This window comes from Streptomyces sp. CB01373 (assembly GCF_002803075.1).
GTDB lineage: Bacteria > Actinomycetota > Actinomycetes > Streptomycetales > Streptomycetaceae > Streptomyces.
On sequence record NZ_NNBK01000012.1, the window covers coordinates 1 to 115,343 of the forward strand.

Annotated in this window: 76 protein-coding genes, 1 tRNA gene and 1 pseudogene (1 of these 78 running past the window's edge); 36 read left to right on the top strand and 42 right to left on the bottom strand. The window is 72.6% G+C overall.

The window, feature by feature from the left end:
- From CG719_RS19750 to CG719_RS19770, 5 genes are all read left to right on the top strand, one after another.
- Nucleotides 1-494 (top strand): flavodoxin-dependent (E)-4-hydroxy-3-methylbut-2-enyl-diphosphate synthase (locus tag CG719_RS19750; protein ID WP_159024901.1); only part of this gene is annotated, 494 nt, incomplete at its 5' end.
- Nucleotides 495-521: 27 nt separating this feature from the next.
- Complete coding sequence (dxs, locus tag CG719_RS19755; protein WP_100570009.1) at nt 522-2,459, top strand: 1-deoxy-D-xylulose-5-phosphate synthase; 1,938 nt, start codon at nt 522-524, stop codon at nt 2,457-2,459.
- The gene (locus CG719_RS19760; RefSeq protein ID WP_100570010.1) at nt 2,456-3,838 is read left to right on the top strand and encodes an aspartate aminotransferase family protein; all 1,383 of its coding nucleotides are present in this window, start codon (nt 2,456-2,458) and stop codon (nt 3,836-3,838) included. Before dxs ends, CG719_RS19760 begins: the two co-directional genes overlap by 4 nt.
- Nucleotides 3,839-3,923: 85 nt before the next feature.
- Nucleotides 3,924-4,547, top strand: a complete 624-nt coding sequence (locus tag CG719_RS19765; RefSeq protein ID WP_100570011.1) for a helix-turn-helix domain-containing protein — start codon at nt 3,924-3,926, stop codon at nt 4,545-4,547.
- The gene (locus tag CG719_RS19770; protein WP_100570012.1) at nt 4,544-4,666 is read left to right on the top strand and encodes a DUF6126 family protein; all 123 of its coding nucleotides are present in this window, start codon (nt 4,544-4,546) and stop codon (nt 4,664-4,666) included. The genes CG719_RS19765 and CG719_RS19770 overlap by 4 nt, the downstream gene beginning before the upstream one ends.
- 19 nt (nt 4,667-4,685) lie before the next feature.
- Here the strand turns inward: CG719_RS19770 and CG719_RS19775 are convergent, their stop codons facing one another.
- The gene (locus CG719_RS19775; protein WP_100570013.1) at nt 4,686-5,483 is read right to left on the bottom strand and encodes a tyrosine-protein phosphatase; all 798 of its coding nucleotides are present in this window, start codon (nt 5,481-5,483) and stop codon (nt 4,686-4,688) included.
- 172 nt (nt 5,484-5,655) lie between these two features.
- On the opposite strand from CG719_RS19775, the gene CG719_RS19780 reads away from it, so the two are divergent.
- Nucleotides 5,656-7,728, top strand: a complete 2,073-nt coding sequence (locus CG719_RS19780; protein WP_100570014.1) for an alpha-galactosidase — start codon at nt 5,656-5,658, stop codon at nt 7,726-7,728.
- Between the two features lie 145 nt (nt 7,729-7,873).
- The gene (locus CG719_RS19785) at nt 7,874-8,659 is read left to right on the top strand and encodes an SGNH/GDSL hydrolase family protein (RefSeq protein ID WP_100570015.1); all 786 of its coding nucleotides are present in this window, start codon (nt 7,874-7,876) and stop codon (nt 8,657-8,659) included.
- A gap of 33 nt (nt 8,660-8,692) precedes the next feature.
- Here the strand turns inward: CG719_RS19785 and CG719_RS19790 are convergent, their stop codons facing one another.
- Nucleotides 8,693-9,298 (bottom strand): carboxymuconolactone decarboxylase family protein, encoded by a 606-nt coding sequence (locus CG719_RS19790; protein ID WP_324838212.1) that lies wholly within the window; start codon nt 9,296-9,298, stop codon nt 8,693-8,695.
- Nucleotides 9,299-9,423: 125 nt separating this feature from the next.
- Between CG719_RS19790 and CG719_RS19795 the strand changes: the two genes are divergently transcribed.
- The 4 genes from CG719_RS19795 (at nt 9,424) to CG719_RS19810 (ending at nt 13,109) form a co-directional block, all read left to right on the top strand.
- Nucleotides 9,424-10,644: an MBL fold metallo-hydrolase gene (locus tag CG719_RS19795; RefSeq protein ID WP_100570016.1), complete on the top strand. Its 1,221-nt coding sequence runs from the start codon at nt 9,424-9,426 to the stop codon at nt 10,642-10,644.
- Nucleotides 10,645-10,882: 238 nt separating this feature from the next.
- Nucleotides 10,883-11,236, top strand: a complete 354-nt coding sequence (locus CG719_RS19800) for a LysR family transcriptional regulator (RefSeq protein WP_234375657.1) — start codon at nt 10,883-10,885, stop codon at nt 11,234-11,236.
- 86 nt (nt 11,237-11,322) lie between these two features.
- Nucleotides 11,323-11,793 carry a cobalamin B12-binding domain-containing protein gene (locus tag CG719_RS36495; RefSeq protein ID WP_159024902.1) on the top strand — a complete coding sequence of 157 codons (471 nt, stop codon included), beginning with the start codon at nt 11,323-11,325 and terminating at the stop codon, nt 11,791-11,793.
- Nucleotides 11,790-13,109, top strand: a complete 1,320-nt coding sequence (locus CG719_RS19810) for a methylaspartate mutase (RefSeq protein ID WP_234375658.1) — start codon at nt 11,790-11,792, stop codon at nt 13,107-13,109. Before CG719_RS36495 ends, CG719_RS19810 begins: the two co-directional genes overlap by 4 nt.
- Before the next feature lie 138 nt (nt 13,110-13,247).
- Here the strand turns inward: CG719_RS19810 and CG719_RS19815 are convergent, their stop codons facing one another.
- From CG719_RS19815 to CG719_RS19840, 6 genes are all read right to left on the bottom strand, one after another.
- On the bottom strand, nt 13,248-13,715 hold the full coding sequence (locus CG719_RS19815; protein WP_100570321.1) for a flavin reductase family protein: 468 nt from the start codon (nt 13,713-13,715) through the stop codon (nt 13,248-13,250).
- Nucleotides 13,716-13,801: 86 nt separating this feature from the next.
- Complete coding sequence (locus tag CG719_RS19820; protein ID WP_100570020.1) at nt 13,802-14,872, bottom strand: MupA/Atu3671 family FMN-dependent luciferase-like monooxygenase; 1,071 nt, start codon at nt 14,870-14,872, stop codon at nt 13,802-13,804.
- Between the two features lie 171 nt (nt 14,873-15,043).
- The gene (locus CG719_RS19825) at nt 15,044-15,838 is read right to left on the bottom strand and encodes an ABC transporter permease (RefSeq protein WP_100570021.1); all 795 of its coding nucleotides are present in this window, start codon (nt 15,836-15,838) and stop codon (nt 15,044-15,046) included.
- A gap of 15 nt (nt 15,839-15,853) precedes the next feature.
- Nucleotides 15,854-17,005 carry a class I SAM-dependent methyltransferase gene (locus tag CG719_RS19830; RefSeq protein WP_100570022.1) on the bottom strand — a complete coding sequence of 384 codons (1,152 nt, stop codon included), beginning with the start codon at nt 17,003-17,005 and terminating at the stop codon, nt 15,854-15,856.
- A gap of 46 nt (nt 17,006-17,051) precedes the next feature.
- Nucleotides 17,052-17,840, bottom strand: a complete 789-nt coding sequence (locus CG719_RS19835) for an ABC transporter permease (RefSeq protein ID WP_100570023.1) — start codon at nt 17,838-17,840, stop codon at nt 17,052-17,054.
- Nucleotides 17,837-18,811: an ATP-binding cassette domain-containing protein gene (locus CG719_RS19840; RefSeq protein ID WP_100570024.1), complete on the bottom strand. Its 975-nt coding sequence runs from the start codon at nt 18,809-18,811 to the stop codon at nt 17,837-17,839. The genes CG719_RS19835 and CG719_RS19840 overlap by 4 nt, the downstream gene beginning before the upstream one ends.
- A gap of 309 nt (nt 18,812-19,120) precedes the next feature.
- Between CG719_RS19840 and CG719_RS19845 the strand changes: the two genes are divergently transcribed.
- Nucleotides 19,121-19,654 (top strand): DUF3995 domain-containing protein, encoded by a 534-nt coding sequence (locus CG719_RS19845; protein ID WP_159024903.1) that lies wholly within the window; start codon nt 19,121-19,123, stop codon nt 19,652-19,654.
- 18 nt (nt 19,655-19,672) lie between these two features.
- On the opposite strand, the gene CG719_RS19850 is transcribed toward CG719_RS19845, so the two are convergent.
- The 18 genes from CG719_RS19850 to CG719_RS19935 form a co-directional block, all read right to left on the bottom strand.
- Complete coding sequence (locus CG719_RS19850) at nt 19,673-20,461, bottom strand: thioesterase II family protein (protein ID WP_234375659.1); 789 nt, start codon at nt 20,459-20,461, stop codon at nt 19,673-19,675.
- Nucleotides 20,458-21,729 carry a cytochrome P450 gene (locus tag CG719_RS19855; protein ID WP_100570027.1) on the bottom strand — a complete coding sequence of 424 codons (1,272 nt, stop codon included), beginning with the start codon at nt 21,727-21,729 and terminating at the stop codon, nt 20,458-20,460. Before CG719_RS19855 ends, CG719_RS19850 begins: the two co-directional genes overlap by 4 nt.
- Before the next feature lie 151 nt (nt 21,730-21,880).
- Entirely contained in the window at nt 21,881-33,577 is an 11,697-nt protein-coding gene (locus tag CG719_RS19860; RefSeq protein ID WP_100570028.1) for a non-ribosomal peptide synthetase, read from the bottom strand.
- Complete coding sequence (locus tag CG719_RS19865; protein WP_100570029.1) at nt 33,571-47,742, bottom strand: non-ribosomal peptide synthetase; 14,172 nt, start codon at nt 47,740-47,742, stop codon at nt 33,571-33,573. The genes CG719_RS19860 and CG719_RS19865 overlap by 7 nt, the downstream gene beginning before the upstream one ends.
- Nucleotides 47,739-61,991 (bottom strand): non-ribosomal peptide synthetase, encoded by a 14,253-nt coding sequence (locus CG719_RS19870; protein WP_100570030.1) that lies wholly within the window; start codon nt 61,989-61,991, stop codon nt 47,739-47,741. Before CG719_RS19870 ends, CG719_RS19865 begins: the two co-directional genes overlap by 4 nt.
- A gap of 225 nt (nt 61,992-62,216) precedes the next feature.
- A complete protein-coding gene (locus CG719_RS19875) occupies nt 62,217-63,893 on the bottom strand; it encodes a phytoene desaturase family protein (protein ID WP_100570031.1) in 1,677 nt (558 codons plus the stop codon).
- Nucleotides 63,894-63,928: 35 nt separating this feature from the next.
- Nucleotides 63,929-64,639, bottom strand: a complete 711-nt coding sequence (locus CG719_RS19880; RefSeq protein WP_100570032.1) for a 2-hydroxychromene-2-carboxylate isomerase — start codon at nt 64,637-64,639, stop codon at nt 63,929-63,931.
- A 35-nt stretch (nt 64,640-64,674) separates the two neighbouring features.
- Entirely contained in the window at nt 64,675-65,421 is a 747-nt protein-coding gene (gene fabG / locus CG719_RS19885; RefSeq protein WP_100570033.1) for a 3-oxoacyl-[acyl-carrier-protein] reductase, read from the bottom strand.
- A gap of 87 nt (nt 65,422-65,508) precedes the next feature.
- Nucleotides 65,509-65,994: a 3-hydroxyacyl-ACP dehydratase FabZ family protein gene (locus CG719_RS19890; protein WP_100570034.1), complete on the bottom strand. Its 486-nt coding sequence runs from the start codon at nt 65,992-65,994 to the stop codon at nt 65,509-65,511.
- The gene (locus CG719_RS19895; RefSeq protein ID WP_234375660.1) at nt 65,991-66,485 is read right to left on the bottom strand and encodes a 3-hydroxyacyl-ACP dehydratase FabZ family protein; all 495 of its coding nucleotides are present in this window, start codon (nt 66,483-66,485) and stop codon (nt 65,991-65,993) included. Before CG719_RS19895 ends, CG719_RS19890 begins: the two co-directional genes overlap by 4 nt.
- Nucleotides 66,482-66,745 (bottom strand): acyl carrier protein, encoded by a 264-nt coding sequence (locus CG719_RS19900; RefSeq protein ID WP_100570035.1) that lies wholly within the window; start codon nt 66,743-66,745, stop codon nt 66,482-66,484. The genes CG719_RS19895 and CG719_RS19900 overlap by 4 nt, the downstream gene beginning before the upstream one ends.
- Before the next feature lie 68 nt (nt 66,746-66,813).
- Complete coding sequence (locus tag CG719_RS19905) at nt 66,814-67,908, bottom strand: beta-ketoacyl synthase N-terminal-like domain-containing protein (protein ID WP_100570036.1); 1,095 nt, start codon at nt 67,906-67,908, stop codon at nt 66,814-66,816.
- A 27-nt stretch (nt 67,909-67,935) separates the two neighbouring features.
- Nucleotides 67,936-68,976 (bottom strand): thioesterase family protein, encoded by a 1,041-nt coding sequence (locus tag CG719_RS19910; RefSeq protein ID WP_100570037.1) that lies wholly within the window; start codon nt 68,974-68,976, stop codon nt 67,936-67,938.
- A 21-nt stretch (nt 68,977-68,997) separates the two neighbouring features.
- The gene (locus tag CG719_RS19915; protein WP_100570038.1) at nt 68,998-69,846 is read right to left on the bottom strand and encodes an alpha/beta fold hydrolase; all 849 of its coding nucleotides are present in this window, start codon (nt 69,844-69,846) and stop codon (nt 68,998-69,000) included.
- The gene (locus tag CG719_RS19920; RefSeq protein WP_234375661.1) at nt 69,843-70,805 is read right to left on the bottom strand and encodes a beta-ketoacyl synthase N-terminal-like domain-containing protein; all 963 of its coding nucleotides are present in this window, start codon (nt 70,803-70,805) and stop codon (nt 69,843-69,845) included. Before CG719_RS19920 ends, CG719_RS19915 begins: the two co-directional genes overlap by 4 nt.
- Nucleotides 70,802-71,977: a beta-ketoacyl synthase N-terminal-like domain-containing protein gene (locus CG719_RS19925; protein ID WP_100570039.1), complete on the bottom strand. Its 1,176-nt coding sequence runs from the start codon at nt 71,975-71,977 to the stop codon at nt 70,802-70,804. The genes CG719_RS19920 and CG719_RS19925 overlap by 4 nt, the downstream gene beginning before the upstream one ends.
- Nucleotides 71,974-73,230 carry a beta-ketoacyl-[acyl-carrier-protein] synthase family protein gene (locus CG719_RS19930; protein WP_100570040.1) on the bottom strand — a complete coding sequence of 419 codons (1,257 nt, stop codon included), beginning with the start codon at nt 73,228-73,230 and terminating at the stop codon, nt 71,974-71,976. Before CG719_RS19930 ends, CG719_RS19925 begins: the two co-directional genes overlap by 4 nt.
- A gap of 55 nt (nt 73,231-73,285) precedes the next feature.
- Nucleotides 73,286-73,537 (bottom strand): acyl carrier protein, encoded by a 252-nt coding sequence (locus tag CG719_RS19935; protein WP_100570041.1) that lies wholly within the window; start codon nt 73,535-73,537, stop codon nt 73,286-73,288.
- Nucleotides 73,538-73,916: 379 nt separating this feature from the next.
- Between CG719_RS19935 and CG719_RS19940 the strand changes: the two genes are divergently transcribed.
- The 14 genes and pseudogenes from CG719_RS19940 to CG719_RS20010 all read left to right on the top strand — a co-directional run bounded on the left by CG719_RS19940 (nt 73,917) and on the right by CG719_RS20010 (nt 88,185).
- Nucleotides 73,917-75,101 (top strand): cytochrome P450 family protein, encoded by a 1,185-nt coding sequence (locus CG719_RS19940; RefSeq protein WP_234375662.1) that lies wholly within the window; start codon nt 73,917-73,919, stop codon nt 75,099-75,101.
- Between the two features lie 135 nt (nt 75,102-75,236).
- Nucleotides 75,237-75,461 (top strand): MbtH family protein, encoded by a 225-nt coding sequence (locus CG719_RS19945; protein WP_100570043.1) that lies wholly within the window; start codon nt 75,237-75,239, stop codon nt 75,459-75,461.
- A 113-nt stretch (nt 75,462-75,574) separates the two neighbouring features.
- The gene (locus tag CG719_RS19950; protein ID WP_100570044.1) at nt 75,575-75,769 is read left to right on the top strand and encodes a ferredoxin; all 195 of its coding nucleotides are present in this window, start codon (nt 75,575-75,577) and stop codon (nt 75,767-75,769) included.
- A 411-nt stretch (nt 75,770-76,180) separates the two neighbouring features.
- Nucleotides 76,181-77,095, top strand: a complete 915-nt coding sequence (locus CG719_RS19955; RefSeq protein WP_100570045.1) for a helix-turn-helix transcriptional regulator — start codon at nt 76,181-76,183, stop codon at nt 77,093-77,095.
- Nucleotides 77,096-77,578: 483 nt separating this feature from the next.
- Nucleotides 77,579-79,222: pseudogene (locus tag CG719_RS37545) on the top strand (ATP-binding protein); the annotation flags it as partial.
- A gap of 1,511 nt (nt 79,223-80,733) precedes the next feature.
- Nucleotides 80,734-81,168 (top strand): roadblock/LC7 domain-containing protein, encoded by a 435-nt coding sequence (locus CG719_RS19970; RefSeq protein ID WP_100570046.1) that lies wholly within the window; start codon nt 80,734-80,736, stop codon nt 81,166-81,168.
- Nucleotides 81,165-81,539 carry a DUF742 domain-containing protein gene (locus CG719_RS19975; protein ID WP_100570047.1) on the top strand — a complete coding sequence of 125 codons (375 nt, stop codon included), beginning with the start codon at nt 81,165-81,167 and terminating at the stop codon, nt 81,537-81,539. Before CG719_RS19970 ends, CG719_RS19975 begins: the two co-directional genes overlap by 4 nt.
- Nucleotides 81,517-82,137, top strand: a complete 621-nt coding sequence (locus tag CG719_RS19980; protein ID WP_100570048.1) for a GTP-binding protein — start codon at nt 81,517-81,519, stop codon at nt 82,135-82,137. The genes CG719_RS19975 and CG719_RS19980 overlap by 23 nt, the downstream gene beginning before the upstream one ends.
- Nucleotides 82,138-82,211: 74 nt before the next feature.
- Nucleotides 82,212-82,820 (top strand): GAF domain-containing protein, encoded by a 609-nt coding sequence (locus CG719_RS19985; protein ID WP_100570049.1) that lies wholly within the window; start codon nt 82,212-82,214, stop codon nt 82,818-82,820.
- Nucleotides 82,821-82,994: 174 nt separating this feature from the next.
- Complete coding sequence (tdh, locus tag CG719_RS19990) at nt 82,995-84,023, top strand: L-threonine 3-dehydrogenase (RefSeq protein ID WP_100570050.1); 1,029 nt, start codon at nt 82,995-82,997, stop codon at nt 84,021-84,023.
- Between the two features lie 52 nt (nt 84,024-84,075).
- A complete protein-coding gene (locus tag CG719_RS19995) occupies nt 84,076-85,275 on the top strand; it encodes a glycine C-acetyltransferase (RefSeq protein ID WP_100570051.1) in 1,200 nt (399 codons plus the stop codon).
- Nucleotides 85,276-85,317: 42 nt separating this feature from the next.
- Entirely contained in the window at nt 85,318-86,220 is a 903-nt protein-coding gene (locus tag CG719_RS20000; protein ID WP_100570052.1) for a LysR family transcriptional regulator, read from the top strand.
- A gap of 58 nt (nt 86,221-86,278) precedes the next feature.
- The gene (locus CG719_RS20005; RefSeq protein WP_100570053.1) at nt 86,279-86,638 is read left to right on the top strand and encodes an MmcQ/YjbR family DNA-binding protein; all 360 of its coding nucleotides are present in this window, start codon (nt 86,279-86,281) and stop codon (nt 86,636-86,638) included.
- 122 nt (nt 86,639-86,760) lie between these two features.
- On the top strand, nt 86,761-88,185 hold the full coding sequence (locus CG719_RS20010) for an MFS transporter (protein ID WP_442802736.1): 1,425 nt from the start codon (nt 86,761-86,763) through the stop codon (nt 88,183-88,185).
- A 143-nt stretch (nt 88,186-88,328) separates the two neighbouring features.
- Here CG719_RS20010 and CG719_RS20015 read toward each other — a convergent pair whose 3' ends face one another.
- Both CG719_RS20015 and CG719_RS20020 read right to left on the bottom strand, forming a co-directional pair.
- Nucleotides 88,329-89,264, bottom strand: coding sequence for a transketolase family protein (locus CG719_RS20015; protein ID WP_100570054.1), 936 nt, complete (start codon nt 89,262-89,264; stop codon nt 88,329-88,331).
- Nucleotides 89,265-89,330: 66 nt separating this feature from the next.
- Nucleotides 89,331-90,038 carry a transketolase gene (locus CG719_RS20020; protein ID WP_100570055.1) on the bottom strand — a complete coding sequence of 236 codons (708 nt, stop codon included), beginning with the start codon at nt 90,036-90,038 and terminating at the stop codon, nt 89,331-89,333.
- Nucleotides 90,039-90,185: 147 nt separating this feature from the next.
- On the opposite strand from CG719_RS20020, the gene CG719_RS20025 reads away from it, so the two are divergent.
- A tRNA-Pro gene (locus CG719_RS20025) sits at nt 90,186-90,259 on the top strand.
- 456 nt (nt 90,260-90,715) lie between these two features.
- Here CG719_RS20025 and CG719_RS20030 read toward each other — a convergent pair.
- Nucleotides 90,716-91,597 (bottom strand): helix-turn-helix transcriptional regulator, encoded by an 882-nt coding sequence (locus CG719_RS20030; protein ID WP_100570324.1) that lies wholly within the window; start codon nt 91,595-91,597, stop codon nt 90,716-90,718.
- Nucleotides 91,598-91,795: 198 nt separating this feature from the next.
- On the opposite strand from CG719_RS20030, the gene CG719_RS20035 reads away from it, so the two are divergent.
- Together CG719_RS20035 and CG719_RS20040 are read left to right on the top strand one after the other, a co-directional pair.
- Nucleotides 91,796-92,194: a (R)-mandelonitrile lyase gene (locus CG719_RS20035; protein WP_234375665.1), complete on the top strand. Its 399-nt coding sequence runs from the start codon at nt 91,796-91,798 to the stop codon at nt 92,192-92,194.
- 657 nt (nt 92,195-92,851) lie between these two features.
- Nucleotides 92,852-94,984: a cellulose binding domain-containing protein gene (locus tag CG719_RS20040; RefSeq protein ID WP_100570056.1), complete on the top strand. Its 2,133-nt coding sequence runs from the start codon at nt 92,852-92,854 to the stop codon at nt 94,982-94,984.
- Between the two features lie 140 nt (nt 94,985-95,124).
- Here the strand turns inward: CG719_RS20040 and CG719_RS20045 are convergent, their stop codons facing one another.
- The 5 genes from CG719_RS20045 to CG719_RS20065 form a co-directional block, all read right to left on the bottom strand.
- Nucleotides 95,125-95,757 (bottom strand): hypothetical protein, encoded by a 633-nt coding sequence (locus tag CG719_RS20045; RefSeq protein ID WP_100570057.1) that lies wholly within the window; start codon nt 95,755-95,757, stop codon nt 95,125-95,127.
- Between the two features lie 165 nt (nt 95,758-95,922).
- A complete protein-coding gene (locus CG719_RS20050) occupies nt 95,923-96,894 on the bottom strand; it encodes an oligopeptide/dipeptide ABC transporter ATP-binding protein (RefSeq protein WP_100570058.1) in 972 nt (323 codons plus the stop codon).
- Nucleotides 96,891-98,945, bottom strand: a complete 2,055-nt coding sequence (locus CG719_RS20055; RefSeq protein WP_100570059.1) for a dipeptide/oligopeptide/nickel ABC transporter permease/ATP-binding protein — start codon at nt 98,943-98,945, stop codon at nt 96,891-96,893. The genes CG719_RS20050 and CG719_RS20055 overlap by 4 nt, the downstream gene beginning before the upstream one ends.
- A 1-nt stretch (nt 98,946) precedes the next feature.
- On the bottom strand, nt 98,947-99,897 hold the full coding sequence (locus CG719_RS20060) for an ABC transporter permease (protein WP_100570060.1): 951 nt from the start codon (nt 99,895-99,897) through the stop codon (nt 98,947-98,949).
- Between the two features lie 591 nt (nt 99,898-100,488).
- Nucleotides 100,489-102,063 (bottom strand): ABC transporter substrate-binding protein, encoded by a 1,575-nt coding sequence (locus CG719_RS20065; RefSeq protein ID WP_234375690.1) that lies wholly within the window; start codon nt 102,061-102,063, stop codon nt 100,489-100,491.
- 153 nt (nt 102,064-102,216) lie between these two features.
- Here CG719_RS20065 and CG719_RS20070 point away from each other — a divergent pair, with 153 nt between their 5' ends.
- The 5 genes from CG719_RS20070 (at nt 102,217) to CG719_RS20090 (ending at nt 107,462) form a co-directional block, all read left to right on the top strand.
- On the top strand, nt 102,217-102,990 hold the full coding sequence (locus tag CG719_RS20070; protein ID WP_100570062.1) for a FadR/GntR family transcriptional regulator: 774 nt from the start codon (nt 102,217-102,219) through the stop codon (nt 102,988-102,990).
- Nucleotides 102,991-103,354: 364 nt separating this feature from the next.
- Nucleotides 103,355-104,314 carry a dihydrodipicolinate synthase family protein gene (locus tag CG719_RS20075; protein ID WP_100570063.1) on the top strand — a complete coding sequence of 320 codons (960 nt, stop codon included), beginning with the start codon at nt 103,355-103,357 and terminating at the stop codon, nt 104,312-104,314.
- Entirely contained in the window at nt 104,311-105,255 is a 945-nt protein-coding gene (locus CG719_RS20080) for an ROK family protein (RefSeq protein ID WP_100570064.1), read from the top strand. Before CG719_RS20075 ends, CG719_RS20080 begins: the two co-directional genes overlap by 4 nt.
- Nucleotides 105,252-105,935, top strand: coding sequence for an N-acetylmannosamine-6-phosphate 2-epimerase (locus CG719_RS20085; RefSeq protein ID WP_100570065.1), 684 nt, complete (start codon nt 105,252-105,254; stop codon nt 105,933-105,935). The genes CG719_RS20080 and CG719_RS20085 overlap by 4 nt, the downstream gene beginning before the upstream one ends.
- A gap of 60 nt (nt 105,936-105,995) precedes the next feature.
- Nucleotides 105,996-107,462, top strand: a complete 1,467-nt coding sequence (locus CG719_RS20090; protein WP_100570066.1) for a sialate:H+ symport family MFS transporter — start codon at nt 105,996-105,998, stop codon at nt 107,460-107,462.
- A gap of 58 nt (nt 107,463-107,520) precedes the next feature.
- Here CG719_RS20090 and CG719_RS20095 read toward each other — a convergent pair whose 3' ends face one another.
- The 4 genes from CG719_RS20095 to CG719_RS35425 form a co-directional block, all read right to left on the bottom strand.
- Nucleotides 107,521-108,048 (bottom strand): NUDIX hydrolase family protein, encoded by a 528-nt coding sequence (locus tag CG719_RS20095; protein ID WP_199836716.1) that lies wholly within the window; start codon nt 108,046-108,048, stop codon nt 107,521-107,523.
- 70 nt (nt 108,049-108,118) lie between these two features.
- Nucleotides 108,119-109,297 carry an amidohydrolase family protein gene (locus tag CG719_RS20100; protein WP_100570068.1) on the bottom strand — a complete coding sequence of 393 codons (1,179 nt, stop codon included), beginning with the start codon at nt 109,295-109,297 and terminating at the stop codon, nt 108,119-108,121.
- The gene (locus CG719_RS20105) at nt 109,297-110,700 is read right to left on the bottom strand and encodes a glutamine synthetase family protein (RefSeq protein WP_100570069.1); all 1,404 of its coding nucleotides are present in this window, start codon (nt 110,698-110,700) and stop codon (nt 109,297-109,299) included. Before CG719_RS20105 ends, CG719_RS20100 begins: the two co-directional genes overlap by 1 nt.
- Nucleotides 110,701-110,748: 48 nt before the next feature.
- Entirely contained in the window at nt 110,749-110,913 is a 165-nt protein-coding gene (locus tag CG719_RS35425) for a hypothetical protein (protein WP_159024904.1), read from the bottom strand.
- 287 nt (nt 110,914-111,200) lie between these two features.
- On the opposite strand from CG719_RS35425, the gene CG719_RS20110 reads away from it, so the two are divergent.
- A complete protein-coding gene (locus CG719_RS20110; RefSeq protein ID WP_100570070.1) occupies nt 111,201-112,085 on the top strand; it encodes a Cof-type HAD-IIB family hydrolase in 885 nt (294 codons plus the stop codon).
- A 45-nt stretch (nt 112,086-112,130) separates the two neighbouring features.
- Here the strand turns inward: CG719_RS20110 and CG719_RS20115 are convergent, their stop codons facing one another.
- The 4 genes from CG719_RS20115 to CG719_RS20130 all read right to left on the bottom strand — a co-directional run bounded on the left by CG719_RS20115 (nt 112,131) and on the right by CG719_RS20130 (nt 115,092).
- Nucleotides 112,131-112,784, bottom strand: a complete 654-nt coding sequence (locus tag CG719_RS20115) for a DUF3566 domain-containing protein (RefSeq protein WP_100570071.1) — start codon at nt 112,782-112,784, stop codon at nt 112,131-112,133.
- Nucleotides 112,785-112,880: 96 nt separating this feature from the next.
- A complete protein-coding gene (locus CG719_RS20120; RefSeq protein WP_100570072.1) occupies nt 112,881-113,432 on the bottom strand; it encodes a hypothetical protein in 552 nt (183 codons plus the stop codon).
- A 193-nt stretch (nt 113,433-113,625) separates the two neighbouring features.
- Nucleotides 113,626-114,108, bottom strand: coding sequence for a Dps family protein (locus tag CG719_RS20125; protein ID WP_100570073.1), 483 nt, complete (start codon nt 114,106-114,108; stop codon nt 113,626-113,628).
- Between the two features lie 177 nt (nt 114,109-114,285).
- Entirely contained in the window at nt 114,286-115,092 is an 807-nt protein-coding gene (locus tag CG719_RS20130) for an alpha/beta fold hydrolase (protein ID WP_100570074.1), read from the bottom strand.
- Between the two features lie 62 nt (nt 115,093-115,154).
- Here CG719_RS20130 and CG719_RS20135 point away from each other — a divergent pair, with 62 nt between their 5' ends.
- Nucleotides 115,155-115,343, top strand: partial view of a sulfite exporter TauE/SafE family protein gene (locus CG719_RS20135; RefSeq protein ID WP_100570075.1) — the 5' end (the start) only. 585 nt of this gene lie beyond the right edge of the window; only the first 189 of its 774 coding nucleotides appear in the window; its start codon is at nt 115,155-115,157; its stop codon lies beyond the right edge, outside the window.

Genomic DNA, 115,343 nt, shown 5'->3' on the forward strand with positions numbered 1-115,343 from the left:
CGATCAAGTCGGCGGTGGCCTTCGGCGCGCTGCTGTCCCAGGGGATCGGTGACACCATCCGCGTGTCGCTGTCCGCGCCGCCGGTCGAGGAGATCAAGGTCGGTATCCAGATCCTGGAGTCGCTGAACCTGCGCCAGCGCGGTCTGGAGATCGTGTCGTGTCCGTCCTGCGGCCGTGCGCAGGTGGACGTGTACAAGCTGGCCGAGGAGGTCACCGCCGGTCTGACCGGGATGGAGGTGCCGCTGCGCGTCGCGGTGATGGGCTGCGTCGTCAACGGTCCCGGTGAGGCCCGCGAGGCCGACCTCGGTGTCGCCTCCGGCAACGGCAAGGGGCAGATCTTCGTCAAGGGCGAGGTCATCAAGACCGTGCCGGAGTCGAAGATCGTGGAGACCCTGATCGAGGAGGCCATCAAGATCGCGGAGGGGATGGGGCAGGACGACGCCGCGTCCGGCGGCGGCACCGTCACGGGGACACCGACAGTGACAGTGAGTTAAACGGCACGGACCGAGAGGGGGCCCAGCGTGACCATTCTGGAGAGCATCCGGGGACCACGCGACCTGAAGGCGCTGTCCGAGGCGGAACTGGGTGAACTGTCCGACGAGATACGTGAGTTCCTGGTGCATGCGGTCGCCAGGACCGGCGGTCACCTCGGGCCCAACCTGGGGGTGGTGGAACTCACCGTCGCCCTCCACCGGGTCTTCGAGTCGCCGGTCGACCGGATCCTGTGGGACACCGGTCACCAGAGTTATGTGCACAAGCTTCTGACAGGGCGTCAGGACTTCTCCAAGCTGCGCGGCAAGGGAGGCCTGTCCGGCTACCCCGCGCGCGAGGAGTCCGAGCACGACGTCATCGAGAACAGCCACGCCTCCACGGCGCTCGGCTGGGCCGACGGACTCGCCAAGGCCCGCGAGGTGCAGGGGGAGAAGGGACACGTCGTCGCCGTCATCGGCGACGGCGCGCTGACCGGCGGCATGGCCTGGGAGGCGCTGAACAACATCGCGGCCGCCCGGGACCGGCCGCTGATCATCGTCGTCAACGACAACGAGCGGTCCTACGCGCCGACCATCGGCGGCCTCGCCAACCACCTTGCCACCCTGCGCACCACGGACGGCTACGAGAAGGTCCTGGCCTGGGGCAAGGAGGTGCTCCAGCGCACCCCGGTCGTCGGCAACACCCTCTACGAGTCGCTGCACGGCGCGAAGAAGGGGTTCAAGGACGCGTTCGCGCCGCAGGGCATGTTCGAGGACCTCGGGCTGAAGTACCTCGGCCCGATCGACGGACACGACATCAAGGCCGTCGAGTCGGCGCTGCGCCGCGCCAAACGCTTCCACGGCCCCGTCCTCGTCCACTGCCTCACCGAGAAGGGCCGCGGCTACGAACCCGCGCTGGCCCACGAGGAGGACCACTTCCACACCGTGGGCGTGATGGACCCGCTGACCTGCGAGCCGCTCGCCCCGGCCGGCGGGCCGTCCTGGACCTCCGTGTTCGGCGACGAGATCGTGCGGATCGGCGAGGAGCGGGACGACGTCGTGGCGATCACCGCCGCCATGCTGCACCCGGTGGGCCTCGGCAGGTTCGCCGAGCGGTTCCCGGACCGGGTGTGGGACGTGGGCATCGCCGAGCAGCACGCGGTCGTCTCGGCCGCGGGGCTCGCCACCGGCGGTCTGCACCCGGTCGTCGCCGTCTACGCCACCTTCCTCAACCGCGCCTTCGACCAGCTCCTGATGGACGTCGCCCTGCACCGCTGCGGGGTCACCTTCGTCCTGGACCGGGCCGGAGTGACCGGCGTCGACGGGCCCTCCCACAACGGCATGTGGGACATGTCCGTCCTCCAGGTCGTGCCCGGTCTCAGGATCGCCGCGCCGCGCGACGCCGACCAGTTGCGCGCCCAGCTGCGCGAGGCCGTCGCCGTCGACGACGCGCCGACCCTGATCCGGTTCCCCAAGGAGTCGGCCGGCCCGCGGATCGAGGCCGTCGGCCACGCCGGCGGCATGGACGTACTGCACCGGGCGGAGAGCCCCGACGTGCTGCTGGTCGCCGTGGGCGTGATGGCACCGGTGTGCCTCCAGGCCGCCGAACTGCTCCAGGCGCGGGGCATCGGCTGCACCGTCGTCGACCCGCGCTGGGTCAAGCCCGTCGATCCGGCGCTGCCGGACCTGGCCGCCGGGCACCGGCTGGTGGCTGTGGTCGAGGACAACAGCCGCGCGTCCGGCGTGGGCGCGGCGGTCGCCCTGGCGCTCGGCGACGCCGAGGTCGACGTACCGGTACGCAGGTTCGGCATCCCCGAGCAGTTCCTCGCGCACGCCAAACGCGGAGAGGTGCTGGCCGACATCGGGCTCACCCCGGTCGAGGTCGCCGGACGGATCGGCGCGAGCCTGACCGTGCGGGAGCAGGCCGGGACGATCCCGGCGCAGAACGGTGCCGGGGCCGTCATGGCAGTCAAGGAGACAACCGAATGACCACGGAGTTCGACCTCGGCGCCCTGCTCGCCGAGCGCGGCACCGAGCGCTACGAGCTGCACACCAGGCACCTCAACCACCAACTGCCGCGGATGCTGCACACCATCGGCTTCGACAAGGTCTACGAGCGGGCCGAGGGCGCGTACTTCTGGGACGCGGAGGGCAACGACTACCTGGACATGCTCTCCGGGTTCGGGGTGATGGGCCTGGGCCGCCACCACCCTGTCGTCCGCAAGGCGCTGCACGACGTGCTGGACGCCCAGCTCGCCGACCTCACCCGCTTCGACTGCCAGCCGCTGCCCGGGCTGCTGGCCGAGCGGCTGCTCGCGCACACCCCCCACCTGGACCGGGTGTTCTTCGGCAACAGCGGCACGGAGGCGGTGGAGACCGCGCTGAAGTTCGCCCGCCGCGCCACCGGCCGGCCACGGATCCTGTATTGCGAGCACTCCTTCCACGGACTGACCGCAGGCTCGCTGTCCGTCAACGGCGAGGACGGCTTCCGGGACGGCTTCGCCCCGCTGCTGCCCGACACCGCCGTCCCGCTCGGCGACCTCGACGCGCTCGCACGGGAGCTGAGGAAGGGCGACGTGGCCGCCCTGATCGTCGAGCCGATCCAGGGCAAGGGCGTGCACGAGGCCCCGCCCGGCTGGCTGCGCGCCGCGCAGGAGCTGCTGCACCGGCACAAGGCACTGCTCATCGCCGACGAGGTGCAGACGGGCCTGGGCCGCACCGGGGACTTCTGGGCCTACCAGCACGAGGACGGGGTCGAGCCGGACCTGGTCTGCGTGGCCAAGGCCCTGTCCGGCGGCTATGTGCCGGTGAGTGCCACCCTCGGCAGGGACTGGATCTTCAAGAAGGTCTACTCCTCGATCGACCGGGTGCTCGTCCACTCGGCGAGCTTCGGGTCCAACGCCCAGGCCATGGCGGCGGGCCTGGCCGTGCTGTCCGTGATGGAGAACGAGCAGATCGTGGCCAACGCCAGGGCCACGGGCGAGCTGCTGAAGTCCCGGCTGGCCGCGCTCACCGACCGGTACGAGCTGCTCGCCGACGTGCGCGGCCGGGGCCTGATGATCGGCATCGAGTTCGGGCGGCCGAGGTCGCTGAAGCTGCGCGGGCGCTGGACCATGCTCCAGGCGGCCCGCAAGGGACTGTTCGCGCAGATGGTGGTCGTCCCGCTGCTGCAGCGGCACCGTATCCTGACCCAGGTCTCCGGCGACCACCTGGAGGTGATCAAGCTGATCCCGCCGCTGGTCGTCGGGGAGGGCGAGGTCGACCGGTTCGTGGACGCCTTCACCGCCGTGATGGACGACGCGCACGACGGCGGGCTGATGTGGGATTTCGGAAAGACGCTGGTCAAGCAGGCCGTCGCCAACCGGTGAGCCGACCGGGCACGGACCCCGTCGCTGACTTTGCCTCTGAGGCAAGAAATTTGCCTTAGGGGCAAAGCGGCGGTGGAATGGAGGTATGAGCTCTCCAGAGTCCCAGCCCCCGGCGGGGCCGGTCGAGGACCTGCCCGCCGTCGCGCCGCAACTGCGTGCGCTGCGCCGCCGTGCCGCACTGACCCTGGAGGCCGCGGCCCGGGCCGCCGGGCTGTCGCCCGCCCATCTCTCCCGACTGGAGACCGGGCAGCGCCAGCCCTCGCTGCCGATGCTGCTCTCGCTCGCCCGTGTCTACGGTACGACAGTCTCCGAACTGCTCGGCGAGAACGTCGCCGAGCGGGACGCGGTGGTGCACGCCGGGGACATGGAGCCGACGCGGGCCGGCGGCTGGACGTACTGGCAGGCCGGCGCGTCCGGCCGCGGGATGCAGGCCCTGCGGGTCCGCGTCCCGCACGGCTCCCAGGGCGACATCGTGCGCGTGCACCCCGGCGAGGAGTGGCTGTACGTCCTCAGCGGACGCCTCAGGCTACGCCTCGGCGACGCCACGCACCTGCTCGTGCCGGGCAGCAGCGCGCACTTCGACTCGCTGACCCCGCACCGCATCGCGGCCGAGAACCCGGACGGGGTCGAGCTCCTCTTCGTCCACACCCTGTTGCAGAGTCCCACGGCCGCGCTGTGCCTGGGCCCCCACATCGGAGACATGCCATGACCAACATGGAAGAGAAGTTCCCGCGCGCCCTGTGGGTCCGGCTCGTCATCTACACCGTCGTCGGTCACTTCTTCGCCGGGTTCGTCTGGTTCCTGTTCTCGGTCGGCGGCTCCAAGTGAGGGCCCGGGTGCCGGCCCGTCAGTCCAGCAGCCGCTCGCGCAGCCGCTCCCGGGTGGCCGGAGCCAGCCGCAGCCCCCGCTCCAGGTAGGCGTCGACGCCGCCCCAGGTCTCCTCGATGGTGTCCAGGGCCGCCGCCAGATACTCGGCGCGCGCCTCGAACAGGGGGCTGAGCAGCTCCATGACCTCGGGGGAGTAGGCCGCGGCCGACGTGCCGCTGCGGTGCACCTTGTAGCGGCGGTGCTTGGCGTTCGACTCCAGGTAGTCGGCGACGATCGCGTCCCGCTCCACGCCGAGGGCGAGGAGGGTCACGGCGATCGACAGGCCCGCGCGGTCCTTGCCCGCCGCGCAGTGCATCAGGACCGGGACGCAGTCCTCGGCGAGCGCGTGCAGTACCTGCGAGTGCTCGCCGGTGCGCTCCTTGATGAGCACGCGGTAGGACGAGATCATCCGGTCCGCGCCCTTGCCGTCGTCCAGGACGGAGCGCAACTCGTCGAGGTCGCCGTCACGGACCATCTTCCAGAACTCGGCGCCGTCCGCCGGGTCGCTCAGCGGCAGGTTCACATGGCGCACGCCCGGCAGTTCGACGTCCGGGCCCTCCAGCCCGACGTCGGCCGTGTTGCGGAAGTCGAAGATCGTGTGCAGGCCCAGGGAGCCGAGGTAGGACGCGTCCTCGTCGGTCGCGTGCGCGAGGTGGCCGCTGCGGAACAGCATCCCGTGCCGCACCCGCCGGCCGTCGACGGTCGGCAGCCCGCCCACGTCACGGAAGTTGCGCACTGCGGCCAGCTCCGGCTCGGTCGAGGGGACCTGCTGCGTCACGGGGACTCCTCCCTTTCGGCCCCGCCGTCACGGTGCGTCGGCGGGTGCGGCTTCGACCATACGACATGGCTGCCCGGGGCAACGGGCTGTCCACAGGCGTTGCACCGGCGCCCGCGCCCCCTGATGATGGCGGTGCGTGCGCGGACCGGTTCGGACCTGTGGGGGACGGAACATGCTGGAGACCGCCGACGACGGACGTACATGGCTGCTGACCGGGCCCACGAGCGGCTACGCCGTCCATCTGACCGAGCGTGGCGAACTGCTCCACCTGCACTGGGGTCCGAGTATCACCCTGACCGACGCCGAGGCCCTGGCCGCACGGCCGCTGCCGGACGCCCGGCCCTTCGAGTCCCCGCTCGACGGACAGGAGGAGTACCCGGTCGAGGGCGGCCCCCGCTTCGTACGGCCCGCGCTGTCCGTGCGCACCGCCGAACGGCGCGGCACCGAGTGGACCTTCGGGTCGTACGACGCCGAGGGCGACGAACTGCGGCTGCTGTTCCACGACTCGGGGCTGGACATCACCCTGCACTACCGCATGCGCGGGGACGTCGTCGAACGCTGGGTCACCCTCGCCAACCGGGGACCCGAGCCCGTGGAGGTGCTGCGCGCCGACTCGGCGACCTGGACCCTGCCCGAGCGGGAAGGCCGGCGGCTGTCCCACCTGCACGGCCGCTGGGCCGCCGAGTCCCGGCTCGTGCGCACCTCACTCGCCTACGGCGAGCACGTCATCGGCAGCCGCCGCGGCCACACCGGCCACCAGCACCTGCCGTGGGTCGCCCTGGACACCGACGCCACCGAGGAGCGCGGCGAGGTCTACGGCTGCGCCCTGGGCTGGTCGGGCTCCTGGCGGATCGCGGTCGCCCAACTCCCGGACGCGCGCGTGCAGATCACCGGGGGCGCCGGGCACGACGACTCCGGGCTGCTGATGCTCCGGGCCGGGGAGACGTACACCGGCCCCGTCTTCGCAGGGCTGTGGAGCGACGGCGGACACGGCGGCGCGAGCCGCGCCTGGCACGCCTACCAGCGGCGGTACGTCATCCCCGACGCGGACCGGGACCGGCCGGTGCTCTACAACTCCTGGGAGGCCACCCAGTTCGACATCTCGGAGGAGCAGCAGGGGGCGCTCGCGCGGCGGGCCGCGGAGATCGGCGTGGAACTGTTCGTCGTCGACGACGGCTGGTTCGGCGCCCGCACCGGCGACCGCGCCGGACTCGGCGACTGGTGGCCCAACCCCGACCGGTTCCCCGGCGGCCTGAAGCCGCTCGCCGACCAGGTGCACGGCCTCGGCATGCGGTTCGGCATCTGGGTCGAGCCGGAGATGGTCAACCCCGACAGCGACCTGTACCGCGCGCACCCCGACTGGGTGCAGCACCAACTTGGGCGCACGCGCACGGAGTTCCGCAACCAGCTCGTCCTCAACCTCGCGCGCGAGGACGTGCGGGAGTATTTGTGGGAGAGGCTGGACACGCTGCTCTCCAGCGCCCCGATCGACTATGTGAAATGGGACTTCAACCGCTCCTTCACCGACGCCGGCTGGCCCGGGGAGCCGTACCCGCAGCGCCTGTGGACCGACCATGTGCGCGCGCTGTACGCCCTGCTTGACCGGCTGCGGGCCGCGCACCCGGGCGTCGCCTTCGAGTCCTGCTCGGGCGGCGGCGGCCGGATCGACCTCGGCGTCCTGTCCCGTACGGACCAGGTGTGGACCTCCGACAACACCGATCCGCTGGACCGGCTCGCCATCCAGCACGGCTTCAGCCAGATCCATCCCGCCCGTGTCATGGCCGCCTGGGTCACCGACAGCCCGAACACCATGCTCAACGGGCGGGCCAGCACGCTGCGTTTCCGCTTCGTCAGCGCCATGGCGGGTGTGCTCGGGGTGGGTGGCGACCTCACCCGGTGGACGGAGGAGGAGCTGGCCGAGGCCTGTGACTGGATCGCGCTGTACAAGGAGATCCGGCCGGTGGTCCAGCGCGGCGACCTGTACCGGCTGAGGGCCCCGCGAGGCGGGCTGAGCGCGGTGCAGTACGTCCTCGGTGACGACACCGTCGTCCTCGCCCTGCTCCAGGCGCAGCACCACGGCGAGCCGGTGCCCGCGCTGCGGCTGCGCGGACTGGACCCGGCGGCGTCGTACATGTGCGGGGACACCGGGGAAGTGCACCGCGGCGCCGTACTGCTGCACCACGGGCTGCGCACCGGGCTGCGGGGCGACTTCGACGCGACGGTCGTCAGGCTGCGGCGTGTGTGAAGGCCTCACGTATTCCCGCTGGAGCCTCCCGGTCGAAGTGGCCTTTCTCACCGCACGTCAACCCCTTCCTACGGTCGCGTAGGTCACATTCGAAGGTGAATCATGAGCCGACGTGGCAGACGATTCGAAGAGTGACAGCAGATCAGTGATCGGGTCGTACGTGGCGGTGGGGGACAGCTTCACCGAGGGCGTCGGCGACCCCGGCCCCGACGGGGAGTTCGTCGGCTGGGCCGACCGCCTCGCCGTCCTGCTCGCCGACCGGCGGCCCGAGGGCAACTTCCAGTACACCAACCTCGCCGTGCGCGGCAGACTGCTCGACCAGATCGTGGCGGAGCAGGTGTCCCGGGCCGAAGAACTCGCCCCGGACCTGGTCTCGTTCTGCGCCGGCGGCAACGACATCATCCGCCCCGGCACCGACCCGGACGAGGTGGCCGAGCGCTTCGAGAAGGCGGTCTCCCGGCTCGCCGCCGTCGCGGGCACGGTCCTGGTGACCACCGGCTTCGACACGCGGGGTGTGCCCCTGCTCAAGCATCTGCGCGGCAGGATCGCCACGTACAACGGGCATGTGCGGGCCGTCGCCGACCGCTACGGCTGCCCGGTGCTCGACCTGTGGTCGCTGAGGACCGTCCAGGACCGCCGCGCCTGGGACGACGACCGCCTGCACCTGTCGGCCGAAGGGCACACGCGGGTGGCGCTGAGGGCCGGCCAGGTACTCGGACTCGACGTCCCGGCCGATCCGGAGCAGCCCTGGCCGCCGCTGCCGTCCCGCGGCACGCTGGAGGTACGCCGCGACGACGTGCACTGGGCGCGCGAGTACCTGGTCCCGTGGATCGGCCGCCGCCTGCGCGGCGAGTCCTCCGGTGACCATGTGACGGCCAAGGGCGCCCTGTCACCCGACGACATCAGAACCCGGATCGCCTCGGTGGCCTGACCCCGCGAGGCGCGCCGGGACGCTTCGTACGGGTCAGTCCCTCGCCGCCGCGTCGTCCGCGGGCCCTGCGCTCCCCGGGACCTCGCACGTGTCCTTGAAGCCCTGGCTCTTGAGGCCCAGGGCGGAGTTCATGCGGGAGCGCAGGTTCTCCACCGCCACCATCGCGGTCAGTTCGACCAGGGCCGGCTCGCCGAGCCGGTCGCGCAGCCGCGCGGTGAGGTCGTCGTCCACCGTGGGCGGCGTGGCCGTCATGGCCTCGGCGTACGCCAGGACGTCGCGCTCCAGCGGCGTGTAGACGTCGCTGTCCCGCCACACCGGGACGTCGTGCAGCTTCTCGGGCGCCATGCCGCGCTGGCGAGAGACCCAGTACCCGAAGTCCACGCACCACGAGCAGCCGATCGCCGCGGCAGACGCCATCTCGGCGAGCGCCTTGAGATCGGGGTCGAGCCTGTTCCACTTCGCGAGCGACTGCTCGAAGCGCAGGTCGCTCCACAGGACCCGCGGGTTGTGCGCGAGCGCCCGCGCGGGGTCCAGCACCTTGCCGTAGGCGCGCCTGCTGTACCACTCGACGAGGCGGAACAAGCGGGTGCGGGGCGCGGTGAGCGAGACGCGGGCCATGGCGGCCACCTCCAGTGACATCGGTTCCGGGGCACCTCGCGGGTGCCTGCACCGTTACGACGGACGGGAGCGCGCGGGTGTGACATCCGGGTTGTCGGAGCGGCCCGACATAATGGAAAGCCTGACCGACTCCACCTGGAGGTAGCGTGGCAGGATTCCGTCCTTCGAACCCGGGGCTCCGTGCACTGCGGCCCGAGGCCTTCGGCGCGGACCCGAGCGGAGAGCGCATGGCGCGCATCCGCAGATCACCCCATTTCAAGGACGGCGTCTTCCAGAACCCCGGCGGCCCCGCCCGGACCCGGCCCTCCGGCTCGACGCCGGCCTTCGCGCGGCGCTACCTCGACAAGGACGAGCGCCGCCGCCGCGCCCCGCGCGGCACCGTGCCCGTGCACGCCACCACGCTCGCCGATCTCGCCAGGCCCCCGGCCACCGGTCTGCGGCTGACCTGGATGGGACACTCCAGCGTCCTAGCGGAGATCGACGGGCAGCGGGTGCTCTTCGACCCCGTGTGGGGCGAGCGCTGTTCGCCGTTCCCCTTCGTCGGGCCCCGCCGGCTGCACCCGGTGCCGCTGCCGCTGGCCGCGCTCGGCCCGGTCGACGTCGTCGTCATCTCCCACGACCACTACGACCACCTGGACCTGCCCACCATCAAGGCGCTGGCCGGCACGGACACCCTGTTCGCCGTGCCGCTCGGCGTCGGGGCCCACCTGGAGCACTGGGGCGTGTCCGCCGACCGCCTGCGCGAACTGGACTGGCACGAGGCCACCAGGGTCGGCGGGCTCACCCTGACCGCGACCCCCGCCCGCCACTTCTGCGGCCGGGCCCTGCGCAACACCCAGCACACCCTGTGGGCCTCCTGGGCCGTCGCGGGCGAGGAGCACCGCATCTACCACAGCGGTGACACCGGCTACTTCGAGGGCTTCCGTCAGATCGGCGCCGACCACGGCCCGTTCGACGCGACGATGATCCAGATCGGCGCGTACTCAGAGTTCTGGCCGGACATCCACATGACGCCCGATGAAGGGGTTCGGGCCCACCTGGACCTCCAGGGGAACGCGCCGTCCGGTGTGTTGCTGCCGATCCACTGGGGCACCTTCACCCTCGCCCCGCACGCCTGGGCCGAGCCGGGAGAGTGGACGAAGGACGCCGCCGAGGAGGTCGGACAGGCGGTCGCGCTCCCGCGGCCGGGGGAGCCCTTCGAGCCCGCGGGCAAGGTTCCCGCGGAGCCGTGGTGGCGGCCGGTGTCCGCGCCCCTCTCCCACCCGTGGCGCCGCGCCGCCGAGGGACCGGAGGCCGTCCCCGCCGCCCCGGCCGCCGAGGCCGCCCCGGCCTCCCCGGGTGACCTCGACCTCGCAGGCGAGCGCTGACGCCCGTCCAGGGTGACCTCTTCGCCGGAAATCTCTGAGAACTTCCCGACCGAGTTCGTCCTTTTCCTCCGGCTCGATGCGGACATTCGGCGACTTCGGCTGCGCGGCAATACCGACCATGTGCCACAAGCACATGCCGCGCAGCCGGCTGGAAATACCTAAACCTCACCGACCAGGCAAAGCTCCACAGATCCCGTTCTACACCTGACGTGGCAGCTTCCTGCAAGCGCCGTGCCGTGTGAAGGAATCGCATGTTAAAGTTTCGGCACTTGATAATCTGTTTAATTGTGAGGCGATTATGCACGAACGCGAGTTGCGCGCTTTTGTCGCGATTGCCGAAATAGGTCGAATGGACCTCGCAGCCAAGAAGCTCGGATACTCGCAACCGGCAATAAGTTACCAAATCATATGTCTTGAGCGATCTCTGGGTATCAAACTGTTCACCCGTAATTCAGGCGGCACCACTCTGACCCGTGAAGGGCAGATGATCCTGTCCTCGGCGCGCGCGACTCTGATGCTGATCGAGAACATCAAGAGAGAATGCACGGAATTCAGCAGAGCGCCCGTGGCCGTCACGAGCCTGGTGCCCTGACCCCCGGCCCGGCTCCCGGCTCTCAACGACGACCTCGATCGGCACTAGGGAGAACCGTGGCACAGCGGGAGAACCAAATCGCCGGCGTGAGCACGCCCCCGGCCCACCGGGACCGCGGCACCGTGGTGGTGTCGGGCCTCGCCAGCGACGCGCACACGTGGAATCTGGTCTACCTCCAGCTCGTCATCGAGGAACTCGGCTACCGCGTGATCAACCTCGGGCCCTGCGTGCCGGACGACGTGCTGGTCGCCGAATGCCGCCGGATCGATCCGGCGCTGGTCGTCATCGGCAGTGTCAACGGGCACGGCTGCACCGACGGCCTGCGCGCGGTCACCCGGCTGCGCGCCTGCCCGGAACTGGCCGCCACGCCGATGGTGATCGGCGGCAAGCTCACGGTGTCCGACGAGAACGCCGGCCGCCACGCGCGGGCCCTGATGGCCGCGGGCTTCGACGCCGTCTTCCCCGACCAGGCCTCGGACGCGGCCGACTTCACGGCGTTCGTCGCCTCGCTCCCGCCCGCCGCGCAGCCGGCGCTGATCGCGGGGAGATCCCGGTGACCGTCCTCGTACCCGGCCGGCCCACCCAGGCGGAGCCGGGATTCGGCGCGTTCGTCCGTGCGCGGGCGCGGGCCGGCGCTCTCGTCGTGCAGCCGCGCATGGGTTTCGGTGATCCGGAGCGGATGCGGGCGGGGCTGGCCGCCACCAAGGCGGCGCGCGGGCACACCGCCGGCACGCTGACCCTGGACAGCTACACCAGGGTCGGTGACCTGGCCGCGGTCGAGCACGCCCGGCGCGAGGACCTGCCGCTCAACGGCTACCCCATCGTCAGCCACCCCGACGCCACGACCCGGGCGATGCTGGCCGGTGTCCGGGACGCCGGCTTCCCCGTGCAGGTGCGGCACGGATCCGCCCTGCCCCAGCACATCTTCCGCAAGCTGATCGCGCTGGGCCTGGACGCGACCGAGGGCGGGCCCGTGTCGTACTGCCTGCCCTACGGACGCACCCCGCTGGCCGAGTCGATCGCGGCCTGGCGGCAGTGCACGGAAATGTTCTCCCGGCTGCGCGACCAGGGCGCCGAACCGCACCTGGAGACCTTCGGCGGCTGCATGATGGGCCAACTCTGCCCGCCCAGCCAGCTGGTGGCGCTCAGCGTGCTGGAGGCGCTGTTCTTCCGCGCGTACGGCTGCCGCAGCATCTCGGTGAGCTACGCCCAGCAGACCCACGCCGGCCAGGACACCGAGGCGGTGTTCGCGTTGCGCCGGCTGTGCGCCGAGCTGCTGCCCGACGTCGACTGGCACGTGGTCGTCTACGCCTACATGGGGGCGTACCCGGTCACCGAGACGGGCGCGTACCGGCTGCTCGGCGAGGCCGCCGAACTGGCCGTGCGGACCGGCTCCGAGCGGCTCATCGTCAAGACCGTCGCCGAGTCGCGGCGGATCCCCACCGTCTCGGAGAACGTGGCCGCCCTGGAGTACGCGGCGCGGGCGGCCGTGGCGGCCCGGCCGGTGCCCGCGCCGGACACGGACACACAGACGTACGCGGAAGCGCGGGCGCTGGTCGAAGGGGTGCTGAACCTGCACTCCGACCTCGCCCGCGCGCTGCTGCTGGCCTTCGAACGCGGCTGTCTCGACATCCCGTACTGCGTGCACCCGGACAACCGGGGCCGCACCCGCAGCCGCCTCGACGCGGAGGGACGGCTGTGCTGGGCGCAGACCGGCGCGCTGCCACTGACCCGACTGGTACGGACCGGGCGGGGGCGTGAGGTGACCGCGGCAGGGCTCCTGGCGGACCTCTCCTATCTGCGGAGCAAGTACGACCGGGAGGCGCTGTACGACCACGCCCCGGCCGAGGTGCCGTCCGCCGACCCGGCGTGACGGCGGCGGGCCGACCGTACCGGCCGCCCCCGCGGCCGCCGGCCGTGTTCCGTCGGGAGGCGGCCCTGTGCGAGAGGCGGCGCCGTCCGCCCGGGGAAGGCGGGCCGGGTCGGGCGGCCCGTGCCGGGCCGGGGGCGGTCAGACCCGGTCCGGGGCCGGTTCCGGCCAGACGGTGAACCGTCGGTGGCCGTAGAGCAGCGGGGTGGCGTTGGTGCAGTCGGTGCCGAGCACTTCGCCGAAGACGACGACGTGGTCGCCGACCGCCTTGGTGTCGCAGACCCGGCAGGCGGCGAAGGCGACGGTGTCGTCGGCGAGCCGGGGAAGGGCGGCGTCGCCGGCCGGCTCCCACGGCACGTGCTCGAAATGGCTCAGGGAGGAATCGGCGAACAGGCGGGCGATCCCGCTCGCGCGGGCCCCGAGCAGGTTCACTCCGAAGAAGCCGTGGGCGCGCAGAGCGCCGAGCGTGCGGCTGGTCACCGTCAGGCAGACGGACAGGACCGGCGGATCCAGGCTGACGCCGGCGAGGGAGGAGCAGGTCATCCCGCGCGGCCGCCCGTCGGCGTCGACCGTGGTCACGACGGACACACCGGTCGGGAAGGAACTCATGAACGCGCGATACGCCCCGGCGCCGACCGGACCCGGCTCCGCGTCCAGTGCCTTCGCCGCTCCGCCCGGCGCCCCGGCGCGCGCGGTCACCGAGCCTGCTCGCGTTCCCGCCACGCCTGCCTGAGCAGGTCGAGGTGGGCCAGTCCGGCCAGCACCTCGTCGGTCTCCACACCGAAGTCGATCAGGCAGGCGATCTCGTCCACGCCGATCTCGTACAGCCGCTCGCACATCCGCAGCCCGTCCTCGACGGTGCCGAACAGGCCGCTGGTCTCGAAGTACCGGTCGAAGGCCTGGCCGACCAGGAAGTCGATGTCGGCGGGGCTCATCTTGTTCAGGTCCAGCGCGACCGCGTCGGCGCCCGCGGCCCTGGCGGCGTGGATGACCAGGTCGAAGGAGCTGGCCAGGTACTTGCTGAACGGCCCGCGGACGGTCTCCCTGACCTTCTCCCGGTCCGGGCCGACGAACGTGTGCAGCATGAGCGCGACATGCCCGTCGCCCTCGGTCTCGTCGTGATGGTCGCGGAAGGCCTGCCGGTACTCGCCGATCCGCTTCTCCAGCACGTCGACGCCCTGGCCCAGCAGATGGGTCAGCACCCCGGCGCCCATCTCGCCCGCCTCGCGGAAGGTCTGCGGGTTGCCCGCGCTGGTCAGCCAGACCGGCAACTCCCGCTGCACCGGCGGCGGGAAGACCGTCACGTCGACGCTCTCGCCCGCGCCGTCGACGAACGTCGCGGGCTCCTGGCGCCACAGGCTCCGGATCGCCCGCACCGAGTCGATCAGACCGGACCTGCGGGTCGGATATCCCTCCGGGCGCAGGACGAAGTCGGCGGCGTGCCAACCGGAGGCGAATGCGATACCGACCCTTCCTTTGGAGAGGTTGTCGACGACCGACCATTCCTCCGCGATACGCACCGGATGGTGCAGCGGGGCCACCACACTGCCGGCCCGCACCGCGACTTTCTCGGTCACCGCGGCCACCGCGGCGCCCGTCACCGCCGGATTCGGATAGAGGCCGCCGAAGGCGTGGAAGTGACGTTCAGGCGTCCACACCGACGCGAAATCGTGGGTGTCGGCGAACTTGGCTCCCTCGATCAGCAGCCGGTACCGGTCGCCGACGTCCTCCTTGTCGTTCGCGAAGTAGAAAAGGCCGAAATCCATGGCGCCTCCAGCCATCAGCGCGTTCGGTGGGTGGCCGAGCGGAAAAGCGGAGCCCGATACTGTCCGCCTGATACGCGCAGCCTAGTCAGGGGGAAAACACCCGCTCCGGGTCAGTTCGAAAACTCTGTGGCCGGGTTTGGAAGGAGCCGTCGAGGACGATCGCCTGCCGCCTCACCGCATCGGCCCGGCACGGCCGTAGGCGCGCGCCGCCGCCGGAGCGGTGACGGCGATCACCAGCAGACAGAAGACGACGGCGAGCGGCGCGGCGTGACGGTCCGGAAAACCGGCCCCGGCGGGCGTTCCTCCCGTGCCCAGCAGATCGCGCACCGTGCTGTTCACCGCGGTCACCGGGTTCCAGCCGACCACCTGGCGCAGCCAGCCGGGCAGGCCGTCCGGCGGCACGAACGCGTTGGACAGGAACGTCGCCGGCAGCAGGCACACCGGTACGAGCGAGGTGACCGCCTCGGCGTTGCGGAGGGTGAGCCCGAGGAAGATCCCCAGGCACGCGCACCCCGTGCCGAGCAGCAGCTCCAGGCCCACCGCGGCCAGCGCCGCCGTGGGGCGGACCCCGTCGGCCCAGCCGGCGATCCACGCGGCGGGCACCACACCGGCCATCGCCACCACCACGGGCAGTGAGTCCACCACGATCCGCCCGGACAGGATGGCCGCGCGGTCGACAGGAAGCGAGCGGAGCCGGTCGAACACACCGTTCTGGAGGTCGTCGAGGACGCCCAGCGCGGAGAGCGCGACCGTCGAGACGGCGAGCGAGGTGATCACGCCCGCCGCCACGTACGCGCCGTACGGCCCGCCGCCGGGCACCCGCATGCTGCCGCCGAACAGGATCCCCAGGCCCACCACCATCGCGACCGGCATCACGGTGAAACCGACCAGCTTCTCCGGCAGGCGCAGCAGATGCCGCAGATGCCGGCCCGCGATGGCCCGCGTGTCGCCGAGGAACTCCGCCATGTCGCCGCGGGCCGGTCAGGCGTGCCCGGCGAGCAGGATCCGGTGCATCGGGGTGTCCAGCACCGCGACCCGCCGTAGTCCGGTCGAGGCGAGCCACTGGTCGTAGTCGTCCAGCAGGAAGGCGTCACCGCCGCCGGTGGCCAGCATGGACGCGGCGAACAGCATCGCGAACCGGTCCTGGACCGACTTGGCGTCCTTCTCGTCGGTGACCAGGTGGTCCGCGATGCAGATCAGGCCGTCCCGTGACAGGGCCTCCTTGGACTTGCGCAGCAACTCCTGTGCCGACTCGGGGGTCTGGAGGTGGAAGATGTTGACGAAGACCAGCAGGTCGTGGCCGGTGCCCCAGCTCTCGGTCCAGAAGTCGCGCACCTGGACGCCGAACCGGTCGGCGACGCCGAGCCGTTCGGCCTGCGCCGTGGCGATCGGCGCGATGGCCGGCGCCTCGAGACCGGTGGCCCGCCAGCGCGGGAACGCCCGCAGCAGCAACTGGCTGTACAGGCCGGTACCGCAGCCGATGTCCAGGACGGAGGCGGGCCGGTCGGTGGGCCACTCCAGCGTCTCGAAGCCGCCGCGCAGCGCCTCGACGATCGGCGGCGCCCAGAAGTTGATGCCGCGTACCAGGGACTCGTAGTTGTGCTCGCTGATCTGGTTGAGCTGGAGCCCGCCCGTCTCGTCGCGGTTGTCGCCGCGCACCGCGTCCGCGAGGTTGCGCCAGGAGTGCCAGGCCAGCTGGCGGTCGTACTCGATCTTGCCGACCAGGCTGAACAGCCCGTCCGGCAGCAGGCATTCGCGCATCTCCTCCGGCATCCGGTAGACCGCGGGGCCGTCCTCGGTGGGGACACGGTCGACGATGTCGTAGGCGTACAGGCCGTCCATCAGCACCCGCATCGCCCGCTGGTTGGCGGCGCAGGCCCGCGCGAGCTGGTCACTGGTCCTCGGTCCGGCGCTCAACTCGGCGAACACACCGAGGTCGTGCGCGGCCTCGATGACGCCGGGCGCCCACAGCGAGATCAGGTGCTCGTAGACCCGGTGGGCGGAGTGCACGACCCGGCCGGAGCCCCGCCAGTCGGGAAGCAGCGTGGTGTCCACGAGCGGGCGGACGTTGAGTTCCGGCGCGGGTCCGTCGCCCGCCTCGAAGTCGGCGGGCGTGGTGACACCAGGCGTCATCGCAGTGCTCCTTTGGGGGTAGGCGGCGCCTTGTCGGGCGAGCGGTTCAGCGGGCTGCCGCGGTCCGGTACCTGCGGGCGGCGAGCGGCATGGCCAGCGCGATCATCGCCACGATGAGGACCACGGCGACGGGGATCGGGTGCACCGAGGGGAAGGAGGTGTCGCCGACGGAGGTGGGGTTGCCGAACAGCCGGCGCAGGGCCCCGACCACCGCCGACAGCGGGTTCCACACCGCGATGGCGCGCAGCCACTCGGGCAGTCCGCTCAGCGGGATGAACGCGCTGGACAGGAACGTGAGCGGCATCATGACCATGGACATCACCGCGCTGACCGCCTCGACGTTGCGCAGGGACAGTCCGAGCAGCGCGCCGAGCCAGGCGGCGCCCAGGCCGAGCAGCAGCAGGATGCCGAAGGCGGCCAGGATGTGCGGGGCGCCGGTGTGCACCCGCCAGCCGATCAGGGAGCCGACCGCGGCCATCACGACGATGGCTACGGTGGACAGCAGCAGGTCGGAGACGGTACGCCCGATCAGTACGGCGTAGCGGGACATGGGAAGCGAGCGGAACCGGTCGACCAGGCCGTTGCGCAGGTCGTCGACCACGCCGACCGCGGTGGTCTGCAGGTTGGCCAGCATGACCTGGGCGAAGATGCCGGCCATGATGTACTCGCGGTAGTTGCCGCCCTCGACCTGCATGGCGCTGCCGAACAGGAACCCGAAGACGATCACGTACATCACCGGCATCAGCGTCACGCTGAGCAGCCGTTCCGGCACCCGGGTCAGATGCCGCAGGTGACGGCCCGTCAGGGCGAGGCAGTCGCTCAGGAACTCGCTCATGTCGCCGCTCCTTCGGTCACCGGCCGCGCCGCGGGGCCGGTCAGGGACAGGAAGACCTCGTCCATCGAGGGACGGCTGAGCCGGAAGTCGGCCACCGGGATACCTGCCTGGGCCAGTTCGGTGGCCACCGTCGCGATACCGCCGACGCCTTCGGTCATCGGCACGGAGACCGTCCGCTTCTCCTCGTCCACGAGCGGTTCGTCGACGCCGAACCGGCTCAGCACCTTGGTGAGGGCGACGACGTCGTCCGCGGAGGCGGCGGTGACCCGCAGCCTGTCGTCCCCCACCCGGTCCTTCAACTCGTCGGGGGTGCCCTCGGCGACGACACTGCCGTCCTTCAGCACGGCTATCCGATCGGCGAGTTGGTCGGCCTCTTCGAGGTACTGGGTGGTCAGCAGGACGGTGACGCCACGGCTCACCTGGGTGCGGATCACCTCCCACAGGGTCAGCCGGCTGGACAGGTCGAGGCCGGTGGTCGGCTCGTCCAGGAACAGCACCGGCGGCTCGGCGATCAGGCTGGCGGCGAGGTCGAGCCTGCGCCGCATGCCGCCGGAGTAGGTCTTCACCGGCCGGTCGGCCGCGTCGGTCAGGTCGAGCCGTTCCAGCAGTTCGTCCGCCCTGGCCCGGGTGGCGCTCCGGCCGAGGTGGTAGAGGGTGCCGATCAGCCGGAGGTTCTCCCGGCCGGTCAACCGCTCGTCGACCGCAGCGTACTGTCCGGTCAGCCCGATGCGCCGGCGGACCTCCTTGCCCTGCCGGCGCACGTCGAATCCGGCCACGGTCGCCTCGCCGCCGTCCGCGGAGAGCAGGGTGGCCAGGATGCGCACGGTCGTGGTCTTCCCGGCGCCGTTGGGCCCGAGCAGCCCGAAAACCGTGCCGGCGGGGACCGACAGGTCGACACCGTTCAGCGCGTCCTTGACCTGCTTTCCACCGTAACGTTTGCTCAGTCCCTCGGCCCGAATTGCAATGTCCACGCATTCACCCCCATACGCTACGGGTTCGCCGACCGCGACGGCTGCCGCATCGGCGCCGCCGACGCTAGCAGCGGCGTGGCCGGAACCGGCCCCCTCATTGAAAACTCCGATATGCGCGGGGTTCGCGCCTCCGCGCCCGGTGATACCGTGCCCGCGGTGTGCTCGGGCTTCTAGGTGAGGATTTGAATGGTACGCGAAACATTAATTCCAGGTGAAAATGACGGGAATTCACCCGGCCGGGAGCCGGGCGCCGAACTCCCGCTCCGGCCGGTCTGGGTTCACCTGGCTTTCGTCTTCACGTTTCTCTTCATGCTTCTCCACGTGTACTGGGCGGTGGGCGGCACCTGGGGACTGCCGCTCCTGGCGCGGCACGACAAGTCCGCGGTGCAGGCGGTCAACTGGGTGGTGAGCGCGATCATGCTGTTCGGCGCGCTCTTCGTCCTCGCGCTGAACCGCCGTACGGACAGCCGGGTGCGCGCCTGGGTGCTGCTGGCGCCGATGTGGATCGCTGCGGTGGTGTGCGTCTCCCACGCCTTTTACGGCTTCGTCACCAAGGCCCTGTACCTGAGCGGACACCACGGCGCCGTCGACTTCCCGGTCGTGCCCGGGGTCGGCGCGGCGGAGGCGGCCGAGGCGAACCACCTCTCGGCCGTGCAGGACCTCCTGGTGTTCGAGCCGTGCTTCCTGGTCCAGGGCGTGGTACTGTCCCTGGCCGCCTGGCAGTTCATCCGCACCCGGAACGCCCGCCGCCGATGGTGGACGTCGCTGGTCGTGGGCATCGTGGTGATCGACGTGTTCGGCGCCCTGCTCTCGGTGGCCGGCGCGCGCTTCGCGCTCTCCTGACCCCCCGCGTCCGCCGGTTCAGCCGGCGGCGCGGGCGGCCGCGAGGTGGCCGGTCAGACGGCCGGCCAGGTCGCGGACGAGGGCTTCGGGGTCGTCCATCAGGTAGAAGTGGCCGCCGGGGTACACCCGGTGGTCGAAGCGGCCGGTGGCGCTCACCGCCGCCCACTCCCGCAGGCCCTCGACCGGCACCTGCTCGTCCTCGCTCCCCACGTACGCGGTCACCGGGGTGGCCAGCGGCGTGACCGGGCGCGGAAGATACGTGCCGATCAGCCGGAAGTCCGCCCGGATCGCGGGCAGTACCAGCTCCCGCAGGTCCGCATCGTCCAGCACCGTGCCGGCGTCCGGGTCGCCGAGCCGGCGTACCTCCTCCACGATCGCGTCGTCGCCGCGCAGGTGCACGCTCTTGGGCACCACCCGGTGCGGCGGCAACTGGCCGGAGACGAACAGCCGTCCCGGCGCCGAGCCGGTGCGCTGCTTCAGGCGCAGCGCCACCTCGTAGGCGACGGAGGCGCCCATGCTGTGCCCGAACAGCACGAGCCGCTCTCCCGCGCAGGCCTGCAGCACATCGGCGATCGGCGTGGTCAGCGCGCCCATCTCGTCGATGCACGGCTCCAGCAGCCGGTCCTGACGGCCCGGGTAGCACACCCCGGTCACCTCGACGTCGTCCGGCAGCCACCGCGGCCAGTCGCGGAACATGCTGGCCGCGCCGCCCGCGTGGGGGAAGCACACCAGCCGCAGACGGGGCCGGGCCACCTTGCGGTAGCAGCGCAGCCACTTCGACGGGCCCATTCCCGCGGACGGGTTCACCCGCGTGCCCCGTTCCCGCTGCCGTAGGCGGCCAGCGCCGCCTCGTCCGGCTCGAAACGCACCGGCAGACTGCACAGCCCGGTCAGGAAGTTGGAGTGGATCCGCTGCGGCTCGCCGGTGACCTCGAACCCGGTGCTGTAGGTGCGCAGGGCGTCCAGCATCGCGTTCACCTCGACCCGGCCCAGATAGGCGCCGAGGCAGAAGTGCGGGCCGTAGCCGAAGGTGATGTGCTTGTTCGGCGACCGGTTCAGATCGAAGACGTACGGGTCGGCGAAGACCTCCTCGTCCCGGTTGGCCGAGCTGTTCCACAGCGTGACGATGTCGCCCGCGGCGATCACCTGGCCGTGCAGCTCCACGTCGGTGACCGCGCGCCTGCCGAAGTGCATCGCCGGGGTCGCCCAGCGCAGCACCTCCTCGGTGGCCGACTCCAGCGTCACCTCGCGGTCGCGGAGCGACTGCCACTGGTCCGGGTGCCGCGTGAGGGTCCGCACGGCGTCGATCATCGACAGGCGGCTGGTCTCGTCGCCGCCGAGGATCAGGCTGTAGCAGTTGAGGACGATGACCTCCTCGCTCAACGGCTCGCCGTTCACCGTGCTGTTGGCGAGCACGCTGATCACGTCCTCGGTCGGCTTCGCCCGGCGCTCGGCGACCAGCTCGTTGAAGTACAGCAGGATCTCGTTGCGGGCGAGCCAGGCGTCGGTCTCCGACTGGCCCTCCTCGTTCGAGCTGAGTGCGGACTTGTTGAGGTTCAGCAGGAACTCACGGTCGGCGGTGGGCACTCCGAGCAGGTCGGAGATGGTGTTCATCGGGATGTGCTCGGCGACGTCGGTGGCGAAGTCGCACTCGCCGCGCCGGACGGCCTCCACCACCAGGCGGGTGGTGTTCTGGCGGACCCGGTCGGAGATGGGCTTGAGAGCCTGCGGGGAGAAGGCCTTGAGCAGTACGTTGCGCAGGTTGCGGTGCGGGGCGCCGTCGGTGACGGCGAGCATCTTTCCCGTCGCGGAGTCGCCGCCGGCGAGCAGCGTGACCAGCACGTTGCCCCGCTCCGAGGTGAGCCGCTTGTTGTCCTTGTACAGCGCCATGACGTCCGCGTACCGGCTGATCACCCAGAATCCCGGCGCGTCGCCGGTGGGCGGGTGCCAGTGGAGCGGCCGCGTGGTGCGCAGCCGGCGCCAGTATTCACGGAGGTCGTTCTCCTCGAACGTTCTGGGATCGGTCAGATCGACCGTGGAGATGTCGTCCGGTGTCGACATCGTCTGCGCAGTCATGTTTCCACCATTCGTCGTGGGCTGCGAAAGACTGGGAAAGGGAATTGCGGCGGCGAGTTCGACCGAGGGGACATCCGGTTCAGGCCCGGGGAAAAGGATTTCCTTTTCCCCGGGCCTGAACCGGTCGGTCGACACGGGCTACGGGATCCGGCTACTTGCTTTCTCCGAGCTTCTCGGCGAGTACGCGGCCGATTTCCGCGGCCGGTTCAGCCTGCATCATATGGGCGTGGGTACAACGCACCACCCTGTATTCAATTTTTCCCGTCACGAACGGCCGCCAGCGCTCGGCCCGTTCGGCGAGTTCCGCGGCAGGCACCGTCTCGTCGGGCTCGGCGACGAGGACCAGTACGTCGCTGTCGAGCGGCCGCGGCTCGAAACCGCCGATGAGGGTGCGGCTGTTCGCGAACACCTGGGCCAGCGCGGCGATGGCGGACTCGTCGAGGTTGGCGAACACGCTCTGCCGTTCCCTCAGCACCTCTGCCACCATCGCGTACTCCAGCGGTTCGTCGCCCAGGCTGTCCATGTCGTGGCCGACGAAGTCCAGCATGATCCGCAGCGCGTCCTGCTGGTCGGGCAGGCGCTCCGGTTCCGGCTCGGAGCGGTCGATGGGGTACTGGTCGAGGTTGGCCAGCAGTCCGACCTCCTCGCCCGCGGCCCGGAGCTGGGTGGCCATGGCGTGGACCACCAGACTGCCAAGCGACCAGCCGAGCAGGTGGTACGGGCCGTTCGGCTGGACGCCGCGCACCTGCGCGACGTAGTCCGCCGCCATCTCCTCGATGCTGCCCGGCAGGTGCGCCGAGGGGTCGGCGAGGCCCCTGGCCTGGAGACCGTAGAGCGGGCGGTCCGCACCGATGTGCTTCATCAGCCCGGAGTAGACCCAGCTCAGGCCACCCGCCGGGTGCACGCAGAACAGGGGTGCCTTGTCGCCCGTGGTACGCAGCGGCAGCAGAACGTCCAGGGTGTCCCCCTCGGTGTCGCCCGCGAGCCGGTCCGCCAGCTCCGCGACGGTGGGCGCCTCGAAGATGGTGCGGATGCTCAGCCGTACGCCGAACGTGGCGCGGACCTTGGTGACCAGCCGCATCGACATGATGCTGTCGCCGCCGACGTCGAAGAAGCTGTCGTGCACGCCGACCGTCTCCAGCCCGAGCACCTCGGCGAACAGGCCGCACAGGATCTCCTCCCGCGGAGTGCGCGGCCCCGTCCAGTCCGTGGGGCTGAAGTCGGGCGCCGGCAGGGCCTTGCGGTCGAGCTTGCCGTGGGCGGTGAGCGGCAGCGCGTCGAGCACGACGAACGCGGCGGGCGTCATGTGGTCCGGCAGCCGCGCGGCCAGGGCGTCACGCAGCCGGGGCACCTCGACCGTCGCCCCGTCCGCCGGTACCACGTAGGCGACCAGGCTCTTCGCACCCTCCTCGTTCTCGCGGACGACGACGACCGCCTGACCCACGGTCTCGTGCCGGCCGAGTACGGTCTCGATCTCGCCGAGTTCGATGCGGAAGCCGCGGATCTTGACCTGTTCGTCGGCGCGTCCGACGAACTCCAGGGTGCCGTCCGGGGTCCAGCGGGCGATGTCGCCGGTGCGGTAGACGCGTGTCCCGGGTGGGCCGTAGGGGTTGGCGAGGAAGCGTTCCGCGGTGAGTGCGGGGCGGTTGAGGTAGCCGCGTGCGAGTCCGTCGCCGGTGACGTAGAGCTCGCCGGCGACACCGTGGGGGACGGGGCGGAGCGCGGCGTCGAGGACATAGGCGCGGGTGTTGATGACCGGGGTGCCGATGGGGACCGGGCCGCCGGGAGTGAGCGGTGCGCTGATGGTGGCGGCGACGGTGGCTTCGGTGGGGCCGTAGGCGTTGGTCATGCGGCGGCCGGGTGCCCAGCGGGTGACGAGTTCGGGTGGGCAGGCGTCTCCGCCGACGATGAGGCCCTGGAAGCCGGGGAGTTCGACGGCTGCTTGGGTGGGGATGCTGGCGAGTGCGGCCGGGGGGATGAGGGCGTGGGTGACCTGGTGGTCGCGTAGGACGTCGGCCAGGGCTTCGCCGACGAGGGGGCCGGCGGGTGGGACGACCATGGCGGCGCCTGCGGCGACCGCCGTGCACAGCTCCAGCACCGAGGCGTCGAAGCTGGGTGAGGAGAACAGCAGGACGCGTGAGTCTGCCTGGACGGTGAAGCGTTCGACGCAGGAGGCGGCGAAGGCGGCCAGGCCTCGGTGGGAGACGAGGACGCCCTTGGGGCGTCCGGTGGAGCCGGAGGTGTAGATGACGTAGGCGGGGTGGTCCGGTCGCAGAGCACCGGCGTTCACCGGAGAGCTGTCGGTGCCCAGGTCGGTGTCGGCGGTCAGCCAGCGTGTCCCGCCGCCCACTTCCCCGAGCCGTTCGGCGGTCTCCTGGGTGGAGAGGATCAGTGCGGGAGCCGCGTCGCCGAGGATGTACTCGATGCGTTCGGCCGGGTAGTCGGGGTCGATGGGCAGGTAGGCGCCGCCTGCCTTGAGTACGGCGAGTTGGGCCACGACCATGTCGACCGAGCGGCGCAGTATCAGTGCCACCAGTCGCTCGGGGCCGACTCCGGCGTCGATCAGGACGCGGGCGAGCCGGTTGGCCCGTTCGTCCGTCTCCCGATAGGACAGCGACTCCTCGCCGTGCACCAGCGCCACCGCGTCCGGGTTCCGCTCCACGGTCGCGCCGAACAACTCCGGGAACGTCACCGGCACCACATCACCACGCGCCGTGTCGTTCCACTCCACCAGCACCCGATGCCGTTCCTCGGGGGACAGCAGTTCGGCTTCGCCGACGGCCCGGTCCGGATCGGCCGCGAACTGGCTGATCAGCCCGACCAGCCAGTCCATCCAGCGCACCATCTCGGCGCGCTCGAACAGCTCGCCGCGGTACTCGAACTTCAGCAGTAGTTCGCGGGTCGGAACGGCGATCAGGGAGATCGGGTAGTGGTTCGCGTCCCGTGCCTCAAGGCCGGTGATCCGCTGGCCCTCGGTCGGCCTGCCGAGCGTTCCTGTGTCCATCGGATAGTTCTCGGTGACGGTGAGGGTGTCGAAGAGCTGGTCGACACCCTGCGCACGGAGGATGTCCGGCAGGCCCAGATACTGGTGGCCCATCAGCTCGGTCTGCCGGCTCTGAAGACCGTTCAGCAGCTCCGCCCACGACTCGCCGGGCCGCACCCGGACGCGTACCGGCAGTGTGTTGATGAACAGGCCGACCATGTTCTCCACGCCGTCGATCTCCGGCGGGCGGCCCGAGACCGTGCCGCCGAAGACGACGTCGTCGCGTCCCGTCAGCCGTCCCAGCAGAACACCCCAGGCCGCCTGGACGACGGTGTTGAGCGTGACACCGCAGCGCCGGGCAGCCGCGTTCAGCGCGGTGGTCAGCTCCTCGGGCACGCGGAACAGCAGCTCGTCCGGCACGGTCGCCCGGCGGCCGGAGTCCTCCGGCGCGATGAGCGTCGGTTCGCTGACGCCTTCGAGCACCCGCTGCCACGCGGCGAGCGCGGTCCCGCGGTCCTGCCGGCCCAGCCAGGACAGGTACTCACGGTAGGGGGTGGGCGCGGGAAGGTTCCCGCCCGCGTAGAGCACGAACAGATCGCGCATCACCAGCGGAGCGGACCAGCCGTCCAGCAGGATGTGGTGGGTGGTGAGGACGAACCGGCAGCGGTTCTCGCCCAGTTGGACGAGGGTGAACCGGAACAGCGGCGGCCGTTCCACCTCGAACCGGTCCACGCGGTCGGCGGCCATGAACGCGGCCAGCTCGGCGTCCCGCTCCTCGGGCGCGAGGCCGCTGAAGTCCGCCTCCCGCCACGGCAGTTCCACCCCGCGCCGCACCACCTGCACGGGCCGGTCCAGGCCCTGCTGCCGGAACGCGGCCCGCAGGTTGGCGTGCCGGTGCAGCAACCCGGCCGCGGCCTCCCGGAGCCTGGGGGCGTCCAGGCCGCCCTCGACGTCCACGGCGATCTGGATGTTGTAGACGTCGGGGGAGTGCTCGTCGAACTGGGCGTGGAAGAGCAGGCCCTCCTGCAACGGAGTGAGGGGCAGCACGTCCTCGAGCTGCTCCGGGTCGGCCGCCTCCACCATGTCGATCTGGGCCTGGGTCAGCGGAACCAGCGGAAGGTCGGAGGGGCTGTGACCACCGGCCGAGGGGCGCGCCACGTGCGCGACCAGCGCGCCGAGCGCCTCGAACCAGGTCTCGGCGAGCTCCCGCACCTCCTCCTCGGTGAACAACGCGTCCGCCCAGGACCAGACGGCGACCAGCCGCGGCCCGTCGGCGCGGTCCTGGGTCTGCGCGTTCAGGTCGATGCTGTGGCTCAGCGGTACGTCGGTGTCGCCGCCGCCGCCGAGTCCGCCGGACTCCGGGGCCGGGCTCCACTCCTGCGGCGTGGCCCGCGTCTCCTCCTCGGCGATGGCGAACCGGCCCAGGTAGTTGAAGCCGATCTGCGGCTTGGGCAGGCCCGCGAGCATCATGCTGGTCTGCGGGTTGAGGTAGCGCAGCAGGCCGTACCCGATGCCGTTCTCCGGCAGCCTGCGCAGCTGCTCCTTGACCTCCTTCAGGGCCCGGCCGGCCGACGCGCCCCCGGCGCAGAACTCACCCCAGTCGAGCGGGCCCGGGTCGACCCGGACCGGGAAGAGGCTGGTCAGCCAGCCGACGGTGCGGTGCAGGTCGACACCGTCGACGATCTCCTCACGGCCGTGGCCCTCCAGGTCGATCAGCACGCCCGTGTGGTCGCCCCGGCCGTGGGTCCGCCGCCACTGTGCCACCGCCGCGCCGAACGCGGTGAGCAGGACGTCGTTGACCCGGGCGTGGAAGGCGGCGGGCACGGTGGTGAGCAGCGCGGCGGTCAGGTCGGTGGGCAGGACCAGCGACATGGTGCGCGCGGTCGCGGTGATGTCCCGTCGCGGGTCGAGCGGTTCGGGGGTCAGCAGCGGGTCGGACGCGCCGAGCACGTCCAGCCAGGTCTCCAGCTCCCCGACCCGCTCGGCGTCCTGCGCGGCCTCGGTCAGCCGCTGGGCCCAGGTGCGCAACGAGGTTCCCACCGGCGCCAGTTCCGGCGTCCTGCCGGCCGCCACCTCGGCCCAGGCCTGAGCCAGATCGGGCAGCAGGATCCGCCAGGAGACGCCGTCCACGACCAGGTGGTGCACGACCAGCAGCAGCCGGCCGGGAGCGGAGGGACCCGCGTCGAACCACACCGCCTGCACCATCGCGCCGGTCTCGGGGTCGAGCCGGTCCCAGGCCGCCTGGACGTGCTCACCGATCCGGGCGTTGGTCTCCTCCCGGCCCAGCCCGGCGATGTCGACCCGGCGGACGCAGTCGGCGGCGCGCAGTTCGCCGCGAGACGGTATGTCCAGGTTCCAGATCAGCCCGCCGGTGCGGCGCAGCCGCATCCGCAGTGCGTCGTGGTGGTCGAGCACCGTTTGGAGGGCGGCTTCCAGGCGCTTCAGGCCGAGTTCGGCCGGGACGACGACCATCATGGTCTGGTTGAAGCGCCGGATCGGTCCGCCGCGCTCCCGCATCCAGTGGATGATCGGCAGCAGCGGCACCGAGCCGACGCCGTCGGTGTCCGCGAGGCTCACGGCGGACGTCCCGGCACCTCCGGCGGCAGCCGCTAGGCGGGCGACCGTCTTGTGCTCGAACACGTCCCGGGCGGTGAACTCGACGCCTGCCGCGCGCGCCCGGCTGACCAGCTTGATGGAGACGATGCTGTCGCCGCCGAGGTCGAAGAAGCTGTCGTCGATCCCCACCTCGGACAGGCCGAGCACCTCGGCGAACAGCCCGCACAGGATCCTCTCGGTCTCGTCGCGTGGCTCCCGGCTGCCCCGGGACGAGGTGAACTCGGGCGCGGGCAGGGCCTTGCGGTCGAGCTTGCCGTGAGGGGTGAGCGGCAGCGCGTCGAGCACGACGAACGCGGCGGGCATCATGTAGTCGGGCAGGCCGGCGCTCACCCGCTCCCGCAGCCGTGCGGTGTCGATCTCGGAGGCGGCGTCGGGCACGAGGTAGGCGACGAGCTGCTTGCGGTGCTCTTCGTCCTCCCGCGCGTTCACCACCGCCTGGGCGACGGCGGGGTCCTCGGCGAGTACGGTCTCGATCTCGCCGAGTTCGATGCGGAAGCCGCGGATCTTGACCTGTTCGTCGGCGCGTCCGACGAACTCCAGGGTGCCGTCCGAGGTCCATCGCGCGACGTCGCCGGTGCGGTACATCCGCGATCCGGGCCGGCCGAAGGGGTCGGCCACGAACCGCTCGGCGCTCAGCGCGGGGCGGTTGAGGTAGCCGCGGGCGAGTCCGTCGCCGGTGACGTACAACTCGCCGGCGACACCGACCGGGACGGGGCGCAGCCAGGCGTCCAGGACGAAGGCGCGGGTGTTGATCACCGGGGAGCCGATCGGCACGGCCCCGCCGGGGGTCAGAGGCGTGCTCGTCGAGACGGCGACGGTGGCTTCGGTGGGGCCGTAGGCGTTGATCATGCGGCGGCCGGGTGCCCAGCGGGTGACGAGTTCGGGTGGGCAGGCGTCTCCGCCGACGATGAGGCCCTGGAAGTGGGTGAGTCGGGTTGCCTGTTCGGTGGGGATGCTGGCGAGTGCGGCCGGGGGGATGAGGGCGTGGGTGACCTGGTGGTCGCGCAGGACGTCGGCCAGGGCTTCGCCGACCAGGGGGCCGGCGGGTGGGACGACCATGGCGGCGCCTGCGGCGACCGCCGTGCACAGCTCCAGCACCGAGGCGTCGAAGCTGGGTGAGGAGAACAGCAGGACGCGTGAGTCTGCCTCGACTGTGAAGCGTTCGACGCAGGAGGTGGCGAAGGCGGCGAGGCCGCGGTGGGAGACCACTACGCCCTTGGGGCGTCCGGTGGAGCCGGAGGTGTAGATGACGTAGGCGGGGTGGTCCGGTCGCAGAGCACCGGCGTTCACCGGAGAGCTGTCGGTGCCCAGGTCGGTGTCGGCGGTCAGCCAGCGTGTCCCGCCGCCCACTTCCCCGAGTCGTTCGGCGGTGTCCTCGGTGGAGAGGATCAGTGCGGGTGCGGCGTCGCCGAGGATGTACTCGATGCGTTCGGCCGGGTAGTCGGGGTCGATGGGCAGGTAGGCGCCGCCTGCTTTGAGTACGGCGAGTTGGGCCACGACCATGTCGACCGAGCGGGGCAGTATCAGTGCCACCAGTCGCTCGGGGCCGACTCCGGCGTCGATGAGGACGCGGGCGAGCCGGTTGGCCCGTTCGTCCGTCTCCCGATAGGACAGCGACTCCTCGCCGTGCACCAGTGCCACCGCGTCCGGGTTCCGCTCCACGGTCGCGCCGAACAACTCCGGGAACGTCACCGGCACCACGTCACCACGCGCCGTGTCGTTCCAGTCGTGCAGCAACTGCCGCCGTTCGGGCGCCGAGAGCACGTCGACGGCGCGCACCGGGAGTTCCGGTTCGGCGGCAACGGCCTCCAGGAAGCGCACCAGCCGCTCGCCCAGTTCCTCGACGGTCGAGCGGTCGAAGAGGTCGAGGCGGAACTCCATGAGGCCGCTGATCCCCTGAAGTCCGCCCTCGCGGTCGATGCTCTCGTTGAAGCTCAGCGAGAGGTCGAACTGGGTTGACTTGACCGGCACTTGGCGCACGGTGCAGTTCAGGCCGGACAGGCCCATGCTGCTCTCCGGCGTGTTCTGGAGTGCCAGCGAGACCTGGAAGAGCGGGTGGCGGGCCAGTGAGCGCTCCGGGTTGAGCACCTCCACCAGCCGCTCGAACGGCACGTCCTGGTGGGCGTAGGCGGCGAGGTCCGCCTCACGCACGCGGCCCAGCAGCTCGGTGAAGGTCGGATCGCCGGACAGGTCGGTGCGCAGTACCAGCGTGTTGATGAAGAAGCCGACGACCCGCTCCAGCGCGTCGTCCGTGCGGCCCGCGATCGGGCTGCCCAGCACCACGTCGGAGGTTGAGCCCAGCACCGACAGCAGCGAGGCCAGGCCCGCCTGGAGCACCATGAACAGGGTGGTGCCGGTCTGCCGGGCCAGCGCGGCGAGATCACGGTGCAGTTCGGCCGGCAGGTGCAGCAGCACCGAGTCGGCCCGGTAGTCGGCCTCGGCGGGCCGCGGGCGGTCCGTGGGCAGGCGCAGCTCGTCCGGCAGGCCGGTCAACGTCTGCTCCCAGAAGTCGAGTTGCCGGCGGATCAGGCTGTCCTGGTCGTCCTCGGAGCCCAGGATCCCGTAGTTCCACATGGTGTAGTCGGCGTACTGCACCGGCAGCGGCTGCCAGTCGGGCGCCGTACCGGCGGCCCGGGAGGTGTAGGCACGTGCCAGGTCGGCGGAGAACGGGTCGAGCGACCAGCCGTCGCCGGCGATGTGGTGCAGCACGGTCAGCAGGACGTGGGACTCCGGGCCGGTCTGGAACAGGGTGACCCGCAGGGGGGTCTCCACGGCCAGGTCGAAGCTCTGCGCGGAGGCCGCGGTGATGGCGGTGTCCAGGTCCTCCGCGGTGGTCCGCACGATGGCCAGCTCGCAGCCCCGGCCCGCAGGGAGGATGTCCTGGCGCGGCTCGCCGTCCCGGTCGGGGAAGACGGTGCGCAGGCTCTCGTGCCGGGCGACCACGTCCCGTACGGCGGCGCGCAGTGCGTCGACGTCGAGCGGGCCGCTGATCTGCACCGCGAGGACGATGTTGTGGGCGGTGCTGCTCTGCTCGAAGCGGTTCATGAACCAGAGCCGGCGCTGCGCGTAGGACAGCGGGATCTCCGCCGGCCGTTCCCACGGCCGCAGGGTGGCGCGGGCGCCGGCCGCGCCGCCGATCCTGCCGACCAGTTCGGCGACGGTCGGCGCCTCCCACAGCTCCCGCAGCGGCAGTTCGACCTCGAAGACCGATCTGATCCGGCTGACCACACGGGTCGCGTGCAGCGAATGGCCGCCCAGCTCGAAGAAGTTGTCGTGGACGCCGACCGACGTCAGGTTGAGCATCTCCGCGAACAGCCCGCACAGGATCTCCTCCTGCGGGGTGCGCGGGCCCTGGCGGGTCACCATGGCGGCGAAGTCGGGGGCGGGTAGCGCCTTGCGGTCCACCTTGCCGTTGGGGGTCAGCGGCAGCGCGTCCAGCGGGACGAAGACGGCCGGCAGCATGTAGTCGGGCAGCCGGGTCGCCGCGTGGGCGCGCAGCGCGTCCACCGCCGGCACCTTGCGGCCGGAGACCGGCACCAGATAGGCGACCAGGCGGTTCTCGCCCGACTCGTCGTCCCGGGCGACCACGGTGGCCTGGGAGACGTCGTCGTGCTCGGCCAGCACCGCCTCGATCTCGCCGGGTTCGACCCGGAAGCCGCGGATCTTCACCTGGTCGTCCACCCGGCCGACGAACTCCAGCTGGCCGTCGTCCGACCAGCGCGCCACGTCACCGGTGCGGTACATGCGGGAGCCCGGCGCGCCGAACGGGTCGGCCGTGAACCGCTCGGCGGTCGGTCCCGGCCGGCCCGCGTAGCCGCGGGCCACGCCGTCCCCGGCCAGGTACAGATCGCCCGCGACACCGACCGGGGTGGGGGACAGCGCCGAATCCAGTACGTAGGCACGGGTGTTGGCGATCGGCCGGCCGATCGGCGGAAGCCCCGGCCGGTCGCCCAGCAGCGCCGAGGTTGACCAGACGGTGGTCTCGGTCGGGCCGTAGACGTTGGTGACCTCGGCGGCCAGCGCGCGCAGCCGGGCGGCCAGGCCCGCCGGCACGGGCTCGCCGCCGACCAGGACCCGCAGCCCGGCCAGGGCCATCGGCCGCTCCGAGACCAGTGCCTGCCACAGGGTGGGGGTCGCCTGCATGAGCGTGGCGCCGGTGCCGGTGATCAGCCGCCCGAGCGCCGGCGGGTCGAGCACCTGGTCGCGGGAGGCGATGACCACGGTGGCGCCCGCGCTCAGCGGTACGAACAGTTCCAGCGCGGCGATGTCGAACGCGACGGTGGTGACAGCGACCAGCCGGTCGGCGGCGTCGACGCCGAACCGGGCCCGCATGTCGGCGACCAGGTTGGCGATGTTGGCGCGGGAGACCACGACGCCCTTGGGGCGGCCGGTGGAGCCGGAGGTGTAGATCGCGTAGGCGGGGTGGGCCGGACGGACCGGCGCGGTCAGGTCGGCGTCGGTCAGGCCGGTGCCGGGAAGCTGCGCGAGGGCGTCGGTGACGGCGGTCTCGTCCAGCACGACGCGCCGCACCCCGGGGACCTCGGGCAGGCCGGTCACGGAGGAGTCGGTGAGCAGCGCGCAGGGGCGTGCGTCGTCGAGGATGTAGCCGATCCGGTCGGCCGGGTACTCCGGGTCCAGGGGGACGTAGGCGCCGCCGGTCCTGAGGACCGCGAGCAGCGCCGTCAGCAGCGCCGCCCCGCGCGGCAGGGCCACGGCGACCCATGACTCCGGTCCGACGCCCGCGGCCGCGAGGTGGCGGGCGAGGCGGTTGGCGCGTTCGTCGAGCTCCCGGTAGGAGACCTCGCCGTCGGCGTCGATCACGGCGACGGCGTCCGGGGTGAGCGCCGCGTGCCTCGCGAAGGCGTCGACGACGGATTCGGCGCCCACGGGGACCGCGGTGTCGTTCCACTCCGTCAGCAGCAGGCGGCGTTCGGCCGGGGGCAGGGCCTGGACCCGGCCGACGGGTGCCTCGGGGTCGGCGTGGATGAGGGTGAGGATGCCGACCAGCGTGTCGAGGATGCCCTGCGCGCGCTCCCGGTCGAACAGGTCCGGGCGGTAGCCGAGCCGGATCCGCATGCGCCGGCCGGGCGCCGGGAACAGGCTCAGCGGGTAGTGGGTCGCGTCCTGGCCGACCGCGCCGGTGATCCGCAGGCCCTCTGCGAGTTCGCCGAGTCCGTCGGCCTCCACGGGATAGTTCTCGAACACGACCAGGGTGTCGAAGAGTTCGCCCGTCACCCCGGACTGCGCCTGGGCGTCGGCGAGCGTGAGGTGGTGGTGGTCGAGCAGGTCCACCTGCTGCCGCTGCTGCCGCTGCAGCAGCTCCGCCCAGGATTCGGCCGGCCGCGCGGAGACCCGTACCGGCAGGGTGTTGATGAACGAGCCGACCATGTTCTCCACGCCGGGGACCGCCGAGGGCCGGCCGGAGACGGTGCCGCCGAAGACGACGTCGTCGCGTCCGGTCAGCTTGCCCAGCAGGACGCCCCAGGCGGCCTGCACCACGGTGTTCAGGGTGACGCCGCAGCGCCTGGCCGTCTCGGCCAGCCCGCTGCTCAGCTCCTCCGGCAGCGTGACCAGCAGGTCCTGTGGGACCACCGCGCCGCGCTCGGCGTCCGGCGCGACCAGGGTGGGCTCCTGGACGTCGCCCAGCGCGTTGCGCCAGGCGGCGAGGGCGGCCCGCCTGTCCTGCCGTCCCAGCCAGGACAGGTAGTCGCGGTAGGGCGTCACCGGCGGCAGCTCGCCGCCGGAGTAGAGCGCGAACAGCTCGCGCATCAGCAGCGGTCCCGACCAGCCGTCGAGCAGGATGTGGTGGTTGGTCATCAGGAACCGGCAGCGGTTCCCGCCCAGCCGGATCAGAGTGAAGCGCAGCAGCGGCGCACGTCTCAGGTCGAACGGACGCACCCGGTCGGCGGCCATCAGCTCGGCGAGCCGGTCCTCCCGCCCGTCGGCCGGACCGTCGCTGAGGTCGATCTCGGACCAGGGCAGCTCGACGTTGCGGTACACCACCTGCACCGGATCGCCGTTCTTGCGGCGGCGGAAGCCGACCCGCAGGTTGGCGTGCCGGCGCAGCAGCCAGGCGGCCGCGTCACGAAGGCGGCCGGTGTCCAGGGCTCCGTCCAGGTCCACGGCGATCTGCACCGTGTAGACGTCGAGGGCGCTCTCGTCGTCCTGCGCGTACTGGGAGTGGAAGAGCAGCCCTTCCTGCAAGGGCGACAAGGGCAGGAGATCCTCGATGCGCGACTGGTTCACCATGACAACCCCTCGTCGTCCAGTTCGTTCTCGAACTCGTCCAGTTCCTGCTGGTCCACCGTGACCAGCGTGGGCGTGCCCGGCCGGGCGGGTGCCGCCGTCAGGGCACGGCCGCGGTCCACCATGGACGTCAGCGCCCGGAACCAGGCCTCGGCCAGGTCCCGTACGTCCGCCTCGTCGAACATCCCGTCGGGCCATGCCCAGGCGGCGACCAGCCGCGGGCCGTCGGCACGGTCCTCGGTCTGCGCGTTGAGATCCAGGCTGTGTGCCATGGGCATGGCCGCGTCGCCGCCGCCGGTCAGTCCGGCCAGGCCGGGCGGCGGGCTCCAGTCCTGGGCCGGGGCGTCACCGCCGCCGGCGGCGAACCGGCCCAGATAGTTGAAGCCGAGCTGCGGCGTGCGCAGGGCGGCCAGCTGCGGCCCGGTGCGCTCGTTGAGGTAGCGCAGCAGTCCGTAGCCGATGCCGCCGTCGGGCAGTTCGGCGAGCTGGGCGCGCACCTTGGCGAGCACGGCGTCCACCGCCGCGCCGCCGCCCCAGAAGTCGTTCCAGTCCACCTGCCCCGGATTGAGGCGCACCGGGAAGGAACTGGTGAACCAGCCGACGGTACGGCCCAGATCGGCGCCCCTGACCACCGGCTCGCGGCCGTGGCCCTCCATCTCGACCAGCACCGCGTTGCCCCGGGTCGGCCGGCGCCGGGCCCGCCAGGAGGCCACGGCCACCGTGTAGGCGGTGAGGAGTACGTCCTTGATCCCGGCGCCGAGGGCGCCCGGCACGCTCGTCAGCAGCGGCTCGGTCACCTCGGCGGGCAGGGTGAGGCGCAGGCTGTGCGCCGTGCCGAACACGTCACGCTCCCGGTCCAGCGGCCGGGCACCCAGCAGCGGGTCGGGGCCGCTCAACGCGGCTCGCCACAGTGGCAGTTCCTCGATCCGGGGCGCGCTGTTCGCCTCCTCGGCCAGGCGTCCGGCCCAGGTGCGCAGCGAGGTGGGCACCGCCTCCAGGAGCGGCTCCCGGCCGTCCGCCGCCCGGGACCAGGCGGCGGCCAGGTCCGGCAGCAGGATCCGCCAGGACACGCCGTCCACCACCAGGTGGTGCACGGCCAGCAGCAGCAGTCCGGGCCGGCCGGTACCGGCGTCGAACCAGACCGCCCGCACCAGAGAGCCGGACTCCGGGGTGAGCCGCCGCGCCGCCGCCCGGCCGTGCTCCACGAGCAGCGCGCGTTGCGCCTCGATGTCGCCGGAGGCGGCGGCGTCCGCGAAGTCCACGCGATGCACCAGCTGTTCGGCGCGCACCTCGCCCCGGGGGCGTACCTCGATCCGCCAGTCGTCGTCGCCGTCCCTGGCCAGCCGGAGCCGCAGCGCGTCGTGCCGGTCGAGCACGGCCTGTACGGCGTCGGTCAGTCGGGGCAGGTCGAGCGCGGCGGGCGTCCGGACCGTCATCGCCTGGTGGAAGCCGTCGACCGGGCCTCCGTGCTCCCGCCACCAGTGCATGATCGGGGTGAGCGGCAGTTCGCCGATGCCCGCGTCCGCGTCCTCGGCGAGGGACTCGGTCGCGGCCTCGGCGATCCGGGCGAGCGCCGCGGGGGTGCGATGCTCGAACACGTCCGCCACCGTCAGCTCGATCCCGGCCGTCCGGGCCCGGCTGACCAGTTGGATGGAGACGATGCTGTCGCCGCCGAGGTCGAAGAAGCCGTCGTCGGCCCCGACCGTCTCCCGGCCGAGCAGCTCGGCGAAGATCCGGCACAGGGCGGCCTCCCGCTCGGTGGCGGGGCCGCGGCCGGGCTCGCCGCCGAACTCGGGCGCGGGCAGGGCGGCACGGTCCAGCTTGCCGTTCGCGGTGAGCGGCAGCGCGTCCAGGACGGTGAAGGCGGCGGGGACCATGTAGTCCGGCAGCGCGGCCGCGACGTCCTTGCGCAGCACGGCGGGCTCCGGTGGCCGGGCTCCCTCGTCCGGGACCACGTAGGCCACGAGCTGTCTGAGGCCCGGCTGGTCCTCCCGCACGATCACCGCGGCCTGGGCGAGTCCGGGCCGGGCGAGCAGCACGGTCTCGATCTCGCCGGGTTCGACGCGGAAGCCCCGGATCTTGACCTGCTGGTCGGATCGGCCGACGAACTCCAGCTCGCCGCCGCGGTTCCAGCGTACGAGGTCGCCGGTCCGGTACATGCGGGCGCCGGCCGGACCGAACGGGTCGGCGACGAACCGCTCCGCGGTCAGCGCCGGGCGGCCCAGGTAGCCGAGGGCCACTCCGGAGCCGGCGATGCAGAGTTCGCCCGCGACGCCCACCGGCACCGGCCGCAGCCGCTCGTCGAGGACCGCCACGCGGGTGCCCGCGACCGGGCGGCCGATCGGCGGCGCCGTGTCGCCGGACAGCGGACCGCTGAGTGTGGCGGCGATGGTGGTCTCGGTCGGCCCGTAGACGTTGACGACGGTGCGTCCGGCCGACCAGCGGGCCAGCAGGCCCGGCGAGAGCGCCTCTCCGCCGGAGACGACGCAGCGCAGGCTGGGCAGCTCCCGCTCCGGGAGGGTGCCCAGGAGCGGGGCCGGCAGCATGACGTGGGTGGCGCCGGCGGCTTCGATGGCGTCGGCCAGGCCCTCACCGACCAGTTCCCGGCCCGGGCCGGGAAGGGCGAGCGTGGCCCCGGACAGCAGGGTCATCGCCAGATCGCCGACCGACACGTCGAAGTTGGCCGACACCACCTGGAGCACCCGGCTCCCGCCGTCCAGGCCCAGCCGTTCGACGTGGCTGTGCACGAACGACGCCAGACCGGTGTGCCCGACCAGCACGCCCTTGGGCCGGCCGGTCGACCCGGAGGTGTAGACGACATAGGCGGGGCTGTTCACGACTGCCGCCGCCGGGGGGTCGGTCGCCGGGCGCGCGGCCACCGAGGCGGCGAACCCCGGCTCGTCCAGGACCCAGGCGGGCACGGCCGGTGCGTCCGGCAGCAGGCCGCGGGAGGCCTCGGTGGCCAGCAGGGCGGCCGGTGCCGCGTCCGCGAGCATGAACGCCACGCGCTCGGCCGGATACTCCGGATCCACCGGCAGATGGACGGCGCCCGCCTTGGCCACCGCCAGGAACGCGGCGACCTGGAGCGGGGAGCGCGGGACGGCGACCGCGACGGTCCGGCCCGGGGCGACCCCGCGGGCGATCAGTTCGTGGGCCAGCCGGTTGGCCCGCCGGTTCAGCTCGGCGTAGCTGGTCCGCTCGCCCTCGCACCACAGGGCGGTCGCCCGCGGGGTGCGCGCCGCCTGCGCCTCGAACAGCTCCGCCAGGGTGCCCGCCGGCACCTCGGACGCGGTGCCGCGCCAGGCGCCGAGCAGCAGCTCCCGCTCGCCGGAGGTCAGCAGGTCGTGCTCGCCGATCGGCCGGTCCGGCTCGGCCAGCAGCCGCTCCAGCAGGGCGACCAGCCGGTCCGCCAGCGACTGGACGGTGCCCTCGGTGAACAGGTCGGTGCTGTACTCCACCACACCGACGACGCCGTCCGGCCGCCCTTCCGCGTCCACCGTCTCGGCCAGGTTGAACGCCAGGTCGAACTTGGCCACCCGCAGGCCGTGCGGCTGCTGGGCGATGACCAGGTCGTCGCCGAGGCTCAGCTCGGCGGGCGGGGTGTTCAGCAGGTTCAGCATGACCTGGAGCAGCGGGTGCCGGGACATCGAGCGGGTGGGGGCGAGCACCTCCACGAGCCGTTCGAAGGGCACGTTCTGGTTCTCGAAGGCGGCGACGTCGGTGCGCCGCACCCGCTCCACCAGCGCCCGGAAACTGGGGTCGCCGCTGGTGTCGGTGCGCAGCACCAGGGTGTTGACGAAGAAGCCGACCAGCTCGTCCAGGGCGTCGTCGGTGCGTCCGGCGACCGTGGTGCCCAGCGGGATGTCGCTGCCCGCGCCGATCCGGCCGAGCAGCGCGGCGAGGGCGGCCTGCAGGACCATGAAGGGGCTGGCCCCGGCCGTCTTCGCCAGCTCCGCCAGCGCACGGTGCACCGGGGGCTCAAGCCGCAGCCGGACCAGTCCGCCCCGGTGGCTGGGCCGGGCCGGGCGCGGCAGATCGGTGGGCAGCGCCAGCTCCTCCGGCATACCGGCCAGTTGCTCGCGCCAGTAGCCCAACTCCGCGGCAAGACGCGAGTCCTGGTCGTCCTCGCTGCCCAGCACGTCGCGCTGCCACAGGGCGTAGTCGGCGTACTGCACGGCGAGCGGCGTCCATTGCGGCGCCCGCCCGGCCGTCCGTGCCCGGTAGGCGTCGGACAGGTCGCGCAGCAGCGGGCCGAGCGACCAGCCGTCGCAGCTGATGTGGTGGACCAGGAACACGAGCACGTGGTCGCGCGGGCCCACGGTGAACAGGTGAGTGCGCAACGGCAGTTCGGCGGCCAGGTCGAAGCCGTGAGCGACGGCCGCGGCGACCGCGGCGTCCAGTTCCTCCGGTGCCACGTCGGCGATCCGCAGCGGGGGCGTCGCCGTCTCCGGGTCGAGGATCTCCTGGCGGGGGGTGCCGCCGGTCTCGGGGAACGTGGTGCGCAGGCTCTCGTGCCGGGCGACCACGTCACCGATCGCGGACCGCAGCGCCTCCACGTCGAGGTCGCCGGTGAGCCGCATGGACAGCGGGATGTTGTAGGTGGGGCTCGGGCCCTCCAGACGGTTGAGGAACCACAGGCGGCGCTGGGCGAACGACAGCGGGACGTGCTCGGGCCGCGGCTGCGGCACCACGGTCTGCCGGGCGTCCCCCGCCCCGCCGACCAGCACGGCCAGGCCGGCCACCGTGGGGTTCTCGAAGAAGTCGCGCAGCGGCAGTTCGGCGGCGAACTCGCTGCGGATCCGGCTGACCAGCTTGGTCGCCTGCAGCGAGTGCCCGCCGAGCTCGAAGAAGTTCGCCTCGACGTCGACATCCTCGTCGCCCAGCACCTCGGCGAAGATCCGCCGCAGCCCGGCCTCGGTCGCGTTGCGCGGCGCACGGCCACCGGACGGGCCGGTCGGCTCCGGCGCGGGCAGCGCCCTGCGGTCGATCTTCCCGTTGGGCGTCAACGGGAGCGCCGGGAGCACCATGAAGGCCGACGGCACCATGTACTCCGGCAGCCGCGCGGCCACATGCTCCCGCAGCGCAGCCACCGCGGGTGCCGTACGGTCCTCCGCGGCGACCACATAGGCGACCAGGCGCCGCTCGCCGGGCTCGTCCTCCCGGGCCAGTACGGCGGCCTGCGCCACGTCGGCGTGGGCGGCGAGCAGCGACTCGATCTCGCCCGGCTCGATCCGGAAACCGCGGATCTTGACCTGGTCGTCGGCACGGCCGACGAACTCCAGGTCGCCGTCCGGCAGCCAGCGCACCAGGTCGCCGGTCCGGTACATCCGGGAGCCGGAGGGACCGTACGGGTCGGCCGTGAACCGCTCGGCGGTCAGCCCCGGCCGGCCGGCATAGCCGCGGGCCAGACCGGCGCCGGCCAGGTAGGCCTCGCCGGGCGTGCCGACCGGGACCGGTCGCAGCGCCTCGTCGAGGACCAGCACCCGGACGTTCCACAGCGGGCGGCCGATCGGCGGGTTGACGCCCGCGGTGAGCGGTCCGCTGACGGTGGCGCACACGGTCGCCTCCGTCGGGCCGTAGGCGTTGAGCAGCCGCCGGCCGTCCGCCCAGCGGGCGATCAGGTCGGGCGTGGACGCCTCACCCGCGACGATCACGTTCATGCCGTCCGGGAGCGCGCCCCGCGGCAGCACGGCGAGCGCGGCCGGCGGGATGTTGGCGTGCGTCACGCGTTCCCGGGCCAGCAGCGCGGCCAGCGGCTCGCCGACGGCCAGGTCGGCGGCGGGGGCCATCACCAGGACGCCGCCGACCAGCAGCGGCGCGAGTATCTCCCAGATGGCGGCGTCGAAGCTGGAGGAGGCGAACTGGAGCATCCGGCTGCTCGCGTCGAGCTCGAACTGCTCGCGGATCGCGCCGAATCCGCCGATGCCCGTGTGCGGGACCACCACCCCCTTGGGCGTGCCGGTGGAGCCGGAGGTGTAGATCATGTAGGCGGCGTTGGCGGGGGAGGCCGTGCGGCCCGTGTCCGGGGCGGTGTCCGGCAGCGCGGCGAGTTCGGCGCGCACACCGGCGTCGTCCAGCAGCACCCGGGGGACGCCGGAGGCGGGCAGCCCGGCGTCGGCCGGTCCCTCGGTCAGCAGTACGGCGGGCCGGGCGTCGGCGAGCATGAAGGCGATCCGCTCGGCCGGATAGGCCGGGTCGACCGGCAGGTACACCCCACCCGCCTTGAGCACCGCCAGCAGGGCGACGACCGACCGAGGCGTGCGCGGCAGCGCGACCGCCACCACGTCCTCGGGGCCGATGCCCCTGCGGACCAGCAGGTGCGCGAGACGGTCGGACTCGGCGTCCAGGCGCGCGTAGCTCAGCTCCGTGCCGTCGTATCGGAGCGCCACCGCGTCCGGGGTGGCTGCGGCCTGACGGCCGAACAGCTCCGCGATCGTGCCGCGCGGCACATCGCGCGCGGTCGCGTTGAAGTCGTGCAGCACCTGCCGCCGTTCCGCCGGGGAGAGCACCTCGAGCCGGCTGATCGGCAGGTCGGGGTCGGCGCACACGGCGTCCAGCAGGCGCAGCAGCCGGCCGGCCATCCGCGAGACGGTCTCCGGGTCGAACAGGTCGTCGCTGTACTCGACCAGGCCGGTCATACCGAGCGGCGCGCCCCGCTCGTCGTAGCGTTCGCGCAGGCTGAATGCCAGGTCGAACTTGGCGGCGCCGATGCCGACGCCCTGCGCGCCGATCTCCAGGCCGGGCAGGCCGATCTCGACGTCGGCGGTGTTCTGCAGGTTCAGCCACACCTGGAAGAGTGGGTGGCGGCCGAGCGAGCGTTCGGGGTTGAGCACCTCCACCAGACGCTCGAACGGCACCTCCTGGTGGGCGTAGGCGGCGAGGTCGTTCTCGCGGACCCGGTCGAGCAGCGCGGTGAAGGTCGGGTCGCCGCCGGTGTCGGTGCGCAGCACCAGGGTGTTGACGAAGAAGCCGACCAGGTCGTCCAGCGCCTCGTCGTCGCGGCCAGCGACCGGGGTGCCCAGCGGGATGTCGGTGCCCGCGCCGAGCCGGGTCAGCAGCGCGGTGAGCGCGGCCTGACCGACCATGAACAGGCTGGTCCTGGTCCGCCGGGCCAACCGCGCCATCCGCTCGTGCAGTTCGGCCGGGACCGCGAAGGGAACCGTGGAGCCCCTGTGGCTGGCCACCGCGGGCCTCGGCCGGTCGGCGGGCAGCCGCAGCTCGTCCGGCAGCCCGGTCAACGAGGCCCGCCAGAACTCCAGTTGCCGGGCGATCTCACTGTCCGGCGCGGTCTCGCTGCCCAGCACGTCGCGCTGCCACAGCGTGTAGTCCGCGTACTGGACCGGCAGCGGCGCCCAGCCGGGCGCGCGGCCCGCCAGCCGGGCGCCGTACGCCTCGGCCAGGTCGCGTGCCATCGGCGCCATGGACAGACCGTCGCCCGCGATGTGGTGCATCACGAGGAGCAGGACGTGCCGGTCCGCGCCGAGCCGGAACAGGTGGGCCCGCAACGGCAGTTCACCGGCCAGGTCGAAGCCGCGGAAGGCGGCCTCCTCCAGGGCGGCGTCCAGACCGGCCTCGTCGGTCTCGGTGACGGTGAAGACCGGGGCGGCCTGCCCGGCCGGGGCGACCGACTGGCGGGGAACGCCGTCGACCTCGGGGAACGTGGTGCGCAGGCTCTCGTGGCGGGCCACCACGTCACCGAGCGCGGCCTTGAGCGCGGGCACGTCCAGCGCCCCGGTCAGCCGGGCGGCCAGCGGCAGGTTGTACGTGGAGCTCGGGCCCTCCAGGCGGTTGAGGAACCACAGCCGACGCTGAGCGAACGACAGCGGGACCAGGTCCGTGCGGGGCATCGCGCGGACCGCGGGGCGCGCGCCCGCCGCGCCGGACGCCTTGCCGGCCAGGCCCGCCACGGTCGGGGACTCGAAGACGTCCCGTACGGCCAGTTCCACGCCCAGTGCGCCGCGGATCCGGCCGACCAGCCTGGTGGCCAGCAGCGAGTGGCCGCCGAGGGCGAAGAAGTCGTCTTCGACGCCGACCGATCCGACGCCGAGCACCTCGGCGAACAGACCGCACAGGATCTCCTCCCGCGGGCCGCGCGGGGCACGGCCCGCGGGCTCCTCGGCCTCGGGCGCCGGCAGCGCGGCCCGGTCCAGCTTGCCGCTGGGCGTCAGCGGGAACGCGTCCATGAGCACGAGCGCCCCGGGCACCATGTGGTCCGGCAGCGCGGCCGCGACGTGCGCGCGCAGCTCCGCCCGCGCGATCGCGCCGGACACCGGCACCACGTAGCCGACCAGGCGGCGGCCGCCCCGCCCGTCGTCCCGGGCGACCACGGCGGCCCGCGCCACCTCCGGGTGGGTGCGCAGTACGGCCTCGATCTCGCCCGGCTCGATCCGGAAGCCGCGGATCTTCACCTGCTGGTCCGCGCGGCCGGCGTACTCCAGCTCACCGTCGCGGTTCCAGCGCACCAGGTCGCCGGTGCGGTACATGCGGGTGCCGGGCGGCCCGAACGGGTCGGCGGTGAACCGCTCGGCGGTCAGACCCGGACGGTCGTGATAGCCGCGGGCCAACTGGGCGCCCGCGATGTAGAGTTCGCCGCCGACTCCGTCCGGCACCGGCCGCAGGGCCGCGTCCAGCACGTACACCTGGGTGTTCCACACCGGGCGCCCGATCGGCGCGCCGGTCCGGGGCCAGGCCGACCGGTCAGCGGGCAGGGTGTGCGCGGTGACCACGTGGGTCTCGGACGGGCCGTAGTGGTTGTGCAGCACACGCTCCGGGTGCGCGCCGCACAGCTCGCGCACCCGGTCGCCCAGCACCAGCGCCTCACCGGCCTGCGCGATGTGCCGCAGGTCCGGAAGGCCGTTGCCGTGCTCGGCGACCGCCTCGCCGAGGGCGTCCAGCATCATGGTGGGCGCGTACAGCTCGGTGACCTTCCGCTCCCGCAGCCAGGTCGCGAACCTCGCCGGGTCGCGCCGGGTCTCCTCGTCGGGCACCACCAGCGTCCTGCCGTCGAGCATGGCCGACAGGATCTCCTGGGCCGAGACGTCGAAGCTGATCGCGGTGAACTGGGCGGTCCGGGCGCCGGGTTCGGCGGGGACGGCCGCGGAGTGCCAGCACAGCAGGTTGACCAGCGCGCCGCCGGGCATCACCACGCCCTTGGGGCGGCCGGTCGAGCCGGACGTGTAGATCAGGTAGGCGGGGTGCCGCGGCAGCAGCGGCCCGGCCCGCTCGTCGTCGCCGGGGTCGGTGTCCGGCAGCGCGGCCAGTTCGGCCAGTACGGCCGGGTCGTCCAGCGCCAGCGTCGGCCCGGCGGGCAGCCGGCCGGCGGCTCCGGTGGCGGTCAGCAGCACCCGTGGAGCGGCGTCGGCCAGCATGAAGGCGATCCGCTCGGCCGGGTACTCCGGGTCGACCGGCAGATAGCCCGCGCCGGACTTGAGCACGGCCAGCAGAGCCACGGCCAGCTCCGCCGAGCGGGGCAGGGCCAGCCCCACGATGTCCTCGGGGCCGACGCCGCGGCCGATCAGCAGCCGGGCGAGCCGGTTGGCCCGCGCGTTCAGCTCGGCGTAGGTCAGCTCCTCGTCACCGCACACCAGCGCGGGAGCGGCGGGGTGTCGGGCGACCCCGGCCTGGAACAGCTCGGGCAGCGAGGCGGCGGGCACCTCGTGCTCGGTGGCGTTGCGGGTGACCAGCAGCTCGTGGCGGGCGACCGGGTCCAGCACGTCGACCTTGCTCACCGGGCGGGCCGGTTCGGCGACGACGCCCTCCAGCACCCGTACGAAGGCCGCCGCGATCCGCTCCGCCGTCGGCTCGTCGAACAGGTCCGCGCTGTACTCCACGAAGCCCTCGACGCCGCCCGGCCGCCCGTCGGCCGTGTAGCTCTCGCGCAGGCTGAACAGCAGGTCGAACTTGGACACCCCGGTGTCGACGCGCTGCGTGCCGACCCGGACGCCCGGCAGCCGGAACGGCGCGGTCGGGTTGTTGTGCAGGGTGAGCATCACCTGGAACAGCGGGTGCCGGGACATCGCACGGCTGGGGTTCAGCACCTCGACCAGCCGCTCGAACGGCACCTCCTGGTGGGCGTAGGCGGCCAGGTCGGCCTCCCGGACCCGGCCAAGGAGGTCACGGAAGTCGGGGTCCCCGGACAGGTCGGTGCGCAGCACCAGGGTGTTGATGAAGAAGCCGACCAGGTCGTCCAGCGACTCGTCGCCGCGCCCGGCGATCGGCGTGCCGAGCGGGATGTCGGAACCGGCGCCCAGCCGGTGCAGCAGCACCGACAGACCCGCCTGCAACGTCATGAACACGCTGGCCTGGCAGGTGCGGGACAGCGCGACCAGGCGCTGGTGGACCTCCCGGTTGATCCGGAAGCCCACCGTGCCGCCCCGGTAGGAGGGGGTCGCGGGACGCGGCCGGTCGGCCGGCAGGTTCAGCTCGTCCGGCAGGCCGGCCAGCGTCTCGCTCCAGAAGGCCAGTTGCCGCGAGACCGCGCTGTCCGGGTCGTCCTCGCTGCCGAGCACGTCGCGCTGCCACAGGGCGAAGTCCGCGTACTGCACGGGCAACGGCTCGAACGACGGCTCACCGCCCTCGCGTCGCGCGCCGTACGCGGCGGACAGATCGCGGCCGAACGGCACGGCCGACCACTCGTCCATCACGATGTGGTGCATCACCACCAGCAGCACGTGCTCCTCGTCGCCCAGCCGCAGCAGCCGCGCCCGTACCGGCGGCTCGGCGGTCAGGTCGAAGCCCTCGCCCGCGGCCCCGGCCAGCGCCGCGTCGAGACCGGCCCGGTCGACGTCGCTCACCCGCAGCTCCGGGACAGCGTCCACCACGACCTGGCAGGGCGTGCCGTCACGGTCCGGGAAGACCGTGCGCAGGCACTCGTGCCGCCGCGCCACGTCGGCCAGCGCCGCGCGCAGCGCCGCCACGTCCAGCGGGCCGGTCAGCCGGGCCGCCATCGGCACGTTGTACGCCGGGCTCGGGCCCTCGAACCGGTTGAGGAACCACAGCCTGGTCTGCTGGAGCGACAGCGGGACGTCGGCCGGGCGCGGCACCGGCTCGATCCGCCGGGTCACCGGGCCTTCCGAGGTGAGCAGTTGGGCGAGCGCGGCCACGGTCGGCGACTCGAACAGGCTGCGCAGCGAGAGCCGCACGCCGAACACCGAGCGGATCCGGGTGACCAGGCGGGTCGCCAGCAGGGAGTGGCCGCCGAGCTCGAAGAAGCTGTCGTCGATGCCGACGACGGACGCGCCGAGGATCTCCGCGAACAGCCCGCACAGGATCTCCTCCTGGGGAGTGCGCGGTGTGCGCCCCGAGGCCACCCCGGAGAAGTCCGGGGCGGGCAGTGCCCGCCGGTCCAGCTTCCCGTTGGGCGTCACCGGGAGCTCGTCGAGCGTCACGAACGCCGCGGGCACCATGTGGGCCGGCAGCGCGTCCGACACGGCGGCGCGCACGGCGGCCACGGTCGGCGCGGCGGCACCGGCCTCCGGCACCAGGTAGGCGACCAGCCGGTGGTCTCCCGGCCGGTCCTCGCGGACGATCACACTGGCCTGGGCGACGCCGTCCCGGGCCAGCAGCACCGACTCGATCTCGCCCGGCTCGATGCGGAAGCCGTGGAGCTTCACCTGGCTGTCGGCGCGTCCCTGGAAGACGAGTCGGCCGTCCCGGTCCCAGGTGGCGATGTCTCCCGTGCGGTACATACGGGCGCCGGGGCCCTCGAAGGGGCTGGCGACGAAGCGTTCGGCGGTGAGCGCCGGACGGTCGAGGTAGCCGCGTGCGAGGCCCGCTCCGGAGAGGTAGAGCTCGCCGGGGACACCGGGCAGGACCGGGCGCAGCGCGGAGTCCAGGAGGTAGACGCGGGCGCCCGTGATGGGGCCGCCGATGGGCGGTACGACCTCTCCGGCGAGCGGGGCGCTCATGGTGGCGCACACGGTGGTCTCGGAGGGGCCGTAGGCGTTGATCATGCGGCGGCCCGCGGACCAGCGGCCGACGAGTTCGGGGGCGGTGGCCTCCCCGGCGACCACGAGGGTGATGCCCTCGGGCAGGGCGTCCCGGTCGAGGACGGCGAGGGCGGCCGGGGGGATGGTGGCGTGCGTGACGCGCTGTTCGGCGACGAGTTCGGCCAGCGGCGGGCCGGGGCGGAGCCGTTCGGCGGGCGCCAGGACGAGGGCCGCTCCGGTGAGCAGGCCCATGGCCAGCTCCCAGAAGGCGGCGTCGAAGCTGAGGGAGGCGAACTGCAGGACGCGGCTGCCGGGGCCGACGTCGAAGCGTTCGGTCTGGGCGGCGACGAGGGAGGCGATGCCGCGGTGGGTGACGACGACACCCTTGGGTCTGCCGGTGGATCCGGAGGTGTAGATGAGGTAGGCGGGGTGATCGGCCGTCAGGTGCACGGTGGGCGCCCGGTCGCCGGGCGCGGTGGCGACGCGAGCGGCGGTGCCGGGGTCGTCAAGCGCGACGAGGAGCCGGTCGCCGGCCGGCAGGGTGGCGGCGAGAGCGGTGGTGGTGAGGACGACGCCGGGCCGCGCGTCGGCGAGCATGTGGGCGATGCGCTCGGCCGGGTAGTCCGGGTCCACCGGCAGATACGCGGCGCCGGCCTTGTGGACGGCGAGCACGGCGACGGCGAGGTCCGCGGACCGGGGGAGGGCCAGCGCGACGTATTGCTCAGGTCCGACCCCGGCCGAGACGAGATGGTGGGCCAGCCGGTTGGCACGGCCGTCCAGCTCGGCGTAGGACAGCGTGGTGTCCTCGAAGACCACGGCCGGGTCCCGCGGGGCCAGGGCGACCCGCTCGGCGAACAGCTCCGGCAGGGTCCTCGGCGGCTCGCCTCCCGTGTCGTTGCGCCGGACCAGGACCTCCTCGCGCTCCTTTGCGCCGAGCACGTCCAGCCGGCCGACGGGGCATTCCGGGTCCCGCACCACCGCCTCCAGCACCCGCACCAGCCGGGCGCCGATCTCCTCCACGTCCGCCGGCCGGAAGACGTCCGGCCGGTAGCCGAACCGGATCCGCAGCGTCTCGCCGGGCAGCGCGGCCACGCTCAGCGGGTAGTGGTTGGCGTCCGCGCCGTGCGCGCCGACGATCGTCAGTCCGGCCAGCTCGCGGAACCCCTTCTCGTCGAAGGGGTAGTTCTCGGTGACGGTGATGGTGTCGAACAGCTCCCCGGACGCGCCCGCCAGGGCGTGCACGTCGGGCAGGTTCAGATGCTGATGGGACATCAGCCCGGCCTGCCGGCGCTGGAACCGGGCCAGCATCGCGCCCACCGGCTCCGACGGGTCGAGCCGCACCCGCACCGGCAGGGTGTTGATGAACAGGCCGACGATGCCCTCCACACCGGGGAGGTCCGCCGGACGTCCGGAGACGGTGCCGCCGAACACCACGTCGGTGCGGCCGGTCAGCCGGCTCAGGACCAGCGCCCAGGCGCCCTGGAAGACCGTGTTGAGGGTCAGGTCCCGCCCGCGGGCCGCCGCGGTCAGCTCGCGGCTCAGCTCCGCCGGAACCTCCACCAGCAGGCGCTCGGGCGCTACCGGGGTGCGCAGCCGGTCGTCGGACACCAGCCGCGTCGGCTCCTCGACGCCGCTCAGCACCGTCCGCCACGCCTCCTCCGCCGCGGCCCGGTCCTGGCGGGCCAGCCAGGCGAGGTAGTCGCGGTACGGCGTCACCGGCGGCAGCGCCGACTCCTCGCCCCCGGCGGCGTAGAGCGTGAACAGGTCCGTCATCAGCCGGCCCACCGACCAGCCGTCCAGCAGGATGTGGTGGTGCGCCATCACGAGCCGGTGGGCGCGCTCGCCGTGGTGGATCAGCGTGAAGTGCAGCAGTGGCGGCCGCGCCAGGTCGAAGGTGCGCTCCGACGCGGCCGCGGTCAGCTCCCGCAGTCGCTCCGCCTGCTCCTCCCCCGGCAGGCCGAGCAGGTCGAACTCCTCCAGAGGCAGCGGGACTTCCCGCGGGATGAGCTGCACCGGGCGGCTCAGCCGCTCGTAGCGGAAGGCGGCTCGCAGATTGGGGTGCCGGCGCAGCAGGCCCGCCACCGACTCCCGCAACGCGCCGGAGTCCAACTCGCCTTCGAGGTCGAGGCAGAGCCGCGCCGTGTAGATGTCCAGCGAGCGCTCGTGGTAGACGGTGTGGAAGAGCAGCCCTTCCTGGAGGGGCGAGAGCGGAAGGACGTCCTGGAACCCCGGCTTCGTCATGAGGAGAAGTACCTTCCGTCAGCTTCCAGCACGTCGATGTCGCCTTGGTCGAGACCGGTCAGGGAGAGGTCGGAGGGGGTGTGCCCGCCGGCGTCCGCGCCTTCGCAGCGGGTGGTGATGGCTTCCAGCGCGCCGAACCAGTCGTCGACCAGTTCGCGTACGGCCGCCTCGCCGAACAGTTCGCCCGGCCAGGCGCAGGTCACGGTCAGGCACGGTCCTTCGGGACCGTCGACGACCGAGGTGGTCAGCTCCAGCGCGTGCCCGGCCCGCGGCGCCCGCTCGGTGGGTCCGGCGGACACCGGCCACTCGGCGGGCGCGGCCTCGTCGAATCGGCCGAGGTGGGTGAAGCCGATGTCCGGCGGGGGCAGTTGGGCCAGTACAGGGGCGGTACGGGGGTTGAGGTACCGCAGCATGCCGTGGCCGACGCCGCCGTCCGGCACCGCGCGCAGCTGCTCCTTGACCGCCTTGACGGCGTTGCCCACGGCAGTGCCGCCCTGCGTCAGCTCCGACCGGTCGACGGCACCGGCGTCCAGGCGCACCGGGTATGCGGTGGCGAAGCGGCCCAGGGTGCGGGAGAGGTCCTGGCCTTCGGCGAACGGCTCGCGCCCGTCCCGTTCCAGGTCCACCAGCACGCTCGTGCCGCCGAGGTGGTCGCGCAGGTGCCGGCGCCGCCAGTGCGGGACGGCCAGTGCCAGCGCGGTGAGCAGCACGTCGTCCACAGCGCAGTGGAACGCGGCGGGCACCCGGTCGAGCAGCGGTCCGGTCCGCCCCGCCTGCAGCGTGCGGTGCAGCGTGCCCATGGCGCCGGGCGCGTCCGGGCCCGCATCCGACGGCCGGCCGGTGAGCCGGGGTTCCGCGGTGGTGAGCGTCGCCTTCCACCGGTCGAGTTCGCGCTCGCGCTCCGGGTCCTGCGCCGCGGCCACCAGTTGCTGCGCCCAGCGGCGGTAGGACGTGCCGGCCGGGCGCGGCTCGTCCTGGCTCTCCCCGGTCACCACGCGCAGGCAGGCGGCCAGTTCGGTGCGCAGGACGCGCCAGGACACCGCGTCCACGGCCAGCCGGTGCAGCACCACCAGCAGCCGGCCCCGCCGCCCGGGTCCGGTGTCGAACCAGACGAACCGTGCGACGTCTCCGGTCTCCGGGTCGAGGCGGTCGGCCGCCCGCCCGGTGTGCTCGCGCACCGCGGTGGCCAACCCGTCCCCGTCGAGTCCGGCGACCTCCACGCGGGTGACCCACCGGGCGGCGTCCACCGTGCCGGAGGGCCGCACCTGAAGGCTCCACCGGGCTCCGTCGTCGCCGTCCCCGCCACCCTCGTGGCGGTCAAGCAGCAGCCGGAGCGCGTCGTGCCGGTCGACGAGCATGGCCACCAGCTCACGCAGCCGGTCGTGACCGAGATCGGCCGGGGCGTCCAGCAGCAGCGACTGGTGGTACGCCCGGACCGGGCCGCCCCGCTCCCGCAGCGCGTGCGCGGCCGGCGGCAGCGGGACACCGCCGACACCGGCGTCGGGCGACTCGGCGACGAGATCGGGCACGTCGGTCGCCACCGACGCGAGCCCTTCGACGGTCCGGTGGACGAACACGTCCTCCGGCTTGATCCTCAGCCCCCGCGCCCGGGCGCGGCCGACCAGCCGGATCGAGACGATGCTGTCGCCGCCGAGGTCGAAGAAGCTGTCCCGGATGCCCACCGAGGGCAGGCCGAGAACCTCGGCGAACACCTCGCACAGTGCTTCCTCACGCGGTGTGCGGGGCTGCTCGTCGCCGACGAGCACGGCGAAGTCCGGGGCGGGCAGCAGCTTGCGGTCCACCTTGCCGTTCGGGGTGAGCGGCAGGGCGTCGAGGGCGACGAACGCGGCCGGGACCATGTAGTCCGGCAGGACGCGTCCGGCGTGCTCCCGCATCCCGGCCGCGGCCGGCACCTCCTGGCCCGGCGCCGCGACCAGATAGGCCACCAGGCGTTTGTTCCCCTCGCCGTCCACCCGGGCCACGACGGTGGCCTGGGCCAGCGCCGGGTGGGCGGCGAGGACGGCCTCGATCTCGCCCGGTTCGATGCGGAAACCGCGCACCTTGACCTGGTCGTCGGCCCGTCCGACGAACTCCAGCTCGCCCGCGGTGTTCCAGCGGGCGATGTCGCCGGTGCGGTACATCCGGGTGCCGGCCGGGCCGAACGGGTCCGCCACGAACCGCTCGCCGGTCAGCCCCGGCCTGCCCAGGTAGCCGCGGACCACGCCGTCACCGGCGAGATACAGGTCGCCCGCCACCCCGGCCGGGACCGGCGCGAGCCGGTCGTCCAGCACGTACACCCGGGTGTTCGCGATCGGCCGGCCGATCACCGGCGCGCCGGGCCGGCCGTCCAGTTCGGCGGTGGTGGACCACACCGTGGTCTCGGTGGGGCCGTACAAGTTGCGTACGCCGGAGGACAGTTCGCGCAGTTGAGCGGCCAGCCCGGCGGGCAGCGCCTCGCCGCCGACCAGGACCCGCAGCCCGGCGAGGGCGTCCGGGTGCCCGGACACCAGCGCCTGCCACAGCGTCGGGGTCGCCTGGACCACGGTGGCACCCGTGCCGGTGATCAGCTCGGCCAGCCCGTCGACGTCGCGCACCTGCTCGGTGGTCGCGAGCACCAGCCGGGCCCCGGCGACCAGGGGGACGTACAGCTCGAGACCGGCGATGTCGAAGGCGACGGTGGTGACCGCCACCAGGACGTCCGCCTCGGTGACCGGCAGCCGCTCGCGCATGTCCCGCACGAAGTTGGCGATGTTCGCCCGGGTGACCACCACGCCCTTGGGGCGGCCGGTGGACCCGGAGGTGTAGATCACGTACGCCGGGTGGTCGCCGTGCGCCGTGCCGGGCAGGTCGGTGTCCGGCAGGGCGGCGATCCGGGCCCGCAGCGCCGGGTCGTCGACCGCGACCGTCTCCGCCCCTGCCGGTACGGGCAGTTCGCGGGCGAGTCCGGAGGTCGTCAGCAGCAGGGCGGGCGAGCCGTCGGTGAGGATGTGGCGCACCCGCTCGGCCGGGTAGGCCGGGTCGAGGGGTATGTAGGCCGCGCCGGACTTGAGCACCGCCAGCAGCGCCACCACCAGGTCCGTTCCGCGCGGCAGGCTCACCGCGACCCGCGCCTCGGGACCGGCGCCGCGGCCGGCCAGGTACCGGGCCAGCCGGTTCGCCCGCGCGTTCAGGTCGGCGTAGGTGATCCCGGCGCGGGTGGCCCCGTCGTCCGCGGCGACGACCGCGACCCGGTCCGGGGTGCGGGCGGCCGCCGCCTCGATCGCCTCGGTCAGCGACCGCGGGCCGAAGCCGGCGCTCGTGGCGTTCCAGTCGTCCAGCAGCAGGGTGCGCTCGGCCGGGGTCAGGACGTCCACGTCGCCCACGGGCCGGTCGGGTTCGGCGCACAGCCGTTCCATCAGGTGCGTGAACCGTCCGGCCAGCCCCACCACCGTGTCGTGGTCGAACAGGTCCGTGCTGTACTCGGCGACCGCGTCGATCCCGGCGGGCGCGTGGTCGTCGTCGAACAGCTCGCGCAGGTTGACGTTGAGGTCGAACTTGGCCGTGTCCAGGTCGAGCATCCGGCGCCGCGCGGACACCCCGGGCAGGTCGTAATCGGCCTCGGGGTTGTTGTGCAGGCTGACCATCACCTGGAACAGCGGGTGGCGGGCCATGACCCGCTCGGGGTTCAGCAGGTCGACCAGCCGCTCGAAGGGCACGTCCTGGTGGGCGTACGCGGCCAGGTCCGTCTCCCGTACCCGGTCCAGGAGTTCGGTGAAGGTGGGGTCGCCGGACAGGTCGGTGCGCAGCACCAGCGTGTTGACGAAGAAGCCCACCAGCTCGTCCAGGGCCTCGTCGGTGCGGCCCGCGATCGGCGTGCCCAGGGGGATGTCGGTGCCCGCGCCCATGCGGTGCAGCAGCACCGAAAGGCCCGCCTGGACGACCATGAACATGCTGACCCCGTGGCGGCGGGCGAGGGCCGCCAGGTCCCGGTGCAGCCGCGGCTCCAGCCGGAACGTGACCCAGCCACCGCGGTACGAGGGGGTCGCCGGCCGCGGCCGGTCAACCGGCAGGCTCAGCTCGTCCGGCAGCCCGGCCAGCGCCTCACGCCAGTACGCCGACTGCCGCGCGGCCACGCTGTCCGGGTCGTCCTCGTCGCCCAGCACCGCGTGCTGCCAGAGCATGTAGTCCGGGTACTGCACCGGCAGCGGCGTCCACTTCGGTGCCGTGCCGGCGCGCCGGGCGGCGTAGGCGGTGGCGAGGTCCCGGCCGAACGGCCCGGTCGACCAGCCGTCGACGACGATGTGGTGCATCACCACCACGAACACCGACTCCCGCTCGCCGACCCGCAACAGGGCCGCCCGCAGCGGAAGTTCGACCGTCAGATCGAAGCCCCGGCCGGCGATGCGCCGCAACTCCCCGTCCAGTTCGGGTGCGGCGACGTCGAGCACGGTGAACTCCGGTGCGGCGACCGACGGGTCGAGCACGACCTGGTACGGGCTGCCGTCCCGCTCGGGGAAGATGGTGCGCAGCGACTCGTGGCGGGCGACGACGTCGGCGAGCGCGGAGCGCAGCGCCGAGACGTCCACCGGACCGTCCAGGTCCAGTGCGACCGGCAGGTTGTAGGTGGCGCCGTGGCCTTCGAGGCGGTTCAGGAACCACAGCCGCCGCTGGCCGTGGGACAGGGGCAGGTGCGCCGGCCGCTGTGCCGCGCGCAGCGCCTGCCGTCCCTGCGGCGCTCCGCGCAGCGATCCGGCCAGGGCGGCGACGGTCGGGCTCTCGAACAGCGCGCGGATCGGCAGTTCCGTGCCGAAGGCCGAACGGATCCTGCTGATCAGCCGGGTGGCCAGCAGGGAGTGGCCGCCCAGGTCGAAGAAGTTGTCGTCGACGCCGACCGCGGGCACGTTCAGGATCTGCGCGAACAGAGCGCACAGCAGCTCTTCCTGGGGTGTGCGCGGCGCGCGGCCGGCGGTGGCGGTGGGGGAGTGGTCCGGCGCCGGCAGGGCCCGCCGGTCGACCTTGCCGTTGGGGCTGAGCGGCAGCTCGTCCAGGACCACGAACGCCGCGGGCACCATGTAGTCCGGCAGGTCCCCGGCAACCTCGCGGGCGACCTCGGCCCGGTCCAGCGGGCCGTCCGGCACCAGGTAGGCGACGAGGCGCTGGTCGCCCGGCAGGTCCTCCCGCAGCACGACGGCGGCCTGGGCGACGCCCGCACGGCGCAGCAGCGCGTTCTCGATCTCGCCGATCTCCACCCGGAAGCCGCGGATCTTGACCTGGTCGTCGACGCGCCGCAGGAAGTACAGCTCGCCGTCCGGCCTCCACTTCACGATGTCGCCGGTCCGGTACATGCGGGAGCCGGGCGGGCCGAACGGGTTCGGCGCGAACCGCTCGGCGGTCAGCGTCGGCCGGTGCAGATAGCCGCGTGCGATGCCCTCGCCCGCCACGTACAGCTCACCGGCCACGCCCATGGGCACCGGCCGCAGGGACGCGTCCAGCACGTACAGCCAGGTGTTGGGCATGGGACGGCCGATCGGCAGCGGGCCGCTGTCCACCGGTTCGCCCGCCCTGATCACGTGCTGGGTGCAGTTGACGGTGGTCTCGGTGGGCCCGTAGCCGTTGTAGATGTGCGCCTCGGGGTGGCGCGTACGCCATTCGGTCAGGGTCTCGCCGAGCAGCAGCTCGCCGCCCAGCATCAGTTCGCGGCTGGGGGAGAACGCGTCGGGCAGCGCCTCGAAGAGCGGCAGATGGCTCGGGGTGGCCTTGAGGAACGTGCACGGCGTCCGGTCCAGGGCGGCCAGGGTCCGCGGATCGCCGTCGTCCAGGGTGTCCAGGATCACCGTGCCGCCGACGGACAGCGGCGTGTAGAGCGCGGTCACCGTCAGGTCGAAGGAGATCGGGCTGTGCAGTACCGCCGCTCCGTTGGTGCTCGGGTAGCCCGAGGTGCTCCAGCGCAGGTAGTCGCTCAGGCAGTGCTGTTCGGTCAGCACGCCCTTGGGGCGCCCGGTGGAGCCGGAGGTGTAGATGACGTACGCGGAGTGGTGCGGGTGGACCGGGTGCAGCCGGTCGGCGTCGGTCGGCGCCGTCACCGGGCGGCCGGCCACGGCCTCGGCGGTGTCCGGCTCGTCCAGCAGCAGCCGCGGCAGGTTCTCGGAGTGCGGGATGCCCGCGCCGATGGTGGTGTCGGTGAGCAGCAGCATGGCCGAGGCGTTCTCGATCATGTACTCGATGCGCTCCGGCGGGTAGTCCGGGTCGAGCGGGAGGTAGGCCGCGCCCGCCTTCAGGACGGCCACCAGGGCGACCACCAGGTGCGGGGTGCGCGGCAGGGCGACCGCGACCCAGTCCTCGGCCCCCACGCCCCGCGCGATCAGGTGATGGGCCAACCGGTTGGCGCGCTCGTCGAGTTCGCGGTAGGTCACCTCCTCGTCCCGGCAGACCAGGGCGACGGCGTCCGGGGTCGTCGCCACCTGCCGCTGGAACCGTTCGACGAACGTCGGCGGGACCTCCGCGCGGATCTCGCCCACTCCGAGGGCGAGGATGCGGTGGCGGTCGGCCTCGCCCAGCAGGTCCAGCTCGCTGACCCGCTGCGCCGGATCGGCCGCGACCGACTCCAGCAGGCGGCTCAGCCGGGCGGAGATGTCCTCGGCGGTGGCACGGTCGTACAGGGCGCCGCTGTAGTTGAGCAGACCGGTGAGTCCGGCCGGGGTGCCGTCGTCGGCGTACCGGTCGCGCACGGAGAACGACAGGTCGAACTTGGCGACCTCGGTGTTCACCGGGTGCAGGCGGGTGCGCACCCCGGGGAAGCCCAGCTCCATCTCGGGGGTGTTCTCGAAGTTCAGCAGCACCTGGAACAGCGGGTGCCGGGAGAGCGAGCGCTCCGGCCTGAGCGTCTCCACCAGCAGCTCGAACGGCACCTCCTGGTGGGCGTACGCGGACAGGTCCGCCTCGCGCACCCGGCCGAGGAGCTGCCGGAACGTCGGGTCGCCGCTGAGGTCGTTGCGCAGGACCAGGGTGTTGACGAAGAAGCCGATCAGGTCGACCAGCGACTCGTCGTTCCGCCCGGCGACCGAGGTGCCGATGGGAATGTCCGTGCCGCCGCCCAGCCGGTTCAGCAGCGCGGCGAGCGCGGCCTGCATCACCATGAACAGGCTGGCGCCGCTGCCGCGGGCGATCTCAAGGAGCCGTGCGTGCACCTCGGGCCCGACCGTGATCGGCACGAACCCGCCGTCGTGGCTGGGGGCCGCCGGGCGGGGCCGGTCGGCCGGCAGGTCCAGTTGGTCCGGCAGACCCGCCAGCGTGTCCTTCCAGTAGCCGATCTGCCGCGCCAGCACGCTGTCCGGGTCGGCGAGGTCACCGAGGACCTCCCGCTGCCACAGCGTGTAGTCGGCGTACTGCACGGGCAGCGGCGCCCACTGGGGGGCGCGCGCCGAACGCCGCTCGGCGTAGGCGGCGGACAGGTCGCCCACCAGCGACGCGAACGACCAGCCGTCGGCGACGATGTGGTGCACCAGGACCAGGAACACCTGCTCGGTGGGGCTGAGCACGAACAGCTGGGCCCGGACGGGCAGTTCGTTCTCCAGGTCGAAGCCGCGGCGGGCGGCCGCGGTCAGCGCCGTGTCCAGTTCCGGCTCGGTCAGCTCGGTCACCGGGATGCTCAGGCGTGCCTCCCGCTCCGGTACGACGCACTGGACCGGTACGCCGTCGTGGTCGCGGAAGACCGTGCGCAGGCTCTCGTGCCGGGCCATGACGTCGTGCAGGGCCTGGTGGAGGGCGTCGCGGTCGATCCGGCCGGTGAAGCGCAGTGAGACACCGAGGTTGTAGGTGGGGCTCGGGCCCTCCAGACGGTTGAGGAACCACAGCCGCTGCTGGGTGAACGACACCGGCAGCCGGTCCGGGCGCGGCATCGGGACCGCCCGGGGCCTGGCCGTACCGGCCCGCTCGACCAGTTCCGCCAGCTGGGCCACCGTGGGCGCCTCGAACAGGTCGCGTACCGCGAGATCGACGCCGAGCACCGACTGGATCCTGATGATCAGCCGGTTGGCGATGAGCGAATGCCCGCCGAGGTCGAAGAAGCTGTCGTCGACGCCGACCGAGGACAGCTCCAGGATCTCCGCGAACAGACCGCAGAGCACCTGCTCCTGCGGGGTGCGCGGCTGCCGGCCGCCTCGCCCGCCGGCGAACCGCGGCGCGGGCAGGGCGCCGCGGTCGAGCTTGCCGCTGGTGTTGAGCGGCAGCCTGCGCAGGGTGACGAAGGCCGCCGGCACCATGTAGCCGGGCAGGGTGGCCGCCACCAGCTCGCGCAGCCGCGCGGTGTCCGCCTCGGCCCCGGCGGCGGGCACGACGTAGGCGACGAGCTGCTTGTGGCGGTGCTGGTCCTCCTGCGCGACCACCACCACCTGCGCCACCGCCGGGTCCGACGCGATCACCGACTCGATCTCACCGGTCTCGATGCGGAAACCGCGCACCTTCACCTGCTCGTCGGTGCGCCCCAGGTAGGCCAGCTCGCCGTCGGCGGTCCAGCGCACCACGTCGCCGGTCCGGTACAGGCGGGAGCCCGGCGGGCCGAACGGGCAGGCCACGAACCGCTGCGCGGTCAGGGCCGGCCGGTCCAGGTAGCCGCGGGCCAGGCCCGCGCCCGCCAGGTACAGCTCGCCCGGGACACCGGCGGGAACCGGCCGCAGCCAGGGATCCAGCACGTACGCGCGGGTGTTGGCGACCGGCCGGCCGATCAGCGGCTCCGCGGGCCCGCCGTCGGAGTACCAGGCGGTCGCGTACACCGTGGCCTCGGTCGGCCCGTAGATGTTGGCGATACGGGCCCCGGGCATGACCGCGCGGATGTCCGCCACCGCCCGGCCGGTGAGCGCCTCGCCGGCGAGCACCACCAGGCCGGCCGAGGCGGAGACGTTGTCCTGGCCGATCAGTTCGGCCAGCGCGGACGGCACCGCGCTGATCATGCTGCCCGACCAGCCGCCCTCCCGCTCGGCCAGCGCCAGCAGGTCGCGCACCACGTCGATGCGCCCGCCCGCCGTCAGGGGCGCGAAGATCTCGAAGACCGACACGTCGAAGCTGAGCGACGTCGACGCCAGCGGCCGGGACAGGGCGTCGGCGCCGATCTCGCGCGCCGCCCAGGTGACCAGGTTGACCACGTTGCGGTGCTCCACCACGACGCCCTTGGGCGTCCCGGTCGAGCCGGAGGTGTGGATGACATAGGCGGCGTTGTCCGCCCGCAGCGGCGCCCCGCGGTCCTCGTCGACCGGGTTCGTGCCGGGGCGGGCCGCGACCGCCTCCAGCGTGCCGGGGGCGTCCAGCGCCAGCGCCGGCACCCCGGCCAGGGCCTCCCGCGGCCAGCCGGCCAGTACGCCCTCGGTGCTCAGCAGCAGCACCGGAGCGGCGTCGGACAGCAGCAGCGTGACACGCTCGACGGGATGGCCGGGGTCGACCGGCAGATACGCCGCACCGGACTTGAGCACCGCGAGCAGCGCGACGATCAGCTCCGCCGAACGCGGCATGCCCAGCGCGACCACGCGCTCGGGACCCGCGCCCCGGCCGATCAGCTCCCGCGAGAGCCGGTTGGCGGCCTCGTGCACCTCGCGGTACGTCATCGTCCGCGGCCCGTCGCACACCGCCACCGCGTCCGGGTGCTCTGCCGCCGTCCGCTCGAGGAGGTCGACCAGGGTCCCCGCGGGGACGCCGTGTTCCGTGTCGTTCCATTCGTGCAGCAGCCGCCGCCGCTCGGGCGGCGACAACATGTCCAGGGCCCGCACCGGGGCGTCCGGTTCGGTCACGAGCGCCTGAAGGAAACGCACCAGCCGGTCGCCGAGCATTTCCACACTGGAACGGTCGAAGAGATCCGTCCGGAATTCGACGACCGCGTCGATACCGTCCGGCGTTCCCGTCTCACCGACGCGTTCGCCGAATTCGAGGGACAGGTCGAACTTGGCCATCGTGCGCACGCCCGGTTCCGCGACCGCCGTCAGACCGGGGAATTCCAGAGCGGTGCCGAGTTTCTTCTGGAGCGAGAACAGCACCTGGCACAGCGGGTGGCGGGACAGCGAACGCTCCGGGTTCAGCACCTCGACGAGACGCTCGAACGGCACGTCCTGATGGGCGTACGCCGCCAGGTCCGACTCCCTGACCCGGCCGAGGAGTTCGCGGAACGTCGGGTCGCCGGAGACATCGGTGCGCAGCACCAGCGTGTTGACGAAGAAGCCGACCAGGTCGTCAAGGGAGTCGTCGGTGCGGCCCGCCACCGGGCTGCCAAGCACCACGTCGGGGCCGGCGCCCAGCACCGACAGCAGCGAGGCCAGCCCGGCCTGGAGCGTCATGAACAGGGTGGTGCCGGTCTGCCGGGCCAGCTCGGTGAGGCCGCGGTGCAGTTCGGGCGGCAGCCGCAGCTCGACCACGTCGGACCGGTAGTCGGCCTCGGCCGGACGCGGCCGGTCGGCGGGCAGCGCGATCTCGTCCGGCAGACCGGCCAGCTCCGAGCGCCAGAAGGCGATCTGCCGTGCCATGGTGCTGTACGGGTCCCGGTCGTCGCCGAGCGTCTCACGCTGCCACAACGTGTAGTCGGCGTACTGCACCGGCAACGGCCGCCACTGTGGTCCCGCGCCATTCAGCCGGGCCGCGTACGCCGTGGACAGGTCGCGGGCCAGCACTCCCAGCGACCATCCGTCCGCCGCGATGTGGTGCACCACGACGGACAGCACGTGCTCCTCCTCGCCGAGCGAGAACAGGTCCACGTGCAGGGGGAGTTCGGTGGCCAGGTCGAACGCTCCGGCCGCGCAGCTCGCCAGTGCCGCGGGCAGCTCCTCGGCGCCGATCGCCGAGACGGGCAGCTCGATCACGGCCGTCTCCGGGTCGAGAACGACCTGGCTCGGCACGCCCTTCACATCGGGGAAGACGGTCCGCAGGCTCTCGTGCCGGGCCAGCAGGTCACCGAACGCCGCGAGCAGCGCGCCCCGGTCCAGCGGCCCGGACAGACGCAGCACCAGCGGGATGTTGTAGGCCGAGTTGGGTCCCTCGAGACGGTCGACGAACCACAGCCGGTTCTGCGCGTAGGACAGCGGGACCTCCGCCGGGCGCGGCATCGGGGAGATGCCGGAGCGGGCGTGGTCGGCGCAGGTGACGCGGTCCGCCACGGCGGCGACGGTCGGCGCCTCGAACAGCGTCCGGATCTGGAGCTCCACCCCGAACACCGAACGGATCCTGCTGACCAGCCGGGTGGCCAGCAGGGAGTGGCCGCCCACGTCGAAGAAGTTGTCGTCGATGGTGACGCCCGGCACGCCCAGGACCTCGGCGAACAGCCCGCACAGCACCTCCTCGACCGGGGTGCGCGGGGCGCGCCCGGCCGAGCCCGCCACGGACTCCGGCTCCGGCAGCGCCGCGTGGTCCAGCTTGCCGTTGGCGGTGAGCGGCAGCCGCGGCAGCACCACGAACGCGGACGGCACCATGTGGTCCGGCAGCGCGGCGGCCACCGTCTCGCGCAGGCCCGCGGGGTCGAGACCCGCGCGCTCGCGGGCCGGCGTGACATAGGCGACCAGTCGCTTGTCGCCGGTCCGGTCCTCACGGACGACCACCGCCGCCTGTGCGACCTCGGCCACGCTCTCCACCACGGCCTCGATCTCGCCCGGCTCGATCCGGAAACCGCGGATCTTCACCTGCTGGTCGGCCCGGCCGACGAACTCCAGCTCGCCGTCCGCCGTCCGGCGCGCCACGTCGCCCGTGCGGTACATCAGGCTGCCGGGCGGGCCGAACGGGTCGGCGACGAACCGGTGCGAGGTCAGGTCCGGGCGCCCGTGGTAGCCGCGTGCGAGCCCGTCGCCGGAGACGTACATCTCCGCCGCGACGCCGGGCGGCACCGGCCGCAGCGCGCCGTCCAGCAGATGGATGCCGAGGTCGGGGATGGGGGAGCCGATGACGCTGCCCGGCCGCCCGTCCGCGGTGCTCCGGTCCAGCGCCGCATGGCTGACGTGCACCGTGGTCTCGGTGATGCCGTACATGTTCACCAGCACCGGCGCGTCGTCCGGGTGGCGGGCGTACCAGCGCTCCAGGCGCCGCGGGTCCAGCGCCTCACCGCCGAAGATCACGAACCGCAGCGCGGGGGCGCCGCCGGCCCCGGGGTGCTCCTCGTCGGCCTGCGTGAGCTGGTAGAAGGCAGAGGGGGTCTGGTTGAGGACGGTGACGCGCTCGTCGGCCAGCAGCCGCAGGAACTCCACCGGCGAACGGCTCACCTCGTGCGGAACGACCACGAGCCGGCCGCCGTGCAGCAGCGGACCCCAGATCTCCCACACCGAGAAGTCGAAGGCGTAGGAGTGGAACAGCGTCCACACGTCCTCGGGCCCGAAGCCGAACCACTGCTCGGTGGCGGTGAACAGCCGCAGCACGTTGCGGTGGGGGACGACCACGCCCTTGGGCCGGCCGGTGGACCCGGAGGTGTAGATCATGTACGCCGGATGCCGCCCGTCGAGCGGCGCGGCCCGCTCGGAGTCGGTGACGTCATCGGTGGCCCGCGCGGCCAGTTCGGCTGCGGTACGGGCGTCGTCCACAGCCAGCACCGGGACGCCCTCGGTGTCCGGCAGGTGCGGCGCGTGCGCGGTGTCGGTCAGCACCAGGTCCGGCGCGGCGTCCGCGAGCATGAACGCGATCCGCTCGGCCGGGTAGGCCGGGTCCAGCGGCAGGTAGGCCGCGCCGGCCTTGAGGACGGCCAGCAGCGCGACCACCATCTCCGCCGAACGCGGCAGCGCGAGCGCGACGAACCGCTCCGGGCCGGCGCCGCGCTCGATCAGCGTCCTGGCCAGCCGGTTGGCGCGGGCGTTGATCTCCCGGTAGCTGTGGCCCACTCCGTCGCTCACCACGGCCGTGCGCTCGGGGTGCTCGGCAGCCACCCGCTCGAACAGCTCCGGAAGCGTGGCGGCAGGGGTCTCGACGGGGACCGGCGGAGTGAGCACGCGCGCGCGTTCCTCGTCGGTGGCCGTGTCCAGCCGCCCGACCGGCGTCGCGGGGTCGCAGGCGCACAGCCGGGAGAGCAGGTCGAGGAAGCGCTGCTGGTGCGCGGCGAGCGACTCCTCGTCGTACAGCGCCGCGTTGGCGTCGAAGTCGAAGCGCAGTGCGCCGTCGGCGGAGCGGGTGTCCAGCACGATCGCGAGGTCCGTGATCGGGCCGCCCGGCAGGTTTCGCACGGTCGCCCGGTGCCCGGCGAAGTCCAGGTCGTAGTCGAACAGGACCAGGTTGACGTGCGGTCCGATCAGGTGCTGCTCGGGGCCGAGGCGCAGGTCGCGCCGCATGTCCTCGTGCCGGTAGCGCTGGTGGCGCACGGCCTGCCGCATCTCGGCGGAGACGGCGGTGAGCAGGTCGCCCACCGGGGTGTCCGGTGCGGCGCCCAGCCGCAGCGGGACCAGGTTGGAGACGCTGCCGGGCACGCTGCGCAGGCCCTTGCCCTGGCGCGCGGCGACGGGCAGTCCGACGACGACCTCGTCGGTGCCGGTGAGGCGCTGCACGTAGAGGGCGAGCGCGGCCACCACCACGGTCGGCCAGCCGGTGCCGGCCTCGCGCGCGAGGCCGCGGATCGCCTCGGTCCCGGCGGCGCCGAGCGTCACGCTGCGGCGGATCACACGGCTGGGCAGGTGCTGCAGGCCGCCGGACAGACTGACCGGGGGCTGCGCGCCGGTCAGCCGCTCGGTCCAGAACGCGGCGTCGTCGGCGTGGTCCGGGGAATCGGCGTAGGCCCGGGCGGCGTCCACCAGGCCCTGCAGCGGCGGGAAGGGACTGGCCGGTACGGGGGTGTCCGTCATCAGCGCGGAGTAGACCTCGGCCACCCTCGGCGCGAACATGGCCATGCCGGCACCGTCCAGCACGATGTGGTGGACGCGGTGGTACCACCACCAGCGGTCCTCGGCGATCCGGATCAGGGCGAAGGCGAACAGCGAGTCGCCGAACAGGTCGATCGGCCGGGTACGGTCCTCGTCCATCCACTTCCGCGCGCCGGCCTCCGGGTCGGCCTCGCCGGACAGGTCCACGACGTGCAACGGGAAATCGACGGCGGGGAGTATCCGTTGCTCGGGGATCTCGCCGTGCTCGGCGAACCGCACGCGCAGCGCGTCGGTCTCGCCGACCACCCGGCGCAGCGCGGTCTCGAAGCGGACAGGGTCGACCGGACCGTGAATGTCCAGATACTCGGCGATGTTGTACACCGTGTTGCCGGAGTCGATCCGTTGCGCGAACCAAATACCCGATTGAGCCGGCGTCAGAGGGAGTCGGACCTCACCGGATTGTGGCACGACTACTCACTCCCCTTGAATCGGAAAACTGGTGGAGAACAGCCCCCGCGGGCCACACCGATCGGGCGCATCCGGGCCGGGCGGGCGAGCAGATCTCGCCCCGCGCCTGGGACGTTACCGCTCACCCGGCGTACGGGAACGGCCTTATAAGAAGCCTCGATAAACCATCGCCGCAGGTCGCCCGAGCAATTACCGGGAAAGGGCGCCCCGGCCGGGAACACCGGTTCAGCGGGGGCGTGTTCCCCGGCGGGCCCGGCCCCCGCACAGGCGCAGCGGGTCCCAGTCCGGACCGCGTGCGGGCAGCCGGCCCTGGTCTCCCAGCACCGCGCCCGCGTGCACCTCAGGCAGGAGCGGGCGGCCGAGGATCTGCCCGGCGCAGGCGATGCCGCTGACGGCGGCGCCGGTGATCCCGCTGCCGTAGCGGGTGCTCTGCCCCACCACGTACAGGCCGGTCACGCTGGTCCGGGTGTCCGGCCTGGCGCCCGTGCCGCCCCAGCGGGCCAGCCCGAAGGGCGAACCGCCGGTCGACCGCGTGTAGCGGCGCTGGGTGGCCGGGGTGGCCAGCTCCAGATGGGTCACGTACCGGCGGAAGGGGCCGAGCGCGCGTTCCGCGGTGGCCAGCATCGCCTCGGTGACCCTCTCCTTCTCCGCCAGATAGGCCGGGTCGCGGCGGTACGGCCCGCCGTTCTCGGACGCGGCCGCCGCGCCCCACGCCTCCAGCGACCGCGGACACAGCGCCATCACCTGGAAGTTGGCGTGTCCGGGCGGCCGGACGGCCGCGGTGTCCGGGTCCTTGAGCGAGGCGAACGAGATGAACACCGACGGCGGCGCGTCGAAGTGCCCCCCGGCCAGCCGGCGGAACGCCTCCTCGACGTCGGCGTTCCCGTGCCACCACAGGTTCGCCCCGGTCCTGCCCGGCAGTTCCCGGTCGAGGCCCACGTAGAGCACCACCAGGGGGAAGCCCGTCACGGCGGTCCGGGCCCGCTTCCCGATGGACGCGGGGAAGTGCTCCTCGCCGGCCAACTCCCGGACGGTGCGCACATAGTCGGCGTTGGACACCACGACCGGAGCGCGCAGTTCCCGCCCGCCGTCCAGCACGACACCGCACGCGCGGCCCTGCTCGACCAGCACCCGGTCCACCCGGTGCCCGGTCCTGACCGTGCCGCCGTGCCCGGTGATCGCCTCGGTCAGCGACGCCGCCAGCATCTGGCCGCCGCCGACCGGATAGGCGGCGCCCCGCAGATAGTGGTCGGTCACGCTCGCGTGCATGCCGACCGTGGCCTCCTCGGGTCCGATCCCGTAGTTGAGCGCCTGCGCGGCCAGCACGGTGCGCGCGGCGGCGGACAGGCCGCAGTGCTCGAAGAGTTCGTGCAGCGTCCGGCGGCCCCAGGCCACCGCGGTCGGCGTGCGGCGCAGTACCTCGGCCGGTTCGGCCCCGGCCGCGGACAGCAGCGTCCAGCGCATCTCGGCGCCGGCCGCCGAGCACACGGCCACGAACTCCCGCAGCCCGTCCTTGTCCGCCGTCAGCACCTCGACGAGCCGGTCGAGATAGCGGTCCCAGCCGACGGGCACGGACATCCTGAGCCCCGGCAGGACCACCTCGTCGAATCCGTCCGGGTCCATCTCCCGGAACGTGACGCGGTCGCCCAGGCCCAGTCCCCGCAGAATCGACGGCAGTACCCCGTCGGGCCCGCAGTCGCCGATGTAGTGCACCCCGGCGTCGAACTCGTAGGCCGAACGGCGGCGGAACACATGGCTGTTGCCGCCCAGCACCCCGGCCTGTTCGAGCACCAGCACCCGGTGACCGGCCACCGCCAGGTACGCGGCGCAGGTCAGTCCGCCCATGCCGCTGCCGACCACGATCGCGTCCCAGTCGTCCGCGAGCCGGTGCTCGTCGCTCATCGCGTCCCCCTCGGAATCGTCTCGGTGGAGGCGGTTCAGCCGCAGCCGCCGGCGTGACCGGCGTCCGCGCCCGCCGCGGCCATCCGCGGCAGCGCGGCCGCCTCCGCGTCCGGCACGGCGACGGCGGAGCGCGGGACACCGCGCAGCGCGGCGACGAAGGCGGCCACCCGGTCGACGCCCCAGAACCTGTCGTGGCCGTGGACGAAGAACGGCACCCCGAACAGGCCGTCCCTCGCCGACGCGGCCAGGATGTCCACACCCCGGGCACGCAGTTGCGGGTCGTCGGCCGCGCCGGCGGCCCGGTCCGCGTCCAGGCCCAGTTGCTCGGCGATCGAGCCGATCACGGCGGGGTCGGAGATGTTCTGCGACTCCTGCCAGCGGGCGCGGTAGACCCGGTCGACGAACTCCTTGCCCTTCCCGGCGTCCTCGGCCACCAGATAGGCCAGGTGCGCCACCTCCCAGACCGGTTCCCGGTCGATCGGCCAGGTGACGTCGAGCCCGCGGTCCTCGGCCAGCCGCCGGGCGTCCTGGAGGATGTAGAAGTTCTTCTCCCGCGCCATAGGAACCAGCGGCAGTTCGGTCCCGGCCCGCGCGAGCAGTTCCTGGCTGCGCGCGTCCGGCTCCCAGAACGGGATCCACCGCACGCTGTCCAGGACGTCGGGATGGTGCTTCTTCAGGTCGTGGTGGGCGAACCAGGAGTACGGGCTGCGCAGGGAGAAGTACCAGCGGGGCGGCTTCTTGGCCATGGCGGCGTCCTTCGGTGGGGAAATCGGGGGTGGGCTCAGATGGTGATGCCGCCGTCGACCTGGAAGACGGAACCGGTGATGTAGCCGGCGCGCTCGGAGGCCAGGAAGGACACCAGGTCGGCGACCTCGTCGGCCCCGCCGAAACGGTTCAGGGGGATCGAGGCCAGCATCTGTTCGCGGACCTTGTCGCTCAGCACCGCCGTCATGTCGGTCTCGATGAAGCCGGGGGCGACCACGTTGGACCGGATGCCGTAGCGGCCGACCTCCTTGGCCAGCGACTTGGCGAAGCCGATGATCCCGGCCTTGGTCGCCGCGTAGTTGGACTGGGTGGCGTGGCCGTGGACGCCGGCCACCGAGGAGAGCAGCACCAGGGAGCCGGAGCGGCGCTTCATCATCTCGAACACGACCGAGCGGCAGACGTGGTACGTGCCGTCGAGGTTGACCGCTAGCACGTCCTTCCACTGCTCGTCGGACATCATCAGCAGCGGGTTGTCCCGGGTGATGCCCGCGGCGGTGACCGCGACGTCCACCGTGCCCAGGGCCTCCTGGGTCTCGGCCACCCACGCGCGCACCGAATCGGGCTGGGCCACGTCGACCTTCCTGGCCAGCACCCGGACGTCGAACTCGGCGAGCTCCTTCTCCAGGGCGGTCGCGGCCTCGTCGTTGGACTGGTAGCAGAAGCTGACGTCGTGGCCGTCGGCGGCCAGCCGCTTCACCACGGCCCGGCCGATGCCGCGCGAGCCACCGCTGACCAGCGCGACCGGCTTGGTGTCCTGTGCCATCGGGCGTTCCTCCTTGTCGGTCGTAGGTCGGTCGTACGTCGGCCGTATGCCGGCTGTACGTCGGCTGTACGTCGGCTGTACGTCGGCTCAACCGGCGGACGGCAGCAGCCGGCCGGACGGGCGGAACGCCATCACCATCCGCTCGACCGACATCACCACCTCGCCGTCGCACGAGGTCTCGCCCTCGAAAATCGCGGTGTCGGACAGGGCGCGGGAGAGCCGCGCCCGGTGCAGGAGCACGTCCCCCGGCAGCACCGGCCGGTGGAACACGACCCCGGAGAGCCCGCCGAGCAGCATCACCCGGTCCGTCGCGTGCGCTTCTCCCTGCTCGCCGGGGGAGCGCCAGGTCGCCAGGATGCCGGCGGTCTGGCCCCAGGACTCGATCAGGAGCGTCGGCGGGTACTGGAGGCAGACGCCGGCGTTGTGCGCGCCGACGCTGCGGTAGCACTGCTCGTTGCGGGTGATCGCCTTCGTCGCGGTGACGCTCTCGCCCGGAACCAGGTCGACGACCCGGTCGACGAGGAGCATGGGGAACCGGTGCGGAAGCAGGCGTTCGACCTGGACGGTGTTCATACGGCGACCTCGCCGGACAGCCGCAGCCGTACCGACGCGGCCTCGCCGCGCTCGGTGCTCGCCGTGGCCCGGCAGCGTACGGCGCCCTCGTGGTCGCGCAGCTCCAGGCGCACGGTGAGCAGATCGCCGGGGCGTACGGCACCGAGGAAACGGGTGGACTCCACCGCGAGCAGCCGGGGTTCGGGCATCCCGGACCGCTCGGCCACCGCGAGCGCGGCGCGCTGGACGCACTCGACGATGCAGACACCGGGGAAGATCGGGAAGTCGGGGTAGTGGCCGGCGAAGACCGGCTCCGTCCCGTCGATCGCGACGGTGGCCACCGCGCTGAGCACTCCGCCGCCTCCGGCGTCCGGCGCGGACCGGGCCACCGACGTCACCTCGATCCCGGCATCCACGGGGGAGGGTTTCGGGGCGTAGGACCTCGGGACGACCGGCTCGTAGGAGCCCCGGGCTACCGGCTCGGCGGGCGCCGCCGGTGGGGAGACGGTCACGCCGACACCGCCAGCTTGCGCTCCAGCAGCGCGCGCGCCTGGCTGAAGGTGCGGGCCGTCCGCATCTCCTGCTCGGTGAACTTGACCTGGTACTTCTTCTCCAGCACCACGACCAGCTCCAGCAGCAGCAGCGAGTCGACCTGCAACTCCTCCACGAAGTCGGTGGCCTCCTCTATGTCGGTGGCGTCGACGTCGATCACATCGGCCAGGGTCCGCCGCAGTTCTTCCTTGTCCAGCTTCTCGAAGGGCTGTGCCGTCATGACTTCCGCTCTCCTCCGTTCGTTTCGTTTCCCGGTACGGCCCGGTGGGTTCCGGGCCGGCCCGGTGCTCAGCGCAGCCGCAGCAGGGCGCAGCCGGTTCCGCCGTCGCGTTCCACCGCGGTGACCACCGCGACCCGCCCGGCGGTACCGGGCGTCCGCTCGGCGACCGCGAGCACGGAGGCGATCTGCAGGCTCACCGAGGCCGCCGACGCGTCCGCGAACAGCTCGGTGTTCGGCACCTGTTCGAGCGCTGCGGGGCCGAACGCCTCAGCCAGCACGGCGCGTTCGCGCGCGTCGCCGGCGCCGCACGGCACGGCCGCCCACACCTGCGACGGTTCCACCCCGGCGCGGTTCATGGCGCGGCGCAGACAGGAGCCGAGCACCATCGGCAGCCGGCCCTCGGCGAACACGCCGCTCTCCACGGCGAGCACCTCGGCCAGCACGTGTTCGGCGGCGACGGACTCCTCGGGTTCGAGGAGCAGCATGCCGGCGCCCTCGCCGAGCAGCGCCGGCCTCTCCTCGTCGGTCCGGGTGTGCCACTCCAGCCAGGACCGCTCGTTGGAGTACTCCTCCGCGGAGCCGCACAGCACCGCCTCGGCCCGGCCCGCGCCGAGCAGTCTGCGCGCGTAGTTCAGCGCGAGCAGCCCGGCCAGCCGGCCGCCGGCGATGGTGGCGTTCGGACCCTTGATCCGGTGCCGGATCGCACACTGGCCGGCCGCGCAGTTCATCACCGTGTTGGGCATCTGCGCCGGGTCGACGAAGTACGGCTGCTCACCGGTCAGCGAGTCACGGGTGAAGTCCATCATGCTCTGCGCGCTGCCGGTGGTGGTGCCGAGCACGACGGCCCCCCGGTCGCCGGTGGCGACCTCGCGGTTGCGCTCGGCGTCGTCGAGCAGCGCACCGACGGCGCTGACCGCGAGCCCCGTCACCCGGTCCATCGACCGGGTGCCCTTGCGGCCCAGCGCCGCGCGCGGGCTGAACCCGGGCACCAGCCTGGCCCGCTCGTCGGGCACCTGCCACTGCTCGCGGTCGATCCGGACGGCGGTCTCACCGCCCTTGTGCATCCCCTCGACGAACGCCGCACGCCCCATCCCGAACGGGGACACGGCCGACCAGGCGGTGATCACCGGTCTGCGGGCGGCGCCCCTGGTGTCGCTGCTCATGGCGACAGCTCCTTCCGGCAGGTCGGGTCAGCCGGCGGCGGGGGTCTTGCCGCCGAGCGCGGCCAGCACCTCGTCGTCGAAGGTGACCAGGGACCAGTCGCGCTCCGGCGACTCCTTGGTGACATAGCCGTGGGTGATGTGTCCGGTGGCGACCGGCACCAGCGCGCCGTCACGCACCACGTAGCAGTCCATCCGGGCGGTGAACAGGACGGCCTTGAAGATGTCCTCGACGGTGAAGACGGTGTACAGCTCGTCCTCGATCCGCACCTCGTCGGTGAGTTCGATGTCGCACTTGGTCACCACCGGGATCCAGTTGCGCTCGTCCAGCAGGCGCTGGATGGCGATGCCCCGGTCGGCGACGAACAGGTGCAGCACCTCCTCCATCTGCCGCAGGAAGCCGGACATCTGCATGTGGCTGGTGAAGTGGCAGTAGAAGTACGGCACTCGCCACTTCCAGCCGAACGCGTTGTCGTCGCCGATGATCTCGGCAAGGACCGGGTCGCCGGAGCGGGTGGTGACGCCGCGCTGCGCGGACAGGTCGATGTTGTCCACCGGGACGGCGGCGAGCGGCTTCGGCGCCGCCTGCCCCAGCCGCGGCACCACGAAGCGCGTCAGGCGCTCGGGCAGCGGCTTCGGGTCCGGTACGTGCTCGATGGCCCGGAGGGAGACCTCGACCTTGCTGGTCACCGCCTTGCGCGGCGCGCCGTCCCGCTCCACGGTCCCGGTGAGCGCGAAACGCAGCCGGGTGTCGGAGTCCTTGGTGACCGGCCTGACCTCGACGGCGACCGTGTCGTCCAGGGTGAGCACCGTGTGCAGCCGGGTGTCCACGGAGACCACGTCGAAGCCGGCGCCGTACTCGACGTAGAGGGCCGTGGCGCCCAGACCGGCGGCGCGGAAGTGCTCGAGCACGGCGGCCTCGAGCAGGTAGTGCACGTGCTTGAAGCCGATGGTCGTGCTGATGTTGCCGCCCTCGTAGGACGGACGCAGCGAGAAGTGGCCGGTGACGTCGAAGAAGTCGTTCAACGACTGCTCGGTCGGCTCGGGGGCACTGCTGATCGGGGACGTCATGCTGATCAGGCTCCTGTTCTGTCAAGCGGGTTGGTCGACGGCAGCGGGCGCGGGGCACCCGATCGCGTCGAGGAACTCACCGAGGGCCGCGGAGAAGGCGTCCGCCTGCTCCACCATCGGGAAGTGGCCGGCCCCGGGGATGAACCGGCAGCGGGCGTCGGGGAGATCGGCGGCGAGCGCCCTGCTCTCGGCGGGGACGGCGGTGAAGTCCTCCTCCCCGCCGACCACCAGCGAGGGCACCGTGATCAGGTCGGTGCGCAGCCAGGGCGTGTGCAGATAGCTGCGGAAGAAGCTCAGATAGCCGTACGGGCCGACCTGTTCGCAGACCCGCTGCGCCATGTCGCGGCGCAGCGAGGGGTCGAGCCGGGGTCCTGCCACCACCCGGATGCCCTCGTCCATGGTGCGGCGGAAGTTCTCCAGCATGCCGCCGACGACGCCGTACTCGAAACTCTCAGGATCACGGCGGTAGAACGGCGACACCAGTACCAGGCCCTCGATGCCGTGGCGTGCGAACGGGTCGCCGCCCCGGGCGAGTTCCTCGCCGAGCAGCTCAAGGAGCAGCACGGTGGAGAAGGAGTGGGCCACCACGATGCCGGCGCCGCCAGGCACCTGCCCGAGCGCGTCCGCGACCGCGCGGGAGGCGTGCGGGCCGTAGGCCCAGGCCGGTGACCGCCCGCCGCCCCAGGGGAGTTCGGCGGCCCACAGGTCCAGGCCGCCGGCCTCTCTCGCGGCCAACGCGTCCCATACTGAGGAGCTGTTGGCCAGTCCGTGCAGCAGGAGGGCACGGGTACCGCCGGTCGGCCGTTTGCGGTGCACCGTGCACGCGGAGTCGCCTGCCGGGTCCGGCGGCTGCGGCCGGTCGTGGCTCACCGGGCGTCTCCGGGGGCGAGCAGGAGGAGTCCGGCGACACCGTCGTCCCCGCGGCCGGCCAGCGCGTAGAGGGGGCCGGGCTCGCCCGCGTCGAACCGGCCGGTGGCGGCGGCGCACTGCGCCAGGCCCAGCGCGCCGGAGAGCGTGCCCCAGCCGTCGGGCATCCGGTGCCGGGGAACCCCGGCCAGCAGCTTCGCGGGCGGTTCGGTGCCGCCGGCGGTCTCCGGCGGGTACCAGCCGGCCGGGGTGCCGCCGCCGAGCGCGTCGAGCCGCCCGACGCACTCCTCGACCCCGCCGGTGCGTACGAATCCGCCCAGACGGGCCCTCGGCCGCACCCCGCGCGCCCGCGCGGTCTCGGCGCGCTCCAGGACCACCGCGACGGCGCCGTCCACGATCCGGTCGGCGCCGACCAGCTTGCGCACCACCTCGTTGTCCGGCTCGACCCCGACGACCAGCACCTGCTCGGCCCGTCCGGAACCCAGCAGGCCGGCGGCCCAGCGCAGCGCGTCGAGCCCGGAGGAGTCGCCGTTGCAGACGGTCAGGTTGGGGCCGCTCAGCTTGAAGCGGATGGCGATCTCGGAGGCGACGATGTTGCTGGAGGCGTTGGGGCTGTCCATGGGACTGGTGCCACGGGTCGTCTCGGCCGCGATGGTCGTGACCACCCGGCAAATGGTGTCCGCGTTGCCGTAGTTGGACGCCACCACGACACCCACGCCGCCGCCGTCGACCGACGGGCCGTCCGCGTCCCGCAGCGCGGCGTCGCACAGTCCGGCGAAGGCCGCGCACAGTCCGAGCCGGGTGGCGCGGTCCTTGTACTTCAGGCCCTTCTTGCCGAGCAGGGCGGCCGGATCCACCGGCTCCGCGGGGAAGGCCGGCCCGGCCACCAGATCCTCGGTGCCGGCCACCCCGGCCAGCGCCGGACCCACACCGCTGACCACGATCCTCGGGAACTCGTTCACCGGGCCGCCTCCAGAATGGCCACCGCGTTCAGTCCGCCGAAACCGAAGCCGTTGACCTGCGCCACCTCGACTCGACCGGTGGCCTCGGTGGTGTGCACCAGCCGCAACGCGCTCACGTCCTCGGTCGGTTCGTCGAGTTCGGTCACCGGCGGGATCCGCCCGGTGGACATGGCCCGCAGGGCCGTGATGAGGCTCAGCACCCCGGCCGAGCCCGCGGTGTGCCCGGTCATCGACTTGACGGCGGTCACCAGCGGCGCCCGCTCGTGCTCGCCGAACACCTCGCGCAGCGCCCGTACCTCCACCTCGTCGTTGAGCGGGGTACCGGTGCCGTGCAGCATGACCAGGTCCACGTTCTCCGGTTTCACCCCGGCCCGCCGGTGCGCCTGCCTGATCGCGGCGGCGACCCCGGCCTGGAGGGGCGCGGTGGTGTGGTGGGCGTCGCAGTTCACGCCGACCGAGCGCACCCGGCCGTGGACCCGGCGGTGACCGTCCGGCTCGCGGGCCAGCACGATCGCGCCCGCGCCCTCGCCGAGGATGGTGCCCTTGCGGTCGACGTCGAAGGGTCTGAGCCGGCCGGGCGGCTCCAGCTGGAAGGCGTCGGTCAGCCCGAACATGCTCTCGGTGATCGAGTCGGTGCCCGCCACGATCACGTGCTCCACCGCGCCGGAGTCCAACTGGTCGACGGCGAGCGCCAGCGCGTACAGCGAGGCGGAGCAGGCGTTGGAGAAGGTGTGCGTGTCGACCGCGCCGAAGCGTTCCCGCAGGGCGGTGCCGAAGTGCATCCGCCCGGATGGGGGTCCCCCCTGCTCGAGCGGAGCCGAGAGCTTGGGGGAGAACTCGGCGCCGTCACGCCACCACAGCTCCAGCGACCGCAGCTCCCGCAGCCCGGTGCCGACCAGGATCGGCACGTCGCGGAGGTCCTCACCGAGACCGGCGTCACGGGCCGCCTGACCGACCGCGTCGAGCAGGAACGCGGTCGCCCGGCCCGGCACGTCCACGCCCGGCGCGGGCCGGTCGTCGATCTCGAAGAGGTGTCCCGCCTTGAACTTCGACCGGTCGAAGCCGCGCAGCGCGGCCAGCCCGCTCCGCCCGGCGCACAGGCTCTCGAACAGCTCGGACGGGTCGCGCCCGATGCTCGCGACCGCGCCGATTCCGATGACGGGCCGGCTCATGAGGCCTGCTCCTCGTACTTGGCGAGGATCACGACGGCGTTGTTGCCGCCGAAGGCCATCCCGTTGTTCTGCACGATCCTCAGATCGGCGTCGACGGCGTGGTTGGGCACGCAGTCGACCTCGCACTCGGGGTCGGTCTCCCGGTGGTTGATGGTCGGCGGGATGAACCCGCCCTCGACGGCCAGGGCGCAGGCGATCGCGGCGAGCGCGCTGGCGGCGCCCATGGTGTGGCCGAGCATCGACTTCAGCGAGACGGTGCGCGGCGGCGCCTCGCCGTAGACGTCGCGGACCGCGCGGCTCTCGGTGACGTCGTTCGCCTTGGTGCCGGTCCCGTGCGCGGAGATCAGATCGACCTCGGACGGCTTCACCCCGGCGTTGTTCAGGGCCAGTTCCATGCAGCGGGCGATGCTGCCCTGGTTGGGCGCGACCGGGTGGTCGGCATCGCAGTTGAGCCCGTAGCCCAGGACCTCGGCGTGGATGGTGGCACCGCGGCGCAGCGCCGACTCCAGGCTCTCCAGGACCAGTACGCCGGCGCCCTCACCGGTCAGGATGCCCTTGCGGTCCTTGTCGAACGGCCGGCAGCAGTCCGGGGCGATCGTGCCCAGCCGGTAGAAGCCGGCGAAGGTCTTGCGGCACATCGCGTCCGCGCCGCCGCACAGCGCGAACTCCACCTCGCCGGTGCGCACCGCGTCGAAGCCGTAGCCGATGGCGTAGTTGCCCGCGGCGCAGGCGGTCGGGATGGTGACCGCCTCGACGTCCTCCAGGCCCAGTTCGTGCGCGACGGCCGTGGCCAGCCGGCTCGCCGGGACACGCCGGACCACCTGCGGGTCCATCTTCTCGGGGCCGTACTCGATCTCGGTCTCGACCAGACGGTCGAGGTCGTGCGATTCCCCGTCGGTGGACCCGATGGAGATCAGTCCGCGCTGTCCGCGCAGGATGTCCTCGCTCAGCCCGGCGTGGGCGACGGCCATCCTGGCCGCGGCCACCGAGAAGCGGGTGGCGGGGCCGAGTTCGTCGACGTCCAGATTGCGGATCCACTGACGCGGCTCGAAGCCGACCAGTTCGCAGCCGTTGGCGTGGGCGAAACCCTCGGTCGCGAACCTGGTGATCGGCTTGGCGCCGCTGAGCCCGGCCCGCAGCCCCTCGGCGAACTCGACCGCGCCCACACCGATGCTCGAGAAGACTCCGAAGCCGGTCAGGACCACGCGATGCGCTGGTGGTGCCGACCCGTTGCTGGTTGCAGTTGCACGCATGGTCTCTCCGTCCGGTTTCGATCGGCGGTGCCGCGGCGGTACCGCTCGGTCGTGACTACTTGCCGGCGGCTTCCGCGACGACCTCTTCCACGCCCTTGAGGTTGACCATGCGGCCCAGTTCGGCCTGGTCGATGACGACGTGGAAGTGCTTCTCCAGGGCGGCGAGGATCTCGATCGCGCGCAGCGAGTCGGCGCCGTGGTCCTCCTTGAACAGGCTGCTCTCGGTGACCTCGTCCTCCTCGAGCTCGAGAATGTCGCAGACGATTTCCTTGATTTTCTCGGACGTGCTCTCCGCAGAGGTCGTCATATCGATCCTGCTCCCTCGTGATGATGACGCCGGCCCGAACGAGCCGCGTATGGAATGGACGAGTTCGATCACCAGGGCCGGCACGGAAGTTCCCCGTTCGTACCGGCAATTCCTCTTGGAATTCGGCGCATCACTCACACGCCTCGGTGAACGTAGCCGGGGTGAACCGACGTTCACCAGACCGGTACGAAGAATTCGAATCAGCCACGCGTGGCCTGTCCCGGAGCGGCACATCGAAGATTCCGCATCAGCGCTGACGGACGCGCCCGGCCCGGCCAGGCTGGTGGGCCGGACGTGCCCCGCGAGCAGTGCGGAGGCTCACCGGACGACCGCAGGGAGAGCATCGATGGCAGCCGGCGGAGCGCTTTCGAAGCACTGGATGTTCAGTGACGCATACACCCAGAACCCGTATCCGACCTTCGCCGCGCTGCGCGCCGAACAGCCGGTGACCATGGTGCAGACGCCGGACGGAGCGCGGGCCTGGGTGGTCACCCGGCACGAGGACGTCCGCAACGCACTGGCCGACCCCCGGATGAGCCGGGACATCGGGAACCTGTACCGGGCGCTCGGCCGGCAGATCGGCAAGGAACTGCAGCCGGCCGACGAGATCACCCACCACCTGGCCAACTCCGACCCGCCGCGGCACACCCGGCTGCGCAAGGCGCTGGTGTTCGCCTTCACGCCCAAGCGGGTCGCGAACATGCGTCCCAGCCTGGAGAAGGTCGTCGACGGGCTGCTCGACGAACTCGCCGTACAGCCGCGTCCTGATCTGCTGGCCGGTCTCACCGAGCCGCTGCCGATCATCGCGATCGCCCAGCTCCTGGGCGTTCCCGCCGCCGACTGGCGGCAGTTCAAGGTCTGGTCGAACACGATGCGCTCCACCGACGCCGCCGATCCGACCGGTGTCCTGGCCGAGCACACCCGGCAACTGTCCGCGTACATGGCCGATCTGATCGCTGAGAAGCAGCGGCACCCGACCGACGACCTGGTCTCCGCGATGGTGCACGCCGAGGGCGACAAGCTGCTGACCCCGAAGGAGATCCTCTCCACCGCTTTCGCGCTGATGACCGGCGGCAACGAGACCACCACCGCCCTGGTGACCGGCTGCTTCGTGGGACTGCTGACCCACCCCGGGCAGGCCGAGCGGCTCAAGGCCGACCTCGACCGCATCCCGCGGGTCGTCGACGAGTTGATCCGGTTCGCCGGCCCCATGATGTACACCCTCCAGCGCCTGACCCTGGAGGACGTCGAGATCGCGGGCACCATGATTCCGGCGGGCGAGATCGTGATGCTCTCCCCGGCCAGTGCGAACCACGACCCGGAGGCCTTTCCCGACCGGCCGGACGAACTGGACATCGACCGCCCGAAACCGGTGCACCTCACTTTCGGGCACGGCATCCACTACTGCATCGGAACGCATCTGGCGCGGGCCCAGGCGGAGATATCGATCCGCCGTGTCTTCGAGCGTTTCCCGGAGGTCCGACTCGCCGTGCACCCGTCGGAACTTCGTTATCAGCCCGCTCTGCTCGTCAGGTCTCCGGCCGCGCTTCCCGTCCGGCTCTGACAATTCCCGGCAGCCTGTCCCGTTCGACGTTCAACTGTCCGGGAGGATTGAAATCACCGATACGAAGGATTCCCGCAATCGCCTGTGGAGACAACCCAGTTCAGGCGGACCGCATCGCAGGATGGAGAAGGGTATATGAGCACCAATCCTTTCGAGGACAACGACGCCGACTACTACGTGCTGGTCAACGACGAGGGACAGCACTCGCTCTGGCCGGCCTTCGCCGAGGTTCCGGCCGGCTGGACGGTCGCGCACGGCCGGGCCGGCCGGGAGGCGTGCCTGGAGTACGTCAACGAGAACTGGACCGACATGCGGCCGCTCAGCCTGGTGCGTGAGATGGAGGCGGCGGCGGGCGAGTAGCCGCCGGCCGCGGGCTGATCTGTGCGTGGGGCGGGCTCGCCCGTACGGCGGTGCCGCCGCGCCCGCACAGGTCAGCCCTTTTTCGGCCCCGAGGGCGTTCCGAGGAGGAAGTCATGAAGGTTCTCATCGACCAGGACACGTGCGTCGCCTCCGGCCAGTGCGTGCTGACCGCCGCCGACGTGTTCGACCAGCGGGACGAGGACGGCATCGCCGTCCTGCTCGACGACACCCCGCCCGCCGACCGCGCGGACGACGTCCGGCAGGCCGCCGCGGTCTGCCCGGCCCGGGCCATCCGCCTGGAGGAGTGAGGGAGCCAGGGGAAGGGGGCGCCGGGAGTGGCTCCGACCGCCCCCGGAGGTTTACTTCCCGGCAGAACTTTCTTTGCTCCAGGGGCCGTTGACGTGGAACATGTTGCGGAACTAGCGTCCCCTCCAGTTCACAGACATCATACGTGTCCCAGGTGGGCCCCCACGTCCCATGAGGGCTGGGGACTCGCGCCCGAACCGTCGGCGCCTGCCGTCCGAATCGCGCGGCCCGGCGGTCGGCAGTGCACGAACGGGGGCGCGGGCGCGGCCTTCCCCGGGCATGCCCCTCGCCGTACGGTCGAGCACTCAGGTGCAGCCAGATCCGGCCAGACGGGGTGAGGAATGCGGAACCAGTTCGGGGGAAGGTCGCATGAACACGGGGGAGCCGGCCGGGAGGGGGCGGGCCGGCACGACATGGACAAGGTCTTCCTGGACGTGCACTCCCTGATTGTCTCCACAGTGGCGAAGCACCGGGAGTACCGGGAGCACCGGGACGGGACGTCCGGAGAACCGCTCGCCACCGCGCTGAACCCGATCGACGCCGAGATCCTGGCGGCCGCCGTGGAGTTGGCGGACGGTGCCGGACGCTCGGTCGACGCCGTGCTCGCCTTACCCGGTCACGCGGAGGCCGTCTACGCGCTGCTGCGCGAACTGCTGCGCAGACGTGGCGACCTGGTGCGGCTCCGGATCCTGTGCACCCGTGACACACTCGACCACGAACTGGTGCGGGAGCTCGCCCGCAAGGGGCGCAAGGCCGTCCGCATCGCCCGCATTCCGCTGATGACGTCCCTGATCGTCGACGGCCGGACCACGCTGGTGTGCACCGAGACGGCCGGCGAGCGCCAGGCGTCCGTCCTGCGGGCGTCCTCCGTCACCCAGTGCGGCCAGACCCTCTTCGACACCGTCTGGAGTCACGCGGTCGACGCCACCGCCTGGGTGTGCCTGGGCGCCCATGCCCGCGTCGAACTCGTCCAGCAGATACTGCACTACCTCCACACCGGGGCCACCGACGAGGCCGCCTCGCGCGAACTGTCCATCTCCGTGCGCACCTATCGCCGGCACATCGCCACCATCATGGAGATCCTCGACGCCCGGTCCCGGTTCCAGGCGGGGGTGCGCGCCGCAGAACTCGGCCTGCTCACCCCCCGCGTCCGCCCGGGCGCGGAGCCGTCCCGCGGGCGTACTCCGGCGGGATGGGCGGCGGGCGGCGCCACACCACCACCGCGGGGCGCCTACTCCCCGGCCGCCCTGAGCTCCATCCAGTCCGTACCGCAACTGGCCCGGCGCCACTCCTACGAGCCCGATGCCGTCGCCGATCCCAGATCCTGACGCGTGGTCCGACACAGCGGGTGACGGTGCGGAGAGTGCCGGCCGGGGGAGGAGAGGGGCCATCGCTCCGGCCTGACGAGGCCGGACCGACGATGTGGCGGACGGCGGACGGCGGACGGCGGACGGCGGACGGCGGACGGCGGACGGCGGGCGGACGGCGGGGCCGGAGAGGGAGGCCCCTCCGGCCCCGCCGTCCGTTCGTGACCGGTTCTGACCAGGAACGATCGCTGTCTTTTCGGTTCGCCGCCGCGCGGCGGCGTGGGTGATCGCTCTGTCGTGCGAACGCTCATACCAGAGCGGGACGCTTCCTGGGGGATTTCGCCAACTGTCCACTTCACCTCGCGCGTTGGTGACTACTGTCAGTGGCCGTGGGGCGACGCGGGGCCGTACACGCGCCGCTGTCGACCGGCACAGCGATGGCGCATGCCCGCTCGCGCCCCGGGCGCGAGTACACAGGCCCGACGGACCCGTACAGAGGATCAGATGTCTCACCTCCGTGCACCGGCCGCCCGCGCAGACCGCCGTGAGGGCGGGCGGCACGGGCGGCCGGTGACCCGCACCGTGCCCTCGCTGCCCGAGACCCGCCTACGGCCTCAGCTGCTGCGCATGGCGGTGCTGCCGCCGACCTCGGTCGCCCTCAGCGCCGGCGCGGCCGTGATCTTCACCGTGCGCTCCACCGGCGCACGCCCCGGTCTCGTCCTGTGGGCCGTGCTCGCCGGAGCATTCGCGGTCACGGTCGCAGGCATCGTGATCGCCGCCGTCGCCGCCGGCCGGGCCGCCCGGTCGGTGCACGACCGGGTCGGCGTCCTGCGCCGCGGCACCGAGCGCCGCGAGGCCGAACTGCGCGGGCTCGTCGACGCCCTGCGCCGGGGCGAGGCCCCGCCGCGGCGCAAGCCGCACGGCGGCCCGCCGGAGGACACCGACGAGATCGACCTGCTCGCCGCCGACCTGGCACGCGCCCACGACGGGGCCCTCGCCGCCGTCGTGCACGCCGCCCAGCTCTCCAGCCGCACCGGCAGCGAACAGAAACTGGAGGTCTTCGTCAATCTCGCCCGGCGCCTTCAGTCCCTGGTGCACCGGGAGATCTCCATCCTCGACGAGCTGGAGAACGACATCGAGGATCCCGACCTGCTCAAGGGCATCTTCCACGTCGACCACCTCGCCACCCGGGTCCGCCGGCACGCCGAGAACCTCGCCGTCCTCGGCGGCGCCGTCTCCCGCCGCCAGTGGAGCAACCCGGTCTGCATGACGGAGGTGCTGCGCTCGGCCATCGCCGAGGTCGAGCAGTACTCACGGGTCAAGCTCGCCCCGCCGATCGAGGGGCGGCTGCGGGGCCACGCCGTCGCCGACGTGATCCACCTGGTGGCAGAACTCGTCGAGAACGCCACGCTGTTCTCCGCCCCGCAGACCCAGGTCCTGCTGCGCGCCAGCCTCGTCACCTCCGGGCTCGCGGTGGAGGTCGAGGACCGGGGCCTGGGCATGCCGGTCGGTGAGCAGGTCCGGATGAACGCCCTGCTGGCCGACCCCGACCAGGTCAACGTCGCGAGCCTGCTCGCCGACGGCCGTATCGGGCTGTACGTGGTCTCCCAGCTCGCCAGGCGGCACGGCGTCCACGTCCGTCTGCAGACCAATATCTACGGCGGAGTGCAGGCGGTCGTCGTCCTGCCGCAGGCCCTGCTGGGAGCGTCGACGGGAGCCTCCGGCACGTCGTTCGGGGCGCTGGACACCGGCGCACGGCCCGCAGTTCCGGTCCCAGGACAGTACGGCGGACCGCCGGCCCTGCACGGCGGCGGCACCCACCGCGCGCCGGCCGTCTCCGGCGGTCAGGGCACTGGCGTACGCCCCTCGCCGAGCCCCGTCACCGGCCTGCTCGGCGCCCCCGCCCGCCCCGGCGACACACGCCAACGCGAGGGCGGGATGCATCCCGTGACGGGCACGCGCGCGACTGGCGCCCACCGGCCCCCGGCCTCGCCCCACGCGAACGGCACCACCGGGCCCGCCACACCGGTGTCCGGGCGCGACACGCCCGTGGCCGCACCCCCGCCCGGGGCCGGGGACCGCGGGCCGATGTCCGTGCCTCCGTCTGGGGCCCGGCATGGCAAGCCGGCGCCCATGCCTGCTCCTGGGATCGGGATTGGCGGGCCGGTGTCCGGGCCTGGGGTCGGGGACGGCGGGTCCGTGTCCGTGCCCGAGTCTGTGGCCCTGTACGGCAGGCTGGCGCCCATGCCTGAGCCTGGGGTCGGGGGTGGCGCGCCGGTGTTCGTGTCCGGGCCTGGGGTCGGGGACGGCGGGTCCGTGTCCGTGCCCGAGTCTGTGGCCCGGTACGGCAGGTCGACGCCCATGCCTGAGCCTGGGGTCGGGGATGGCGGGCCGGTGTCCGGGCCTGGGGTCGGGGACGGCGGGTCCGCGCCCGTGCCCGAGTCTGTGGCCCGGTACGGCAGGCCGACGCCCATGCCTGCGCCTGGGGTCGGGGGTGGCGCGCCGGTGTCCGGGCCTGGGGTCGGGGACGGCGGGTCCGTGTCCGTGCCCGAGTCTGTGGCTTGGTACGGCAGGCCGGCGCCCATGCCTGCGCCTGGGGTCGGGGATGGCGGGCCGGCGCCCATGCCTGTGCCTGAGGCCGGGGATGGCGGGCCGGTGTCCGTGCCCGTGCCTGGGGTCGGGAATGGCATGGCGGTGTCCGTGCCCGCGCCCACATCCGGGGGTGATGAGCCGGTGTCTGTGCCCGCCCCCGCCGCCGTGCCCGGGGCTGACATCCCGACGTCTGTGCCCGAGCCTGTGTTCGGGGGCGACATGCCAGTGTCCGTATCCGCGCCTGCGTTCGGGGCCGACGCGTTCTCGGCCATGGCCGCGCCCATGGCCGGCGGCGACGCACCCCCGTCCGTACCCGCGCCCGTGTTCCGGCGCGACACACCCATGGCCGCGCCCGCGCCCGTGGGCGACACGCCCATCCCCGTACCCGCGCCCCCGCCCGTGGGCGACACGCCCACGCCCGTACCCGCGCCCACGCCCGGCGACGATCTGCTGCCCGCGCCCACCTCGCCCGTAGGTGACGTACGACCCGTCGAGTCCGTCGACCGCGACCACCGGGAGCACCTCGAACCCCTGCCGCGGCGGACCGCGCGTGAGGGGCAGGACAATCCCGCCGAAGCCGTGCCGGGGATCCGGCCCGCCGACCGGGCCGCCGTGGCGGCGAACGCCGGTGCGCCGCCCGTTCCGCGCGCCGGAGCGGTGCGCGGAACCATGGCGAGGCCCCAACTGCCCCGGCGGCGCGCCCAGGAGCACCTCGTGCCGCAACTGCGCGACGCCCCGGTGTCACGCCAGGAATCCGGGTACGTCACCGGCCACGACCCCGGGCTGATGGCCGCCTTCCAGCGCGGGATGGGCCTCGCGGAGTCGGAACAGCGCCGGGAGCCGGGCCCTGCGCGCGAGCCGCACTCCTCGGGCGCCACGCACCCCGCGTACCCCCAGGACGCGTCCGGGCCGGCGGAGGCGCGGCCCGTGCTCCTGCCGGGGCAGCACCTCACCGGCCGGCACGACGGGAGCGAGCCGGCCGGATGACCACAAGCCCGCCCAGCCCGGCCACCACCCCCGACCCCAGAGCTTGCGCAGACCTTCGGACCCCAAGGAGTCGATCCACCATGGTGAGCGATGCGCCGACCGGCCGTGTCTCCGACCTCGACTGGCTGATGAGCGGCCTCGTGCAGCGCGTACCGCACACCACCAGCGCGGTCCTGCTGTCCTGCGACGGGCTGGTGAAGTCCGTGCACGGCCTCGACCACGACAGCGCCGACCACATGGCCGCCCTGGCCTCCGGCCTGTACTCGCTCGGCCGCAGCGCCGGCGTCCGCTTCGGCGACGGCGGCGAGGTGCGTCAGGTCGTCGTCGAACTCGACGCGACGCTGCTGTTCGTCACCAACGCGGGTACCGGCACCTGTCTGGCCGTGCTCGCGGGCCGCGAGGCCGACGCGGCCGTGCTGGGCTACGAGATGGCGATGCTCGTCAAGAGCGTCCGCCCCTACCTGGAGACCGCGCCCCGGCAGCATTCCGTCGAATCCCGGGCGCTGCGGCCTTGAGCGCGGCGGCGGCCGGCGACAGGCCCTGGCTCGACGACGCGGCCGGACGGCTGGTGCGTCCTTTCACCGTCAGCGACGGCCGCACCCGGCCCAGCATCGCGCTCGACCTGATGTCCCAGGTGATGGCCACCGGGGCGGCGCCGCCGGTCCACCTCGGCCCGGAGCACGGCCAGGCACTCGACCTGTGCCGCGCCCCCCTCCCGGTGGCCGAGATCGCCGCCCATCTGAAGCTGCCGGCCGTGGTGACCAAGGTGCTGCTGTCCGATCTCGTCGACTGCGGGGCGCTGACCACCGGGCCCCCCGCGTACCACCACCCCACCGACCGGGCTCTTCTGGAGGCAGTGCTCGATGGACTACGACGACAGCTCTGACTACGACGACGGCCCCGGCCACTTCCCCACCGCGCTGAAGATCCTCGTGGCGGGAGGCTTCGGGGTGGGCAAGACGACCTTCGTCGGCGCGGTCAGCGAGATCGCGCCGCTGAGCACGGAGGAGTTGCTCACCACGGTCAGCGCGGCCACGGACAACCTCGACGGCGTGGAGAACAAGGTCGAGACGACCGTCGCGATGGACTTCGGCCGCATCACCCTCGACCCGCGGCACGTGCTCTACCTGTTCGGCACGCCCGGCCAGGAGCGCTTCTGGTTCATGTGGGACGAGCTGTGCGAGGGCGCCCTGGGCGCGGTGATCCTCGCCGACACCCGCAGGCTGGAGGAGTGCTTCGCCGCCGTCGACTTCTTCGAACGACGCGGCCTCGCCTTCGTCGTCGGCGTCAACGAGTTCGACGGTGCCCACCGCTACGATGCCGAGGAGGTGCGCGCGGCCCTCGATCTCGACCCGCGGATCCCCGTGGTCCGCTGCGACGCCCGTATCTCCAGCTCCGGCATCCAGACCCTGCTGACCCTCGTCCGGCATCTCATCGCCCACGCACCCGCCGTCCCCGCACCGGCCCGGGGCGCGCACGGATGACCCCGGCACACTGACCCCCGCACACCGTCACGGAGCCCGTACATGACATACGCCGACAGCGACGGAGCCCGGCCATGAGCTACGAGCCGCCCCGCCCGGCCGGTCGCCTGCTGCTGACCCCGGAGGACAAGGACGCCCCCGCCCGCACCGAGCGGCTGCGCCGCCTGGGCCTGGGGGAGCGCCCCGAGCCCGCTCTCGACGCCTTCGCCGACCGCCTCGCCGCGTTCACCCGGGCGCCGTACGCGATGGTCAACTTCCTGGACGAGCGGGGGCAGTTCTTCGCCGGGCTGCACCGGCCCGAACGCGACGTCCTGAGCGTCGACACCGAAACCGACACCGACACCGGAGGCGACGGCGACGGAGGCCGACGTGAGCTGGGCCGCCGGCTGGCCCGCGACTACGGCTTCTGCCCCCATGTCGTGGTGCGGCACAAGGCCCTGGTCCTCGAGGACGTCCGCGACTATCCGCGGTTCGCGGGCAACGCGATCGTGGACGAGTACGGCATCCGCTCCTATCTGGGCGCACCGCTCATCGACAGTACGCAGATGGTGCTCGGCACGGTGTGCGTCGTCGACGTCGAACCGCGGCCGTGGGGCCGGGAGGGGCTGCGGACCATCAAGGCGGCCGCCGCGGAACTCGCCCCACGGCTGGAACGCCGGGAGCCCGAGGGCTTCCTGTTCTGACCTGTGCCGACGCCCGGGAACGGCGTGAAGCGGAGCTGTGGCCGTGCTTAAGAAATCCTCGATGGACCGGCGTGCCGCCGTACGGCAGATTGCTAACGGAATCCACCCCTCCCCCGGACGCGGGCTGCCCTGGCACGCCCTGACCCGGGGCCCGGAACCACAGGAGCGGTAGCGTTGAAGGCGCTGGTCAAGCAGAAGGCGGAGCCCGGGTTGTGGCTCGCGGACGTCCCCGAGCCCGTCATCGGACCCGGCGACGTACTGATCAAGGTCCTGCGGACCGGCATCTGCGGCACCGACCTGCACATCCGGGCCTGGGACGGCTGGGCCCAGCAGGCGATCCGCACCCCGCTCGTGGTCGGGCACGAGTTCGTCGGCGAGGTCGTCGAGACCGGCGCGGACGTCGACGACATCAAGCCCGGCGACCGGGTCAGCGGCGAGGGCCACCTGGTGTGCGGCAAGTGCCGCAACTGCCTGGCCGGACGCCGCCACCTGTGCCGGGCCACCATCGGCCTCGGCGTCGGACGCGACGGCGCGTTCGCCGAGTACGTCGCCCTGCCCGCCGCCAACGTCTGGGTGCACCGCGTCCCCGTCGACCTCGACATCGCCGCGATCTTCGACCCGTTCGGCAACGCCGTGCACACCGCGCTGTCCTTCCCGCTCGTCGGCGAGGACGTCCTGATCACCGGTGCCGGCCCGATCGGCCTGATGGCGGCGGCCGTCGCGCGGCACGCCGGCGCGCGCAACGTCGTCATCACCGACGTGAGCGAGGAGCGTCTGGAGCTGGCCCGCAAGATCGGCGTGAGCCTCGCCCTCAACGTCTCCAAGGACACGATCGCCGAGGGACAGCGCACGCTCGGCCTGCGCGAGGGCTTCGACGTCGGCCTGGAGATGTCCGGCCGCCCCGAGGCGATGCGCGACATGATCGCGAACCTGACGCACGGCGGCAAGATCGCGATGCTGGGCCTGCCCGCCCAGGAGTTCCCCGTCGACTGGGCCCGCGTCGTCACCTCGATGATCACCATCAAGGGCATCTACGGCCGGGAGATGTTCGAGACCTGGTACGCCATGTCGGTACTGCTGGAGGGCGGCCTCGACCTCGCTCCCGTCGTCACCGGCCGGTACGGCTACGAGGACTTCGAGGAGGCCTTCGCCGACGCAGCCAGCGGCAAGGGCGGAAAGATCATCCTCGACTGGACCGCGTGACCGCGTACCTCACCTTCTCCGCCTTCCGCCGGCACCTTCAAGGAGCACCCTGATGTTCGACTCCGTGCGCGACGACCTGCGCGCCACCCTCGACGAGATCCGCGCCGCCGGGCTGCACAAGCCCGAGCGCGTCATCGGCACCCCGCAGTCCGCGACCGTCGCGGTCACCGCGGGCGGCCGCCCCGGCGAGGTCCTCAACTTCTGCGCCAACAACTACCTCGGCCTCGCCGACCACCCCGAGGTCGTCACCGCCGCCCACGAGGCCCTGGACCGCTGGGGCTACGGCATGGCCTCCGTGCGCTTCATCTGCGGCACCCAGGAGGTGCACAAGGAGCTGGAGGCCCGGCTGTCGGCGTTCCTCGGCCAGGAGGACACGATCCTGTACTCCTCCTGCTTCGACGCCAACGGCGGCGTGTTCGAGACGCTGCTCGGCCCCGAGGACGCGGTCATCTCCGACGCCCTCAACCACGCCTCGATCATCGACGGCATCCGGCTGTCCAAGGCCCGCCGCTTCCGCTACGCCAACCGCGATCTCGCGGACCTGGAGCAGCAGTTGAAGGAGGCCACCGAGGGCGGGGCGCGCCGCAAGCTGGTCGTCACCGACGGCGTGTTCTCGATGGACGGCTATGTGGCGCCGCTGCGCGAGATCTGCGACCTCGCCGACCGCTACGACGCCATGGTCATGGTCGACGACTCCCACGCCGTCGGCTTCGTCGGCCCCGGCGGCCGCGGCACCCCCGAACTGCACGGCGTCATGGACCGCGTGGACATCATCACCGGCACCCTCGGCAAGGCGCTCGGCGGCGCCTCCGGCGGCTACGTCGCCGCCCGCGCCGAGATCGTCGCCCTGCTGCGCCAGCGCTCCCGGCCGTACCTGTTCTCCAACACGCTCGCCCCGGTGATCGCGGCGGCCTCCCTCAAGGTGCTGGACCTGCTGGAGTCCGCGGACGACCTGCGGATCCGGCTCACCGAGAACACCGCGCTGTTCCGCCGCCGGATGACCGAGGAGGGCTTCGACATCCTCCCCGGCGACCACGCCATCGCCCCGGTGATGATCGGCGACGCGTCCGAGGCGGCCCGCATGGCGGAGCTGCTCCTGGAGCGCGGCGTGTACGTGATCGGCTTCTCCTACCCGGTCGTGCCGCAGGGCCAGGCGCGCATCCGCGTGCAGCTCTCCGCCGCGCACTCCATCGAGGACGTGAACCGCGCGGTGGACGCGTTCGTCGCGGCGCGCGCCGAGCTGGAGGGCTGAGCCGGGAGCCGACCGGTCCCAGGTCTTGCGATAATCGTTCGCATGATCGAAGCGCGGCGGCTGCACATCCTCCGTGCGGTGGCCGACCACCGCACGGTGACCGCCGCTGCCGCCGCGCTCTACCTCACCCCCTCGGCCGTCTCGCAGCAGCTCACGGCCCTGGAGCAGGAGACCGGTCACCGGCTGGTCGAGCGCGGCGCCAAGGGCGTACGGCTGACCCCGGCCGGGGAGATCCTGCTCAGCCACACCAACGCGGTCCTCGCCCAGCTGGAGCGGGCGGAGGCCGAGCTCGCCGCCTACGGCTCCGGCGAGGCCGGCACGGTGACGGTCGCCGCCTTCGCCACGGGCATCGCGCAGGTGGTGGCGCCCGCGGTGGCCCGCCTGGCCGGTACGGCGCCCGGCATCCGCATCCGCGTGCGGGACGCGGAGGGCGACGCCAGCCTGCCGATGGTGCTGGACCGGCAGGTCGACGTGGCGGTCGCCGTCGAGTACCGGGGCGCGCCGTCCGCCGACGACCCCCGGCTGACCCACGTGCCGCTGTACGCCGAGCCGTTCGACGCGGTCGTTCCGGTCGCCCACCGGCTGGCCGACGCCGCCGAGGTCCAGCTCGCCGAGCTGGCCAAGGACACCTGGATCGGCCCCTACCCCGGCAACCCCTGCCACGACGTGGTCGTCCTGGCCTGCGAGAGCGCCGGCTTCCAGCCCCGCCTGGAACACTCCTCCGACGACTTCCGCGCCGTCGTGGCCCTTGCCTCGGCCGACGCGGGCGTGGCCCTCGTCCCTCGCTCCGCGCTGCGCGGCATGGACCTCACGGGCGTGGTCGTCCGGCCCGTGGACGGCGTGGCGCCCACCCGACGGGTCTTCGCGGCGGTGCGCCGGGGAGCCGAGGGGCACCCGCTGATCCGCCCGGTGCTCCAGGCCCTGGACGAGGCGGCGCAGGCGTAGGGGGGTGCCCGCGGCTTCCTCGGGCCGGCTGTCAGTGGCACGGGTTAGCGTGCGTGGCATGCCGGATGCCCATGACGTACGCCGTATCGCCCTGTCCCTGCCGGACACCACCGAGAAGACCGCCTGGAGCATGCCCACGTTCCGGGTCGCGGGGAAGATGTTCGCCACCCTGCCGGAGGAGGAGACCTCCATAGCCGTGCGCTGTCCCAAGGAGGAGCGGGACGAACTGGTCCTGGCCGAGCCGGAGAAGTTCTGGATCGCCGGTCATGAGGCGCAGTTCGCCTGGGTACGGGTCCGGCTCGCGGCGCTGGAGGACGAGGCCGAGCTGCGGGACATCCTGGCGGACTCCTGGCGCCAGGCGGCTCCGCCGCGGCTGCTCGAGGCCCATCCGGAGCTGGGACTGCCCACCGCCCGCTGAAAACCCCCTCGGGCGTTGTCAGCGGGCCGTGGCATGATCCGGAGACAGTGGGGCCGGCCGACGCGGGAGGGGCCGCGGTCGGCAGGGGTGGGGGATCGGTCGGGGAGGGGAGTGCCGCAGGGATGACCGGAACGTCGTCGCAGCCGTCGCAGCCGTCGACGGGGGAGGCCCCGGGGCGGGATGACCTCGCTGCCGGAGCCGGAGCCGGACCCGGAGCGGGGGTCCGAGTCGGGGCCGGGGCCGGAGTGGGGGACGGCGGTCGGGCGCGGTCGGTGTGGTCGCGGGACTTCGCGCTGTTCTTCGTCGCGCGGGCCGTCGCCCGGCTCGGCGACACCATGCTGCCGGTCGCCCTCGCCGCGGGCCTGCTCCAGCACGGATACGGCGCGGGCGCGGTCGGCCTCGCCATGGCCTCGACGGCCGCCGCCTTCGCCGGACTCGTGGTCTTCGGCGGGGTCATCGCCGACCGGTTCAGCACCCGCAAGCTGATGATCGGCGCCGACCTGGTGCGGGTCGGCACCCAGTCCCTGGCCGCCGTGCTCTTCTACTCCGGGCACGTGGTGCTCTGGGAGATCTGCGCGATCGGCCTCGTCAACGGCGTGGCGGGCGCCGTGTTCCAGCCCGGCGTGGCCAGCACGGTGCCCCGGCTCGCCTCCGACGTCCAGGCGGCCAACGGCGCCATACGCATCGCCGAGTCCTCGGCCCAGCTCGCGGGCCCCGCCGCCGCGGGCCTGCTCGTCGGCTTCGCCTCACCCGGCGGGGTGTTCGCGGCGCACGCCGCCACCTACGGGGTCAGCGCCCTGTGCCTGCTCCTGCTCCGGCTGCCCCCGCTCATCCGGACCGGCGCACCGGACCGCACCGCCGCCAGTGCCTTCAGAGCCGATCTGGTCGAAGGATGGCGGGAGTTCAGGGCCAGGTCATGGCTCTGGGGCGTCATCGCCGTCTGGTGTCTGTACATGATCGCCGTCTGGGGTCCGACCGTCCCGCTGGTGGCGACCGAAGTCGTCCAGCAGCACGGCCCGCGCGCCTACGGCCTGATCAACTCCGCCCTCGGCGCCGGCACCGTCGTCGGCGGCTTCCTCGCCCTGCGGCTGCGCCCCCGCCGTATGCTGCGCGCCGGAGCGTTCGCCCTGTTCGCCTTCGTCGGCTTCCCGGCGACGGTCGGGGCCGGCTTCGGCGTGCCGGCCATGGCGGCGGGTGCCGCCGTCGCCGGGGCGGGCATGTCGTTCTGGGGCGTGATGTGGGCGACCAGTGTCCAGACCCAGGTCCCCTCCGACGTCCTCAACCGCATCCACGCCTACGACGTGGCGGGCTCCCTCGCCATGATGCCCGTCGGCCAGGCCCTGGCGGGCCCGGCCGCCACCGCCCTGGGCGCGGACCACGTGCTGCTGGTGTCCGCCGGGATGAGTCTCGTCGTCCCGACGATCCTGCTGGCGGTGCCCGCGATACGCGGCCTCATACGGGCCGACGCACGCGGCACCCATGGCCCGCACGCGCCCGAGGGGGCCGTGGAGGCGACAACCGGGCGGACGCACCCCGAACCGCACTGACGGGGGCGACTCCGGCCCTGGGGCCCGGCCGCCGCTGCCTTCGCGCGGAAGCCTTTCAGGCACCGCCCCTGAGGCACTGGCCCCCTTGAAGCATCGGCCTTCAGGCATCGAGCCTTGCGGTACCGGCTTTGAGGGACCGGCCCTCAGGTGCCCGGGGCGATTGCGATGCCCGCCCCGGCCCGGGTCCCGAGGAACGCCGAGATCCGTTCCCGCAGCGACCGGGCGTCGAGCCCGTGCGCGGCGGTGTGCTCCTCCGCGGTCCCGTAGCGCCGCAGCTCCGCGCGGCGCACGCCGAGCCCCAGCACGCGGTGCGGCACATCGCGGAGCGCGTCGTTCGCCGCCGAGGCCGACGTGTCCGCCAGGTACGGCTCGACGAGGACGACGTCCGTACCGGCCGACTCGGTGGCCAGGCGCAGGGCGGCCGCGTCGAAGGGCCGGACGGTCGTCGCGTACAGCACCGTCACGTCCAGGCCCTCCGTCGCGGTGAGCACGGCGTCGAGCAGGGGCCCGACGGCGACCACCACGCCCGAGCGGCCCTCGCGGACGGTCACGAAGTGCTCGCCGTCGACCGGGCGGCGGTCGGCGTTCGACTGCACGGACAGCCGTACGTAGACCTTGTCGTCGCCCGCGGCGACCGCGTGCCGCAGCAGGGCCTCGGCCTCGTCCGGGTGTCCGGGCACATGGACGGTCCAGCCGTCCAGGGTGTCGAGCAGTGCCACGTCGCCGGGTGCCATGTGGGTGTAGCCGCCCGCGGGCCAGTCGAAGGAGGCGGCGGCGCTGACCAGCACCGCGCCCACGCCCTGGTGCCCCAGATCCAGTTTGACCTGTTCGAAGGGGCGCTCGACGAGGAAGCTCGCGAAGGTGTGCAGGATGGGTCGCATACCGGTCAGCGCCAGTCCGGCGCCTGCACCGACGAGGAGCTGCTCGCGGATGCCGACGTTGATCACCCGGTCGGGATGCCGGCGCCACGCGTCGGTGAAACCGTCCCTGCCGATCTCGGCGAGGACGACCGCCACCCGCGGATCCTCGTCGAGCAGGCGCGAGACGGCCGGTGCGAGACGGTCACGCATGGTGTCCATGGGGGTCGAGCCCTTCTGTGTCGGTGAGTCGGGGGAAGCCGGGGGGCCTGCTCAGCGGGTTCCGGATCACGGGTTCTTCGGCTCAACCCGGGCCACCACCACGTGCGGACGGCCCGGATGCGGAGCCGTGAACGCGGCGTACAGCGCCTCGTGATCGCGGCCGTCGACGCTCGCGGTCGACCAGCCCGCCACCTCGAAGCGGGCCGCGATGCCGCCGGGACGGGCATGACTGGCGGAGGCGTTGTCGACGACGACGGTGTGCAATTGCTCGAGTCCGGCGGGCCCGGCGAAGGCGATGGCCTCGTGATTGCTGCCCTCGTCCAGTTCGGCGTCCCCGGTCAGCACCCACACGCGGGGCCGCTTCAGCCCCTGGGCGCGCAGCCCCAGGGCCGTGCCGACGGCGATGGGCAGTCCGTGCCCGAGCGACCCGCTGCCGATCTCGGCGCCCGGCACCAGGGTGCGGTCCGGATGGTGGCCGAGCGGGGAGTCGTAGGTGCCGAAGCCAGGCAGCCAGCCGACCGGTACGAAGCCCTTCGCGGCGAGCACCGCGTAGTACGCCATCGGGCCGTGTCCCTTCGACAGCAGGAACCGGTCCCGCTCGGGGTCGTCCGGCTGCTCCGGGCGGACCTTGAGCACCCGGTCGTAGAGCACCCAGAGCACGTCCAGCGTGGACGTGGCCGCCGGTCCGTGCTTCTCGTCGCCGGTCATGAGCCCCATCAGCCCGGGCAGATCGTCGTAGCCGTGGACGCGTCCGGTCTCCTCGGTGATCGTCATGCCACGAGGGTGCGACCTCAACCGAACTTGAGGTCAAGTACCGCCAGCCGTCACCGCCCGGACAAAACCCGTGCGCGACCACCGACCTGAGTGCGGTATTGTTTTCCTGCGCGTTCAGCCAGGGGAAACCCCAGGTCAGACGGGCAACGGGACGTGGCGCAGCTTGGTAGCGCACTTGACTGGGGGTCAAGGGGTCGCAGGTTCAAATCCTGTCGTCCCGACTGGAGACAGTCGCAGATCAGGGCCGGTTTCGGAGACATCCGAAACCGGCCCTTGGTCATTCTTGGGGACCAGTCAAGGACCGGCGTGCCTGACCGGGGCCAGCGGGGCACGACGACCGGATCTTGTGTGCGTCCGGGTGCGGGTAGCGCTGGGTGGTGGTCAGTGACCCGCGGCCGGCGATGGGGATGCGTCCGCCGCCCCGCGACGCACCGGCCCCGGCGCCGCGCGCTGGTTTCGGGCAACTCCTCACCCACGCGCGCGACATGACTCTCGCCGGCTTCGGCAACGCCGACGTCCCCCTCGGACGTCCGGTGGAAGAACCACGGAGCCGCGCGGGCGCGGCTCGGCCAGGCGGCCGAGGGCGACGAACAACCCGGTATCACCTGGTCGAACGATGTCCGCCGAGCCCACGAACCGCGCCGGCATATGACCGTTCGCCGTGTTGCAGGTGATGCTCAGGTGTCCGACTTGCAAGATGGGCGGCTCGGCAAGTCGCTTCCGCCTCCCGCATAACTCGCCAAGAAGTTGAATCCCTCCTCGGATCGTGATCCGGGCTCCGCCACGTAGGTGAAGATCTCCACGCCGGGGTCCGCGGTTACCGCGAGTCGCTCGTACCGCAGTATGAGCTCGCCGACGAGAGGATGATTGAAGCGCTTCTCTGCTTCACGATGCAGGCGCACGTTGTGGGTGGCCCAAAGCGCGGCGAATTCGTCGGAGTACAGCGAGAGTTCGCCGACGAGCTCGGACAGGTCACGGTCGAACGGGTCGCGCCCGACTTGCGCTCTCAAGGCCGCGACACATTCTTTGGCCGTCCGGCCCCAATCGGCGAAGAATTCCTTGGCGCGCGGATCGAGATAAGTGAACCGGGCCACGTTCGCGGGTGCGCGCGATGTGAACATCGGTGCGTAGAATTCCCGTCCGAGATGGTTGACGGCGAGTATGTCCTGACGACTGTTGACGACGAAAGCGGCAGCACCGTTCAGCGCATTGATCATCCACTCGATGCTCGGGCGCACAGTTCGCCTGGCCGGTCTGCGGCGCTTGTCGGTGACCTGATCTCTCGAGGCGCGAGCCAGGTTGAAAAGATGCGCCCGCTCGGCCTCGTCCAGACGAAGCGCGCCCGCGACCGCTTCGAGGATCTCCTCCGAAACGCCCGCCAGGTTGCCGCGCTCCATCCGGTTGTAGTAGTCGACGCTGACTCCTGCCAGAGTTGCGACTTCCTCTCGCCGGAGACCCGGAACCCGTCGCACCCCGTAGGAGGGAAGGCCAACCTCCTCGGGCGTGATCTTTGCTCGCCGTGAGGTGATGAAATCCCGTATCTCGGTCTTTGCGTCCACGGCCACGAGATTACCTCCGATGCAGGGGCCGTGGGGTGCCCTGTGAGTACATGGATAAGCCCGCCCTCCCACCCCCGTCGGAACGGTGTTTTCCTGGCCTCGACTGAATTCGGCGAGAGGCCGCGTACGACCGGACCAGCTCGACGAAAGTTCGGCGACTGCCCTCGCTTCGAGGACGAACACCTACATAGGAGGACAATGATGAAGGTCATGAGGAACGGACTTGAAACGATGGCTGGTCCCGGCGAATGGTTCGCCGGGAGCGTCCACATCGACGTCATCAGCACGCCGGCGCCGCCCTCGCGAATTATGGGTGGAGTCGTCCACTTCGCTCCTGGTGCGCGTACGTCATGGCACACCCACCCTCTTGGCCAGACGATCCTTGTCACCGAGGGAATCGGTCTCATCCAGCGTGAGGGAGGGCCGGTCGAGGAAGTGCGGCCGGGTGACCGCGTCTACATCGAACCGGGTGAGAATCACTGGCACGGCGCCACACCCACGTGCTTCCACACCCAGATCGCCTACCAGGCGTCCGACAGCGAGGGCAATCACACCACTTGGGGTCGCCACGTCACCGAGGAGGAGTATCCCGGCTAGATTCCGCTGCGGCGGCTCTCCCGCCTCCCGCCTCCAGGCACGAACGGCCGCGGCGGTCGACCGCCGGCCCCCGCCAGGAGGCGCAGGAGACGACGGCTGACGAGTGCGGGCCTGCCGGGGGATCGTCCGGCGGCCCGACAGCGGGCAGTGCTGAGGGGACCGTTGTCATTCGGGTTGACGCCGGGCAGGAGCAGCATCCGCGTGGTCCGGCGACGACACCACCAGATGCTATTCCTGTCCTCCCTGTGCCATCGCAGGGTCTGTCGCCCGCAGGCGCCTCGGGCCCGATCAGCGGTTCCCGTTCGGGGAACGGTCACCGTGACTGTTCCCTGAACCCTTGTGCACGACGAAGGGGCAAGCGGCTCGGAGTGACCGGGAGGGGAACGCGCGGCGCGGGCAGCGCGGGCGGGGGACTCTCCTCCCGCGCCTGTCCCGTCCGTTGACAGGACGTCACACCACTCTCATTATGGGAGCGCTCCCATCCGCGGGCGATCCGGTCACCGCCCCGCCCGCGCTCGAACGCACCGCGTCCCCGCACCGCTTCCCGTGCCACCGGCGCGGAACGTCCTGCCGTCGCACCGGCACTCCACCCGTCCGGCCGCACGGTCCGGCAGCGCCTGCCCCGCCCGTGCCGTCGGACCCCGAGGGAGGACCCACATGCCCTTACCGCAGAGAGCCGGCCGGCCGGCCGGCACCGGCCCCCGCCACCTCGCACGCACCGCCGCCGTCCTGGCCGCCGCGCTCGCCCTGCTGTCCCCGCCGAGCGCCGCCGCCGTCGCGTCCGCCGCCGCGCGGGAGGCGCCCGCCGCGGACGTCGATGTCCGGGTCAACACGCAGGCGTCGCTGGGCCGCATGCCCGACACGGCACGCGGCGTCAATGCCGCGATCTGGGACTCGCACATGAACGATCCCGAGGTCGCCGGCCTGATGAAGGCGGCCGATGTCGGGGCGATGCGTTATCCCGGCGGTTCGTACGCGGACATCTACCACTGGAAGACACATACGGCGCCCGGTGGATACGTCGCCCCCGGCACCGACTTCGACTCCTTCATGGGTACCGCCCGTGCCGTCGGCGCCCAGCCGATACTGATCGCCAACTACGGTTCCGGCACGCCCGAGGAGGCTGCCGGCTGGGTCCGGTACGCGAACGTCACCAAGCACTACGGTGCGCGGTACTGGGAGATCGGCAACGAGATCTACGGCAACGGCCACTACGGCAACGGCTGGGAGCACGACGAGCACGAGGACAAGAGCCCCCGGGAGTACGCCCGTCAGGTCCGCGCCTACGCCAAGGCCATGAAGGCCGTCGACCCGACCATCAAGATCGGCGCGGTCCTCACCACCCCGGGCCAATGGCCGGACGGCGTCGTCGGCGAAGGAGATCCGGGCGACTGGAACCACACCGTGCTCTCCGAAGTCACCGACGTCATCGACTTCGTGAGCGTCCACTGGTACGCGGGCGGCTCCGACACCACCGCCGAGGACGCCATGACCAGGCTGACGATGCTGCCCGGCGAACTGCGGGAGGTACGCAGCCAGATCGACCGGTACGCGGGCGCCGACTCACCGCGCCTCGGCATCGCCGTCACCGAGATCAACACCAACACCGGCGGCGCCAGGCTCACCGCCCGACCCAACGGCCTTTTCGCCGCCGACGCGTTCATGACGGCTCTGGAGAACGGCGTCTTCACCGTCGACTGGTGGAACACCCACAACGGCCCGGACCAGATCACCACCGTCGACGGCGAGACCGACTACGGCGACATGGGAATGCTGTCCAGCGGTTCCTGCACCGGTGACGTCTGCGAGCCGGCGACGAACGCGCCGTTCCACCCGTACTACGGCATGAAGATGACCGGCGAACTGGGCGCCGCGGGCGACACCCTGGTCGCCGCCGCGTCCTCCGCGCAGGACGTCTCCGCACACGCCGTGCACCGTCGCGACGGGCGTCTGAGCGTCCTGCTCATCAACAAGGACCCGGACGCCGCCCGGACCGTGGGCCTTGAGTACACGGGCTTCACCCCGTCCGGCGCCGCCCCCGAGGTCCGCCGCTACGCGCCCGGCGACAGCGACATCACCGACGTCACCGAGGGCGGGGCGTCCGTCTCCCGGGTGACCGTGCCGCCGCGCGGGATGCTCACTGTAACCCTCACCCCGCAAGCCGGCACCGGGCCCGGTGCCTCCGGTGCCGAGGCCCCGGGGACCCCACGGCTGGAGGCGGTGACCGACACCACGGCGCGCCTGTCCTGGGAGGGTGCGCGGGGCGCCGCCCGCTACCTGGTCCAGGAACGCGACGGCGCTCACACCTGGCTGGTCGGCGAGACCACCGGCACGTCCGTGACCCTGCGGAACCTTCCCCCGGGCAGCACCCACACGGTCAACGTGCTGGCGGCCGACGCCTCGGGACGGCTCTCCGCCCCGTCCACTCCGCTGACCTTCACCACCGGCACCCCGCGGGACGCCACCTGCGTGGTGACCTACCACCGCGACACGGGCTGGGGGAACGGATTCGTGGCCACGGTCACCGTCCAGAACCTCTCGGACACCCCGATCACCGGCTGGACCGTGGACTGGGACTGGCCGACTGACCGTCAGTCGGTGTCCTCCGGCTGGAACGCCACGTTCCACCAGACCGGCCGGCACGTACGGGTGACCGCTCCCGAGGATGCCGGGCCGCTGGCTCCGAACGGTGGGTCGACGGCCTCGTTCGGCTTCGTCGGCGCCAATGACGGGCCCAACCCGGACCCGACGGTCTTCCGCCTCAACGGCACCGTCTGCTCCAGCGGCTGACGCCCGGCCCGCCCGGGACCGGTGGCAGGGTGACTTGCTCCCGGGCGGACCCCGACTGCGGGGTCGACTCCGCTCCAGGCGGCGTCGCCGGCGGATCGATCATCTCAGGGGACCCCGTAGGCGGGATGCCGACGGGCCCATCACTCGCCAGGGGCGGTGGTGAGCGGCAATCCTCCGCTGCCGCCGCCCCGCATGTCCTTCATGTCGAGCGGGTCCGCGTCGGCCCGGACGGCATGGATACCGAGCCATCCCCGGCCCTCGGGGGCGTCCTCGGCGGCGCTGATCCGGTACTCCACGGTGCGGGTGCCGTGGGCGGGCAGGTCCCGCGCCCCGGAAGCGCCGGTCAGCGGCTGGTAGTCGTTGGCCACGACCAGTTCGACGGGGTGCCAGTCACCGTCGGGGGCCTCGCGCCGTTCCACCGTCAGCTTGGGCGGCCGCTCGCCCGCGTAGTTCCACTCGACCTGCGCGGAGAGCGCGATGTCGCGGAGTGCCCTGCCGGTGGTGTTGCAGAGCTTGACGAGGACGGTCCGCGGTTCGCCGCCGGGGCGGACGGTGATGCCTTCGCGCGGGTCGGCGACCGTGGTGATCAGGTAGCCGTTGGTCCTGTCGGCGGCGGTGAGCTCTGGACAGGGCTTGCCCTGGAAGGCCGCGAAGCCGGGGTTGCCCTTGTCCCCGTCTGCCGAGGCCGGCGTTCCCTCGCAGGCGGTGGTGAAGAGGATCACCGCTCCCGCGGCGGCGACGGCGGATCTGGCCCAGCGCCTGTCTGCGTGCATGGATGCCCCTTCTCGTGAACCCCCGGTTGATGATCATGATGCCTGAGGGCCGCTCATGGTTGCGCCGCGAGGAAGGTGCCGTGACCACCGGCTCGGCCTGCGCGTGGGCCCTCTCCTCCGCCTCGGTAAGGCGGACGAGAGGGCCCGTACACAACGGCGGCCTTCCTACGTCCGGTCGTCCTCGGTCTGCGGGTGGACGCAGTGCCACCGGTGGGACTCGTCCGAGTCGGACCGGGCCGCGGGGAAGGCGGTCACGCAGGCGTCGTCGGCCTTCCAGCAGCGGGTGCTGAAGGGGCAGCCCGGCGGTGGGTTGACCGCGGACGGCACCGGGCCGTGCAGCACGATGCGTTCGCTGCGCTCCATCAGGCTCGGAGTGGCCGACAGCAGGGCCTGGGTGTACGGGTGCGCGGGGGAGTCGGCGACGCGTCGCGCCGGGCCCTCCTCCACGATCCGGCCGAGGTAGAGCACCGCGAGCCGGTCGGCGAGGTGCCGCACGGTCTGGATGTCGTGCGAGATGAACACCATGCCGAGGTTCAGCCGGTCCCGCAGGTCCACCAGGAGGTTGAGGACCTGCGCGCGTACCGACACGTCGAGGGCGCTGGTCGGCTCGTCGGCGACGATCAACTCCGGTTCCAGGGCGAGCGCGCGGGCGATGGCGACGCGCTGGCGCTGCCCGCCGGAGAGCTGTCCCGGCAGGGCCCGCAGGGTGTGCGCGGGCAGGCCGACCAGATCCAGCAACTCCTCGACCCGCGCGTCGCGTTCCTTGTCGCCACCCCGCCGGTGCACGTCCAGTGGGTCGCGCAGGATCCGGCCCACCGGCAGCCGCGGGTTCAGGGCGGTCGACGGGTCCTGGAAGACGACGCCGACGGAGGACCCGAACTCGCCGCGCCGCCGCGCGCCGGGCATCGTCCACAGGTCCTCGCCGTGGAAGGTGACCGTGCCCTCGGTGGGCCGCTGCAGACCCGTCAGCACCCGCGCCAGGGTCGACTTGCCGCAGCCGGACTCGCCGACCAGGCCGACGATCTCCCCGCGCCCGACCTCCAGCGAGGCGTCGGTCAGGGCGTGCACGTGGCCGCGGTCGAACAGGCCGCCGCCGCGGGCCTTGTGGCGTACGTGAACGTGGTCGAGCCGGATCATCGGTTGCTCCCCTGAAGCATGGCGGCCGACACGGGGTGGTGGCACGCGGTGCTGTGGTCGGGCCCGCCGCCGGGGACGGGCGGGGTGGTGCGGCACACGTCGGTCGCCGCCGCGCAACGCGAGGCGAACCGGCAGCCGTCCCCGAAGCGGCGGGGCGCCGGGACGATGCCGGGGATCTGGTGCAGCCGCTCGGCGCCCGCCTCCAGGGACACCACCGAGCCGAGCAGACCGCGGGTGTAGGGGTGGGCGGGCGCGGACAGCAGCGACCGGGTCCCGGCGACCTCCGCGACCTGGCCGGCGTACATCACGGCGATCCGGTGCGACAGGTCGCCGACGAGCGCCAGGTCGTGGGAGACGAGGATCATCGCGAAGCCGAGCTCGTCGCGCAGCCGTTCGAGCAGTTCCACCACCTGGGCCTGGACGGTGACGTCGAGCGCGGTGGTCGGCTCGTCCGCGATCAGCAGGCGGGGGCTGCGGGAGAGCGCCATGGCGATCAGTACGCGCTGACGCTGGCCGCCGGAGAGTTCGTGCGGGTAGCTGCGCAGGGTCCGCCGCGGGTCGAGGCCGACGAGTTCGAGCAGTTCGGCGGGGGTCTGCGTACCGCCGCGGCTGGTGAGCTGCTTGAGCTGACGGCCGACGAGCACCGAGGGGTTCAGTGAGGAGAGAGCGTCCTGGTAGACCATGGCGATCTCCGGGCCGTTGAGGGCCCGGCGCTGCCGGGGGCCGAGCTCCAGGAGGTTCCGGCCGCGGTACTCGACGCGACCGCCGACCTCGGCGTTGCGGGCCAGCAGGCCCATGACGGCCAGGCTGGTGATGCTCTTGCCGCAGCCCGACTCGCCGACCAGGCCGAGGGTCTCGCCCTCGCGGACCGAGAAGGAGATGCCGTCCACGACCCGGGTGTCGCCGTAGCGGTCCGGGAAGCGGATGGTCAGGTCCTCCACGACCAGGAGCTCGGGCGCGTCGCCGGCGATCGGAGGGACGGCGGACGGACCACTCAGCACACGCGCGGAGAGCCGGGCGAGCGCGGCGTCGACGTCCGCGGCGGCGTCGGTGTTCGCGACGGGACCTGCGGCATCAGCCGCACCGGCGGCACCAGCGGAAGCGGACTCGGCGCTCCCGGCCGCACCGGACACGGCGGATACGGCGGTCTCGGCCACGGAGGGCGCCGACGGCTGTGGATCCCCGTCGTCCGCGCGGGCGTCGGACGGCGCCGCCGCCGCGTCGGTGAGGCCCTCGGACAGGATGTTCAGGGCGAGTACGGTCACCAGCAGCACAAGGCCGGGCAGCAGGGTGGCCCACCAGCCGCCCGACAGCAGGATCTGCCGGCCGTAGGACAGGACGTTGCCCCAGCTGGGGTCGGGGTCCTGCACACCGGCCCCGATGAAGGAAAGGCTGGCCTCGAAGATGATGGCGTCGGCGACCAGCACGGTGGCGAACACCATGACGGGCGCGGCGCAGTTGACGGCCACGTGGCGGACGACGATGTACGCGCGGCGGGCGCCGATCACCTTCTCGGCGGCCACGTAGTCCTCGCCGTACTGCGCCATGACGTTGGCGCGCACCACACGGGCGAGCGAGGGCATGTAGACGAACGCGATGCAGAGGATGAGCACGGGCAGGCTGGTGCCGAAGACGGTGACCAGTACGGCCGCGAGCGCGATCGGCGGGAAGGCCATCACGATGTCGAGCGTGCGCATCACCGACTCGTCGCCGAGTTTGCGCGAGGTGGCGGCGAGCGAGCCGAGGACGGCGCCCAGCACGAGGGCGGCGGCGGTCGAGCCCAGACCGATGACCAGGGAGTAGCGGGCGCCGTAGACGACACGCGCGAAGATGTCCCGGCCGACCCGGTCGGTGCCGAACCAGTGGGCGCCGCTGGGTGCCTGGACGGGGACGCCGGTGGCGAGCGGATCGGCGGCGATCAGCGGCGCGAACACGGCGGCGAGGATCACGACCGCCAGCACGCCGAGGGCGAGCCGTGAGGACGGCGGAAGCGCCCGGAACCGGATGCCGGGGCGGGACAGTCTCCTGACGAGACCGCTTCTGGGGAACATGTCACACCGTCCTGATACGCGGGTTGACCAGCAGGTACAGCAGGTCGACGACGACGTTGACGACCAGGAAGGCGACGGCGATGGTGAGCACGGTGCCCTGGACGAGTGCGACGTCGCCGCCGGTGACCCCCTCGAGGATCAGCTTGCCCATGCCGGGCAGGTCGAAGATGGTCTCGATCACGACCGCGCCGCTGAGCAGGTAGCCCACCCGTACGCCGAGCACGGTCAGCGGGGTGATGAGCGCGTTGCGCAGCACGCCCCGGACGACGACGTGACGGGGCAGTCCGTTGCCGGTGGCGGTCCGTACGTAGTCGCGGTCCAGCTCGGCCACCATGGAGGTGCGCACCAGACGGGCCAGCGAGGCCGCGACGGGGACGGCGAGGGCGAAGGCCGGCAGTGCCAGGGACCTGAGCCAGCCGCTGAAGGAGTCGGCCGGGTTGACGTAGCCGCCGGTGGGGAACACCGGGCTGTTCAGGGCGAACTGCTGGATGAGCAGCACCCCGAGCCAGAACGACGGGACCGCGACGCCCGCGATCGACAACACCCGGGTGAGCTGGTCCGGCCAGCGGTCGCGGAAGACCGCGCCGGTCACGCCGAGCACGAGGGCGAGGACGATCGCGATCACCAGGCCGAGCGCGGTGAGCTGGAGGGTGAGGGGGAGCGCGACGGAGATGCGGTCGAGCACCGGCTGGCTGGGCGGCACGGTGGAGCCGAGGTCTCCGCTCAGCAGCCGGCCGAGGAAGCGGACGTAGCGCACCGGCAGCGGGTCGTTGAGGCCGTTGGCCTCGGCGAAGGCGGCGCGGGCCGCGGCCGAGGCGCCGTCGCCCAGGGCGTTGTAGGCGGGGTCGACCGGCGAGAACTGAAGCACCACGAAGACGAGCAGTGTGATGCCGAGGATCATCACCGGCATGATCGCCAGACGGCGCAGCGCGAGCCGGAGGAATGTGACCATCGTGGGTTCCTAGAGAAGGGGAGGGCACCGGGCTTGCGGCAGCCGTCCGGCGGGCGCCGGGGTCGTGTCAGCCGTTCGGCGGACACCGGATGTGCGGCGGCCGCCCGGCGGGGCCTGGTTGCGTCAGCTGTTTGGTACGGCACGGTTGTGTCAGTCGCCCGACGAGCGCCGGGCCGGCGTCGGCCGTTCGGCGGACACCGGAGCTGTGGCGGCCGCCCAGCGGGGCCAGGGTGCCGGCAGCCGCCTGGTAGGCACCGGGGTGCGGTTGCTGTCCAGCAGGCCCGCGGGCCCGGCTGCCGTCCGGCGGGCGCCGGGCCGGCGTCGGCCGTTCGGCAGACGCCGGAGCTGTGGCAGCACCCAGCGGGCCCGGGTTGCGGCAGCCGCCTGGTAGGCAGCGGATTGCGGTTGCTGTCCAGCAGGCCCCCGGGCACGGCAGCCGTTCGGCGGGCGCCGGGCCGGCGGCCACCGCCCGGCAGGTACCGGCGCGCAGCCACCGCCCGGCAGGCGGCGCCGTGGCCGTGGCGGTCGCCCGGCGGGGTCCCCGCCGGAGTGACCGTGCCCGCCGCCGCGGCGACGGGGCCGGACGGCGGGTCAGGCGCGGCTGACGTCCAGGAGCGACAGACCGGTCGTCGGCAGGGGCTTGAACCCCGGCAGCGCCTTGTCGTTCCAGGCCGTGGGCAGCTTGCGGTGCAGCACGGGATAGAGGGCGGCGGCGTCCGCGACCAGGTCGACGGCCTGGCCCCACAACTCCTTGCGCGTGGCCTCGTCCGCGGCCTGGGCGGCCTTGTCCAGCAGGGAGTTGACCTTCTTGTACTCGGCGGTCCCGCCCCAGCCGTAGCGGCTCTCGGGCCACAGCCCGGAGTAGTACCAGCGCATCAGCAGGTCGACGTCGTTGCCGAAGACGGACGGGTCGCCGGGGGCGAGCAGGACCGTGTAGGAGCCGGCGTCCACCTTGGCGTACTGGGCGGAGGACTGGCCGATGCTCAGCGTGGTCTTCACGCCGATCGCGTCCCAGCTCTCCTTGACCAGCGGAGCCACGTCCTTGACCCAGCCGGTGTCGGTGGTCAGCAGCGTGACCGAGAGGTTCTTGGCACCGGCCTCGTCGAGCAGCTTCCTGGCCCTGGCCGCGTCGTGCCCGTAGACCGTGGCGGCCTGGTGGAAGTCGGGGTGGGTGGGCTGGAGGTAGCTGCGCGCGGCCGTGCCGTTGCCGGCCATGGCCGTGGTGATGAGCTTGTCGGTGTCCAGCGCGTAGTGGAGCGCCTGGCGCACCCGCTTGTCGTCGAAGGGCTTCTTCTTGCAGTTGAACATCAGGAAGAGCAGGCCGAAGGACTGCACGGACTCGACCTTCACCTTCCGGGCGAGGCGGTCCACGTCCAGGTAGGGCACGTCCTCGATGGCCTGCACCCGGCCCGACTCCATGGCGCTGACCCGGGCGGCGGGGTCGGAGACCAGGCGCCAGACCATCTTCTTGGCCTTGGCCGGGTGGCTGCCGTTGTACTTGTCGTACGCCTCGAAGACGATCTTGTCCTCGCGGGTCGCCGAGACCATCCGGTACGGGCCCGAGCCGACCGGCAGAGCGTCGAAGCCCTTCTGGTCCGCCTCCACCAGCTTCTTCGGAACGATCTTGGCCACCGAGACGCGGCCGGGGAACAGCGCGAAGGGGTACTTCAGCTTGAACTCGACCGTCCTGGCGTCGACCGCCTTCACCGAGTCGAGGAACGGCAGGAACTGCGCCATCAGGGAGGCGTTCTTCTCGTCGAGGATCCGCTCGAAGCTGTGGACGACGTCCTCGGAGGTGACGTCGGAGCCGTCGTGGAAGGTGGCGCCCTCGCGCAGGGTGGCGCGGTAGGTGGTGGCGTTCACCTTGACCGGCAGCGCGGTGGCCAGGCCGGGCCGGGCCTCGAGCGTGGCCGGATCCAGGTCCACCAGGCCCTCGAAGACGTGCAGGTTGGCGGCGATCGGGGTGGCGCCCGAGGCGGTCATCGGGTCGAAGCCGGTCGAGAGGGCGTAGGAGATGCCCGTCTCGATGGTGTCCGTCCCTCCCGAGCCGCTCGCGCCGCTGTCCGAGCCGGTCGAGGCCGGGCCGCTGCACGCGGAGATCGAGGCGGTCAGGGCCGAGGCGGCCCCGAGGGCACTCGCATAGCGCAGAAATCTGCGACGATCCATGCCGACGGGCGTCTTGTACGACACGAGAGGTCCCTCCTGGGGGCGGCACAAAGCGAGGAAAAGAAAGAAGAGTTGAGGTCTCGTCATCAGACGTCTGATGTCCGACCTTGATAGGCTGTGAAGGTAGCTTCATTGAGCAGAAGGGGTCAAGAGGTGAATTCGTCGCGTCCGCAAGAGGTCCGGGCGGCGGTCAGGCCGTCACTGCGTCAGGAGGTCTCGGAGGCGATCAAGAGCTACATCCTCGACAATCACCTCAAGCCGGGGGACCCGCTGCCGTCGGAGACGGAACTGTGCGCCGCCCTCGGCGCCAGCCGGTCCAGCATCCGCGAGGCCGTGAAGACCCTGGCGGTGCTGGACATCGTCGAGGTGCGGCGCGGTCATGGCACGTATGTCGGCCGGCTGAGTCTGTCCGCGCTGGTGGAGGGGCTGGCCTTCCGTGGCCTGCTCAGCCCCAAGGACGACTTCCGGATCCTGTCCGAGCTGATCGAGGTGCGGGAGCTGATCGAACGCGGCATGGCCGCGCGCATCATGGCGACGCTCGGGCCCGGGGATCTCGACGCCCTCGACGCCCTAGTCGACGAGATGGACCGGCGCGGCGCCCATGACGACCGCGGCTTCGCGGAATGCGACCGGTCCTTCCACGAGCGGCTGATGAAGCCGCTGGAGAACGAGCTGGTCAGCCAGCTCTCGCTGGCCTTCTGGGACGTCTACGCCATCGTCGCGCCCCAGTTGGAGGGCATCTCCGAGGAGGCCGAGGCGGGAACCATCGCCGATCACCGTGCCATCGTGCTGGCGGCTCGGCAGGGGGACGCCGAGGGCTTCGTGCACGCCCTCTCCGGCCACTACGCGCCGGTGCGCAGGCGGCTGGCGGAGGCGCAGGCGCACGCGGTCCGGGGCGCGGAGGGCGAGGTCGAGCGCACCGCCTGACGGATCACCGGAAGCCGCCCGAGCGCGCCGCCTTGCCGGTCGCCGGGAGTCGCCCGAGCGCGCCGCCTTGCCGGTCGCCGGGAGTCGCCCGAGCGCGCCGCCTTGCTGGTCGCCGGGAGTCGCCCGAGCGCGCCGCCTGACCGGTCGCCGGAAGCCGTGCGCCCGTACCGGCGGGCTCCGGACGTCGTTCCCCGCGCGGGACCTGCCGCCCGGGTCGGAGTCGAGAGTGTGAGCCATCCCCCTCTTGACCGACCCGGGCGGCCGCGTCTTATGGTTCAGACGTCAGACATCTGACGTCCCTTTCGTGGCCGGCTGCGATCCGCCGATCCCGCAGTTCCGTCACCCAGCCCATGGAGTAGCCCCCATGCCTCTGACCGCACCCCTGCGCGGAGTCGTCCCGCCCGTGTGCACCCCGCTCGACGCCCACGGCGAGGTCGACACGGCCTCCCTGGCCCGGCTGGTCGAGCACCTGCTCGGCGGCGGCGTCCACGGGCTCTTCGCCCTCGGCTCGACCAGCGAGGTCGCCTACCTCACCGACGAGCAGCGGGGCACCGCCCTGGAGACGGTGGTCAACGTGGTCGACGGACGGGTACCGGTCCTCGCCGGCGTCATCGACACCACCACGCCCCGCGTCCTCGACCACGCCCGCGAGGCGGCCCGGCTCGGCGCGGACGCCCTGGTCGTCACCGCGCCGTTCTACACCCGCACCCACCCCCGGGAGATCGCCGCCCACTTCCGCAGGATCCGCCAGACGGTGGACCTGCCGATGTTCGCCTACGACCTGCCGGTCTCCGTGCACAGCAAGCTGTCGCCCGCCCTGATCCTCGAACTGGCCGCCGACGGCACCCTGGCCGGACTCAAGGACAGCAGCGGCGACGAGGGATCCCTGCGCCGCCTGCTCGTCGCCCTCGGCGGACGCCAGGGCCGCGCCGAGGGACCCGCACCCGCCTTCTCCGTCCTCACCGGCTCCGAACTGACCGTGGACGCGGCCCTGCTGGCCGGCGCCGACGGCGTCGTCCCCGGCCTCGGCAACGTCGACCCCGCCGGCTACGTCCGGCTCTACGAGGCGGCCAGGGCCGGCGACTGGCCGCTGGCCGTCCAGGAGCAGGAGCGGCTCACCGGCCTGTTCGCCATGGTCGACGCGGGCCCCGAGGCCGAGATGGGCCGCAGCTCCTCCGCACTGGGCGCGTTCAAGGCGGCGCTGCGACTGCTGGGCGTCATCGACTGCGGCGACACCGCCTTCCCGCAGATCCAGCTCGGCGCCGCACCCGTCGCCGCGGTCGACGCGCGGCTGCGCGCCGCCGGGCTCACCCCGGTCCGATGACGCGGACCCCGGCCCCGGACACCACTCCCGTCATCGGACTCGACCTGGGCGGCACCAAGATCGCGGCCGCCCTGGTCGGCCCGGACGGCACGGTGCTGCGCCGGCACACCCGCCCGACACCGGCGCGGGCGGGCGCGCCGGCCGTGCTCGACGCGCTCGCCGCCGCGGCCCGCGAGGTGGACGACGGGGCCCGGGCGATCGGAGTCGCCGCCGCCGGAGTCGTGGACCCGCGCACCGGCATCGTCACCAGCGCCACCGACTCCATCACCGGATGGGCCGGCACCGCGCTGGCCGCGGGCCTGTCCGACCGTACGGGGCTGCCGGTCGCCTGCGACAACGACGTACGCGCCACGGCCGCCACCGAACTCGCCGAGGCCGGCGACCCGTACGCCTCCCTCGTCTACGTCGCCGTGGGCACCGGAGTCGGCGGCGCCGTCGCGGTGGACGGCCGGATGCTGCACGGCAGCGGCGGCATCGCGGGCCACCTCGGTCATGTGCCGAGCCCCGAGGCCACCGGCCTGCCCTGCACCTGCGGCGGCAGCGGCCACCTGGAGGCCATCGCCTCGGGGCCCGCGATCACCGCCCTTTACGAGCGCCTGAGCGGCCGCACCGCCGACCGCCTCCAGACCGTGGCGGAACGCGCCGCCGCGGGCGACGCCACCGCACGACAGGCCATCACCACCGGGGCGCGGGCCACGGGAAGCGCCGTCGGCGGACTGGCCAACGCGCTCGGCCCGCACCGCGTCGTGATCGGCGGCGGCGTACCCCGGATCGGCGACCTGTACTGGTCCGCGCTGACCGACGCCTTCCGCGCCGAGCTGATGGCCCCGCTGCGCCCACTGCGCCCGGTCGCTCCGCGCCTCGGCTCCGACGCGGCCGTCCTGGGGGCGGCCCTGCTCACCCGCACCGCGTCCCCGCACTTCACAGGAGGACCCCGATGACCACGACCCCCTCGCCCGTAGCCGCCGTCGCGGGCCGGCTGATCGTCTCCTGCCAGGCCCCCGAGGGCGACCCGATGCGCGACACCGCGACCCTGGTGCGGCTGGCGCGCTCGGCCGAGGCCGGCGGCGCCGCGGCCGTCCGCGTCAACGGCCCCGAGGTGGTGGCCGCCGTCGCCGCCGCCGTCTCCCTTCCCGTGATCGGGCTGTGGAAGGACGGCGACACCGGCGTCTACATCACCCCGACCGTGCGGCACGCCCTCGCCGTCGCCGAGGCCGGCGCCCACGTGGTCGCCGCGGACGCCACCGCCCGCCCGCGTCCGGACGACGGCTCCTTCGCCGACCTCGTGACCGCCGTGCACGCGGCGGGCGCCCTGGTCATGGCGGACGTCGCCACGCTGGAGGAAGGCGTGCTCGCCGCCCGGCAGGGCGCCGACTTCGTCTCCACCACCCTGTCGGGATACGCGCCCGGCTCCCCGCGCCAGTCCGGCCCGGACCTGGAGCTGGTCGCCGCCCTCGCCCGCGCGACCGGTACCCCGGTCGTCGCCGAGGGCCGGATCGGCACCCCCGAGGAGGCGGCCGAAGCGCTCGCCCGGGGCGCCCACAGCGTGGTCGTCGGCACCGCGATCACCGCCCCGACCGCCCTCACCCACCGCTTCGCGACGCACCTCACACGTCGATAGAGGCGTCTTTACCTTCCGACGGTGCTCGGCGACGAGTCCGTCCGGCATCCTGGAGCAACCGTGCACCACACCGCGCCATCCAAGCCGCCCTGGTTCCGCCAGGTGGGCCGCAGCCAGTGGAAGTCGTTCTTCGCCGCCTGGATCGGCTACGTCCTCGACGGCTTCGACTTCGTGCTGATCACCCTCGTCCTCACCGAGATCAGCGCCGACTTCCACCTCGACACCGTCCAGGCGGCGAGCCTGGTCTCCGCCGCGTTCATCACACGCTGGCTCGGCGGCGCGCTGCTCGGAGCCCTCGGTGACCGCTTCGGACGCAAGCTCTCGATGGTGGTCAGCATCCTGCTGTACTCCCTGGGCAGCTTCGCCTGCGGATTCGCCTGGGACTACACCAGCCTGTTCGTCGCCCGGCTCGTCATCGGCATGGGCATGGCGGGCGAGTACTCGTCCAGCGCCACCTACGTCATGGAGAGCTGGCCGGTGCGCATGCGCAACCGGGCCAGCGGCTTCCTGATCTCCGGCTACTCCGTGGGCACGGTGCTGGCCGCCCAGGTCTACAAGTGGGTCGTGCCGTCGCTCGGCTGGCGCTGGATGTTCTACCTCGGCCTGATCCCCGTCCTGATCGCGCTGTGGATGCGCCGCGCGCTGCCCGAGGCCGCCGAGTGGAAGGCCTCGGTCGCGGAGCGGCAGCAGCGGCCCAACCCCTTCCGCCCGCTGTTCGCCACCCGGACCAGGGGCACCGTCAACGTGGTGCTCGCGGTGGCGGCCACCGTCTCGCTCTTCGCGGTCTTCACCCCGCTGGGCGACGGTCTCGTACCGGTCCTGTCGGTGCTCGCCGCGGCCTGTCTGATCGCCTTCGCCGTGCAGCTCGGCGGCCGCCGCGGCTGGCTGCTGTACGTGTCGATGATCGTCACGATCTTCTTCGCGTTCCTGTACTCCTGGCCCATCCAGGCGCTGCTGCCCACCTATCTGAAGACCGACCTGGGCTACGACGCCGGCCAGGTCACCGACGCGCTCTACTACGCCGGCTTCGGCACGATGGCAGGCTGCTGGCTGGCCGGGTTCATGGGCGACTGGATCGGCACCAGGAAGGCGTACGCCTTCACCCTGCTGGCCTCACTGGCCTTCGTCTTCCCGGTCTTCGCGGTGCGGGACAGCCTGCCGCTGCTCGGTGTGCTGCTGTTCGTGCTCCAGGCCACCAGCTTCGGCATCTCCGGCCTGCTGCCCCGGTACATCGGCGGTCACTTCCCGACCCACACCCGGGCGGCCGCGCTGGGCTTCACCTACAACGTGGGTGCCCTGGGCGGCGCCGTGGCGCCCGTCCTCGGCGCCCGCCTCGCCTCCGGCATGGACCTGGGCCACGCGCTGGCCGTCCTCACCTTCGCCGGGACGATGATCGTCGTGGTCCTCGTCGGCTTCGACGTGCCGGGCCGGCTGGGCCGGCTCCTCGACCCGGACGGGCCGGCCGACCACCTCGTGACGGACGAGGACCGCGGCCCGGTCCCGGCCGCCCGCGCGAGCGCCGGCTAGCCGGCCGAGCCGGGGAGGGCGCCGCCGGTGATGCCGGCGGCGCCCTTCGCACAGCGCGTCAGTACGCCTGGCCCACGTGGGCCAGTGCCTGCTTGAGCAGCACCCCGTGCCCGCCCGGCATCTCGCCGTGGAGCGCGGCGGAGGCCGCCTCCTGCGGGCTGAACCAGACCAGGTCCAGCGCGTCCTGCCGGGGACGGCAGTCACCGGCGACCGGCACGACGTAGGCCAGCGACACGGCGTGCTGACGCGGATCGTGGTACGGCGTGATACCGGCCGTCGGGAAGTACTCCGCGACGGTGAACGGCTGGAGGGACGCCGGCACGCGGGGCAGTGCCACCGGGCCGAGGTCCTTCTCCAGATGCCGCAGCAGGGCGTCCCGCACGCGCTCGTGATGCAGCACCCGGCCGGAGACCAGGGTCCGGCTGACCGTTCCGTCCGGTCCGATGCGCAGCAGCAGTCCGATGCTGGTCACTTCACCGCTGTCGTCGACGCGCACCGGTACCGCCTCGACGTACAGGATCGGCATGCGGGCGCGCGCCGACTCCAGCTCGTCCGTGGTCAGCCAACCGGGCGTGGTTTCGGTCATGTCAGACATCGCTTGATCATACTTTCAGTGGTGCTCGATGGGGAGGTCGGTGGCGGGGAGACCGGCGTGGTCAGCCGGGGTCGTCGGGGGCGGTGAGGCCGGCCGGTCCGTAGACCCGCCGAGCGTTGTCCCGCCCCGTCCAGCGGGCGATCCGCAGCGCGTCCGCCGGGCTCAGCTCGTCGGTGTCCACCCGCTCCTGCAACAACCCGGCCAGGCCCTGCCGGAAGGCCACCGCGCCCAGGTGGTGGAACTCCGCCACACCGTAGGCGTCGGAGCTGTACAGCAGCTTGCGGAACGGCGTGATCTCCAGGGCCTCGGCGAGTACCGCCCGAGCCCGGGCGGGCCCCACGTGGTGCAGTGTCAGGCCCACGTCGAGGTACACGTGCTCGAACACGGCGGCCAGACAGGCGGCCTGGCGCTGATAGGGCCAGCAGTGCAGCAGCAGGACCGGGACCGTGCCGGCGGTCAGACGCAGCCAGTCGGTCAGAAGAGCGGGGTCCGCACGGTGCAGACGGATGTCACTGTCGCCGAACCCGGTGTGCAATTGGAGGGGCAGACCGAGGCCGACGGCCGTCCAGAGCAGATGCCGTACGAGCACCGGATCGTCGAGACGGTCGCCGCCGCGGGCGAGCCAGCCCGCCGCCGCCCGCGCGACCTCCTCCCGGCCGGGGCGGGCCGGGTCCAGGCCGAAGCCGGTGCGGTAGGCGGCCACCGACTTCACCGCGACCACGCCCGGCCGCCGCACGGCGTCCCGCGCGGCCGCGCGGAAGGCGGCACCGTACTCGCCGGGCTCGACGCCCCCGGCCGCCACGGCCTCCGCGACGCGCTCCAGGCGTACGACCTCGTACGCCACCGCGTCACCGCCCGCCGCGCCGGCCAGCTCCCGCGGGGTGGTGCCGGGCTCGGGAGCGAATCCGGTGTCGACGCAGAAGACGTCCGTGCCGCAGGCGCCGAGGAAGCGCCGGTTGACCTCCGCCGCGCCCAGCTCGGTGCGGCGGGCCAGATACTCCTCCGCGGGCGCGTGGCGCGGCAGGTCGAGGACCGGCGCGCAGTGGCGGCGCACGGCCACGCCGACCGGGCTGTCGAACGGCGAGATCCCGCTGCCGGGCCATGCCTCGCCCTCGGTGAGCAGGGACTCGAAGCCGGAACGGTCCAGGTCGGCGGTGACGACCCCGTGGCAGTGGTGATCCACGAGCGGCAGCGCCGCGAGCACCTCGTGGACCGCCGCGGCCCCGGCCGGCGCGCCCATCAGTAGACCCAGCGGTACGCCGCCGCGACCTGCTCGTCGTCCAGCCCCTCGACGGCCGCGATCTCACCCTGGCGCACCGCGGTGATCGCGTCGGCCAGGACCGGTCCGAGGGCGGCGCGCAACACGTCGTCCCCGCGGAACGCCGCGACCGCCTCCGCCAGTGAGACCGGCAGCCGCCGTACGCCCCGGGCCGCCGCTTCCGCCGCACCGAACCGCACCGGGTCCCCGGTGATCTCCTCGGGCAGGGAAGCGGAGGAGGCCGTGCCGTCAAGACCGGCGGCGATCAGGCAGCCCAGCGCCAGGTACGGGTTGGCCGCGAGGTCGACCGGTTTGACCTCCAGGTTGGCCGCCTGCCCGCGCTGCCCGCGGGTCCCGGTGACCACGCGCAGCGCGGCCTCCCGGGTCTCCCGGCCCCAGGCGGTGAACACCCCGGCCCACTGGGAGGGCCTGAGCCGGAGATAGCTGGCCGGGCTCGGCGCGGTCACCGCCGTCAGGGCGGGCAGGTGGGCGAGGAGACCGGCCGTGAAGGACTCGGCCTCCGGCGTCATGCCGTAGCGGCCCTCGCCCCCGGAGTGCAGGTTGGTCCCGTCGCGCCAGGCCGAGAGGTGGATGTGGCCGCCGTTGCCCACGCCCCGCGCGAGGACGGCCGGCGCGAAGGACACCTTCAGCCCGTGCCGCCCGGCCACCGCCCGCACGGTCTGCCGCACCAGCACGCTGCGGTCGGCCGCCGCCACCGGATCCAGCGCGCCGACGGACACCTCGAACTGACCGGCCGCGTACTCGGGGTGGAACTGGTCCACGTCCACGCCCTGCGCGGCGAGGGCCGCCAGCAGATCGGCGGCGCAGTCGCTGAGCTCCACCTGCCGGACGGCCCCGTACGCCGGACCCGACACCGCTGGCTCGAACGCGCCGCCGGGCGCGTCGCCCCGGCCGAAGGCCCACTCGACCTCGACGGCCGCCTTGAAGGTGAGGCCGTGCCGCCGCTCGGCCTCGGCGGTGATCCGGCGCAGGAACGTACGGCCGCACCCGGGGTGGCGCTCGCCCTCCTGCGTGATCCGGTCGACCGGGGCCCAGGCCCAGCCGGGCTGCCCGGACAGGGCCACCAGCCGGTCGAGGTCGGGGTAGAGCCGCAGATCGCCGTCGGGGGAGCCGAGGACGTCGGTGGTGACGATCGAGTCGTGCGCCAGGAAGGTGTCGAACACCGGGGACATGCCCACTCCCCAGGCGGCGGCCGAGGGCAGCTTCGCCGTCGGGACCGTCTTGACCCGGCCGATCCCCGCGGTGTCCACGTAGGCCAGGATGACGCCGTGCACGCCACGCCCGGCCAGTTCGCCGCTGAGCGCGGTGGCCCGCTCGACGTCGCCGGGACGCCCGCCGGGAACGGGGTCGGCAAGAGTGGTCATCGTCCTCCTCGACGGGCTCGGGCGAACCGGCGGCCGGCGCCGCCCGCGTCAGCGTTTCACGGCGACCGCGCCGAACCGCGGTACCGCGACGGGGGAGTCGCCGCCCGGACGCCACCGCGAGCACGGCACCGGGCCCGGCTCGACCAGGCCCTCGAGAGAGCCGGCCACCTCGGTGCGGGCGCGGGCGCCCGGCGGTGTGCGGCCTGCTCCCACGTCTGCGCTCCTGCCGTCGCTTTCCTGCTCACGTCCCTGTCGGCGGCCTGCCGCGGCCGACGCCGCCATTGTGCCGCCCGGTGATCACCGTGTCCGGGAATCGGCCGAACCCGGCCGGCCGGGCGGGCCCCGGTAGGCTGGCCGGGCCGTGGCGCCACGGCCCGACCGCCCCGGCCGACGACGGCCCGGAGCCGGTACGGCGTCCGCCATCGCACGCCCCGCGCACGGCAACGGAGCCGGCGCCCCACCACCGGACGCGCCTGCCGCGCCCGCCACGGAAAACGGACATGCCCAGCACACCCTCGCCCCTGCTCACCGCCTCCGAACCCGCCCCCGGGAACCTCACCGGCCCCGCCGGCATACGGCTGATCGTCACCGACATGGACGGCACGCTCCTGGACGACGCCAAGCGGCTCCCGGCCGGACTCTGGCCGACCCTGGCCGAACTGCGCCGCCGCGGTGTGCTGTTCAGCCCCGCGAGCGGCCGCCAGTACGCCACGCTGGCCGAGCAGTTCGCCGGCCATGACGAGGGCATGGTGTTCATCGCGGAGAACGGGACCTATGTCGTCCGGGACGGCGTGGAACTGAGCTCCGACCCTCTGGACCCGGCCGTCGCGGCCCGTCTGATCGGGGCCGTACGGCAACTCGCCGCCGGGGGCGTGGACGTGGGCGCCGTGGTCTGCGGCAAGCGGTCGGCCTACGTGGAGCGGACCGACGAGGCGTTCCTGGCGGAGGTCCGCAAGTACTACGTACGGCACCGGATCGTGCCGGACGCGGCGGCCGTGGACGACGACATCATCAAGGTGGCCCTGTTCGACTTCGGGTCGGCCGAGCGGACCACCGCCCCGGCGCTGGCGCCGTTCGCCGGCACCCACCAGGTCGTCGTCTCGGGCGAGCACTGGGTCGACGTCATGAACCGCACCGCCGACAAGGGCGCCGCCCTGCGCCGGCTCCAGCGCGACCTGGGGATCACGCCCGCGCAGACCCTGGTGTTCGGCGACTACCTCAACGACCTGGAGATGCTGGACGCCGCCGAGTGGTCGTTCGCCATGGCCAACGCCCACCCCGAGGTCATCGGCCGGGCCCGCCACCTGGCCCCGTCCAACAACGACAACGGTGTCCTGCGCACCATCGCGCGCCTGCTGCACCTGCCGCCCGTCGCCGGCGACTGACCGGCCGGCGCCCGGAGCGGGGCGGAGTCCGGGCCGTGGGGCCTGTCAGCCGGAAGTGGTCTCCTCGACCCGGGCGTCCGGGTCGTCCCGGTCCCCGCGCGCACGCTCGTCGTGACCGCTGCCTCGACCAGGCCCTTGGCCGCGCCCGCCGTCCCGGTCGTGCCCGGTGGCCCGGCCCTTCAGCCGCCGCCACGCGTCGCCGCAGTGGTCGACGAACTCGACGTAGCGCGCACCCCATCCCGGCGGCGGGAATCCCACCCGAGCCTGGAGCCTGCGGAACACCCGGCCGACGTCCGGCAGCAACTCGGGCCGCGGGCCCGAGCCCGCCGCCGCGTCGTCGGCCAGGGTCAGATGGACACCCCCGGCGTACTGGGAGGACATGTTGTAGAGGAACGCGCCCAGGGTCGCCAGGGCCGTACCCAGAACGACCTCCAGGGTGACGACACCGGCGGCGATGACGAGCGTCCAGCCGAACGAGGGCCAGGCCTCCGGGTCCAGCGCGGTCAGCATGGCCCAGACGAGCACCATGGTGACGAGCACACAGGCCCCCAGCCCCAGCAGCACCAGACAGCTCGTCGTCATCACCGACCAGGGATCGGCCCGCGAGACGCGCATGCGTATCGCGGACGGCCGCTGCGGGTCGGGCCGCTGCCCGGAGGCGGCCTCGGTGCCGTCCTCCTGGTGCTCGGCTGTGCTCATGCCGTGCTCCTCACGGTGGGCGCGACCGCCCGCGCGGCGTGCATGGCGGCGGCCGGGCCGTGGTGGGGCGGTGCGGAAAACGGGCGGGTGCGGGAATCAGGCGGTGGCGCCGCGGTGCGTGGCCGCGGTGACGATGTGGTGGCGGGTGACACGGCCGATCTCGTGCCAGAACGGCTTCGCCGTCAGGTAGGCGCCCAGCACGGAGAGAACTCCGAGGGACACGTCGACGCTGATCCGGCCCTGCTTGGCCCAGTAGACGTCCTGAAGGTCCAGCAGGAGGGCGAACTCGTCGCAGATGAGCGCGGTGCCGCAGCCGTACGCGGCCGCGACGGCGGGGTGCCCGACCGCGCGTTCGTCACCGCGTACGGCGATCAGGCCCACGCCCGTGAGGGTGGCGATGCCGATGTTGTAGTGGTGCACGTGCTCGCCGCCGGCGGAGATGTTGCCCCAGGGCAGCCAGCCGCCCCGGATGCCGTGCGTGATGACGCGGACCGTGCCGAAGGTGACCCCGAAGGAGATCCACGTGATCAGCAACGACCGTTGCAGCGGGGTCAGACGCCGGTCCGCCGTCTCACTCCATCTGCTGATGAGCAGGGGCCGGTCCCGGTCCCGACGCCGGCCGCGCCTGCGTGCTTCGGTGAGTCTCATCGCTGACCGGCCTCCCACGCCGAACCGGCACCCGCGAACGGCGTGCGAGCCGTCCCGGACACCGCCACTGGTGTGCCCTGTCGACGTTAGGCGCGGGGCCCTCGTCCCGCATGCCCGTGACCGCGGGACGGGGCCGCTCGGGTGACGGCGGCGGTGCGCACGCCGGCCCGAGGGGCCCTCCGCCGTACGGGGTTCAGCCGCGCTCGCTCACGTTCTCGGCGGCGAACATCCAGTGCTGCTTCTCCAGTTCGGCGGTGATCGTGATCAGCAGGTCCTGGGTGACCGGGTCGGGCTTCTCCGTCGCGTCGACGCGCTCGCGCAGCCGCTTGATGGCCGTCTCCAGGGACTCGACCATGATCTCCACGACCTCCGCGTCGCGCACCCAGCCGTCCTTGGGGCCGGGCAGCGTGAAGGCCGAGGCGATCGTCTCCGGGCGTCCGTCCGGCGGCACCCCGAGTGCGGCGGCGCGCTCGGCGACCGTGTCGGCGAACTCGCGGGCCGCCGCCACCACCTCGTCAAGCTGGAGGTGGATGGACCGGAACCGCGGTCCGATGATGTTCCAGTGTGCCTGCTTCCCGATCAGGGAGAGCCCGAGAAGGTCCACGAGAGTGCTCTGCAGCGCGTCCCCGGTGACCTGAAGGGCCGAGTCGGAGATCGTGCTCTTCACGACAGTCATACGGTGGTTCTCCTTGGGGGTCGTCTCTGGCGGTACGGAGCGGTGCGACGCGTTCGTCCTCGCCGGTCCCGCCCACGCTGCGCGACCGCTCCCTGCAGGCGCGGGTGCCCTCGCCGCGAGGGAGCAAACAACCGCTTGCCCCAGGTGGGACGCCCCTTTCCGTCCGAAAGGCGGCGTTCAGCGCGCGAGCACGCGGTCCAGGAAATCCGTCATGCCGGCGTACACCTCCGCGCGGTTGGTCTCCAGGAACACCTCGTGCCGGGCGCCCGGGTGGATCCGCTCGGTCAGTGTGCCGCCCAGCCGCTCGATCCCGACCCGGCTCCCCTGGAGCGGGACCAGCCGGTCGTCGCCGCCGTGCAGCCACAGCACGGGCAGGTCCCCGACGTCGCCGCCCTCGGCGACGGCCTCCAGGGTCCACGCGAACGCCTCGACCGTCGGCCGCTTCATCGGGCCGTGCCAGACGAGCGGGTCCGCCGCGTACGCCGCACCCACCGCCGGGTCCCGGGACAGCGCGGCCGGGCTGACCGGCGTGTCGGGGATCTCGTCCAGGGCCAGCAGCCTGCCGGGCAGCTCCCAGGCGCCGACGACCGGCCCGGACAGCACGAGCGCGGCGAGTTCCCCGCCGTGACGCTGGGCGTAGCGGGCGGAGACCAGCCCGCCCATGGAGTGGCCGATCAGCACGAGCGGCAGTCCGGGGTGCGCGGCGCGGGCGAGATCCGCCACGGCGCGCACGTCGGTGACGACGTCCTCGAAGTCCTCGACGACCACCCGCTCGCCCGCCGACTTGCCGTGGCCCATGTGGTCGGGTCCGTAGACGACCGCGCCGTGCGCCGTCAGCGCGCGGGCGGGCTCCTCGTAGCGGCCGGAGTGCTCGCCGTACCCGTGCACCAGGAGCGCGATGTACCGCGGCCGCGGGTGCGGCCACTCGCGGACGGCGAGGGCGCCCCGGGTGCCGGTCAGGACGTGCTCACGGACGTCGGCCATGGCTCCTCCAGGTGGGACTTCCTTACGCCCCGCACTTGTCAGGACATAACATCGGTCACCGCATGAACACGATGACGCTCTGGAACATATCCGGGTGGGGATTCGCCGCGCTCGCCTTCGCGGCCCTGCTCGTCGGCTTCTCGAAGACCGCAGTCAGCGGGGCCAACACGGTCAGCCTCGCCGTCTTCGCGGCCGTCCTGCCCGCCCGCGCCTCCACCGGTGTATTGCTGCCGGTCCTGATCGCCGGCGAC

Coding starts and splice junctions, on each gene's coding strand:
- CG719_RS19760 (WP_100570010.1), top strand. CDS start 2,456: ATGACCACGGAGTTCGACCTCGGCGCCCTGCTCGCCGAGCGCGGCACC.
- CG719_RS19765 (WP_100570011.1), top strand. CDS start 3,924: ATGAGCTCTCCAGAGTCCCAGCCCCCGGCGGGGCCGGTCGAGGACCTG.
- CG719_RS19770 (WP_100570012.1), top strand. CDS start 4,544: ATGACCAACATGGAAGAGAAGTTCCCGCGCGCCCTGTGGGTCCGGCTC.
- CG719_RS19780 (WP_100570014.1), top strand. CDS start 5,656: ATGCTGGAGACCGCCGACGACGGACGTACATGGCTGCTGACCGGGCCC.
- CG719_RS19790 (WP_324838212.1), bottom strand. CDS start 9,298: ATGTCACTGGAGGTGGCCGCCATGGCCCGCGTCTCGCTCACCGCGCCC.
- CG719_RS19815 (WP_100570321.1), bottom strand. CDS start 13,715: ATGAGTTCCTTCCCGACCGGTGTGTCCGTCGTGACCACGGTCGACGCC.
- CG719_RS19820 (WP_100570020.1), bottom strand. CDS start 14,872: ATGGATTTCGGCCTTTTCTACTTCGCGAACGACAAGGAGGACGTCGGC.
- CG719_RS19825 (WP_100570021.1), bottom strand. CDS start 15,838: ATGGCGGAGTTCCTCGGCGACACGCGGGCCATCGCGGGCCGGCATCTG.
- CG719_RS19830 (WP_100570022.1), bottom strand. CDS start 17,005: ATGACGCCTGGTGTCACCACGCCCGCCGACTTCGAGGCGGGCGACGGA.
- CG719_RS19835 (WP_100570023.1), bottom strand. CDS start 17,840: ATGAGCGAGTTCCTGAGCGACTGCCTCGCCCTGACGGGCCGTCACCTG.
- CG719_RS19845 (WP_159024903.1), top strand. CDS start 19,121: ATGCTTCTCCACGTGTACTGGGCGGTGGGCGGCACCTGGGGACTGCCG.
- CG719_RS19855 (WP_100570027.1), bottom strand. CDS start 21,729: ATGACTGCGCAGACGATGTCGACACCGGACGACATCTCCACGGTCGAT.
- CG719_RS19860 (WP_100570028.1), bottom strand. CDS start 33,577: ATGGTGAACCAGTCGCGCATCGAGGATCTCCTGCCCTTGTCGCCCTTG.
- CG719_RS19865 (WP_100570029.1), bottom strand. CDS start 47,742: ATGACGAAGCCGGGGTTCCAGGACGTCCTTCCGCTCTCGCCCCTCCAG.
- CG719_RS19875 (WP_100570031.1), bottom strand. CDS start 63,893: ATGAGCGACGAGCACCGGCTCGCGGACGACTGGGACGCGATCGTGGTC.
- CG719_RS19880 (WP_100570032.1), bottom strand. CDS start 64,639: ATGGCCAAGAAGCCGCCCCGCTGGTACTTCTCCCTGCGCAGCCCGTAC.
- fabG (WP_100570033.1), bottom strand. CDS start 65,421: ATGGCACAGGACACCAAGCCGGTCGCGCTGGTCAGCGGTGGCTCGCGC.
- CG719_RS19890 (WP_100570034.1), bottom strand. CDS start 65,994: ATGAACACCGTCCAGGTCGAACGCCTGCTTCCGCACCGGTTCCCCATG.
- CG719_RS19900 (WP_100570035.1), bottom strand. CDS start 66,745: ATGACGGCACAGCCCTTCGAGAAGCTGGACAAGGAAGAACTGCGGCGG.
- CG719_RS19905 (WP_100570036.1), bottom strand. CDS start 67,908: ATGAGCAGCGACACCAGGGGCGCCGCCCGCAGACCGGTGATCACCGCC.
- CG719_RS19910 (WP_100570037.1), bottom strand. CDS start 68,976: ATGACGTCCCCGATCAGCAGTGCCCCCGAGCCGACCGAGCAGTCGTTG.
- CG719_RS19925 (WP_100570039.1), bottom strand. CDS start 71,977: ATGAGCCGGCCCGTCATCGGAATCGGCGCGGTCGCGAGCATCGGGCGC.
- CG719_RS19930 (WP_100570040.1), bottom strand. CDS start 73,230: ATGCGTGCAACTGCAACCAGCAACGGGTCGGCACCACCAGCGCATCGC.
- CG719_RS19935 (WP_100570041.1), bottom strand. CDS start 73,537: ATGACGACCTCTGCGGAGAGCACGTCCGAGAAAATCAAGGAAATCGTC.
- CG719_RS19940 (WP_234375662.1), top strand. CDS start 73,917: ATGTTCAGTGACGCATACACCCAGAACCCGTATCCGACCTTCGCCGCG.
- CG719_RS19945 (WP_100570043.1), top strand. CDS start 75,237: ATGAGCACCAATCCTTTCGAGGACAACGACGCCGACTACTACGTGCTG.
- CG719_RS19950 (WP_100570044.1), top strand. CDS start 75,575: ATGAAGGTTCTCATCGACCAGGACACGTGCGTCGCCTCCGGCCAGTGC.
- CG719_RS19955 (WP_100570045.1), top strand. CDS start 76,181: ATGGACAAGGTCTTCCTGGACGTGCACTCCCTGATTGTCTCCACAGTG.
- CG719_RS19970 (WP_100570046.1), top strand. CDS start 80,734: ATGGTGAGCGATGCGCCGACCGGCCGTGTCTCCGACCTCGACTGGCTG.
- CG719_RS19980 (WP_100570048.1), top strand. CDS start 81,517: ATGGACTACGACGACAGCTCTGACTACGACGACGGCCCCGGCCACTTC.
- CG719_RS19985 (WP_100570049.1), top strand. CDS start 82,212: ATGAGCTACGAGCCGCCCCGCCCGGCCGGTCGCCTGCTGCTGACCCCG.
- CG719_RS19995 (WP_100570051.1), top strand. CDS start 84,076: ATGTTCGACTCCGTGCGCGACGACCTGCGCGCCACCCTCGACGAGATC.
- CG719_RS20000 (WP_100570052.1), top strand. CDS start 85,318: ATGATCGAAGCGCGGCGGCTGCACATCCTCCGTGCGGTGGCCGACCAC.
- CG719_RS20005 (WP_100570053.1), top strand. CDS start 86,279: ATGCCGGATGCCCATGACGTACGCCGTATCGCCCTGTCCCTGCCGGAC.
- CG719_RS20010 (WP_442802736.1), top strand. CDS start 86,761: ATGACCGGAACGTCGTCGCAGCCGTCGCAGCCGTCGACGGGGGAGGCC.
- CG719_RS20015 (WP_100570054.1), bottom strand. CDS start 89,264: ATGGACACCATGCGTGACCGTCTCGCACCGGCCGTCTCGCGCCTGCTC.
- CG719_RS20020 (WP_100570055.1), bottom strand. CDS start 90,038: ATGACGATCACCGAGGAGACCGGACGCGTCCACGGCTACGACGATCTG.
- CG719_RS20035 (WP_234375665.1), top strand. CDS start 91,796: ATGATGAAGGTCATGAGGAACGGACTTGAAACGATGGCTGGTCCCGGC.
- CG719_RS20040 (WP_100570056.1), top strand. CDS start 92,852: ATGCCCTTACCGCAGAGAGCCGGCCGGCCGGCCGGCACCGGCCCCCGC.
- CG719_RS20045 (WP_100570057.1), bottom strand. CDS start 95,757: ATGCACGCAGACAGGCGCTGGGCCAGATCCGCCGTCGCCGCCGCGGGA.
- CG719_RS20050 (WP_100570058.1), bottom strand. CDS start 96,894: ATGATCCGGCTCGACCACGTTCACGTACGCCACAAGGCCCGCGGCGGC.
- CG719_RS20055 (WP_100570059.1), bottom strand. CDS start 98,945: ATGTTCCCCAGAAGCGGTCTCGTCAGGAGACTGTCCCGCCCCGGCATC.
- CG719_RS20060 (WP_100570060.1), bottom strand. CDS start 99,897: ATGGTCACATTCCTCCGGCTCGCGCTGCGCCGTCTGGCGATCATGCCG.
- CG719_RS20065 (WP_234375690.1), bottom strand. CDS start 102,063: ATGGATCGTCGCAGATTTCTGCGCTATGCGAGTGCCCTCGGGGCCGCC.
- CG719_RS20075 (WP_100570063.1), top strand. CDS start 103,355: ATGCCTCTGACCGCACCCCTGCGCGGAGTCGTCCCGCCCGTGTGCACC.
- CG719_RS20080 (WP_100570064.1), top strand. CDS start 104,311: ATGACGCGGACCCCGGCCCCGGACACCACTCCCGTCATCGGACTCGAC.
- CG719_RS20085 (WP_100570065.1), top strand. CDS start 105,252: ATGACCACGACCCCCTCGCCCGTAGCCGCCGTCGCGGGCCGGCTGATC.
- CG719_RS20095 (WP_199836716.1), bottom strand. CDS start 108,048: ATGACCGAAACCACGCCCGGTTGGCTGACCACGGACGAGCTGGAGTCG.
- CG719_RS20100 (WP_100570068.1), bottom strand. CDS start 109,297: ATGGGCGCGCCGGCCGGGGCCGCGGCGGTCCACGAGGTGCTCGCGGCG.
- CG719_RS20105 (WP_100570069.1), bottom strand. CDS start 110,700: ATGACCACTCTTGCCGACCCCGTTCCCGGCGGGCGTCCCGGCGACGTC.
- CG719_RS20110 (WP_100570070.1), top strand. CDS start 111,201: ATGCCCAGCACACCCTCGCCCCTGCTCACCGCCTCCGAACCCGCCCCC.
- CG719_RS20115 (WP_100570071.1), bottom strand. CDS start 112,784: ATGAGCACAGCCGAGCACCAGGAGGACGGCACCGAGGCCGCCTCCGGG.
- CG719_RS20120 (WP_100570072.1), bottom strand. CDS start 113,432: ATGAGACTCACCGAAGCACGCAGGCGCGGCCGGCGTCGGGACCGGGAC.
- CG719_RS20125 (WP_100570073.1), bottom strand. CDS start 114,108: ATGACTGTCGTGAAGAGCACGATCTCCGACTCGGCCCTTCAGGTCACC.
- CG719_RS20130 (WP_100570074.1), bottom strand. CDS start 115,092: ATGGCCGACGTCCGTGAGCACGTCCTGACCGGCACCCGGGGCGCCCTC.